98 protein-coding genes and 6 tRNA genes (1 of these 104 cut by a window edge) are annotated in these 86,323 nt (G+C 48.3%); 29 read left to right on the top strand and 75 right to left on the bottom strand.

The genetic code is table 11. The features are described from left to right. Positions 1-247: 247 nt before the first annotated feature. The 3 genes from mnmA to ACFQNF_RS02780 are packed head-to-tail and all read right to left on the bottom strand — an operon-like array spanning position 248 to position 2,438. Positions 248-1,309, bottom strand: a complete 1,062-nt coding sequence (gene mnmA, locus ACFQNF_RS02790) for a tRNA 2-thiouridine(34) synthase MnmA (RefSeq protein WP_380185908.1) — start codon at positions 1,307-1,309, stop codon at positions 248-250. 32 nt (positions 1,310-1,341) lie between these two features. Next, positions 1,342-1,791, bottom strand: a complete 450-nt coding sequence (locus tag ACFQNF_RS02785) for an NUDIX hydrolase (RefSeq protein ID WP_380185907.1) — start codon at positions 1,789-1,791, stop codon at positions 1,342-1,344. Positions 1,792-1,814: 23 nt separating this feature from the next. Beyond that, entirely contained in the window at positions 1,815-2,438 is a 624-nt protein-coding gene (locus tag ACFQNF_RS02780) for a pseudouridine synthase (RefSeq protein ID WP_380185905.1), read from the bottom strand. 125 nt (positions 2,439-2,563) lie between these two features. Here ACFQNF_RS02780 and icd point away from each other — a divergent pair, with 125 nt between their 5' ends. Next, positions 2,564-3,787, top strand: coding sequence for an NADP-dependent isocitrate dehydrogenase (icd, locus tag ACFQNF_RS02775; protein ID WP_380185904.1), 1,224 nt, complete (start codon positions 2,564-2,566; stop codon positions 3,785-3,787). 134 nt (positions 3,788-3,921) lie between these two features. Here the strand turns inward: icd and ACFQNF_RS02770 are convergent, their stop codons facing one another. Both ACFQNF_RS02770 and ACFQNF_RS02765 read right to left on the bottom strand, forming a co-directional pair. Further along, a complete protein-coding gene (locus ACFQNF_RS02770; protein ID WP_046351602.1) occupies positions 3,922-4,125 on the bottom strand; it encodes a cold-shock protein in 204 nt (67 codons plus the stop codon). Between the two features lie 114 nt (positions 4,126-4,239). Continuing rightward, positions 4,240-4,443, bottom strand: coding sequence for a cold-shock protein (locus ACFQNF_RS02765; protein ID WP_046351601.1), 204 nt, complete (start codon positions 4,441-4,443; stop codon positions 4,240-4,242). 308 nt (positions 4,444-4,751) lie between these two features. On the opposite strand from ACFQNF_RS02765, the gene clpS reads away from it, so the two are divergent. Next, on the top strand, positions 4,752-5,063 hold the full coding sequence (gene clpS, locus ACFQNF_RS02760; protein ID WP_046351600.1) for an ATP-dependent Clp protease adapter ClpS: 312 nt from the start codon (positions 4,752-4,754) through the stop codon (positions 5,061-5,063). Further along, complete coding sequence (gene clpA, locus ACFQNF_RS02755; protein WP_380185901.1) at positions 5,060-7,324, top strand: ATP-dependent Clp protease ATP-binding subunit ClpA; 2,265 nt, start codon at positions 5,060-5,062, stop codon at positions 7,322-7,324. Before clpS ends, clpA begins: the two co-directional genes overlap by 4 nt. Before the next feature lie 58 nt (positions 7,325-7,382). On the opposite strand, the gene ACFQNF_RS02750 is transcribed toward clpA, so the two are convergent. From ACFQNF_RS02750 to ffh, 8 genes are all read right to left on the bottom strand, one after another. Beyond that, positions 7,383-8,207, bottom strand: a complete 825-nt coding sequence (locus ACFQNF_RS02750; protein ID WP_380185899.1) for a mechanosensitive ion channel family protein — start codon at positions 8,205-8,207, stop codon at positions 7,383-7,385. Positions 8,208-8,270: 63 nt separating this feature from the next. Further along, positions 8,271-9,188, bottom strand: a complete 918-nt coding sequence (gene xerD, locus ACFQNF_RS02745) for a site-specific tyrosine recombinase XerD (protein ID WP_380185897.1) — start codon at positions 9,186-9,188, stop codon at positions 8,271-8,273. Continuing rightward, positions 9,185-9,670: a methylated-DNA--[protein]-cysteine S-methyltransferase gene (locus ACFQNF_RS02740; protein WP_380185895.1), complete on the bottom strand. Its 486-nt coding sequence runs from the start codon at positions 9,668-9,670 to the stop codon at positions 9,185-9,187. Before ACFQNF_RS02740 ends, xerD begins: the two co-directional genes overlap by 4 nt. A gap of 74 nt (positions 9,671-9,744) precedes the next feature. Then, positions 9,745-10,128, bottom strand: coding sequence for a 50S ribosomal protein L19 (gene rplS / locus ACFQNF_RS02735; RefSeq protein WP_046351595.1), 384 nt, complete (start codon positions 10,126-10,128; stop codon positions 9,745-9,747). A gap of 40 nt (positions 10,129-10,168) precedes the next feature. Further along, positions 10,169-10,927, bottom strand: a complete 759-nt coding sequence (gene trmD / locus ACFQNF_RS02730) for a tRNA (guanosine(37)-N1)-methyltransferase TrmD (protein WP_465262200.1) — start codon at positions 10,925-10,927, stop codon at positions 10,169-10,171. A gap of 22 nt (positions 10,928-10,949) precedes the next feature. Next, positions 10,950-11,477, bottom strand: coding sequence for a ribosome maturation factor RimM (gene rimM / locus ACFQNF_RS02725; protein WP_380185893.1), 528 nt, complete (start codon positions 11,475-11,477; stop codon positions 10,950-10,952). A 14-nt stretch (positions 11,478-11,491) separates the two neighbouring features. After that, positions 11,492-11,752 carry a 30S ribosomal protein S16 gene (gene rpsP / locus ACFQNF_RS02720; RefSeq protein WP_046351593.1) on the bottom strand — a complete coding sequence of 87 codons (261 nt, stop codon included), beginning with the start codon at positions 11,750-11,752 and terminating at the stop codon, positions 11,492-11,494. 242 nt (positions 11,753-11,994) lie between these two features. Beyond that, positions 11,995-13,347, bottom strand: a complete 1,353-nt coding sequence (gene ffh / locus ACFQNF_RS02715; protein ID WP_380185891.1) for a signal recognition particle protein — start codon at positions 13,345-13,347, stop codon at positions 11,995-11,997. A 56-nt stretch (positions 13,348-13,403) separates the two neighbouring features. On the opposite strand from ffh, the gene ACFQNF_RS02710 reads away from it, so the two are divergent. From ACFQNF_RS02710 to ACFQNF_RS02665, 10 genes are all read left to right on the top strand, one after another. Next, positions 13,404-14,252 (top strand): cytochrome C assembly family protein, encoded by an 849-nt coding sequence (locus ACFQNF_RS02710; RefSeq protein WP_380185889.1) that lies wholly within the window; start codon positions 13,404-13,406, stop codon positions 14,250-14,252. A 46-nt stretch (positions 14,253-14,298) separates the two neighbouring features. After that, a complete protein-coding gene (locus ACFQNF_RS02705; RefSeq protein ID WP_380185888.1) occupies positions 14,299-15,561 on the top strand; it encodes an HlyC/CorC family transporter in 1,263 nt (420 codons plus the stop codon). Positions 15,562-15,662: 101 nt separating this feature from the next. Continuing rightward, positions 15,663-17,372, top strand: a complete 1,710-nt coding sequence (pilB, locus tag ACFQNF_RS02700; protein WP_380185886.1) for a type IV-A pilus assembly ATPase PilB — start codon at positions 15,663-15,665, stop codon at positions 17,370-17,372. 18 nt (positions 17,373-17,390) lie between these two features. After that, the gene (locus ACFQNF_RS02695; RefSeq protein ID WP_380185884.1) at positions 17,391-18,614 is read left to right on the top strand and encodes a type II secretion system F family protein; all 1,224 of its coding nucleotides are present in this window, start codon (positions 17,391-17,393) and stop codon (positions 18,612-18,614) included. Beyond that, the gene (locus ACFQNF_RS02690) at positions 18,614-19,483 is read left to right on the top strand and encodes a prepilin peptidase (RefSeq protein ID WP_380185882.1); all 870 of its coding nucleotides are present in this window, start codon (positions 18,614-18,616) and stop codon (positions 19,481-19,483) included. The genes ACFQNF_RS02695 and ACFQNF_RS02690 overlap by 1 nt, the downstream gene beginning before the upstream one ends. A 14-nt stretch (positions 19,484-19,497) precedes the next feature. Beyond that, positions 19,498-20,109 carry a dephospho-CoA kinase gene (gene coaE, locus ACFQNF_RS02685; protein WP_380185881.1) on the top strand — a complete coding sequence of 204 codons (612 nt, stop codon included), beginning with the start codon at positions 19,498-19,500 and terminating at the stop codon, positions 20,107-20,109. A 60-nt stretch (positions 20,110-20,169) separates the two neighbouring features. Then, the gene (gene zapD / locus ACFQNF_RS02680; protein WP_380185879.1) at positions 20,170-20,928 is read left to right on the top strand and encodes a cell division protein ZapD; all 759 of its coding nucleotides are present in this window, start codon (positions 20,170-20,172) and stop codon (positions 20,926-20,928) included. Continuing rightward, positions 20,925-21,116, top strand: coding sequence for a DNA gyrase inhibitor YacG (locus ACFQNF_RS02675; RefSeq protein ID WP_380185877.1), 192 nt, complete (start codon positions 20,925-20,927; stop codon positions 21,114-21,116). The genes zapD and ACFQNF_RS02675 overlap by 4 nt, the downstream gene beginning before the upstream one ends. A 90-nt stretch (positions 21,117-21,206) precedes the next feature. Continuing rightward, positions 21,207-21,950, top strand: coding sequence for a GNAT family N-acetyltransferase (locus ACFQNF_RS02670; protein WP_380185876.1), 744 nt, complete (start codon positions 21,207-21,209; stop codon positions 21,948-21,950). Between the two features lie 85 nt (positions 21,951-22,035). After that, positions 22,036-22,809 (top strand): lysophospholipid acyltransferase family protein, encoded by a 774-nt coding sequence (locus ACFQNF_RS02665; RefSeq protein ID WP_380185874.1) that lies wholly within the window; start codon positions 22,036-22,038, stop codon positions 22,807-22,809. On the opposite strand, the gene ACFQNF_RS02660 is transcribed toward ACFQNF_RS02665, so the two are convergent. Beyond that, entirely contained in the window at positions 22,791-23,612 is an 822-nt protein-coding gene (locus tag ACFQNF_RS02660; RefSeq protein WP_380185873.1) for a symmetrical bis(5'-nucleosyl)-tetraphosphatase, read from the bottom strand. The two genes, ACFQNF_RS02665 and ACFQNF_RS02660, sit on opposite strands and share 19 nt — an antisense overlap. Positions 23,613-23,666: 54 nt before the next feature. Between ACFQNF_RS02660 and ACFQNF_RS02655 the strand changes: the two genes are divergently transcribed. Next, positions 23,667-24,557 (top strand): HDOD domain-containing protein, encoded by an 891-nt coding sequence (locus tag ACFQNF_RS02655; protein ID WP_380185872.1) that lies wholly within the window; start codon positions 23,667-23,669, stop codon positions 24,555-24,557. 76 nt (positions 24,558-24,633) lie between these two features. Here ACFQNF_RS02655 and rplQ read toward each other — a convergent pair whose 3' ends face one another. From rplQ to ACFQNF_RS02425, 46 genes are all read right to left on the bottom strand, one after another. Beyond that, complete coding sequence (gene rplQ / locus ACFQNF_RS02650; RefSeq protein WP_046351582.1) at positions 24,634-25,023, bottom strand: 50S ribosomal protein L17; 390 nt, start codon at positions 25,021-25,023, stop codon at positions 24,634-24,636. 24 nt (positions 25,024-25,047) lie between these two features. Beyond that, entirely contained in the window at positions 25,048-26,031 is a 984-nt protein-coding gene (locus ACFQNF_RS02645; RefSeq protein WP_046351581.1) for a DNA-directed RNA polymerase subunit alpha, read from the bottom strand. A 34-nt stretch (positions 26,032-26,065) separates the two neighbouring features. Continuing rightward, positions 26,066-26,698, bottom strand: coding sequence for a 30S ribosomal protein S4 (gene rpsD / locus ACFQNF_RS02640; RefSeq protein WP_046351580.1), 633 nt, complete (start codon positions 26,696-26,698; stop codon positions 26,066-26,068). Between the two features lie 14 nt (positions 26,699-26,712). Beyond that, positions 26,713-27,105 (bottom strand): 30S ribosomal protein S11, encoded by a 393-nt coding sequence (gene rpsK / locus ACFQNF_RS02635; protein ID WP_046351579.1) that lies wholly within the window; start codon positions 27,103-27,105, stop codon positions 26,713-26,715. 16 nt (positions 27,106-27,121) lie between these two features. Then, positions 27,122-27,484, bottom strand: a complete 363-nt coding sequence (rpsM, locus tag ACFQNF_RS02630; protein ID WP_046351578.1) for a 30S ribosomal protein S13 — start codon at positions 27,482-27,484, stop codon at positions 27,122-27,124. 64 nt (positions 27,485-27,548) lie between these two features. After that, entirely contained in the window at positions 27,549-27,662 is a 114-nt protein-coding gene (gene rpmJ, locus ACFQNF_RS02625) for a 50S ribosomal protein L36 (protein WP_046351577.1), read from the bottom strand. A gap of 35 nt (positions 27,663-27,697) precedes the next feature. After that, positions 27,698-27,916 carry a translation initiation factor IF-1 gene (infA, locus tag ACFQNF_RS02620; protein WP_046351576.1) on the bottom strand — a complete coding sequence of 73 codons (219 nt, stop codon included), beginning with the start codon at positions 27,914-27,916 and terminating at the stop codon, positions 27,698-27,700. Between the two features lie 12 nt (positions 27,917-27,928). Continuing rightward, positions 27,929-29,233, bottom strand: a complete 1,305-nt coding sequence (gene secY, locus ACFQNF_RS02615; RefSeq protein ID WP_046351575.1) for a preprotein translocase subunit SecY — start codon at positions 29,231-29,233, stop codon at positions 27,929-27,931. Positions 29,234-29,259: 26 nt separating this feature from the next. Then, positions 29,260-29,694 carry a 50S ribosomal protein L15 gene (rplO, locus tag ACFQNF_RS02610; RefSeq protein WP_046351574.1) on the bottom strand — a complete coding sequence of 145 codons (435 nt, stop codon included), beginning with the start codon at positions 29,692-29,694 and terminating at the stop codon, positions 29,260-29,262. Then, positions 29,695-29,880 (bottom strand): 50S ribosomal protein L30, encoded by a 186-nt coding sequence (gene rpmD, locus ACFQNF_RS02605; protein ID WP_046351573.1) that lies wholly within the window; start codon positions 29,878-29,880, stop codon positions 29,695-29,697. Then, positions 29,877-30,392 carry a 30S ribosomal protein S5 gene (gene rpsE / locus ACFQNF_RS02600; RefSeq protein ID WP_046351572.1) on the bottom strand — a complete coding sequence of 172 codons (516 nt, stop codon included), beginning with the start codon at positions 30,390-30,392 and terminating at the stop codon, positions 29,877-29,879. The genes rpmD and rpsE overlap by 4 nt, the downstream gene beginning before the upstream one ends. 20 nt (positions 30,393-30,412) lie before the next feature. Beyond that, positions 30,413-30,766, bottom strand: coding sequence for a 50S ribosomal protein L18 (rplR, locus tag ACFQNF_RS02595; RefSeq protein WP_046351571.1), 354 nt, complete (start codon positions 30,764-30,766; stop codon positions 30,413-30,415). A 13-nt stretch (positions 30,767-30,779) separates the two neighbouring features. Further along, entirely contained in the window at positions 30,780-31,313 is a 534-nt protein-coding gene (gene rplF / locus ACFQNF_RS02590; RefSeq protein ID WP_046351570.1) for a 50S ribosomal protein L6, read from the bottom strand. A 12-nt stretch (positions 31,314-31,325) separates the two neighbouring features. After that, the gene (gene rpsH / locus ACFQNF_RS02585; RefSeq protein ID WP_046351569.1) at positions 31,326-31,718 is read right to left on the bottom strand and encodes a 30S ribosomal protein S8; all 393 of its coding nucleotides are present in this window, start codon (positions 31,716-31,718) and stop codon (positions 31,326-31,328) included. Positions 31,719-31,733: 15 nt separating this feature from the next. Continuing rightward, the gene (rpsN, locus tag ACFQNF_RS02580) at positions 31,734-32,039 is read right to left on the bottom strand and encodes a 30S ribosomal protein S14 (protein ID WP_046351568.1); all 306 of its coding nucleotides are present in this window, start codon (positions 32,037-32,039) and stop codon (positions 31,734-31,736) included. Between the two features lie 7 nt (positions 32,040-32,046). After that, positions 32,047-32,586, bottom strand: coding sequence for a 50S ribosomal protein L5 (gene rplE / locus ACFQNF_RS02575; RefSeq protein WP_046351567.1), 540 nt, complete (start codon positions 32,584-32,586; stop codon positions 32,047-32,049). Positions 32,587-32,599: 13 nt separating this feature from the next. Then, positions 32,600-32,920, bottom strand: coding sequence for a 50S ribosomal protein L24 (gene rplX, locus ACFQNF_RS02570; RefSeq protein ID WP_380185869.1), 321 nt, complete (start codon positions 32,918-32,920; stop codon positions 32,600-32,602). A gap of 10 nt (positions 32,921-32,930) precedes the next feature. Next, entirely contained in the window at positions 32,931-33,299 is a 369-nt protein-coding gene (gene rplN / locus ACFQNF_RS02565) for a 50S ribosomal protein L14 (protein ID WP_046351565.1), read from the bottom strand. A 186-nt stretch (positions 33,300-33,485) separates the two neighbouring features. After that, on the bottom strand, positions 33,486-33,746 hold the full coding sequence (gene rpsQ, locus ACFQNF_RS02560) for a 30S ribosomal protein S17 (RefSeq protein WP_046351564.1): 261 nt from the start codon (positions 33,744-33,746) through the stop codon (positions 33,486-33,488). A gap of 2 nt (positions 33,747-33,748) precedes the next feature. Further along, positions 33,749-33,937 (bottom strand): 50S ribosomal protein L29, encoded by a 189-nt coding sequence (gene rpmC / locus ACFQNF_RS02555; protein ID WP_046351563.1) that lies wholly within the window; start codon positions 33,935-33,937, stop codon positions 33,749-33,751. Continuing rightward, positions 33,934-34,353 (bottom strand): 50S ribosomal protein L16, encoded by a 420-nt coding sequence (rplP, locus tag ACFQNF_RS02550; protein WP_046351562.1) that lies wholly within the window; start codon positions 34,351-34,353, stop codon positions 33,934-33,936. The genes rpmC and rplP overlap by 4 nt, the downstream gene beginning before the upstream one ends. Next, a complete protein-coding gene (rpsC, locus tag ACFQNF_RS02545) occupies positions 34,337-35,044 on the bottom strand; it encodes a 30S ribosomal protein S3 (RefSeq protein WP_046351561.1) in 708 nt (235 codons plus the stop codon). The genes rplP and rpsC overlap by 17 nt, the downstream gene beginning before the upstream one ends. Before the next feature lie 9 nt (positions 35,045-35,053). Then, positions 35,054-35,383, bottom strand: a complete 330-nt coding sequence (gene rplV, locus ACFQNF_RS02540; protein WP_046351560.1) for a 50S ribosomal protein L22 — start codon at positions 35,381-35,383, stop codon at positions 35,054-35,056. Positions 35,384-35,392: 9 nt separating this feature from the next. Continuing rightward, a complete protein-coding gene (gene rpsS / locus ACFQNF_RS02535; RefSeq protein WP_046351559.1) occupies positions 35,393-35,668 on the bottom strand; it encodes a 30S ribosomal protein S19 in 276 nt (91 codons plus the stop codon). 5 nt (positions 35,669-35,673) lie between these two features. Beyond that, positions 35,674-36,510: a 50S ribosomal protein L2 gene (gene rplB / locus ACFQNF_RS02530; RefSeq protein WP_046351558.1), complete on the bottom strand. Its 837-nt coding sequence runs from the start codon at positions 36,508-36,510 to the stop codon at positions 35,674-35,676. A gap of 12 nt (positions 36,511-36,522) precedes the next feature. After that, positions 36,523-36,825, bottom strand: coding sequence for a 50S ribosomal protein L23 (rplW, locus tag ACFQNF_RS02525; protein ID WP_197433117.1), 303 nt, complete (start codon positions 36,823-36,825; stop codon positions 36,523-36,525). After that, positions 36,825-37,445 (bottom strand): 50S ribosomal protein L4, encoded by a 621-nt coding sequence (gene rplD / locus ACFQNF_RS02520; protein ID WP_380185868.1) that lies wholly within the window; start codon positions 37,443-37,445, stop codon positions 36,825-36,827. Before rplD ends, rplW begins: the two co-directional genes overlap by 1 nt. After that, positions 37,445-38,089 carry a 50S ribosomal protein L3 gene (gene rplC / locus ACFQNF_RS02515; RefSeq protein WP_380185866.1) on the bottom strand — a complete coding sequence of 215 codons (645 nt, stop codon included), beginning with the start codon at positions 38,087-38,089 and terminating at the stop codon, positions 37,445-37,447. The genes rplD and rplC overlap by 1 nt, the downstream gene beginning before the upstream one ends. A 155-nt stretch (positions 38,090-38,244) precedes the next feature. Continuing rightward, positions 38,245-38,556, bottom strand: a complete 312-nt coding sequence (rpsJ, locus tag ACFQNF_RS02510) for a 30S ribosomal protein S10 (RefSeq protein WP_046351554.1) — start codon at positions 38,554-38,556, stop codon at positions 38,245-38,247. Between the two features lie 12 nt (positions 38,557-38,568). Beyond that, positions 38,569-39,759: an elongation factor Tu gene (gene tuf / locus ACFQNF_RS02505; RefSeq protein WP_380185864.1), complete on the bottom strand. Its 1,191-nt coding sequence runs from the start codon at positions 39,757-39,759 to the stop codon at positions 38,569-38,571. A gap of 26 nt (positions 39,760-39,785) precedes the next feature. After that, positions 39,786-41,885 (bottom strand): elongation factor G, encoded by a 2,100-nt coding sequence (gene fusA / locus ACFQNF_RS02500; RefSeq protein WP_380185862.1) that lies wholly within the window; start codon positions 41,883-41,885, stop codon positions 39,786-39,788. Positions 41,886-41,912: 27 nt separating this feature from the next. After that, the gene (gene rpsG, locus ACFQNF_RS02495) at positions 41,913-42,383 is read right to left on the bottom strand and encodes a 30S ribosomal protein S7 (RefSeq protein WP_046351551.1); all 471 of its coding nucleotides are present in this window, start codon (positions 42,381-42,383) and stop codon (positions 41,913-41,915) included. Between the two features lie 111 nt (positions 42,384-42,494). Beyond that, the gene (gene rpsL, locus ACFQNF_RS02490) at positions 42,495-42,869 is read right to left on the bottom strand and encodes a 30S ribosomal protein S12 (RefSeq protein ID WP_046351550.1); all 375 of its coding nucleotides are present in this window, start codon (positions 42,867-42,869) and stop codon (positions 42,495-42,497) included. A 384-nt stretch (positions 42,870-43,253) separates the two neighbouring features. Continuing rightward, a complete protein-coding gene (rpoC, locus tag ACFQNF_RS02485; protein ID WP_380185860.1) occupies positions 43,254-47,453 on the bottom strand; it encodes a DNA-directed RNA polymerase subunit beta' in 4,200 nt (1,399 codons plus the stop codon). Between the two features lie 66 nt (positions 47,454-47,519). Then, positions 47,520-51,698, bottom strand: a complete 4,179-nt coding sequence (gene rpoB, locus ACFQNF_RS02480) for a DNA-directed RNA polymerase subunit beta (RefSeq protein ID WP_380185919.1) — start codon at positions 51,696-51,698, stop codon at positions 47,520-47,522. A 220-nt stretch (positions 51,699-51,918) separates the two neighbouring features. After that, the gene (rplL, locus tag ACFQNF_RS02475; RefSeq protein ID WP_380185858.1) at positions 51,919-52,287 is read right to left on the bottom strand and encodes a 50S ribosomal protein L7/L12; all 369 of its coding nucleotides are present in this window, start codon (positions 52,285-52,287) and stop codon (positions 51,919-51,921) included. 60 nt (positions 52,288-52,347) lie between these two features. After that, on the bottom strand, positions 52,348-52,890 hold the full coding sequence (rplJ, locus tag ACFQNF_RS02470; protein ID WP_380185856.1) for a 50S ribosomal protein L10: 543 nt from the start codon (positions 52,888-52,890) through the stop codon (positions 52,348-52,350). Positions 52,891-53,164: 274 nt separating this feature from the next. Next, positions 53,165-53,860 (bottom strand): 50S ribosomal protein L1, encoded by a 696-nt coding sequence (gene rplA / locus ACFQNF_RS02465; protein ID WP_046351546.1) that lies wholly within the window; start codon positions 53,858-53,860, stop codon positions 53,165-53,167. Further along, a complete protein-coding gene (gene rplK, locus ACFQNF_RS02460; protein WP_046351545.1) occupies positions 53,861-54,292 on the bottom strand; it encodes a 50S ribosomal protein L11 in 432 nt (143 codons plus the stop codon). It abuts the gene before it with no gap. A gap of 82 nt (positions 54,293-54,374) precedes the next feature. Next, the gene (nusG, locus tag ACFQNF_RS02455) at positions 54,375-54,908 is read right to left on the bottom strand and encodes a transcription termination/antitermination protein NusG (RefSeq protein WP_046351544.1); all 534 of its coding nucleotides are present in this window, start codon (positions 54,906-54,908) and stop codon (positions 54,375-54,377) included. Between the two features lie 27 nt (positions 54,909-54,935). Next, on the bottom strand, positions 54,936-55,289 hold the full coding sequence (gene secE, locus ACFQNF_RS02450; RefSeq protein ID WP_380185854.1) for a preprotein translocase subunit SecE: 354 nt from the start codon (positions 55,287-55,289) through the stop codon (positions 54,936-54,938). 68 nt (positions 55,290-55,357) lie between these two features. Beyond that, positions 55,358-55,433: transfer RNA gene (locus ACFQNF_RS02445), tRNA-Trp, on the bottom strand. Between the two features lie 48 nt (positions 55,434-55,481). Further along, positions 55,482-56,672 carry an elongation factor Tu gene (gene tuf / locus ACFQNF_RS02440; protein WP_380185852.1) on the bottom strand — a complete coding sequence of 397 codons (1,191 nt, stop codon included), beginning with the start codon at positions 56,670-56,672 and terminating at the stop codon, positions 55,482-55,484. A 41-nt stretch (positions 56,673-56,713) separates the two neighbouring features. After that, positions 56,714-56,788, bottom strand: a tRNA-Thr gene (locus ACFQNF_RS02435). Positions 56,789-56,802: 14 nt separating this feature from the next. Further along, positions 56,803-56,876, bottom strand: a tRNA-Gly gene (locus ACFQNF_RS02430). Between the two features lie 60 nt (positions 56,877-56,936). Further along, a tRNA-Tyr gene (locus ACFQNF_RS02425) sits at positions 56,937-57,022 on the bottom strand. Between the two features lie 429 nt (positions 57,023-57,451). On the opposite strand from ACFQNF_RS02425, the gene ACFQNF_RS02420 reads away from it, so the two are divergent. The 4 genes from ACFQNF_RS02420 to ACFQNF_RS02405 all read left to right on the top strand — a co-directional run bounded on the left by ACFQNF_RS02420 (position 57,452) and on the right by ACFQNF_RS02405 (position 58,944). Continuing rightward, positions 57,452-57,527 (top strand) — tRNA-Phe (locus ACFQNF_RS02420). Positions 57,528-57,581: 54 nt separating this feature from the next. Further along, positions 57,582-57,657, top strand: a tRNA-Phe gene (locus ACFQNF_RS02415). A 175-nt stretch (positions 57,658-57,832) separates the two neighbouring features. Further along, positions 57,833-58,534 (top strand): GntR family transcriptional regulator, encoded by a 702-nt coding sequence (locus tag ACFQNF_RS02410; protein ID WP_380185851.1) that lies wholly within the window; start codon positions 57,833-57,835, stop codon positions 58,532-58,534. 44 nt (positions 58,535-58,578) lie between these two features. After that, positions 58,579-58,944, top strand: coding sequence for a hypothetical protein (locus tag ACFQNF_RS02405; protein WP_380185850.1), 366 nt, complete (start codon positions 58,579-58,581; stop codon positions 58,942-58,944). A gap of 53 nt (positions 58,945-58,997) precedes the next feature. Here ACFQNF_RS02405 and pdxY read toward each other — a convergent pair whose 3' ends face one another. From pdxY to ACFQNF_RS02380, 5 genes are all read right to left on the bottom strand, one after another. Then, positions 58,998-59,852: a pyridoxal kinase PdxY gene (pdxY, locus tag ACFQNF_RS02400; protein WP_380185849.1), complete on the bottom strand. Its 855-nt coding sequence runs from the start codon at positions 59,850-59,852 to the stop codon at positions 58,998-59,000. Between the two features lie 144 nt (positions 59,853-59,996). Continuing rightward, positions 59,997-61,274, bottom strand: a complete 1,278-nt coding sequence (gene tyrS, locus ACFQNF_RS02395) for a tyrosine--tRNA ligase (RefSeq protein WP_380185848.1) — start codon at positions 61,272-61,274, stop codon at positions 59,997-59,999. Positions 61,275-61,308: 34 nt separating this feature from the next. Further along, entirely contained in the window at positions 61,309-62,541 is a 1,233-nt protein-coding gene (locus ACFQNF_RS02390; RefSeq protein WP_380185847.1) for an amino acid permease, read from the bottom strand. Positions 62,542-62,661: 120 nt separating this feature from the next. Further along, positions 62,662-64,575, bottom strand: a complete 1,914-nt coding sequence (locus ACFQNF_RS02385; RefSeq protein ID WP_380185845.1) for a pyridoxal phosphate-dependent decarboxylase family protein — start codon at positions 64,573-64,575, stop codon at positions 62,662-62,664. A 36-nt stretch (positions 64,576-64,611) separates the two neighbouring features. Then, the gene (locus ACFQNF_RS02380; protein WP_380185843.1) at positions 64,612-66,093 is read right to left on the bottom strand and encodes an amino acid permease; all 1,482 of its coding nucleotides are present in this window, start codon (positions 66,091-66,093) and stop codon (positions 64,612-64,614) included. Positions 66,094-66,503: 410 nt separating this feature from the next. Between ACFQNF_RS02380 and ACFQNF_RS02375 the strand changes: the two genes are divergently transcribed. Then, positions 66,504-67,583, top strand: a complete 1,080-nt coding sequence (locus tag ACFQNF_RS02375; RefSeq protein WP_380185842.1) for a class I SAM-dependent methyltransferase — start codon at positions 66,504-66,506, stop codon at positions 67,581-67,583. Between the two features lie 315 nt (positions 67,584-67,898). On the opposite strand, the gene ACFQNF_RS02370 is transcribed toward ACFQNF_RS02375, so the two are convergent. Continuing rightward, positions 67,899-68,816, bottom strand: coding sequence for a LysR family transcriptional regulator (locus ACFQNF_RS02370; RefSeq protein ID WP_380185840.1), 918 nt, complete (start codon positions 68,814-68,816; stop codon positions 67,899-67,901). Between the two features lie 193 nt (positions 68,817-69,009). Here ACFQNF_RS02370 and ACFQNF_RS02365 point away from each other — a divergent pair, with 193 nt between their 5' ends. Both ACFQNF_RS02365 and ACFQNF_RS02360 read left to right on the top strand, forming a co-directional pair. Further along, complete coding sequence (locus ACFQNF_RS02365; protein ID WP_380185838.1) at positions 69,010-70,350, top strand: MFS transporter; 1,341 nt, start codon at positions 69,010-69,012, stop codon at positions 70,348-70,350. A gap of 51 nt (positions 70,351-70,401) precedes the next feature. Further along, on the top strand, positions 70,402-70,818 hold the full coding sequence (locus ACFQNF_RS02360; protein ID WP_380185836.1) for a DoxX family protein: 417 nt from the start codon (positions 70,402-70,404) through the stop codon (positions 70,816-70,818). 287 nt (positions 70,819-71,105) lie between these two features. On the opposite strand, the gene ACFQNF_RS02355 is transcribed toward ACFQNF_RS02360, so the two are convergent. After that, positions 71,106-72,371 carry an Hsp70 family protein gene (locus ACFQNF_RS02355; protein WP_380185834.1) on the bottom strand — a complete coding sequence of 422 codons (1,266 nt, stop codon included), beginning with the start codon at positions 72,369-72,371 and terminating at the stop codon, positions 71,106-71,108. 157 nt (positions 72,372-72,528) lie between these two features. On the opposite strand from ACFQNF_RS02355, the gene ACFQNF_RS02350 reads away from it, so the two are divergent. The 5 genes from ACFQNF_RS02350 to ACFQNF_RS02330 all read left to right on the top strand — a co-directional run bounded on the left by ACFQNF_RS02350 (position 72,529) and on the right by ACFQNF_RS02330 (position 75,494). Beyond that, the gene (locus ACFQNF_RS02350; RefSeq protein ID WP_380185832.1) at positions 72,529-73,134 is read left to right on the top strand and encodes a flavin reductase family protein; all 606 of its coding nucleotides are present in this window, start codon (positions 72,529-72,531) and stop codon (positions 73,132-73,134) included. A gap of 15 nt (positions 73,135-73,149) precedes the next feature. Beyond that, positions 73,150-73,533 carry a Rid family detoxifying hydrolase gene (locus ACFQNF_RS02345; RefSeq protein WP_380185917.1) on the top strand — a complete coding sequence of 128 codons (384 nt, stop codon included), beginning with the start codon at positions 73,150-73,152 and terminating at the stop codon, positions 73,531-73,533. A 35-nt stretch (positions 73,534-73,568) separates the two neighbouring features. Next, positions 73,569-74,186: a class I SAM-dependent methyltransferase gene (locus ACFQNF_RS02340; protein ID WP_380185830.1), complete on the top strand. Its 618-nt coding sequence runs from the start codon at positions 73,569-73,571 to the stop codon at positions 74,184-74,186. A gap of 112 nt (positions 74,187-74,298) precedes the next feature. Continuing rightward, positions 74,299-74,733: a CoA-binding protein gene (locus ACFQNF_RS02335; RefSeq protein WP_380185916.1), complete on the top strand. Its 435-nt coding sequence runs from the start codon at positions 74,299-74,301 to the stop codon at positions 74,731-74,733. Then, on the top strand, positions 74,730-75,494 hold the full coding sequence (locus ACFQNF_RS02330) for a DUF3658 domain-containing protein (protein WP_380185828.1): 765 nt from the start codon (positions 74,730-74,732) through the stop codon (positions 75,492-75,494). Before ACFQNF_RS02335 ends, ACFQNF_RS02330 begins: the two co-directional genes overlap by 4 nt. 201 nt (positions 75,495-75,695) lie before the next feature. On the opposite strand, the gene ACFQNF_RS02325 is transcribed toward ACFQNF_RS02330, so the two are convergent. Next, complete coding sequence (locus ACFQNF_RS02325) at positions 75,696-76,511, bottom strand: DUF2145 domain-containing protein (protein WP_380185826.1); 816 nt, start codon at positions 76,509-76,511, stop codon at positions 75,696-75,698. A gap of 12 nt (positions 76,512-76,523) precedes the next feature. Further along, positions 76,524-76,967 (bottom strand): hypothetical protein, encoded by a 444-nt coding sequence (locus ACFQNF_RS02320; RefSeq protein WP_380185824.1) that lies wholly within the window; start codon positions 76,965-76,967, stop codon positions 76,524-76,526. 284 nt (positions 76,968-77,251) lie between these two features. Here ACFQNF_RS02320 and dapF point away from each other — a divergent pair, with 284 nt between their 5' ends. Genes dapF through ACFQNF_RS02305 form a run of 3 tightly spaced genes read left to right on the top strand, consistent with a single transcriptional unit; the run spans position 77,252 to position 79,795 of the window. Next, positions 77,252-78,115, top strand: coding sequence for a diaminopimelate epimerase (gene dapF / locus ACFQNF_RS02315; protein WP_380185822.1), 864 nt, complete (start codon positions 77,252-77,254; stop codon positions 78,113-78,115). After that, complete coding sequence (locus ACFQNF_RS02310; RefSeq protein ID WP_380185821.1) at positions 78,105-78,797, top strand: DUF484 family protein; 693 nt, start codon at positions 78,105-78,107, stop codon at positions 78,795-78,797. Before dapF ends, ACFQNF_RS02310 begins: the two co-directional genes overlap by 11 nt. After that, positions 78,797-79,795, top strand: a complete 999-nt coding sequence (locus ACFQNF_RS02305; RefSeq protein WP_380185819.1) for a tyrosine recombinase XerC — start codon at positions 78,797-78,799, stop codon at positions 79,793-79,795. Before ACFQNF_RS02310 ends, ACFQNF_RS02305 begins: the two co-directional genes overlap by 1 nt. Positions 79,796-80,029: 234 nt before the next feature. Here ACFQNF_RS02305 and pip read toward each other — a convergent pair whose 3' ends face one another. The 6 genes from pip to purH all read right to left on the bottom strand — a co-directional run. Beyond that, on the bottom strand, positions 80,030-80,986 hold the full coding sequence (gene pip, locus ACFQNF_RS02300; protein ID WP_380185818.1) for a prolyl aminopeptidase: 957 nt from the start codon (positions 80,984-80,986) through the stop codon (positions 80,030-80,032). A gap of 20 nt (positions 80,987-81,006) precedes the next feature. Beyond that, complete coding sequence (feoB, locus tag ACFQNF_RS02295; protein ID WP_380185816.1) at positions 81,007-82,773, bottom strand: ferrous iron transport protein B; 1,767 nt, start codon at positions 82,771-82,773, stop codon at positions 81,007-81,009. Further along, positions 82,770-83,084: a FeoA family protein gene (locus ACFQNF_RS02290; protein ID WP_380185814.1), complete on the bottom strand. Its 315-nt coding sequence runs from the start codon at positions 83,082-83,084 to the stop codon at positions 82,770-82,772. Before ACFQNF_RS02290 ends, feoB begins: the two co-directional genes overlap by 4 nt. Before the next feature lie 302 nt (positions 83,085-83,386). Continuing rightward, the gene (purD, locus tag ACFQNF_RS02285; protein ID WP_380185813.1) at positions 83,387-84,664 is read right to left on the bottom strand and encodes a phosphoribosylamine--glycine ligase; all 1,278 of its coding nucleotides are present in this window, start codon (positions 84,662-84,664) and stop codon (positions 83,387-83,389) included. A 14-nt stretch (positions 84,665-84,678) separates the two neighbouring features. Then, positions 84,679-85,236, bottom strand: coding sequence for a hypothetical protein (locus tag ACFQNF_RS02280; RefSeq protein ID WP_380185812.1), 558 nt, complete (start codon positions 85,234-85,236; stop codon positions 84,679-84,681). Positions 85,237-85,363: 127 nt separating this feature from the next. Then, positions 85,364-86,323, bottom strand: partial view of a bifunctional phosphoribosylaminoimidazolecarboxamide formyltransferase/IMP cyclohydrolase gene (gene purH / locus ACFQNF_RS02275; protein ID WP_380185810.1) — the 3' portion only. 603 nt of this gene lie beyond the right edge of the window; 960 of the gene's 1,563 nt are visible here — the last part of the coding sequence; its start codon lies beyond the right edge, outside the window — the gene reads right to left on this strand; its stop codon occupies positions 85,364-85,366.

Below are 86,323 nucleotides of genomic sequence, written 5' to 3'. Positions count from 1 at the left end.
CTCACACTCATCGACTGTATTTTTTTAAAGATCATTCGCTGCGGCTCGAACACCGTGTTGCTGTGTGTGCTGCAGCGAGAGGCCGAAATATACGGGCTGGGGCCTGTGAGGTCAACCACTACCATACAATAAAACCGTAGCAATACGCTAAGTAGTTGATTCGTATAAAACACAAATCAATATCCAGAAAACAAACAAGCCGCATATCTTCTGCGGCTTGTTTGAAACAAAGATTACGCCACTCTAACTAAATGATAATTCCACCACCTAAGCAGACCTCTCCATCATACAGCACCACAGATTGCCCTGGTGTAACCGCCCATTGCGGCTCATCAAAGCGTAACTCGCAACGGCCATCTTCTATCCAGAGCAATTCACATGCTGCATCTTGCTGGCGATAGCGTGTTTTTGCGGTGTAGCGGCCTAACGCTGGCGACTCACCGAGGACCCAAGAAAGATCCTGCGCCTGCAAAGTATTTTTAAGCAGCAAAGGATGATCATGGCCTTGCACCACAATCAGCTCATTTTTAGCCATATCCTTGCCTGCAACAAACCAAGGCGCTCCCTCTCCGCCAATACCCAAACCTTGGCGCTGACCAATCGTGTGATACATCAGCCCCATATGCTCACCCATGTGTTTACCTTCTGGAGTAACCATAGGCCCTGGCACTTTAGGTAAGTAGTGATTAAGAAATTCACGAAATGGGCGCTCACCAATAAAACAAATACCGGTACTGTCTTTTTTCTTGGCGTTATGGAGGCCAATTTTCTCTGCCAACTCACGCACTTCTGTTTTTAGCATATTGCCCAGAGGGAATACGGCATGAGCAACTTGCTCTTGGCTAAGCTTATAGAGAAAGTAACTTTGATCCTTGCTGGCGTCTTTAGCGCGAAGCAGCTCTGTACGGCCATCTGGGCGCACTCGATTTGAAGCATAATGCCCCGTTGCCAGTTTAGTGCCGCCCAATTTGATCGCGTAATCGAGAAAACACTTAAATTTGATTTCGCTATTGCACAAGATATCTGGGTTTGGTGTTCGACCGGCCGAATACTCAGCTAAGAAATAGCTGAACACTCGCTCTTTATACTCTTGGGCGAAATTAACCAACTCAATCTCAACACCTACTTTATCCGCAACCGAGATCGCATCCAGGCTGTCTTCTTTAATCGAACAATACTCATCGGTATTATCGTCTTCCCAGTTTTGCATAAAGACGCCGACTACGTCGAAGCCCTGCTCCTTTAAGAGCCACGCCGTTACCGAGGAATCTACCCCACCAGAAAGACCTACTACAATTTTGTCAGACATACTTATAATCCAGTCAACGTACTACGATCGTTTCAGCGATCAAAATCACGCAAAATCTCCAGCGGATAACGGCATCCCGCCAAATAATCATCGATACATACTAATAATAAGGGGCTGCGATGCTGCTCAGCTCGAGCCACAATTTCGTCCCGCGTCAGCCATACCGCTTGCTCAATGTCTGCATCCAAAGCACGCCCCGCCTCAACCCCAGTTACCTCTCCCGTAAATGCAAAGCGAAGGTAAGTTAACTCTGAACGCTCCGGGGGTGACCACTGATACATACCGATTAAAGAGCGTGGCACAAAGTGATAAGCCGTTTCTTCTAATGTTTCACGAATCGCCGCCTCAATGATACTTTCGCCATGTTCGATATGGCCAGCGGGCTGGTTAAGCTTTAACTCACCAAGAATGCGCTCCTCAACCAATAAAAACCGACCCGCCTCTTCAATAACGGCAGCAACTGTTGCATTAGGCTTCCACATTAGCGTTCTTCTCAAGAAATAAATTAGCGTGTTTTATTGGGCCCACGGCGGCCGCGCTGCTTGGGCTTGCTTACCTCAGCTACGGGATTAACAAGCCGGGGAGCCGCAACCGTTTCAGCTCGCCAGTCTCCCAAAGGTAAACCATCTAAAGACCAATCACCAATTGCATAGCGGACCAATCTTAATGTTGGAAAACCCACTTTCGCCGTCATGCGCCGCACTTGGCGATTTTTACCCTCGCGAATAATAATTTCTAGCCAAGTAGTTGGCACATTCGCTCGAAAACGTACAGGCGGCACACGCGGCCATAAATGAGCAGGCTCATCAATGATCCGCACCCGTGCAGGCTGAGTGATAAAGTCGCCCAAATCCACGCCTGTCAATAAAGGCTGCAAATCTGACAAACTCGGGCTACCCTCTACCTGCACCCAATATGTTTTAGGTAATTTGTGCTTGGGGTCGGCAATTTTCGCCTGCAAAGGGCCTGAATCAGTTAAAAGCAGCAAGCCTTCTGAATCAGTATCTAAACGCCCCGCTGGATAAACGTCCTTAATAGGAACAAAATCAGCCAGCGAAGCATGCGGCGGCGAGGGCGAAAACTGACAGATCACCCCGTAAGGTTTATTTAAAAGTATAAGCTGAGGCATAGCGGCTTGGCAGTATTGCTACAAAACAGCGATAATAGGCTGTTTTTTCGTCGGTGCCCCACAAGAAATTCACAATACCTGCCGACGAAATGCGACAAACCACTCGACACAACAGGAATACACAGATGAGCCTGATCAAAGTTCCGCAAGATGGCGCGAAAATCGTCCAAAACCTTGCGACTCCAGATAATCCGATTATCCCGTTTATCGAAGGTGACGGCATTGGTGTTGATATCACCCCGGTGATGATCGACGTTGTCGATGCTGCGGTAAAGAAATGCTACGGCGGCGGCCGCAAAATTCACTGGATGGAAATTTACTGCGGTGAAAAAGCATCCAAGCTTTACCCAGATGGCACTTACTTACCAGAAGAAACACTCGCTGCACTGCAAGAATATGTTGTATCGATCAAAGGCCCACTGGCAACACCAGTTGGCGGCGGGATCCGCTCATTAAACGTAGCACTGCGTCAGCAACTTGACCTCTACGTTTGCCTGCGCCCAGTACGCTACTTCCAAGGTGTTCCTTCACCGGTTAAGCATCCAGAACAGATCGAAATGGTTATTTTCCGTGAAAATACCGAAGATATTTATGCTGGTATCGAGTGGGATGCACAATCTGAAGGCGCTAAGAAAGTAATCGATTTCTTGCAAAACGAAATGGGCGTGAAGAAAATTCGCTTCCCGGAAACTTCTAGCATCGGCATCAAGCCTGTGAGCAAAGAAGGTACTGAACGCTTGGTGCGTCGCGCAATTCAATACGCAATCGACAACAACCGTAAGAATGTCACCCTTGTTCACAAGGGCAACATCATGAAGTACACCGAAGGTATGTTCCGCACTTGGGGCTATGAATTAGCCAAGAAAGAATTTGGCGGCGTAGAAATTGACGGCGGCCCATACCTTGAGCTGCCAAACGGCATAGTAATTAAAGATGTAATTGCTGATGCATTCTTGCAGCAAATCCTCTTACGCCCGGCTGAGTATGATGTGATTGCAACACTTAACCTGAATGGCGATTATATTTCTGACGCCTTAGCAGCGCAGGTTGGTGGTATCGGTATTGCTCCAGGCGCAAACTTATCTGACAGCGTCGCCATGTTTGAAGCGACACACGGCACGGCACCGAAGTATTCAGGCCAAGACAAAGTAAACCCAGGCTCGCTACTACTATCTGCTGAAATGATGCTGCGTCATATGGGCTGGAAAGAAGCCGCCGATTTGATTATCACAGCAATGGAAAAAACTATTGCGGATAAGATCGTTACTTACGATTTTGCCCGTCTAATGGATAATCCAACAGAAGTAAGCTGCTCAGGCTTCGGCAAAGCAATCATTGAACGCATGTAATTCTATCTAGCCAGCAACACCGCTAGATCAAACCCTGCTTCGGCGGGGTTTTTATTTACCTAAAGATACTTCCACACAATATACAGGCGTAAAAAAACCCCGCCTTGGCGGGGTTTTTGATCACCAGCGGCTAATTAAGCAGCTTGAATGTTAGAGGCTTGTTTGCCTTTAGCACCATTGGTGATGTCGAAAGAAACGCGTTGGCCTTCTTTCAGAGTTTTGAAGCCTGGCATGTTGATCGCTGAGAAGTGAGCGAAGATGTCTTCGCCGCCTTCGTCTGGAGTAACAAAGCCGAAGCCTTTAGAATCATTGAACCACTTTACGGTACCTAGAGCCATTTTGGCACTTCCTATCTAAACGATGAAACATGGACCACCTCAGAAATGAGGCCCGATTAAGGGATTGGTCCGAAAAAACCCGCGTGAGCGGGATACCATATCACCTAGCTGAGATTAAGCAGCTTGGATGTTAGAGGCTTGTTTGCCTTTAGCACCATTGGTGATCTCGAAAGAAACGCGTTGGCCTTCTTTCAAGGTTTTGAAGCCTGGCATGTTGATCGCGGAGAAGTGAGCGAAGATGTCTTCGCCGCCTTCGTCTGGAGTAACAAAGCCGAAGCCTTTAGAATCATTGAACCACTTAACAGTGCCCAGAGCCATTTGGGGTCTTTCCTATCAACTTGTAAAACATGAACCGCCTCGAAGAGGCACCATGAGGTTTGAGGTCCAAGACCAGCAAAACGGCCAAACCGGTACTGCAGAAACTTGTACATCAAACTCGAGCCACCTTTTTACGCGACTTTTACACCGCAGGTCAAGTAAAATTCTAAAAATAGATGGTTATACTCAATAAAAAAACCACAACGAAAAGAATATGCACACCATCCACCCATGTTCATGCAGATCAGAGCTTGAAAAAGAACAGGGGCGGACCAAAATGATTATAAACCACATGATATGGTAGAAAAATGCCTGCACAGCATCAAACCGATGCCGAACTTAATCAGCAATCGACACTCTCACCACCACCCGCTTTGTGGCGTGTACTTCTGCTAAACGATGACTTTACACCGATGGATTTTGTCATCAATGTATTAGAAAAATTTTTTGGAATGAACCGTGAACGAGCTACGCAAGTTATGCTTAAAGTTCACACTGAAGGTCGCGGGATGTGTGGGGTATTCCCCAAGGACATTGCGTCCACTAAGGTCGCAGAAGTCAGCCAGTATTCCAGGCAACATCAGCAGCCACTGCAATGCACAATGGAGGTGAACGAATGATTGCCCAAGAACTAGAAGTCAGCCTCCACATGGCCTTTACGGATGCGAGGCAAAAGCGCCACGAATACATTACCGTGGAACATCTTTTACTTGCGCTGCTGGATAACCCATCCGCAGCCGAGGTCTTACGCGCTTGCGGTGCGCACATGGACGAGCTACGTCGCCTGCTCGGGGATTTTGTGAAGGAACACACACCTGTCGTATCCGGCGATGGTGAAGTAGAAACCCAACCGACCATTGGCTTTCAGCGTGTTATACAGCGCGCTATTTTGCACGTGCAATCTTCGGGCAAAAAAGAAGTGACCGGTGCCAATGTACTGGTTGCGATCTTTGGCGAAAAAGACAGCCACGCTGTTTACTACCTGCATCAACAAGCAATTACCCGTCTTGATGTGGTCAATTTTATAGCGCATGGCATTGCAAAATCGACCAGCTCACAACAGCCCATTCCACGCACCGAGCAAAACGAAGAACACGAAGAAGAAACTAGCACGGGTGGAGCACTCAGTAGTTTTACTGAAAACTTAAACCAGCAAGCCATTGCTGGGCGCATTGATCCGCTGATTGGTCGTGAGCACGAGCTAGAGCGTGTTATTCAAACGCTTTGTCGCCGCCGCAAAAACAACCCTTTATTGGTCGGTGAAGCAGGCGTAGGTAAAACGGCGATTGCTGAAGGGCTTGCTCGTCGTATTGTCGAAGGCAATGTGCCTGACGTACTCAAAGATGCCACCGTTTATGGTTTAGATATGGGAGCCCTGCTGGCTGGTACCAAATATCGTGGCGATTTTGAACAACGTCTGAAAGCCGTTATTAAGCAACTGCAAGAAGAGCGAAATGCAGTACTGTTTATTGATGAGATACATACGCTAGTCGGTGCTGGCGCAGCTTCTGGTGGCACTTTAGATGCCTCCAACCTGTTAAAGCCTGCTCTCTCTAACGGCACTTTAAAATGTATTGGAGCGACAACTTATACCGAGTATCGCGGTATTTTCGAGAAAGATAACGCCTTATCACGCCGTTTTCAAAAAATCGATGTGCCTGAGCCAACCGTTGAGCAAACGATTGAAATCCTTAAAGGCTTAAAAGATAAATTTGAGCAACACCACGGTGTGAAATACACCTTGGCGGCACTGACCACGGCAGCAGAACTCTCAGCCAAATATATCAATGACAGACACTTGCCGGATAAAGCGATTGATGTGATAGATGAGGCCGGTGCTGCGCAAAAGATTTTGCCAAAATCAAAGCAAAAGAAAACCATCAACAAGCACGAGATCGAAGAGATCGTTGCCAAGATTGCACGAATTCCACCTAAGAGCGTGTCGACAGATGACCGGAATACGCTTAAAACGCTGGAAAGCGATCTTAAACATGTGGTGTTTGGTCAAGAAAAAGCCATTGAATCCGTAGCTACTTCAATCAAGATGGCGCGTGCTGGCTTGGGTAATCCACAAAAACCAATCGGTGCCTTCTTATTCAGTGGCCCGACTGGCGTAGGTAAAACAGAAGTCGCCCGCCAGCTAGCCTATACGATGGGCATTGAATTACTACGCTTTGATATGTCCGAGTATATGGAGCGGCATGCGGTCAGCCGTTTAATTGGTGCACCTCCGGGATATGTTGGTTTTGAACAAGGCGGCTTACTCACCGAAGCCATCACAAAACATCCTTATGCGGTATTGCTACTTGATGAAATCGAGAAAGCCCATCCAGACATCTTTAATGTGTTGCTACAGGTTATGGATCACGGCACGCTCACCGACAACAACGGGCGCAAAGCGGATTTCAGAAATGTAGTGATCGTCATGACCACCAACACGGGTGCGGAAACACTCAATAAGTCGGTGATTGGCTTCACGACCAGTAAGCAAACAGGCGATGAACTGCAAGAAATAAAACGCATGTTCACCCCAGAGTTCCGTAACCGCTTAGATGCCATCATTCCTTTCGCCCCACTCTCGCATGAAATCATTATGCAAGTTGTGGATAAATTCCTAATACAGCTGGAAGTTCAGTTGCAAGAGAAAAAAGTAGAAGCGCACTTTACAGCCGCTTTGAAAACCCATCTTGCCGCCGAAGGCTTTGACCCACTAATGGGCGCAAGGCCTATGGCTAGATTGATTCAAGACACAATCCGCAAAGCACTAGCCGATGAATTATTATTTGGCCGTTTAATTCATGGCGGCGAAGTGACCATTGATATTGATGATGATGGGAAAGTCCGTTTGGAAATTCCAAACAAAGAAGCAATCCCAGCCTGATCCATTTCAAACAAAAGCCCCGCCTGAAAAGACGGGGCTTTTTTATACTGTATTCGGTCTAACTTTGTTGCTGTACCACAACAGTTTGAGCAGTCATTGGCACAGGGAATCCAGCAGCTGCCAAGCTCTCTTTAATAGTGCGATTCGTATCAAAATAAACTTGCCAGTAATAATCATTATGGCAATAGGGACGCACCACCAAGACCGGCCCAACCAAATTGAATTCAATAATTTCCACATCAACTTTAGGCTCAGCGAGCACATTAGGAATAGCTGCAATTTTTTCACGCAAGATTTGCATTGCTGCGACATGATCCGTACTACCCGCCAATTGCGCTTTTAAATCAACGCGGCGAAATGGATTAAGGGTAAAATTTTGAATATTATCGGAAAAAATTTTGTTATTTCCAACTAAAGTCATCACGTTATCAGGCGTATTAATCATGGTGGAAAACAAACCAATTTCACTCACCGTACCCACAATTCCTGCAACGGCAACAAAATCACCAACCTTAAACGGACGTAATACAATAATAAATGCGCCAGCCGCAAAATTAGCCAATAAACCAGACCATGCCATCCCGATTGCGATACCGCCTGCAGCAATTAAAGCGGCAAAGGTAGTGGTCTGAATACCGCAATAACCCAAAATACCAATCACCAATAGAATATTCAGCGTAACCGTAATTACAGACCCAACATAACGCAATACGGTGGGATCAACCTTTTGCTTACCTAAAGAATTTTGTACCAAACGCACCGCCAAACCAATAAGCCAGCGGCCAATGACCCAAAAGGCAATCGCGGCAATCACTTTCACGCCAAATTCAGCCACATAGCCCATCGCTAGGTCTTGATATTTTTGAACCCAAGTTGCATCCATTCTCTATCTCCCCAAACCGCCGAACGGCGGGTTAGTTATGAGATTAGCATATAGATATTGTTCTTATGAACGAGAACCACGAGGGTGGTGCTCTTTATGCAACGATTTTAAACGTGCCGTTGCTACGTGTGTATAAATTTGAGTCGTCGTAATATCTGCGTGCCCCAATAACATTTGCACAACACGCAAATCAGCACCGTGATTCAACAAATGTGTTGCAAATGCGTGCCGCAAAACGTGCGGGCTTAGGTGACTGGCCTCTATTCCTGCAGCAGCAGCATACTGCTTGATAATGTACCAAAACCCTTGTCGAGTAAGCGGCCTGCCACGCTGATTCACAAACGCCTCAGCCACTTGGTGAATACCTACTAAAGCCGGGCGAGAACGAGCTAAATATTGCTCCAACCAATCGGCTGCCACCTCCCCCATGGGCACCAAGCGCTGTTTACCGCCCTTACCCGCCAAAATCTGCACATAGCGTTCACGTAACTTTATTTGGCCCAAAGGAAGGGTCACCAACTCAGAGACGCGTAAGCCTGTCGCATACATGAGCTCCAGCATTGCCCGATCTCGTAGACCACCGGCCTGATCCAGCTCAGGAGCAAGCAAAAGTGCCTCTATCCGATCTTCGTCCAGCGCCTTGGGCAAAGGTCGTACACGCTTAGGCGCAGTCAGCTCTGCAGTTGGATCAAAAATCGCTTGCCCAGATAAAATCCAGTGCCGATAAAATTTTCGCAAGCTAGCCATGCGTCTAGCCAGTGTTGCAGCTTTCATATCCCGCGCTTGCCTAGCCAAAAAAGCCTGCACACATTCACGATCTGCAGCAAGTAAATCGCAACGCCGCTCTAATGCCAACCAATTCGCCCAGATTAATAAATCACGCCGATAGCTATCAATCGTATTCTTAGACAGCTGATCACTCAGCCAGACTGCATCTAAAAACTCGTCAATCAAAACCAACTGCTCATTGCCTTGATTCATACCTCAACACCCTCATGGCTTAGCAACCAGCGCTTAATAGGCAACCAATCTACGCCATGGCGACCTGCATTAAACCCACCTAAACCTGTCGCAGCCACAACCCGATGACACGGAATCAGTAATGGCAAAGGATTTCGTCCACAAGCCCCCCCTACGGCGCGAGGACTAGAATGGATACGCTTAGAAATATCTGCATAGGTTTGCAACTGACCAACAGGAATCGCCGCAATTTCGGCCAGCACTTTCTTTTGATGCTCACTTACCGATAAGGCCCAAGGCAAGTCAAAAGTAAAGCTTGGATTTTGGAAATAGGCCTCCAACTGACGTGCAACATGCTGCAGCAAAGGACTTATTGCCAGCTGCAAAGGTAAAGACTTTGGGAGAAATTCGACTAAAACGAGGTGCTCATCGCGCTCAGCAAGCCCTAAATGGCCAACAGGGCTAGAGATAACAGCATAAGAATCTGTACTTTCGATACGCATAACAAACCCAGATGTTATGGAAACGAAAACGCGGGCACTGGGCCCGCGTTTGAATACTGTATTGCTTAAATAAATTAAGCAGCAGCTTTTGCAACAACCTTACGAGCTGGCAACTTTTCCTTGATACGTGCAGACTTGCCTGAACGATCACGGAGGTAATAAAGCTTAGCACGACGTACATCGCCGCGACGCTTCACTTCAATACCAGCCACCAGTGGAGAGTAAGTTTGGAAAGTACGCTCAACACCCATACCGGCGGAAATTTTACGCACGATAAAGGAGCTATTCAGGCCGCGATTACGCTTAGCAATCACAACGCCTTCATAAGCCTGCAGACGCTCACGTGTACCTTCCTTAACCTTGACCTGAACGATCACGGTATCGCCAGGGGCGAATTCAGGAATAGTCTTAGCTAAGCGAGCGATTTCTTCTTGCTCAAGTTGTTGAATCAAATTCATGGGTATTACTCCAATGTGAAGCTTGTTCCTTCAAAGGTGGTCAAACCACCTGATCTTGGCTCATCGCCAGATCCGCCTTAAATTCGGCCAGAAGACGAGCTTCCTCTTTTGATAGCTGTCGCTTTTTCAACAAGTCAGGTCTGCGCAGTAGCGTACGACCTAAAGACTGTTTTAAGCGCCAGCGCCGTATCAGTGCATGGTTTCCTGAAAGTAAGACTTCCGGTACGCTCATACCTAGATAATTTTCGGGACGGGTATAATGCGGGCAATCCAGCAACCCATCCACAAATGAATCTTCTTCTGCACTCGCTGCAGTATTAAGTACACCCGGCAATTGGCGAATGATGGCATCCATCAAAACCATTGCAGGCAACTCTCCACCTGAGAGCACATAATCGCCGACCGAGATTTCCTCGTCGATCTGACGATCCAGCAAACGCTCATCAACACCTTCGTAACGACCACATAACAAGACCAAACCCGGCTTTTGAGCCAGCTCTAAGACCTTATCATGCGTTAATGCCGCCCCTTGGGGAGATAAATAGACGGTATGCGTTGTAGCAACACCGGCTTCACGCTGCCTATTTTTAGCTGCTTCAAGCGCACTTTCCAGCGGCTCTGGCAACATCACCATACCGGGGCCACCACCATAAGGCCGGTCGTCCACAGTACGATGTTTGTCTACGGTGAAATCACGTGGATTCCAGCTGCTTAGTCCGAAAAGACCTAATTCAACCGCCCGCCGGGTAATACCGTAGCGGGTAATTGCCTCAAACATCTCTGGAAACAAAGTAACCACATCGAAGTGGTGCACTTCAGCCTTAGTAATCAAGGCCCCAATCCACAGAAATTGTTTTAGCAGCAAGATCAACCTTGAGCACAACATGAGCCACAAAAGGTAGCAGACGCTCGGTCTGGCCATCTTTCACAACAATCACATCGTTAGCACCGGTTTCAAACAAGTTATCCACAACACCAAGCTTCTCACCTTGCAAATTGATAACATCCAAGCCGATTAAATCGACCCAGTAGTATTCATCACTTGCAGGGGCTGGCAATAGGCTACGGGAAACAGCAATTTTACAACTCTTTAGCGCAAATGCCGCATCGCGATCATTAACACCTTCAAGCTGAGCTGCTAGTTTCTTTGTGTGAACCTGACCTTCTACAAGCGTATAAGCTTGCCATTGACCATCACGGCCGATCCACCAAGTGTCGTAGTCAAAAAGACTATCGGCATCTTCGGTATCACCAACCAAGTTGATCCAGCCATGTACACCAAAAGCCCCACTTACATAGCCCATGATCAAAAGATCATCAGGCACCGGCAGCGAAGCCCGCTTTTGCATAGTCACGGCTTGAATCAAGCAGCAGCAACAGCAGCTGGCTTGTAGTTTTTCAGCAGCTTGGCAACGGAGTCAGAAGCTTGCGCACCAACACCAACCCAGTAGCTTACGCGATCCATTGCTAAACGCACGCCTTCTTCACCATCTTTGGCGAGAGGGTTGTAAAAGCCAAGACGCTCAACAAAGCGACCATCACGACGATTACGGGAGTCGGTTACAACAACATTGTAAAACGGACGGTTTTTAGCACCGCCGCGGGAAAGACGAATAACAACCATGGCATTAAACCCAATAATGGAGATTAATTTAAAGGGGTTCGATTATGAAACAAAACACCAAACCCCGCAAGAATAACCGGCAAAAGTACAGCAAAAACAATCACGTTGTAAAGCCTAACGTGATATTCGGCAGCCGGTCAGGTTCGAATATTTTAAAAAACAGCATCAAAAGGAAGCTGAGCCTTAGAAACGACAGGCTTATCCTGCAAGTGTCGCACAACAGAAAGCACAGACCTATTTGATCACATGCCAGGCAGCATTCCCTTCATGCCGCTCATGCCACGCATTAATTTAGACATGCCACCCTTAGAAAACTGCTTCATCATTTTTTGTGTTTCTTCAAACTGCTTAAGTAATCGGTTAACTTCTTGTACCTGCACACCTGCACCAGCCGCAATACGACGTTTGCGGCTGGCTTTGAGTAACTCGGGCTTGCGGCGCTCTTCTGGTGTCATCGAGTTAATAATACCTTCGATGCGTGCCACAGATTTGTCAGTAACCTGGCTATTGGCCATTTGGCTTACTTGCCCTGGCAACTTATCCATCAAAGCACTCATCCCACCCATTTTTTTCATTTGCTGGATTTGTGTTTTAAAATCTTCCAAGTCAAACCCTTTGCCGGATTTAACTTTTTTCATCATTTTAAGTGCTTCTTCCTGATCGACGCTATTTTGTACGTCTTCAATCAAGGAAAGCACATCGCCCATGCCCAAAATACGGCCAGCCATTCGATCAGGGTGAAATGGCTCTAACCCTGTTAGCTTCTCACCCGTACCCAAAAACTTAATCGGCTTACCCGTAATATGCCGCACCGACAATGCGGCACCACCACGTGAATCGCCATCCATTTTGGTAAGAACCACCCCTGTTAAAGGGAGTGCTTCATTAAAAGCTTTCGCCGTATTAACCGCATCCTGCCCCTGCATAGCATCAACCACAAACAAGGTTTCAACAGGATTAACCGCCTCATGCAGCGCTTTAATTTCAGCCATCAAGGCTTCATCAATCGCCAAACGGCCTGCGGTATCGACAATCAGGACATCATGGAAATGTTTTTTCGCGTAATCATGAGCAGCGAGCGCAATATCAACCGGCTTTTGCCCGACATCAGAAGGAAACCACTCCACCTCTAATTGCCCAGCCAGCATTTTTAACTGCTCAATCGCAGCAGGGCGATAAACGTCTGTAGAGACCAGTAAAACTTTTTTCTTTTGCGTTTCTTTGAGTAATTTTGCTAACTTACCCGATGTTGTTGTCTTACCTGCGCCTTGCAATCCAGCCATTAAAATCACGGCAGGTGGAACAGCAGCCAAATTCAGCGCGTCATTTTGCGCACCCATTAACTTGGTTAATTCCTCATGTACAACACCAATTACAGCTTGACCCGGTGTAAGGCTACCAATCACCTCTTTGCCTTGTGCACGTGCTTTAACATCAGCAATAAACTGCTTAACCACCGGCAAAGCAACATCGGCCTCAAGCAATGCCATGCGCACTTCACGCATTGCATCTTGAATATTGTCCTCAGTCAGGCGAGACTGACCACGCAGATTTTTGACAACACCTGAAAGACGACTAGAAAGATTTTCAAACATGAGTATCCTTTGCTTGGCGACTGCCCCCAAGAGGGACCTCGCTCTGATAGACTTATATGATGACCATTTTACCTGAAGTTAGCCCGGCGACTTATTTAGCGCTACTGGCTTTAACCATTTATCTTTTACTTGGCTGGCATTTCTGCCGTAGCCGACTGGCTTTGTCTCGCCCTAAGAGCCCGCTAAGCCCCGCATTAGAGCAATTTATCTTAATCTGCGGGCTGGCCCTGCACGCTTCAGCACTTTTTCCGCAGCTACTCTGGTCAAGCACCCTTCACTTCGGTGCAGCGGAAGCATTATCACTCAGCGCCTTTGCCACGCTATGCATTTATTTAAGCGGGCAACTTTTCTGGAAAATGGATGGGCTTCAACCTCCCATGCTTGGTATTGCTGCGATATTTTTATTTATATCTCAACTGCTTCCGCAAGGCCACCCAATTACCTACCCCCTAAATACACTATCCCGTGGGCACTTTTTATTAGCAATGTTTGCGCATGGCATGCTGCTCAATGCGGCAGGAGTGGCCATTCTAATGCGTTTTGCTGATAGAAATTTACATCAAGCCAAGGCAAGCTCTCTCATTCGCACCCTTCCGCCCATCATGACGCTTGAGCGACTTATGTTTGCTTGCGTACATTTAGGCTTTATTTTACTGACTTTAGCACTCCTCTCCGGCATCTTTTTTGCGGAGAAAGTATTTGGGCATGGGCTGGTATTTTCACACAAAGTGATCCTGTCTATTGCAGCATGGCTGGTATTTGGCACCTTACTTTTTGGAAGATGGAAGCATGGTTGGCGAGGGCGTTTTGCCGCCAACTGGACACTCTTTGGCTTTAGCTTGCTATTCCTCGGCTATATAGGCAGCCGTTTTGTTCTTGAAGCGCTACTGCACCGCCCTTTTTAAAACAGAGCGGCTCACTCCTTTGTAAATTACGGGCATCACAACGACCTTGGAACAGACTTCTTTATCCTACCTTTATCTTGCTCTTGCATTGTGCTTAGCCACTTCCGCTTTTTTCTCCGGCGCAGAAACGGCAATGATGGCGGTCAACCGCTACAAAATAGCCAGCAAAGCACGCCAAGGTCATCTTGCTGCCTCACGTACTCAAAAGCTACTCACACAAACAGACAAGCTGCTATCCGTTATTTTAATTGGCAATACACTAATCAACACCGCATCGGCAACCTTATCTACACTGATTGCAAACCGACTTTTTACCGGGAATGACTTTGCTCTTGGCACCGCTACCTTGCTGGTTGCCTTTGCCATACTTATTTTCTCTGAAGCCACCCCCAAAGTACTGGCTGCCAACTATGCAGAGCAGTTTGCATATACAGCATCTTTTCCATTACTTATTCTTCTGCGCCTGCTCTATCCTGCAGTGTGGCTAGTCAATTTATTTGTAAGTGCTTTGATTAAAACATTACGCCTTAAAAAAAACCAAGAAAATCAACATGCCTTATCGCCCGAAGAATTACGCCTTTTAGTTTTAGAGTCTGGGCGCTATATGGAAAAAAAACACCACACTATTTTGCTTAATTTATTTGAGCTGGCCAGCATTACCGTTGATGACGTAATGACACCGCGCCATCAAATTGAAAGCATCGATTTAGACGGACCAACGGATGAAATCCGCAAGCAAATCGTAACCTGTCATCACACACGGCTTCCTGTTTATGCCGTTAATCCAGACAATATTATTGGCATTTTACATATTCGGAAAATTTTATCGTTAAGGGAAGACGAAGTAGATCAGACCCGGCTGCGTGAAATGATGCGGCCCCCTTATTTTATTCCATCAAGCACGCCCCTTTTTACTCAGCTACAAAACTTTCAAGAAAATAAGCGAAGAATGGCGGTTGTAGTTGATGAATATGGCGAAATGCAAGGACTCGTGACACTAGAAGACATCCTTGAGCAAGTTGTCGGCGAATTCACAAGCAACTCCCCTGCTCAAGGAGCTAAAGTATTACGCCAGCCCGACGGCAGCGTCTTACTTGATGGCGCGTCCAGCTTACGAGATCTAAATAGAAAATTACGCTTAACATTTCCTGTGGATGGGCCTAAAACATTAAATGGACTCATACTTGAGCATTTCGAAGATATCCCCGATGCGGGCACTTGCCTAGTTTTGTCGGGGCAACGAATTGAAATCGTGCAAACACAGGATCGTAGTATTCGCGTCATTCGCCTTTACGCACAAGACATTTAGTTGTGTTTTAAAAGGAAAGAAAGCGCAAGGTTAAAAGGTATTTGCTAAACTGAATGTGTAAGGCAATACCGCTCACTTTTTTGATTACAAACTAGAAGACCATGTCAGCACTTAACTCACCTGTATCTGGTCTTGCCCGCCTGCTTGTTCAGCACGGTAGATTAATTGAAGCAGACGCTGAAGCTTTACAATCTACGGCAACCAGCAGCAAAACGCCCTTTATTGAGCAACTCATTCGCAGTCGTAAAATGACTGCGAGGGACGTTGCTGAATTCTCGTCGCAAGCTTTTGGCTACCCCCTGCTCGATCTTGACCATATTGATCCAAGCTATATACCTCAAGGGGTTTTGGACAATAAAGTAATGTTGATCCAGCGCATTGTGCCGCTCTTTAAACGGGGCACGAAGCTGTTTATCGGTCTTTCAGACATCACTAATTTGCAGGCATTGGAAGAAGTTCGCTTTCAAACCGGCCTGCAAGTCCAGCCTCTGGTTGTCGAAGACAGCAAGCTCGTTTCCTTGCTTGAAAAAATCGTCGAATCCACAGGAGCCAACTTAAGCAGTATGGCGCTGGATGATGTTGATTTAGACATGGGTGGTGGCGAGGAAGAGGCAAGCCAGAATGAAGCGGCGGCCATGGAGGTCGATGACGCCCCCATCGTTAAATACCTGCAAAAGATTCTGCTCGACGCCATTAATGCGGGTGTTTCCGATATTCACTTTGAGCCTTACGAAAAGTTTTTCCGTATCCGCTATCGCCTTGATGGTGTGCTACGAGAAGTAGCACAGCCTCCGCTAGCGATCAAAGACAAGCTGGCCTCACGCATTAAAGTTATTTCCAAGCTCGATATTTCTGAGAAGCGTGTTCCACAAGATGGTCGGATGAAATTGGTTCTGTCCAAAAGCCGGGCCATCGACTTCCGGGTTTCCACCATGCCAACCATGCATGGCGAGAAAATTTGTATGCGGATTTTAGATCCTTCCTCAGCCACCCTAGGGATTGATGCACTGGGTTACGATCCGGACCAAAAAGAAATCTTGCTGGAAGCCATCCAGCGGCCGTATGGCATGATTTTGGTTACAGGGCCAACCGGCTCAGGCAAAACAGTTTCTCTTTACACTTGCTTGAATATCCTGAACCAGCCGGGGATTAATATCTCTACCGCTGAAGATCCTTGTGAAATTAACTTGCCCGGTGTTAATCAGGTGAATGTAAACGAAAAATCTGGGCTTACTTTTGCTGTCGCTCTGAAAGCTTTCTTACGCCAGGATCCCGACATCATCATGGTGGGAGAGATTCGCGACTTAGGCACGGCAGATATTTCCATTAAGGCCGCGCAAACTGGGCATATGGTGTTCTCTACCTTGCACACCAACGATGCCCCCACTACGCTCACACGGATGCTCAATATGGGAATTGCTCCCTTTAATATTGCGTCATCCGTTATTTTAATTACCGCACAGCGCTTAGCCAGAAAGCTGTGTAGCTGCAAAGCACCGATTGATATTCCTCATCAGGCTTTACTGGATGCAGGTTTTGCAGAAGAAGATCTTGATGGTACATGGAGCCCTTACAAGCCCGTTGGTTGCGATATTTGCAAGGGCTCTGGCTATAAGGGTCGGGTCGGTATCTACCAAGTGATGCCAATTACCGATGCAATGAACCGCATTATTATGACCAATGGCAATGCAATTGATATTGCAGACCAAGCAAAACGCGATGGCGTACGTGATTTACGAGGCTCTGGCTTACGTAAAGTAAAACAAGGGCTAACCTCATTAGAAGAGATCATGGCTGTTACCAATGAATAAAATCCAAAGAGGGGCGTCATGGCTCTAGCACCCAAAGCACTTAAAGTAAAAGAGTTTACTTTTATCTGGGAAGGTAAAGATCGCGGTGGCAAGATTGTCAAAGGCGAAGTACGGGCCAGTGGCGAGCATGTGGTTAAAAACACGCTTCGCCGCCAAGGCATTAATGTACTGAAAGTAAAAAAACAACGGATGGGTTCGAGCAAGAGAATTACCGACGAAGACATCACCATGTTTACCCGGCAATTAGCCACCATGCTTAAATCCGGCGTGCCACTACTCACTTCTTTTGATATTGTTGCCAAAGGCCACAGCAATCCATCAGTAACCAAGTTGCTAATGGATATCAAAAATGATATTGAAACGGGATCTTCTCTCACGCAAGCGTTTAGAAAGCACCCCAATGAATTTGATGCTCTGTATTGCAATCTAATTCAGGCGGGTGAGCAAGCCGGTATTTTAGATGCCTTACTAGCCCGGCTTGCCACATATAAAGAAAAAACGCTGGGTGTTAAGAAAAAAATCAAGTCCGCGCTGTTTTATCCTACTGCCGTTATTGTGGCGGCATTTGTGATTACTGCCGTGATTATGATTTTTGTGATTCCTGCGTTTAAAGAGCTATTTTCCAGTTTCGGGGCTAATTTACCGACTCCAACACTGGTGGTTATGGCTATTTCTGATGTATTTGTCACTTACTGGTGGCTCATATTTGGTGGGATATTCGGCGGAATTTGGGGCTTTTTAAAAGCATGGAAAAAATCCGAAGCCATTCAAATTGTCATGGATCGCTTGCTGCTTAAAATTCCGATTATTGGCAAAATCATGCTGGATGCCACAATTGCTCGCTGGTGCCGTACCTTGGCGACCATGTTTGCAGCGGGCGTCCCTTTAGTCGAATCGCTTGATTCGGTTGGTGGAGCTGCAGGTAATTATCTCTACAAACTGGCGACCAAGAAAATTCAAACCGAAGTAAGCACCGGTACCAGCTTAACTTTAGCTATGCAAAGCACCAATATGTTCCCCAATATGGTGATGCAAATGGTTGCAATTGGTGAAGAATCCGGTGCATTAGATTCAATGCTCAGCAAAGTAGCCGATTACTACGAAGAAGAAGTAGATAATGCGGTTGAAGCATTATCCAGCCTGATGGAGCCGGTTATCATGGTGGTATTGGGTACGCTCATTGGTGGCTTGGTCGTTGCAATGTACTTACCAATTTTCAAAATGGGCGAGGTTGTGGGTTAATGATTGAGTTGTTTTTGGATAACCCCGCCATATTTGGCGGGTTTTTATTCGTACTGGGTTTATTAGTGGGCAGTTTTTTGAATGTCGTTATTCACCGTATCCCCAAAATGATGGAGCATCAATTCAGGCAAGAATGTCAGCTTATTGATGCCCCAATCGATGCCATTACTCCACCTAGCACCACCTACAACTTAGTCGTTCCACGTTCCGCCTGCCCGAGTTGCGGCCATGCCATTGGGGCACTAGAGAATATCCCGGTGATCAGTTATTTGGTTTTACGAGGACGTTGCAAAGCATGTGAAACGCAGATTAGCCCTCGCTACCCGATGGTTGAGCTGCTTTGTGCAACACTCACAACCATTGCCGGCTTACATTTTGGCGTTACAATTGCCGCAATTGCTGCAATCATGCTGACATGGGCTTTAATTGCACTGGTCTTTATTGATGCTGATACCTATCTATTACCTGATAGCATCACACTCCCGCTGCTCTGGCTTGGTCTGCTGTTTAACTTAAATAACCTATTTGTTCCCCTCGACCAAGCGGTCATCGGTGCAATCGCCGGCTATTTAGTGCTATGGGCTGTGTACTGGCTCTTTAAGCTCGCCACAGGCAAAGAAGGCATGGGTTACGGCGACTTTAAGCTACTTGCCGCATTGGGCGCTTGGTTTGGGTGGCAAGCTTTGCCAAGTATTATTTTGCTATCTTCAATCAGCGGTGCAGTAATCGGTATTGCTCTTGCCATACTTGCTAAGCGTGGAATGGGAAAACCCATGCCTTTTGGGCCTTACCTTGGAATTGCAGGCTGGCTTACATTACTGATTGGCGGCTCGCTACAACAGCTTCTTTTTAGTGGTGTGGCTACTTAATGCGAGCAGATGGCATGCGCATTATTGGCCTTACTGGAGGGATAGGCAGCGGCAAATCAACTGTTGCCAAGCTTTTTGCAGAGCTAGGTGTTCCTGTCATTGATACCGACGAGATTGCTCACGCCCTAAGTCAGCCGCCTTCTCCAGCGCTAGTGCAAATTGCTCAAGAGTTTGGTCAGGATTTCATAGAAAAAGATGGTTCACTCAAACGAGCACGGATGCGTGAACACATTTATACAAATACAGAAGCAAAAACCAAGCTAGAAAATATTTTTCATCCCATGATCAAAAATATTGTAATGCAAAGGCTGGATCAGTTACCCACCCATACTCCCTATGCACTATTAGTTGTCCCTTTATTATTTGAAACGAACACCTATGCCAATACTATTGATCGGAGTCTGCTGGTCGATTGCTCCATTAAGCAGCAAATTGAGCGAGTAGGCGCACGCAGTGGCTTAAAAAATACAGAAATTGAAGCGATTATTGCCAATCAACACCCAAGAGCCGAGCGAATACAACTCGCCAATGATATTATTTTGAATGTAAGCACTCTTGCTCATTTACAATCCAGCGTTAGTTCACTTCACCAGCGATATCAGGATCCAACATGTCGGTTTACGTAATTGATTTTCATAAACCATTTTTTGCTGCAAAATCGAATATCTTCGCCGGTTAGACGCATCGTGATTAGCTACGAATTCCCTATTAACGAGCGCATTCGCACCCTTTTGCGGCTCGAGCACCTATACAACCGCACCATTCAGTATGTGGGGCGCGACTCTGCAACAGACCATCATGCGGCCTTGCTCGGTATTTTCGAAATCATGGAAGTCGCTGGGCGTGCGGATATGAAATCAGATTTACTGCAAGAATTAGAACGCCAACGACAAGCTTTATCTGCACTACGCAATAATCCGCAAATATCAGAAGATGCACTGGAACGGGTCTTAATCGACATTGAGGAAACGCACTGCAAAATGCTAAATATGACAGGCAAGTTTGGTCAGGCATTGCGAGAAAATGAGTGGCTAATGGCGATTAAACAACGTGTCACTATTCCAGGTGGTGCATGTGCCTTTGATTTGCCTTCTTACCACTATTGGCAGCAACAAACTGCTGAATACCGCAGAGTAGACATTGATGGCTGGTTTAATCCTTTACTGCCTATCAAACATGGATTAGACATTGTGCTTCGCTTACTGCGAGACAGCATGCGCGAGAATAATTACACCGCAAAAAATGGTAATTTCCAGCAGATGTCAGGCGGAAAAACAGTACAACTATTAAGAGTGAGCTTGCCTGCCCATTTGGCGGCTGTGCCCGAGCTATCAGCTAACCGCTATGCGATTAATATCCGTTTTGTGGTGCCCTCAACCAGTGGAGAACGCGCTAAGGTTGTCGATACAGATGTCGACTTTGGCCTTGGCTACTGTAATTTATGAATACACCCACATTTCAAACCAAATGCCCAAGCTGTGGAAAACAACATACATATTCCACAGAAAACCCGAGCCGCCCTTTTTGCTCTGAACGCTGCAAATTGATCGATTTAGGCCGTTGGGCCAATGAAGAATACAATATTCCGGCAGCGCCCGGCAGCAGCCAGGATTTAGACGCCCCCCCACATTAACTCTTTTTCTTCTGTCACTTCAGCTTCATCTCACCGTCATCGCAGCGTCATCTGCAAGCTTTAAGTTTCCTCTTACTCAGGAGGAAACCAATGCTTCAAACTCAGATTACCCCCAGCCGAAAACGTAAACTCTCTGTATGTATTGCTGACAATGATGAGTTAATCCGTGCAGCACAAGCTTTACGATACCGAGTGTTCGTTGAAGAAATGGGCGCACGTATTGTATGCCGTGAGCCAGGCATTGATCGTGATCTGTTCGACGCTTACTGCGACCATTTACTGGTCCAAGATGATGAAACCGGCGAAGTCGTCGGCACCTACCGCATCCTTCCCCCACATCAGGCACGAAAGCTGGGTAGCTACTACTCAGATACGGAATTTGATCTCACCAGACTAGGGCATTTACGCGAGCAATTGGTTGAAATTGGCCGCTCTTGTGTACACCCAGACTATCGCTCTGGCGCCACAATCACCCTGCTCTGGGCAGGTCTTGCCGAATATATGAGCAAGAACCAATACAACTACCTAATAGGTTGCGCCAGCGTCTCTATTGCTGATGGTGGCCACGTAGCTGCTAGTCTTTATCACAAGCTTGCCAAAGACAAACTAGCCCCCGTTGAATGGCGTGTTTTTCCTCGCTGCCCCCTGCCCATCTCAACACTGAACCAACGCCTAGAAACTGAAGTACCGCCTTTGATTAAAGGTTATCTTCGCGCCGGTGCACTCATTTGCGGCGAACCCGCATGGGACCCAGACTTCAATACCGCAGACCTTTTCATTATCTTGCCAATGCAAAACTTAGATATGCGTTATGCCAGACACTTCATGCGGTGATCTTCACACACAAGGGAGTTGGCCCAACGAGCAAGAAACAGCTAAACTCACAGCATTACGAATTTTCCTACAGAATTTTAGCTGCATGCGCACTCCATTGTTATGCCTACGTCTTAGTCGCCTATGCCGCTTAATCATCCATTTTGCCAAAGGTTTGTTTAAAGTTACATTCCGCTTTCCGCGCTGGTCGCTGGCAGAACGGGTGGACTATATTCAGACGTGGTCAAAGCAATTAACCCTGATTCTAGGTGTTAGTTTGCGTGTCCAAGGCATTGGGCCCGGCAAGTATCCAGAACAGCATATGCTGTTAGCCAATCACATTTCGTGGCTGGATATTTTTATTCTGGATTCGGTGACTGTTTCAAGATTTGTAGCCAAATCCGAGCTGAGGTCCTGGCCAATTATTGGTCGCCTGTGCATTGGTACTGGCACGCTTTTTATTGAAAGAGAGCGAAAAAGAGACACTGCCCGCGTTAACGATGCCATCGTGGCTGCTTTAAGTGAAGGGCACTGTGTTACCGTTTTTCCTGAAGGCACTACGGGCTGTGGGCGGCAGCTTTTGCCATTTCGATCATCATTATTGCAAGCAGCAATCGATGGGAATGCAACAATTCAACCTGTTTACCTGCGCTACACCGATGAAGATGGCAAGCACTCCGACGCTGCGACCTATATTGGCGATATGTCGATTGCACAATCTGTATGGCGAATTTTAGGCACACGCTCATTGCATGCAGAAATTAACTTTTTGGCCCCGTTTCCGACTGACCATAAAAACCGGCGCATATTAACTCAATTTATTGAAGCCAGAATATGCACGGCTCACCATGCACTCAATCCTCAATCAAATAACGCCTGATACTGACTGCGGGCAGCAACTTGGTAAAGCCGCCCACTATCTAAGCACACTCCAGTTAATGCGCCACCCCATACACACCCCGTATCTAGTGCCCACACGTCATCTCGCAACATCAAACCAAGTGCTGACCAATGCCCGCAAACAATACGACGGTTTAAAGGCAAACGAGCTGCAATATCAAACCATGGTTTAATCCCTGCTGGGGCTTGATCGCGCTCGCCTTTATACTTAAATTGCAGCGAACCATCCGTAGTCACAAACCGCATTCGTGTTAAACAATTTACCGTGAAACGCATTCGATCTTCAGCACTCATACTCTCCGCCCAATCAACGGGTTGATTGCCGTACATCACCGCCATAAAATCTTTCCATTTTTCACCACGCAATGCCCGCTCTACCTCACAAGCGGCAGTCTTAGCCGTTTCAAGCGACCAGCCTGGGCTAATACCAGCATGCACAATTAAAACATCACTCAGATCAATCAACAAAGGTTGCTGCCGCAGCCAGAAAATAAGCGCGTCTCCATCAGGAGCATCAAGCACCCCCTGCAAAGTGTCCCCTGGCTTTGCCTGAGCGATTCCAGCTGCCATGGCTAATAGATGCAAGTCATGATTCCCAAGCACCAGTGACACACCCTTGGTATGTGCCGCCCAGCGAAGTGTTTCAAGTGATGCAGGCCCACGATTAACCAAATCACCAACAAGATAAAGCTCATCGCAAAGAGGATTAAAAGCCATGCTATCTACTACGGCCATTAGCTCTGTAAAACACCCTTGAATATCGCCAATTGCATATCGTGACATAACTCATCCATTTAGCAGCTAAAATGAAAACATTACTACTGATCCAGCAGATTAATGACCATGGCCCTTCATATAAAACCCAGCCTTAACGACTGGCTCATTAAACTAAGTAATATAGAAATCCCCGCCATGCAGTATACCTTGGATCAAATGACGCATTTGAAATCCAAAATTGATGACATCAGCATCAGAGACCTGTCACAGCTCATACGACATGATCCGTTGCTCACGCTCAGATTAATACGATTTCAGCAAGAACATCGGCGTGCAGTCCAAACGAGCGATGTAAACACAGTGGATCATGTTCTTTTAATGATAGGAATGGCTGGTTTTTTCCGTGAATTTAGCACGATGCCTGCTATTGAAAACACCCTACATCAGAGCCCCAGCGCGCTGATTAGCATAAAGAAAATCATATCCCGCTCCTATCTGGCAGCGAGAATTGCTGAAAGCTTAGGTGGGCAACGCCATGATGTAGACCCAGTCGAAGTAATTACAGCTTCTTTATTACACGATCTTGCTGAAATTTTACTCTGGCTGATCGCTCCTGAGCTTGCACAACAAATTGCACTTCATATACAGCGCCATCCTGGCAGCAGAAGTCATGACGCGCAAAAATTAATCCTCGGCTTTACCAACAATGAACTGCAAACAGCATTAGCACAACACTGGCACTTGCCGGCTTTACTCACTCATTTAATGGATGAGCGCCATATTGATGAGGCCAGAGTCAGAACAGTGACCATTGCGACATCAACTGCCCGCCACCTTGTTCATCACTGGCAAGACCCTGCACTTCCAGATGACTACCAGAATATTGCCGACCTACTGAGCTGTGATGGTGATCATGCCTATGCCTTGGTTCGAAATGTAATGATCAAAGCCGCTCATGAATGGAGCTGGTTTTCTGTTTTACCTGTGGCATCACAAATACCACAGCAATAAAATACTGGAGAAAATAAAAAAGCCAACCTTGCGGCTGGCTTTTTTACATTACAACGAATAGCTGAAAAACAACTGATTACTCAGCTGCTTCAACCACTTCCGCTTCTTCCGGACGATCTACAAGTTCAACAAATGCCATAGGAGCATTGTCGCCTTGACGGAAACCGCACTTCAGAATACGAAGGTAGCCACCATTACGGGCAGCATAACGCGGGCCCAGCACGTCGAACAACTTAACCACCATATCGCGATCGCGAGTGCGATTGAACGCCAGACGGCGGTTCGCAAGCGAAGGCTTTTTACCCAAAGTGATCAAAGGCTCTGCAACACGGCGCAGCTCTTTTGCTTTAGGTAAAGTGGTCTTGATGACTTCGTGACGGAGCAACGAATTCGCAAGATTGCGCAACATCGCCAGACGGTGACTTGTCGTGCGATTTAATTTGCGATTAGATTGACGGTGACGCATTTGTCGATTTCCTTTTGCCCGCTATTACGGCTTTTCTAAGCCAGCAGGCGGCCAGTTTTCAAGGCGCATGCCCAGCGAGAGGCCTTTAGAGGCAAGAACTTCCTTGATCTCATTAAGCGATTTACGCCCAAGATTAGGTGCCTTCAAAAGCTCAGTCTCGGTACGCTGGATCAGGTCGCCGATATAATAAATGTTCTCTGCCTTCAGGCAGTTAGCCGAACGGACAGTCAGTTCGAGGTCATCAACCGGACGCAACAGAATCGGATCGATCTGCGGTGCCTGTGGTTGCTCTTCCTCTACGGGAGTGCCTTCAAGATCAGCGAACACGGCGAGCTGGTCAATTAGCATACGTGCAGCCTGACGCACAGCTTCTTCAGGTTCAATTACGCCATTGGTTTCAATGTCAATAATCAAACGATCAAGATCAGTACGTTGCTCTACACGTGCGCTTTCTACGTGGTAGCTAACACGGCGAATCGGGCTGAAAGACGCGTCAAGCATGATGTTACCGATAGTACGGTTTTCATCTTTAGCAAGACGGTTAGGTGCAGGCTGATAGCCGCGACCTTTTTCAACCGTAATTTCCATATTAAGCTTGCCACCAGCAGACAGATGGGCAATCACATGATCTGGATTGATCACCTCAACATCGTGTGACAGCTGAATATCGGACGCTTTAACGACGCCCTCACCCTCTTTTGAGAGGGTGAGAACGACCGAGTCCCGACCATGCAGCTTGAGCACAACGCCTTTGAGGTTCAGCAAGATATCGACTACATCTTCCTGTACGCCATCCAGTGCGGAATACTCGTGAACCACCCCTTCAATTTTCACTTCAGTCGGTGCAAAACCAGACATCGATGAAAGAAGAATGCGGCGTAGAGCATTGCCGAGCGTATGGCCGTAACCGCGCTCGAACGGCTCCATCACGACTTTCGCCTGGGCAGCGTTTAAAGCCTGCACATCAATGATGCGCGGCTTGAGCAACTCATTCGCGTTGATTTGCATAAGTCAGTATCCCTTGGCTAGCCGGGTCAGAATATTACTTGGAGTAGAATTCCACAACCAGCGCTTCGTTGATGTCGCTGGACAGATCAGAACGCTCTGGCATGTTTTTAAACACGCCTTCAAGCTTCTTAGAATCTACCTGTACCCAGCTCGGAAAACCGATACCCTCAGCCAAGGAAACTGCTTCTTGGATACGTGCCTGAGTTTTCGACTTATCACGAACGGAAACAACGTCGCCAGCTTTAACCAAGTAGGAAGGAATATTCACAACACTACCGTTTACCACAATAGCTTTGTGGGAAACAAGTTGACGAGCTTCAGCACGTGTAGAGCCAAAACCCATACGATATACAACGTTATCGAGACGACACTCAAGAAGCTTCAGCAGGTTTTCGCCTGTTGAGCCCTTACGACGGCTAGCTTCTTCAAAATAACGACGGAACTGACGTTCCAATACGCCGTAAATGCGACGGATCTTTTGTTTTTCACGCAAATGAACGCCGTAATCAGATAGACGTGATGGCTTTTTACCGCCACTCACACCGTGCTGACCAGGAGCTTGTTCTAATTTGCACTTACTATCCAAAGAACGACGAGCGCTCTTCAGGAAAAGATCCGTACCCTCACGACGTGCAAGTTTGCACTTGGGTCCAATATAACGAGCCATAACTTACTCCGGGATTAGATACGACGCTTCTTCGGCGGACGACAACCGTTATGCGGAATCGGCGTAACATCCGAAATGCTCGTGATCTTGAAGCCGAGAGCGTTCAATGCACGCACAGCGGACTCACGACCCGGACCCGGACCCTTGATACGAACTTCGAGGTTCTTTACACCGTATTCTTGGGCAACTTTACCAGCAGCCTCTGCAGCTACTTGAGCTGCAAAAGGTGTACTTTTCCGAGAGCCTTTAAAACCAGCACCGCCCGAGGTAGCCCAAGACAGTGCATTCCCTTGGCGATCAGTGATGGTTATGATTGTGTTATTGAAAGATGCGTGCACGTGCACAACACCTTCAGACACACTCTTTTTGACTTTCTTCCGTACACGTACTGTGTTTGCTTTAGCCATTCTTTAATTCCTTGGATTACTTCTTGCCAGCGATGGACTTACGCGGACCCTTGCGAGTACGCGCATTGGTACGAGTACGCTGACCGCGGCACGGAAGTCCTCTGCGGTGACGGAAACCACGGTAGCAACCAAGGTCCATAAGACGCTTGATGCTCATGGTCACTTCGCGGCGCAAATCACCCTCGACAACATACTTGCCAAGTTCTTCACGCAGCAGATCTAATTCAGCATCGCTGAGATCTTTAACCTTTTTTGTAGGCTCTACGCTTGTAGCTGCGCAGACGGCATAGGCGCGGGTGCGACCAATACCGAAAATAGCCTGAAGGCCGATCACAGTATGCTGATGATTCGGGATATTAACCCCAGCAATACGGGCCATACTTTTCTTACCCCAGGTTCAAAAAGCTTTGCATGTTAACACCAGAAACTGATTGTCGCAACAATCAGCCTTGGCGCTGCTTGTGCCGCGGGTCGGTGCAAATCACACGCACAACACGGTTGCGGCGTACGATTTTACAATTGCGGCAAATTTTCTTGACCGACGCTTGAACTCTCATCGTCTTTCCTTTCGATCAAAATTAAATCCGGGCTATTACTTGGCCCGGAATACAATGCGAGCCTTAGTCAGGTCATAGGGAGTCAACTCCACTGTGACCTTATCTCCAGGCAGGATACGGATGTAATGCATCCGCATCTTACCAGAAATATGACCAAGAACCACATGTCCGTTTTCGAGCTTGACCTTGAACGTTGCATTTGGCAACGTTTCTAGGACTTCGCCCTGCATCTGAATGACTTCGTCTTTCGCCATAGCCTGTTACGCCTAGCCCTTGAAGTTAGCTTTCTTGAGCAGACTCTCGTACTGATGTGAGAGCACGTAAGACTGCATCTGCGACATAAAGTCCATTGTTACGACTACAAGAATCAACAGAGAAGTACCGCCAAAATAGAATGGAACATTCCACTTCAGGATCAAAAACTCCGGAATCAAGCAGATTACCGTAATATAAACAGCACCGATTAATGTGAGTTTTAAAATCAATTTTTCGATGTATTTCGCAGTGTGGTCTCCCGGGCGGTAACCCGGAATCATTGCTCCGCTTTTCTTCAGATTATCTGCAGTTTCCTTCGGATTGAAGACCAATGCAGTATAGAAGTAGCAGAAGAAAATGATCGCAGTCGCATACAACAGCACATAGAGCGGCTGACCAGGATGCAGCATGTCACCGATCGATTTAAGCCAAGACAATTTATCGCTATTGCCGGTCCACGACAGTAATGTCGCAGGGAACAAGATAATCGAAGAAGCAAAAATCGGAGGGATCACGCCCGCCATATTCAGTTTCAGTGGAAGGTGTGTGCTTTGTGCCTGCATCATGCGATTGCCAACTTGACGTTTCGCATAATGAATAGGGACTTTGCGTTGGCCGCGTTCAACAAACACAACCGCAGCAGTTAACAACACAACACCAACAAAGAGAAACAACACAAGCAAGATAGGTAAAGCGCCCTGATTAGCCAGTGATAATGTCTTACCGATCGCCGATGGCAGACCGGAAGCAATACCAGAACAGATCAAGATTGAAATACCGTTGCCGATACCTCGCTCGGTGATCTGCTCACCTAACCACATCAGGAACATGGTGCCAGTCACCAGCGTCACGACAGTAGTAAACACAAACTGAGCTTGTGCTACAACCACCAAATTCGGCTGCTTGAACAGCATCATTGCAATACCAAAGCTCTGTGCAGTAGCAAGAAGCAGCGTCGCATAACGCGTATATTGCGTAATCTTACGACGGCCTGCTTCTCCCTCTTTTTTCATCTGCTTCAGAGATGGCAGCACCTCGGCAGCGAGCTGTAAAATAATCGATGCCGAGATGTAAGGCATGATCCCGATAGCGAACACGGTAAAGCGAGAGAGAGCACCACCGGAAAACATATTGAACATGTTCAATAAACCGGTTTGCGACGACTCAAACAATTTTGCCAGTTCAGCTGGATTGATGCCTGGCACCGGGATGTGTGCGCCGATTCGATATACGATCAACGCCCCGATGAGGAACCAAATCCGGCGTTTAAGATCCGCAAACTTGTTTGCAGAACTAGCCAGAGCGGGATTTGCCATTACTGCCTTATCCTCAGTTTACCGAATTACTCGGTGATGCTGCCGCCAGCTGCTTCAATAGCAGCACGGGCACCCTTAGTTACAGCCAAGCCCTTAAGTACAACTGCACGCTCAATAGTGCCGGAAAGTACAACTTTCCCGCGCAGAGCATGCTGAGATACCACACCAGCTTGAAGCAGTGCTTCAAAGGTAATTTCACTCAATGGCAAATCGTTGATGTCCGACAAACGAACTTCAGCGGTATCACCACGTGTGAGTGAAACAAAACCACGTTTTGGCAGACGGCGTTGCAAAGGCATTTGACCACCTTCAAAACCGACTTTATGGAAACCACCAGTACGCGATTTCTGACCTTTGTGACCACGACCAGACGTTTTGCCTAAGCCAGAGCCAATACCGCGGCCTACACGACGCTTAGCGTGAGTAGAACCAGCAGCTGGTTTCAGGTTATTAAGTTCCATTTAGCCTTCCACCTTCAGTAGGTAGCTAATCTTGTTAGCCATACCACGATTTTCCGGGGTATCGATCACTTCAGAGCTACTATTAAGACGACGGAGACCTAAGCCACGGGCGCATGCCTTGTGAGCTTCCAGGCGTCCAATCAGACTTTTAACCAAAGTTACTTTGAATTTCTTAGAGTCGCTCATTTAGCCGCTCCCAGAATCTCTTCAACAGACTTACCACGCTTCGCAGCAATATCTGCTGGCGTATGAAGCTTGGAAAGACCATCTAAAGTTGCACGTACGATGTTGTACGGGTTAGTAGAACCATGGCACTTAGCCGAAATATTATGGATACCCATAACTTCGAACACAGCACGCATTGGACCACCAGCAATAATACCCTTACCATCTGCAGCGGGTTGCATGAACACTGTAGTAGCGCCATGTTTACCAAATACTGTGTGGTGAATCGTACCATTGCGCAAAGTAACTTTTTGCAATTTACGACGGGCTTCTTCCATTGCTTTTTGTACGGCTACAGGCACTTCTTTCGATTTGCCCTTACCCATACCAACGCCGCCATCACCATCACCAACTACTGTCAGTGCGGCAAAACCAAGGATACGACCACCCTTGACGACCTTGGTAACGCGATTTACAGCGACCATCTTTTCACGAAGGCCGTCGCCGCGTTCTTCCATATCGTTCTTAGCCATTATATCAACTCCAAACTCAATTAGAAGACGAGGCCGCCCTCACGAGCGGCATCAGCTAAGGCCTTAACACGGCCGTGATATTTGAAGCCGGAACGGTCAAATGCAACCGTTTCGACACCTGCAGCTTTCGCTTTTTCTGCGATACGCTTGCCAATCACGACTGCGGCATCAACAGAGCCGCCATTCTTGATTTGGCCACGAACATCTGCTTCAAGAGTTGAAGCAGAAACCAGTACTTTGCTACCGGTTTCGTCGATGATCTGGGCGTAGATGTGACTGTTGGTGCGGTGCACCGACAGACGCAACATCTTGAGCTCCGAAATCTTTGCACGGGTTTTACGTGCGCGGCGGAGTCGAGCTTGGTTCTTGTCCATGATTCAGCCTCGATTACTTCTTCTTGGTTTCTTTCAATACGACAACCTCATCGGAATAACGTACGCCCTTGCCTTTATATGGCTCTGGTTTACGATATTCACGAATTTCGGCTGCAACCTGACCAACCAGTTGCTTGTCGGCGCCCTTGAGGACGATTTCGGTTTGTGTCGGAGTTTCCACCTTCACACCCGCTGGCATTGTATGCGCAACTGGGTGAGAAAAGCCGAGAGTCAGGTTCAAGACATCGCCTTGAGCTTGAGCACGATAACCAACGCCAACCAGCAAGAGCTTACGCTCAAAGCCTTTAGAAACGCCGTTTACCATGTTGTTTACCAACGCACGCAAAGTACCGGACATAGAGCGAGCATGCTTAGATGCACTCTTAGCGGCAAATTGAACTGCATTGTCCTCAACCTTAACATCCACATCAACGCAAAGAGTTTGCGTCATTGTGCCGTGCGGGCCCTTCACAACGATTTCACCAGCAGCGAACTTAACTTCTACGCCTGCTGGGATAACTACGGGGTTTTTTGCTACGCGAGACATCGATTCACCTCTTTAAGCGACGACGCACAGAAGCTCGCCACCAATACCATTGGCACGTGCTTTGCGATCTGTCATTACGCCTTTGGAGGTGGACAAAATAGCCACACCCAGACCGTTCATCACCGTTGGGATTTCTGTTGCACCTTTGTAGATGCGCAGACCCGGCTTGGACACACGGTCCAAACGCTCGATAACCGGACGACCAGCGTAGTACTTGAGTTCGATGGTCAGAACAGGCTTAACTTCACCTGCGACTTCAAACGATTCGATATAACCTTCATCTTGCAACACGCCAGCAATTGCTAACTTCAGCGTGGACGACGGCATTGTAACTTGTGCCTTGTCCGCGCGTTGTGCGTTGCGAATACGGGTTAGCATATCGGCGATAGGATCATGCATTGCCATGTTTTATCTCTCCTATTACCAGCTAGCCTTGACCATGCCAGGAACTTCACCCTTGAAGGCGAGTTCACGTAGCTTGATACGGCCGAGTCCGAATTTGCGATACACGCCACGACCACGACCAGTAATCGAACAACGATTTACTAGACGTACCGGGCTTGCATTACGCGGAAGCTGCTGGAATTGCAAACGAGCAGCAAAACGCTCTTCGTCAGATGCATTCTGGTCATTGATGACCGCCATCAGCTTTTCACGCTTGGCGGCGTACTTGGCGACGGTTGCACGACGCTTTTCCTCACGCTTAATCACTGCGACTTTAGCCATGGTTGCCTCAACTCTTGAATGGGAATTTGAAGCAAGCGAGTAAAGCACGCGCTTCTTCATCAGATTTAGCTGTAGTGGTAATCGTAATATTCATACCACGCAAAGCATCAATCTTATCGTATTCGATTTCTGGGAAAATGATTTGCTCACGTACGCCCATGTTGAAATTGCCACGACCGTCAAACGATTTACCACTCACGCCGCGGAAGTCACGTACACGTGGCAGAGCAATCGTTACCAGACGATCCAAGAATTCGAACATGCGTTCGCGACGCAAAGTCACTTTGCAGCCAACCGGATAACCTTCACGAATCTTAAAACCAGCAATCGACTTTTTAGCTACAGTAACAACCGGCTTTTGACCAGCAATCTTCACCAAATCACCAACAGCATGATCCATCACTTTCTTATCCGCAATCGCTTCGCCAACACCCATGTTAATGGTGATTTTGTCGATGCGTGGAACTTGCATGATGGACTTGTAACCGAACTGTTCAACCAGTTTCGGAATTACTTGATCTTTATAAAACTCTTGCAGACGTGCCATTTTTCATCACCCCTTAGCCGCCAACCACTTCGCCACTAGACTTAAAGAAACGAACCTTACGGCCATCCTCTAGAGTCTTGAAGCCAACGCGATCAGCCTTGCCCGTTGCAGTGTTAAACAAGGCAACATTAGAAATGTGAACCGGCATAGTCTTTTCGACAATACCGCCCTGTACACCGCGCATTGGATTAGGCTTTTGGTGTTTTTTCACCACATTCACGCCTTCAACCAAAACACGATCTTCAGCCGGGATTACGCGCAGCACTGTACCGCGCTTGCCGTTGTCCTTGCCTGTGATAACGATGATTTCATCGCCTTTGCGAATCTTGTTCATGCCCGTCCCCTTACAACACTTCTGGCGCAAGTGAAACGATCTTCATAAATCGTTCATTGCGCAGCTCACGAGTCACTGGCCCAAAAATACGGGTACCAATTGGCTCAAGCTTGGCGTTAAGGAGAACTGCAGCGTTGCCGTCAAACTTAATCAGCGAACCATCAGCACGGCGTACGCCCTTAGCGGTGCGAACCACTACGGCGCTATAAACATCACCTTTTTTAACACGGCCGCGAGGGGCTGCATCTTTAATGGCAACTTTAATAATATCGCCCACCGAAGCGTAGCGACGCTTGGATCCACCAAGAACCTTAATGCACATTACAGAACGTGCACCAGTGTTATCGGCAACTTCAAGCCTAGTTTGCATTTGAATCATTGAAACAAACCTCCAACTTTTTCCGCCATTATCTCGGCAAGACCGAGTCGCTCGGCAAAACCGAGCATTAGCAGCTAGTTTTGGATCCCGTAGGGAAGAACTCCATACACAACAAGATGTTATATATGGATAAGAAAGCGGGCATTGTACATAAAGCACAATACCCGCGCAAGCACGTATTAAATATTAATTACGAGCTTTTTCTACCAGCGTCGTCACAGCCCAATTTTTAGTCTTGGATAGTGGACGAATTTCTTGGATCGTAACCAAATCACCCTCGTGATATTGATTGCTTTCGTCGTGTGCATGGTATTTTTTGGAACGACGCATCATCTTGCCGTAGAGCGGGTGTTTAACCAGACGCTCTACCAACACGGTAACAGTCTTATCCATTTTGTCGCTGACGATACGGCCTGTCAGTTCGCGCTTCAGTTTAGCTTCAGACATCGTTACGCCGCCTTCTGAGCCATGATGGTATGAACGCGCGCAATATCTTTGCGCACACGGTTGAGTTCGCTTGGCTTCGCCAGTTGACCCGTCGCATGCTGCATACGCAAGCTAAACTGCGCCTTCAACAATGCGGTCAACTCAGCCTTCAGCTCTTCAACAGATTTCTGATGTAGTTCAGCAGCTTTCATCGTTGTCCCGCCTGACGAGTGACAAAGGTAGTCGCGAATGGCAACTTAGCAGATGCAAGGCGGAAAGCCTCACGTGCAACTGCTTCATCTACACCATCCAACTCATACAATACTTTGCCTGGTTGAATCTCAGCAACCCAGTAATCCGGGCTACCCTTACCATTACCCATTCGAACTTCAGCGGGCTTGGTAGAGATTGGCTTATCTGGGAACGTACGAATCCATACACGACCACCACGTTTAATATAACGGGTAATCGCACGACGTGCGGATTCGATCTGACGAGCCGTCAGACGACCACGACTAGTGGCCTTGAGCCCAAACACACCAAAAGCAACGCTGTTACCACGAGTAGCAATACCCGTGTTACGGCCCTTCTGGACCTTGCGATACTTAAGTCTAGTTGGCTGCAGCATTGCGAGGCCCCTTCCGTGCGTTTTTCTTCTGAGCTTCAGGCGCTACTTCAGCGGCCTTTTCGCCCGGCTTCATTTCGCCTTTATAAACCCAAACCTTGATACCAATGATACCGTAGGTGGTTTTGGCTTCAGAAGTCGCGTAGTCGATATCAGCACGAAGAGTATGCAAAGGCACACGGCCTTCACGATACCACTCACAACGTGCAATTTCGATGCCGTTCAAGCGACCTGACGACATAATCTTGATACCTTGAGCACCAAGACGCATCGCGTTTTGCATAGCACGCTTCATAGCGCGACGGAACATCACACGCTTTTCAAGCTGTGCAGAAATGCTGTCGGCAATAATCTGCGCATCGATTTCAGGCTTGCGCACTTCTTCGATATTTACATGCACGGGCACATTCAGGATTTTTTGCAGCGCTTTCTTAAGCTGCTCAATATCCTCACCCTTCTTACCAATCACCACACCAGGACGAGCCGTGAAAATAGTGATTTTGGCATTCTTAGCCGGACGCTCGATTACGACACGACTCACTGAAGCACTGGCCAGTTTCTTTTTCAGATAATCGCGTACAGCGATATCTTCATTGAGCATACCGGCAAAATTGCTACTGTTGGCGTACCAACGCGAAGCCCAGTTCTTAGTGACGGCGAGACGAAAACCCGTCGGATGAACTTTCTGACCCATAGTCGCTCCTTAATCGCCAACAATCAATGTGATGTGGCAAGTTTGCTTCTCGATACGATTGCCACGGCCTTTGGCACGTGCGCTGAAACGCTTAAGAGAAGGTCCCTTATCCACAAAAATTGTGGTCACTTTGAGTGCGTCGATATCGGCGCCTTCATTGTGCTCAGCATTGGCAATAGCGGATTCCAGAACCTTCTTAATTAATACAGCACCCTTTTTAGGGCAGAAGGCCAAGATGTTCAACGCCTGCTCTACCGGCTTGCCACGGACTAGGTCAGCGACCAGCCGCGCTTTTTGGGCGGAGAGGCGAGTGTTGCTTAATACAGCAGATACTTGCATGTCTTCACCTTATCGCTTGGCTTTTTTGTCCGCAGCATGGCCTTTGAACGTGCGGGTGAGTGCGAACTCGCCCAGCTTGTGTCCAACCATGTTTTCGTTCACATATACTGGAACGTGCTGCTTACCATTGTGAACCGCAATTGTCAGACCAACGAAGTCTGGCAACACAGTAGAACGGCGTGACCAAGTTTTCACTGGACGCTTGTCGTTCGCCGCGCGGGCAGTTTCCACCTTTTTAATCAGGTGCAGGTCAACGAATGGGCCTTTTTTAATAGAACGTGCCATTTACATTACCTCTTGTTCGCGGGACGACGACGCACGATCATATTGCTTGTGCGCTTGTTGCGACGAGTGCGATAGCCCTTAGCAGGCTGGCCCCATGGACTTACTGGAACACGACCTTCACCAGTACGACCTTCACCACCACCGTGCGGGTGATCAACCGGATTCATAGCAGTACCACGTACAGTTGGACGAATACCCAACCAACGCTTAGCACCTGCTTTACCGTAGGAGCGAAGATTATGCTCTTCGTTACCTACTTCACCGATTGTTGCGCGGCAGTCAACGTGAACCTTGCGGATTTCGCCAGAGCGCAGACGCAACTGAGCATAAGCACCTTCACGAGCCAGCAACTGAACACCAGCGCCAGCGGAGCGAGCAATTTGCGCGCCTTTACCTGGCTGCATTTCAATGCAATGGATCGTCGAACCAACCGGGATATTGCGAATAGGAAGGGTATTACCCACCTTAATCGGCGCATCCGAGCCAGAAATAACGGTCATATCAGCCTTAAGGCCTTTAGGAGCGATAATGTAGCGACGTGTGCCGTCTGTGTAACAAAGCAAGGCGATGTTAGCAGTACGGTTAGGATCGTATTCAAGACGCTCTACACGAGCTACGATACCGTCTTTATCATTACGCTTAAAGTCGATTAGACGATAATGCTGTTTGTGACCACCACCCATATGACGGGTTGTAATCACACCACGGTTGTTACGCCCAGCTGTCTTGCTTTGCGACTCGAGCAAAGGAGCGTACGGCGCACCTTTGTGTAGATCTGGGGTCACAACCTTGACGACGGCGCGGCGACCGGGGGACGTCGGTTTTACTTTTACCAATGCCATTTTCAGTCTCCTTTACTGCGCTGCCGCGAGGTCGAGTTCTTGGCCTGCAGCAAGGCTAATGTAAGCCTTTTTCCAGTCCTTGCGACGACCTACGGTACGACCAAATTTCTTGCCCTTGCCCTTGACATTCAATGTCGACACGCCTTCAACCTTCACTTTAAAGAGAAGTTCAACAGCGGCCTTGATTTCTGCCTTAGTAGCGTCCGTAGATACACGGAAAACAACTTGATCATTCTTTTCAGCCACAAAAGTGGTCTTTTCTGACACGATAGGTGCCAAAAGAACTTGAAGCAGACGATTTTCAGAGAATTGCATCATGCGTACAACTCCTCAAAAGCTTGCAGTGCTTCACGAGTGATAACCACTTTCTTATAACGAACGAGGCTCACTGGATCAGCTTGCGATGGCTCAAGCACCAGAACGTGCGCAAGATTACGCGACGCAAGGTACAAGTTTTCATCCAGCTCTTTGGTGATAATCAACACGGAATCCAACTGCATAGCAGCCAATTGCAGTGCGAAAGCCTTAGTTTTTGGTGTTTCAGCTGTGAAGCTTTCCACCACCACAAGACGCTCTTCACGAACCAGTTGCGACAGAATGGTCGCGATACCAGCACGGAACATCTTACGGTTAACCTTTTGTGAGAAGTTCTCATCCGGGCTATTCGGGAAAGCACGACCACCACCACGCCATAGCGGGGAGGAACTCATACCAGCACGAGCACGGCCTGTACCCTTCTGCTTCCAAGGCTTTTTGGTCGAGTGACTTACGTTATCACGACCTTTTTGAGCACGATTGCCGCTACGAGCATTCGCGAAGTAAGCTGTCACAACTTGGTGAACCAGCGCTTCGTTGAATTCGCGTGCGAACAGTGCATCTGAACCAGCGACAGCGGCTTGCGCCTCGCCGGCAGCATTGATGACTTTAAGATCCATTACGCACCTGCCTTCACACTCGGACGAACAACCACGTCATTGCCTTTGCAGCCAGGAACAGCGCCCTTAACTAACAGCAATTGACGTTCGGCATCGACACGGACGATTTCCAAGTTCTGGGTGGTACGTTGAACGTTACCCAGTTGACCTGCCATGCGCTTACCAGGAAAAACGCGACCCGGATCTTGCGCTTGACCAATGGAACCCGGCGTATTATGCGAGCGCGAGTTACCGTGGGAGGCACGGTTGGAAGAGAAATGGTGACGTTTAATAACACCAGCAAAACCCTTACCTAGCGTTGTACCAGTTACATCAACATAAGAACCAGTCGCAAACATCTCAACTGAAAGCTGATCACCAGCCTTCAATTCTGCCAATTTCTCAGCAGTGACGTCAAATTCAACCAAACCCAAACCCGCTTCCACGCCTGCTTTCGCAAAGTGGCCAGCTTGAGCCTTGTTAACACGACTAGCTTTCTTTGCGCCGAAAGTTACCTGAACAGCCGTATAGCCATCAGTTTCCAGCGTCTTGATTTGCGTAACGCGATTAGCAGACATGTCCAGCACTGTTACCGGAATGGAAGCACCATCCTCAGCAAAAACGCGGGTCATGCCGACTTTACGTCCGACAAGTCCTAAGCTCATAGTTATATCCCTTTCAGGGCCGATTACGATTGACCGGCTAAACCTAAAGTAAAAAAGGCTTGCCACCCTTAAGTGGCAAGCCCGCGACTTTAGCAAAGTTTTCCTTTTACCGCAAGCACTTAGCGTGCATTACAGAAAAAAACTTTGTTTGTCGATTACTGCAGCTTGATTTCTACGTCTACACCAGCTGGAAGATCCAGCTTCATCAGCGCATCAACGGTTTTGTCTGTTGGATTGACAATGTCCATTAAACGCAGGTGCGTACGAATTTCCATCTGATCACGCGCCATTTTATTAACGTGTGGAGAGCTCAGAATGTCAAAACGCTCAATCTTAGTAGGAAGCGGAACTGGACCCTTAACAACTGCACCAGTACGCTTAGCCGTATCAACAATTTCCTGCGCCGAACGATCGATCAAAGCGTAGTCAAAAGCTTTCAGACGGATACGAATTTTTTGGTTTTGCATTTTCACAAGCCTTTAAACGAGGACTTTGGCAACTACACCAGCGCCAACAGTACGACCACCTTCGCGAATAGCGAAGCGTAGACCTTGTTCCATAGCAACTGGAGCGATCAGGGTAACGGTAACTTCAACGTTATCACCTGGCATCACCATTTCAGTACCTTCTGGCAAATCAACTGAACCTGTTACGTCAGTTGTACGGAAGAAGAACTGTGGACGGTAGCCGTTAAAGAATGGAGTGTGACGACCACCCTCATCTTTCGACAGAACGTATACAGAACCTTCAAACTTAGTGTGCGGAGTGATCGAACCTGGCTTAGCCAATACTTGACCACGCTGAACGTCTTCACGCTTAGTACCACGAAGCAATGCACCGATGTTATCGCCAGCTTGACCTTGATCAAGCAGCTTACGGAACATTTCAACACCAGTACATGTTGTCTTAACTGTTGTGGTGATACCAACAATTTCGATTTCTTCGCCGACTTTAACAACGCCGCGCTCAACACGACCAGTCACAACAGTACCGCGACCTGAGATAGAGAATACATCTTCAACTGGCATCAGGAACGCGCCATCAACAGCACGTTCTGGCAATGGAATGTATGAATCAAGCGCATCAGCAAGACGGAAAATAGATGGCTCGCCATGCTCAGACTGATCACCTTCCAGGGCCATACGAGCAGAACCAACAATAATTGGAGTGTCGTCACCAGGGAAGTCATACTTGCTCAGCAGCTCACGAACTTCCATGTCTACCAATTCAAGCAATTCAGCATCATCAACCAAGTCAGCTTTATTCAGGTAAACAATGATGTATGGAACGCCAACTTGACGAGCCAACAAGATGTGCTCACGAGTTTGTGGCATAGGACCATCAGCCGCTGAACATACCAAGATCGCGCCATCCATCTGCGCAGCACCAGTAATCATGTTCTTGATGTAATCCGCGTGACCTGGGCAGTCAACGTGAGCGTAGTGACGTGTTTCTGTCTCATACTCAACGTGTGAAGTATTAATAGTAATACCGCGTGCTTTTTCTTCAGGAGCGCTATCGATTTGCGAGTAATCTTTCGCTTCGCCACCGAATTTCTTCGACAAGATAGTCGAAATTGCCGCTGTCAGTGTGGTCTTACCATGGTCAACGTGACCAATTGTACCAACGTTAACGTGTGGCTTTGTGCGCGTAAACTTTTCTTTTGCCATTGCTATAGATCCTTTAAATTATATGATTATTTTTTGTTCGCAATAATCGCGTCAGCCACATGCTTCGGCGCTTCGGAGTAGTGCTTGAATTCCATAGAGTAAGTTGCACGACCTTGCGACATTGAGCGCAAGCGAGTCGAGTAACCAAACATCTCGGAAAGAGGCAACTCAGCCTTAACCATCTTGCCACCAGCAGGATTATCATCCATACCTTGCAAGATGCCACGGCGGGACGAGATATCGCCCATGATGTCGCCCATGTACTCTTCTGGTGTTTCGACTTCTACAGCCATCATTGGCTCAAGAATAACGGCACCAGCACGACGCATCGCTTCTTTAAATGCAATCGAACCCGCAAGTTCAAACGCAAGTTGTGAAGAGTCAACATCATGGTACGAACCAAACGTCAGACGAACCTTAACGTCAACCACTGGGAAACCAGCCAACACACCCGCTTTCAATGTGTTTTGGATACCCTTATCCACCGAAGGGATAAATTCACGAGGAATTGAGCCGCCCTTAACTTCATCAGAGAAGGAATAACCGTTGCCTTCACCAGCCGGCTCAACTGTAATCACGCAATGACCGTATTGACCTTTACCGCCAGACTGTTTCGCGTGCTTACCTTCAACATCGGCAGCGATGCGGGTAATGGTTTCGCGGTATGCAACTTGCGGAGCACCCACGTTCGCTTCAACGCCAAATTCACGACGCATGCGGTCAACCAGAATTTCTAAGTGCAACTCACCCATGCCCGACATAATTGTCTGGCCGGTTTCTTCGTCAGTACGCACACGGAAAGAAGGATCTTCTTTCGCCAAGCGATTCAGGGCAATACCCATCTTCTCTTGGTCTGGCTTTGTTTTAGGCTCAACCGCAACGTGAATCACTGGCTCTGGGAACACCATGCGTTCCAAGATAATGAAGTCACTTGGCGCACATAAAGTCTCACCCGTAGTTACATCTTTCAAGCCAATCGCAGCCGCGATATCTCCCGCATAAACTTCATCAATTTCTTGACGATCGTTTGCGTGCATTTGCACGATACGGCCAATACGCTCTTTCTTATCTTTAACCGAATTCAACACGGTATCGCCAGACTTCACGATACCAGAGTAAACACGGAAGAAGGTCAGCTGACCAACATAAGGATCGCTCATCAACTTGAATGCAAGTGCAGAGAATGGAGCAGTATCAGACGCTTCGCGAGTGATAGGCTCTTCTTTATGGTTCACACCCGTAATCGCAGCCACTTCAATCGGAGACGGCATGAAGTCAATCACTGCGTCGAGCATGCGTTGCACACCCTTGTTCTTGAACGCGCTACCGCACAACATAGGCTGGATTTCGCATGCTAAGGTACGAATACGCAGGCCAGCTACGATATCAGCTTCGCTCAAATCACCTTCTTCAAGGTATTTGTTCATCATCTCTTCAGATGATTCAGCAGCGGCTTCTACCATGTTTTCGCGCCATGTTTTCGCCAATTCAAGTAATTCGGCAGGAATCTCACCGTACTCAAACTTCATACCTTGCGATGCTTCGTCCCACAAGATTGACTTCATCTTGATCAGGTCGACCACACCAGTAAAGCCATCTTCAGCGCCAACCGGGATAACAACCGGCACTGGGTTAGCTTTCAGGCGAATCTTCATCTGCTCAACAACACGGAAGAAGTTAGCACCTTGACGGTCCATCTTGTTTACGAAAGCAAGACGTGGAACTTTGTATTTATTAGCTTGACGCCATACGGTTTCAGACTGAGGTTGAACACCACCCACAGCGCAGTAAACCATGCAAGCACCATCCAGAACGCGCATTGAGCGCTCAACTTCAATAGTGAAGTCAACGTGGCCTGGAGTGTCGATGATGTTAATGCGGTGTTCTGGGTACTGTTGCGCCATGCCTTTCCAGAACGTAGTTGTCGCAGCAGAAGTAATCGTGATACCACGCTCCTGCTCTTGCTCCATCCAGTCCATTGTTGCTGCGCCGTCATGCACTTCACCGATCTTGTGGTTTACACCGGTGTAGAACAAAACGCGTTCGGTCGTCGTCGTTTTACCGGCGTCGATGTGAGCAGAAATACCAATATTACGGTAATGCTCAATAGAAGTCTTACGTGCCACGGGATATTCCTTGTCCGAGTTACGCGATTAGAAGCGGTAGTGAGCGAACGCTTTATTCGCTTCTGCCATGCGGTGTACTTCGTCACGCTTCTTCATAGCGCCACCACGGCCTTCAGCCGCATCGAGGAGTTCGCCTGCCAGACGCAGATCCATCGACTTTTCACCACGTTTACGAGCCGCATCACGAACCCAACGCATCGCCAATGCCAAACGACGGCTAGGACGGACTTCGACTGGTACTTGATAGTTTGCACCACCAACACGACGGCTTTTAACTTCAACCATTGGCTTAGCATTACCGATTGCAGCGGAGAACACTTCCAGCGGTGACTTGCCAGTTTTTTTCTCGATTTGTACAAGTGCACCGTAAACGATACGCTCTGCAACCGCTTTCTTGCCATCCATCATTACAACGTTCATGAACTTAGTCAGTTCTTGGCTACCAAATTTTGGATCCGGTAAAACGTCACGTTTCGGTACTTCTCTGCGTCTAGGCATAATTCTCTATCCTTAATATTTCATTCAGTCGGGGCTTAGCCCCTCGGTCGCCCATCAAGACGACCACTTACTCGACGGCCCAAATGGGACTCGCCGACCGTCCAGTGGCAATTAAGCCTTTGGACGCTTAGTACCGTACTTGGAACGCGACTGTTTACGACCCTTAACGCCAGCAGTATCCAAGGAGCCGCGTACTGTGTGGTAACGCACACCCGGCAAATCCTTAACACGACCGCCGCGGATCAGCACAACGCTGTGTTCCTGCAGATTATGGCCTTCACCACCGATGTACGAAATAACTTCGAAACCATTGGTTAAGCGAACTTTACAAACTTTACGAAGCGCTGAGTTAGGCTTCTTAGGAGTGGTTGTGTATACACGAGTGCATACGCCACGTTTTTGCGGGCAAGACTCAAGAGCTGGCACTTTGCTCTTTGCTTTTTCCTGCACACGACCTTTACGGACGAGCTGGTTAATCGTTGGCATTGATTACTTCCTTAGGTTAAAAATCCCCGTAGGGCACTTACTACTTCTTCATATTTATGACAAAGCATTAAACATATTATCAGTCAGCTTGCGCCGGCCACCACATGCTTGTTTCTTTGTTTTACCACTGGCTACTACTCACAACTACTTCTTCATTTAATGAGGCGCTGTTTTTATTTACAATAAAATCAAAGCATTAAGTCTGTTATTAGTCCTGCTTTTCGCTAACCACCACGGGCTCATTTCTTCATTTTTAAAACAAATAAAACAGGGATAACCACATCAAAAAAAGAAGTACACAACGCCCAGCAAAGCTGAGCGTTGTGTAAAAGTACAGGATTCTATTGAAATCAAGTGCTTGTCGTCAAGACAAGCTGATGATCGTTAAACCCCAACTTCACCACTTGCAGCGGTTTCAGCCTCTGCAGTTGGTGCAAAAATATCAGCCAGTTGATCAACAACTGGTGCCTGACGCTTACGATTACGATGGTAAGCTAAACCAGTACCCGCAGGAATCAAGCGACCTACGATGACGTTTTCTTTCAGACCGCGCAAGTCATCAATTTTACCCATGATGGCTGCTTCAGTCAGCACTCGCGTGGTTTCCTGGAAGGAAGCCGCTGAAATAAACGAATCTGTAGACAGAGATGCTTTAGTAATACCTAACAGAACATTATCGTAGCTTGCTGGTAACTTACCCTCAGCAATCAACTTATCGTTCACTGTCAGTACTTCTGCACGCTCAACTTGCTCACCCTGAATGAAGGCAGAATCTGCAGAATCAGTAATGATGACACGACGTAACATTTGACGAAGAATCACTTCAATATGCTTATCGTTAATCTTCACACCCTGCAAACGATACACTTCCTGCACTTCTTGTACGACATAGCGTGACAACGCTTCGATCCCTTGCAGACGCAAGATATCGTGCGGATCAATCGCACCGTCAACAATACTTTCACCACGGTTAACAACCTGACCATCATGAACCAGTACGTGTTTTTCTTTCAAGATCAGGTATTCGTGCGGCGCACCTTCCAGATCCGTTAAGACTAAACGCTGTTTACCCTTGGTTTCTTTACCAAAGGAAACTGTACCGGTAATTTCAGCCAGCATACCCGGATCTTTCGGAATACGCGCTTCAAACAACTCAGCAACGCGTGGCAGACCCCCGGTAATATCGCGAGTCTTGGCAGATTCTTGTGGAATACGCGCCAACACATCACCCACACCAACCACTTGACCGTCTTTCACCGTGATAATACAACCCACTTGGAAACCGATCATAACGGTGGTGTCAGTACCCGCCATTTTAACTTCGCCACCACGTTCATCCAATAACTTAACCATTGGACGTACACCAGTTGCCTTACCGCCTTTACGCTTAGGATCGATAACAACCAAGGTCGAAAGACCGGTCACATCATCGACCTGCTTCATTACGGTAATACCCTCTTCCACATTATCGAACTTCACCTGACCGGCGTATTCCGAAATAATTGGACGAGTGTGCGGATCCCATGTACCCAGTACGCCACCGGCTTTGATGCTATCGCCATCTTTAACCGTCAGTGTTGCGCCGTACGGCACTTTGTGACGTTCACGCTCACGACCATTGTCATCGACAACAATCACTTCAGCAGAGCGTGCAATCACCACTGGATCACCCTTGGCATTGGTCACGTAGCGCATATTAGGGCTGTACGCGATATTACCGCTGGATTTCGACTCTACTTGTGTTGCCGCAGCCGCACGAGAAGCCGCACCCCCGATGTGGAAGGTACGCATAGTCAGCTGTGTACCTGGCTCACCAATCGACTGAGCAGCGATGACACCCACTGCTTCACCGGTATTCACCAGATGACCACGACCAAGGTCACGACCGTAACACGCGGCACACAGGCCATAACGTGTTTCGCAAGACAGCGGAGTACGAACCTTAACCTCGTCAACACCAAGGAGTTCGATTTCCTCTACTTCGTCTTCACCCAGCAATGTACCTACTGGGAACACTGTTTCGTGAGTAACAGGATCGATCACATCAAGCACGACCACGCGACCCAGAATACGATCACGCAGGGCTTCAATCACATCACCACCCTGTACAACGGCCTTCATGACTACGCCGTTCTTGGTGCCGCAATCGTCTTCGATCACAACCAAGTCTTGTGTAACGTCAACCAGACGGCGTGTCAGGTAACCCGAGTTCGCTGTTTTCAGCGCCGTATCTGCCAGACCCTTACGTGCACCGTGGGTAGAGATAAAGTACTGAAGAACGGTCAAGCCTTCACGGAAGTTGGTAGTAATCGGCGTTTCAATAATCGAACCGTCCGGCTTAGCCATCAAACCCCGCATACCGGCCAACTGACGAATCTGCGCTGCAGAACCGCGGGCACCGGAATCGGCCATCATAAATACTGAGTTAAACGAGTCTTGATCGACTTCTTTACCTTCGCGGTTGATGACCTTCTCTTTACCGAGCTGATCCATCATCGCTTTGGCAATCTGATCACCGGCACGACCCCAGATATCCACGACCTTGTTATAGCGTTCACCCTGAGTCACCAGACCGGAGCTGTACTGATGCTCGATCTCGCGCACTTCAGCGTAGGACTCAGCCAGAAGCTGAACCTTTTTATCCGGCACAACCATATCGTCAACGCAAATCGAGATACCGCCGCGTGTCGAATAAGCAAAACCGGTGTACATCAGTTGATCAGCAAAAATAACGGTATCTTTCAAACCGCAACGGCGGAATGAAGCGTTAATCAGCTTACCAATTTCTTTCTTTTTCAGTGCCTTATCGATATGGCTGAAGTCCAAGCCCTTAGGCAGGATTTCAGACAAGATCGCACGACCAACCGTGGTGCTACGACGCACCATCTGAGCTTGCCATTCGCCGTCTTCGTCTCGTACCCATTCTTTCAGACGGATATCAACACGCGTTTGCAAGGTCACTTCCTTGCTCGCATAAGCGCGCATTGCTTCGCTTACGTCGATCAGGTACATGCCCTCGCCCTTGGCATTGATACGCTCACGAGTCATGTAATACAGACCCAACACGATATCCTGCGAAGGAACGATAATTGGCTCGCCGTTTGCTGGCGACAATACGTTGTTAGAAGCCAGCATCAAGGTGCGTGCTTCCATCTGCGCTTCAAGGCTCAGTGGAACGTGAACAGCCATCTGGTCACCGTCAAAGTCGGCATTGAATGCCGCGCAGACGAGTGGATGCAGTTGAATCGCTTTACCTTCGATCAACACTGGCTCAAACGCTTGAATACCCAAGCGGTGCAGTGTTGGCGCACGGTTCAAGAGAATCGGATGTTCGCGAATCACGTCTTCCAAGATGTCCCAAACCACTGGATCTTGTGCTTCAACCATTTTCTTCGCGGCTTTAATAGTGGTCGCAAGACCAAGCACTTCAAGCTTGTGGAAAATAAATGGTTTGAACAGCTCCAGACCCATCAGTTTCGGCAAGCCGCACTGATGCAGACGCAGTGTCGGGCCAACGGTAATCACCGAACGACCAGAATAATCTACGCGCTTACCCAGCAAGTTCTGACGGAAACGACCGCCCTTACCCTTGATCATATCGGCCAAGGATTTAAGAGGACGCTTGTTCGCACCCGTCATCGCTTTACCGCGACGGCCGTTATCGAGCAAGGAATCAACCGCTTCTTGCAACATACGCTTTTCATTACGCACGATAATTTCAGGTGCGCGCAATTCTAAAAGACGCTTCAGACGGTTATTACGGTTAATTACGCGACGATACAGATCATTCAGATCTGAAGTAGCGAAACGACCACCATCCAATGGTACTAAAGGACGTAATTCTGGCGGCAATACAGGCAGAACTTCCAAAACCATCCACTCTGGCTTGATGCCGGAACGTTGGAAGGCTTCCAGCACTTTCAGGCGCTTGGAAATCTTCTTGATCTTGGTTTCAGAGCCGGTGGAGGACAATTCAGCACGCAGGGTGGTGATTTGGTCTTCTACATCCATGCTCTTCAAGAGTTCACGCACCGCTTCCGCACCCATCAGGGCTACGAATTCGTCACCGTACTCTTCAACTTTATTGAAGTAATCTTCTTCAGTCAGCAATTGGCCACGTGTTAGCGGCGTCATGCCTGGCTCGATCACCACAAAACCTTCGAAGTAAAGTACGCGTTCGATATCACGCAATGGGATATCAAGCACCATACCCAAGCGCGATGGCAGGGATTTCAAGAACCAGATGTGTGCAACCGGGCTAGCCAGCTCGATGTGTCCCATGCGGTCGCGACGAACCTTGGACAGGGTCACTTCCACACCGCACTTCTCGCAGATCACGCCACGATGCTTCAGGCGTTTGTACTTACCGCACAGGCATTCGTAATCTTTGATTGGGCCAAAAATACGCGCGCAAAATAAGCCATCACGTTCTGGCTTAAATGTACGGTAGTTAATGGTTTCCGGCTTTTTTACTTCGCCGAACGACCAAGAGCGGATTTTTTCTGGCGATGCCAGACCGATCTTAATCGCATCAAATTCTTCATTTGCAGCAACTTGCTTGAAGAGTTCGAGTAAGCCTTTCATTCTTTGACTCCAGTGAGGCGTTCGGGGTATGGCGGGCACTCTGCCCGCCATCTACTACCCCTCGAATCAATACGTTTCCAGATCGATATCGATACCGAGTGAGCGAATTTCCTTCACAAGTACATTGAAGGATTCCGGCATACCCGCATCAATCCGGTGATCGCCCTTCACGATGTTTTCATACACCTTAGTACGACCGTTCACATCATCAGACTTCACGGTCAACATTTCTTGCAAGGTGTAAGCTGCACCGTATGCTTCCAACGCCCAAACTTCCATCTCCCCGAAGCGCTGACCACCAAACTGAGCTTTACCGCCCAGTGGTTGTTGCGTTACGAGTGAGTAAGGACCAGTGGAACGAGCATGCATCTTATCGTCAACCAAGTGATGCAGTTTCAGGTAGTGCATCACACCAACCGTTACTTTGCGTTCAAATGGCTCACCATTACGACCATCAAACAGCTGCATTTGTGTCTTGCTGCTGTTGAAGTCCAGTAATTCGGTGTGTGGATCTTCGCTTGGGTAAGCTAAGTCCAGCATCTGATAGATTTCTGACTCTTTCGCACCGTCAAATACCGGACTTGCAAAAGTCATACCGTTGCGCAGACCGTTGGCCAACTCAATCAATTCTTCATCAGTGAGACCGTCAATATCTTCAGTCTTGCCACTGGTGTTATAGATTTTGTTCAAGTAAGCACGCATATCAACCAGCATGCCGTTACGTTGCTCGCGCAACATCGCGTCAATACGCTGACCAATACCCTTAGCTGCCCAACCCAAGTGCATTTCCAGAATCTGACCAATGTTCATACGCGAAGGTACGCCCAATGGATTCAGAACGATATCTACAGTTGTACCATCTGCCATATATGGCAGATCTTCAATCGGCAGAATCTTAGAAACAACACCCTTGTTACCGTGACGACCGGCCATCTTATCGCCTGGCTGTAAGCGACGTTTAACCGCCACATACACCTTAACCATCTTGATCACGCCAGGTGGCAATTCGTCACCTTGAGTCAACTTACGTTTTTTATCTTCAAAACGCAGATCAAACTCAGTACGCATCTGACCAATCAGGTCTTTCATGGCTTCTAGCTGGCGAGCGGACTCTTCGTCTGCTAAGCGGATATCAAACCAATCAATCTTTGCTGGCAAGCCAAGCAAGTATTCTTTGGTGATTTCAACGCCCTTAGCCAACTTCATTGGGCCGCCGTTAGCTACTTTACCCACGATCATACGTTCAATACGTTCGAACAAATCGCTTTGTACAATACGTAGTTGATCGTTCAGATCTTGGCGGTAACGACGCAATTGATCATCGATGATGGACTGGGCACGACGATCGCGCTCCACACCTTCACGAGTAAACACTTGCACGTCAATAACCGTACCCACCATGCCAGACGGCACGCGCAGCGAAGTATCTTTAACGTCAGAGGCTTTTTCACCGAAGATCGCACGTAAGAGCTTTTCTTCAGGAGTCAGCTGGGTTTCACCCTTAGGGGTCACCTTACCGCACAATACATCGCCCGCTTCCACTTCAGCACCGATGTAAACCACACCAGACTCATCCAGACGACCCAGCATACGCTCGGACAGATTGGAGATATCACGGGTAATTTCTTCAGCGCCAAGCTTGGTGTCACGCGCCATTACGTTCAGTTCTTCGATGTGAATCGAAGTATAACGATCGTTAGATACGACATCTTCCGAGATCAAAATCGAATCTTCGAAGTTGAAACCGTTCCAAGGCATAAATGCGATAGTCATGTTCTGACCCAGAGCCATTTCGCCCAAGTCAGTTGACGCGCCGTCAGCAATAACGTCACCCTTGGCAATAATGCTGCCACGAATAACTACTGGCTTCTGATTGGTGTTGGTGTTCTGGTTAGAACGAGTAAATTTAATCAGGTTGTAAATATCTACACCTGTTTCACCCGCAATCGCTTCGTCATCGTTTACACGAATAACCACACGAGCTGCATCAACATAATCAACCACACCGCCGCGTAAAGCAGTTACTGCGGTACCCGAGTCAGTTGCACATGTGCGTTCAATACCTGTACCTACAAACGGTGCTTGTGCACGTAAGCAAGGCACAGCTTGACGCTGCATGTTGGCGCCCATCAACGCACGGTTGGCGTCATCGTGTTCCAAGAATGGAATCAGCGATGCTGCAACCGATACGATCTGGCTAGGAGCCACATCCATGTACTGCACGCGATCAGGCGTTACAACAATCGTGTCGCCATTAGAACGACAAGTTACTAACTCGTCAGTCAAACGACCTTCTTCGTCGAACTCGGCATTCGCCTGAGCTACAACGTACTTGCCCTCTTCAATCGCGGACAAGTATTCAATTTCATCAGTAACCTTACAATCGATCACTTTGCGATACGGTGTTTCCAAGAAGCCGTAGCTATTGGTACGCGCATAGCAAGAAAGCGAATTGATCAGACCAATGTTTGGACCTTCCGGTGTTTCGATCGGGCAAACACGGCCGTAATGCGTCGGATGCACGTCACGAACTTCAAAGCCAGCACGCTCACGAGTCAAACCGCCGGGTCCCAAAGCAGAAACACGACGCTTGTGCGTGATTTCTGACAATGGATTGGTTTGATCCATAAACTGCGAAAGCTGGGAAGAGCCGAAGAATTCTTTGATTGCAGCCGAAACAGGCTTGGCATTAATCAAATCATGCGGCATTAGGTTGTCTGATTCCGCTTGTGACAAACGCTCTTTAACAGCGCGTTCTACACGAACCAAACCAGCGCGGAATTGGTTTTCAGCCAACTCACCTACCGAGCGCACACGACGATTGCCCAAGTGATCGATATCATCGATATCGCCACGGCCATTACGCAATTCTAAGAGGATACCAATCACAGCAATAATGTCGGCGGTGCACAAAATACCAGCACCTTCAACACCACGCGGACCCGCTTCTTCGTAGAAACGACGCATCCAACCCGGCGCTTTTTCTTCTAAGCGATCAGGGTAAGCACGGCGGTTAAACTTCATGCGACCAACAGCAGATAGATCGTAACGCTCAGGCGCGAAGAACAAGCCCTTGAACAGCGCTTCAACCGAATCTTCGGTCGGTGGCTCACCAGGGCGCATCATGCGATAAATTGCAACGCGAGCACCATACTGATCAGCTACATCATCTGAACGCAATGTCTGAGACAGGAACGCGCCCTGATCCAGATCATTTACATACAGCACATTGACAGATTTTACATCGGCCATATCCAGCTTAGCAGCCAGATCTTCGGTCACTTCTTCGTTGGCCTTAGCCAGCACTTCGCCGGTTAATGGATCAACAACGTTATGCGCCAAGATACGACCATAGAAGTAATCCAAAGGCACAGGGATTTTCTTCAAGCCAGACGCATTAATATCGCGAATGGTTTTAGCTGTAATACGCTTATCTTTTTGTACGAGTACGGTGCCGTTATCAGCAACGATATCGAACTTGGCAATTTCACCCTTCAGACGTTCTGACACCAGCTCTAAGCACAGGCCATCTTCGTCCATAAGGAATGTATCGGTATCGAAGAAACCCGCCAGAATTTGCTCTGGGTTATAACCTAGGGCTTTCAGCAGCGTGGTTACCGGCATCTTACGACGACGGTCGATACGGAAGAACAGCAGATCTTTTGGATCAAACTCAAAATCTAGCCAAGAGCCGCGATACGGAATAATCCGCGCCGAGAACAAAAGCTTGCCTGAAGAATGAGTCTTGCCCTTGTCGTGCTCAAAGAACACGCCAGGAGAACGATGCAACTGGCTAACAATAACGCGCTCTGTACCATTGATCACGAAAGAACCGGTACGTGTCATCAATGGCACTTCGCCAAAGTAAACGTCTTGTTCTTTAACTTCTTTGATCGTTGGCTTAGATGCTTCGCGATCCATGATCACGAGGCGTACACGCGCACGCAGTGGAGCCGCGAAGGTAATTCCTCGCTGCTGGCACTCGAGCACATCAAACGCAGGATCGCCGAGGGAGTAATGCACAAACTCCAATCGAGCGTTTTCGTTATGAGAGACGATAGGGAAAATCGAATTAAACGCAGCTTGCAAACCGATCATCCGGCGCGAATCGGCCGGAACCCCTAGTTGCAGGTATTCACTATAAGAATCGATCTGCGTTGCGAGCAGGAATGGCACCTCAAGGACGCTCTTCCGTTTCGCAAAACTTTTACGAATGCGTTTTTTCTCAGTGAACGAGTATTTCATACTCATAAACTCTCCATGGAGTGGGGCGCAAAGGACAAACCGCAAACGCCCGCCAACGTGTTTGTGAGCGGTTTCCGGTTTGACAACTGCTTGCAAAAGAACACAAGCTGGATTCCGCTAACCGACAAATATCGGGATCAGCTGTAAGCTAAGCAATAGACACAAACGCAAAAGGGCAGGCGGATTCCTCCGCCTGCCTTCACTACATCCTAAGGGATGCTTACTTCATCTCAGCTGTTGCACCAGCCTCAACGAGTTTTTTCAACATAGCTTCAGCATCAGCTTTAGAAATGCCTTCTTTCACTGGCTTAGGAGCGCCGTCAACCAAGTCTTTCGCTTCTTTCAGGCCAAGACCTGTCAATTCGCGAACGATCTTAATTGTGCCAACTTTGTTAGCGCCAGCGCCAGTCAGAATTACGTCGAATTCTGTCTTTTCTTCAACTGCTGCACCAGCAGCAGCTGGGCCAGCAACTGCAACAGCAGCAGCAGAAACGCCAAACTTTTCTTCGAATGCCTTAACCAGCTCATTCAGTTCCATTACGGTCAAAGCGGATACTGCTTCGAGGATATCGTCTTTAGTCAGAGCCATTTATTAATACTCCTGAAAATCTTGTCTGTTTTAATACAACAATCGTGTTTAAGTTGTCGCTTAAGCGGTCGCTTCTTCGGCTGGGGCTTCTGCAGCCTCCACCGGAGCGGCGATGCCTTCGGACTTCTGCGCTGCCAGCGCGGCAAGGCCACGTGCGAAACCAGCCATCGGTGCTTGCATAACGTACAGCAGCTTGGACAACAGTTCTTCACGGCTTGGAATAGATGCAAGAACAGCTACTTCTTCTGCATTCATTACCTTACCATCATAAGAACCAGCCTTGATCACGATCTTCGCGTCTTTCTTTGCGAATGTGTTCAAAACTTTTGCCGCAGCAACTGGGTCTTCGGAAATACCGTACACCAGTGGGCCAACCATTTGGTCTGCCAACTCAGCGAACGGAGTCCCTTCAACCGCACGACGTGCCAGTGTGTTCTTCAGAACACGCAGGTACACGCCTGACTCACGCGCTTGTTTGCGCAGTACAGTCATGCTTGCAACGCCGATACCTCGGTATTCAGCGATAATAATCGTTTGAGCTGTAGCAACTTCTGCTGCGATCTCAGCGACTACCGCCTTTTTGTCTTCAAGATTGAGACTCAAGGTCTACCTCCATTGGTTAGTAGTTCAGTGCGAATAAATCGCACCACCCAATCAAACGGCGACCTTTGCTTCAGGAGACTTGCTAACAACATTGCTACTGGAGCCATGCATTTAGAGCCTATAGATTCGGGCGCACCGTCTGCGTAGGCTGGCTTTTGGGAGCCGGATTAAGCCACAAGAAAACTCATGGCACCTACGGTCTTTGACAACCTTGGCAATATTCCGCCAAGCCCAAAGTCGACGGGATCAGTCGTCAGACTGACCCCATAAATACTTAAGCTACTACCGAAGCGGTTTCGACGCGAACGCCTACACCCATAGTGCTCGATACAGCGATCTTCTTAAGGTATACACCTTTTGAAGAAGCTGGCTTAGCTTTTTGCAGCGCATCAACCAACGCCAACAAGTTTTCTTTCAGATCAGCAGCTTCGAAAGTTGCGCGACCTAGAGTAGCGTGAACGATACCACCCTTGTCAGTACGGTATTGAACTTGACCGGCTTTAGCATTTTTAACTGCTTCAGCAACGTTCGGAGTTACAGTACCGACTTTCGGGTTAGGCATCAGGCCACGTGGACCCAAGATCTGGCCTAATTGACCAACAACGCGCATTGCATCTGGAGAAGCAATAACAACGTCGAAGTCCATATTACCGGCTTTAATCGATTCAGCTAAGTCTTCGAAGCCAACGATTTCTGCACCAGCAGCACGAGCAGCTTCAGCATTTGCACCTTGTGCGAATACAGCTACGCGAACTGACTTACCCGTGCCTTTAGGCAATACAACAGCGCCGCGAACCACTTGGTCCGACTTACGTGCGTCAATACCTAAATTAACAGAAACGTCGATCGATTCGTTGAATTTAGCAGTTGCAGCAGCTTTAACGAGCGCAATTGCTTCGTCAATAGCGTACAGCTTGTTAGAATCAACAGTTGCGTTCAGTGCCTTCAGGCGCTTAGATAGCTTAGCCATTTACACACCCTCCACGGTCAGACCCATCGAACGAGCGGAACCAGCGATAGTACGCACTGCTGCGTCGATATCAGAGCCAGTCAAGTCAGCATTCTTGGTCTTAACAATTTCTTCAAGCTGAGCACGAGTCACAACACCAACTTTGTCAGTATGTGGCTTAGCGCTACCCTTAGTGATACCAGCAGCCTTTTTCAGCAAGATCGTTGCTGGTGGGCTCTTCATCACGAAGGTGAATGATTTGTCTGCAAAAGCAGTGATAACTACAGGAATTGGCAGACCTGGCTCGATACCTTGAGTGGCCGCGTTGAATTCCTTACAAAAATTCATAATATTCAGACCACGTTGACCCAAAGCTGGACCAATCGGTGGTGATGGATTTGCTTTACCAGCTGGCACTTGCAGCTTGATATAGCCAATGATTTTCTTAGCCATTTAAAACTCCTAAATTCGGGTCAAACGCGAGTAAAAAACTCGCTCCCCTACCAAAATGCCCTAGGGCATTACACTACACAGATCAGGTTTTTTCGACCTGTGCAAAATCGACTTCAACTGGTGTTGCGCGACCAAAAATAAGCACAGACACTTTGATCCGGCTTTTGTCATAATCAACATCAACAACAGTTGCATTGAAATCAGCAAACGGGCCTTCAGTAACACGAAGCTCTTCACCCACTTCAAACAAGATTTTCGGACGAGGTTTCTCAACCCCTTCCTGAACCTGTTGAAGCATAGATTTAACTTCACGCTCAGGCAAAGGTGTAGGACGATTACCCACACCACCGATGAAACCACTAACCTTAGCCGTACTCTTAACTAAGTGCCAGGTTTCATCACCCATTTCCATTTCAACAAATACATAACCCGGGAAGAGTTTCCGCTCGGTCAGCTTACGAGTGCCGGCCTTCACTTCCATCACTTCTTCAACAGGCACCAAGATCTGACCAAACAAGTGCTGCATATCAGCACGTTCAATCCGCTCAATCAGCGCCTTTTGCACACTTTTTTCAAAGCCGGAATAGGCGTGTACCACATACCAACGCATAGACATTCAGATACTCCGCTTTCCCGTTTACTTTTAGCCACGACCTAAAATCAGATCATAGAATACCCATGTCAGACCAGAGTCGACGCCCCACATAAAGAGAGACAACACCCCTACGAACAGGAATACAACGCCCGTCATCTGCCAGGTTTCTTTACGAGTCGGAAACACAACCTTCTGCGCTTCTTTTATCGAGTCGCGCGCGTAATCTACAAACACACGACCTGGACCCGAAAACCATAGCACAAAACCTGCAAGTGCCAAACTAAGCACTACAGGCAATGAACGAACGACCCCTTGATCAGTTGGAACCAGGTAAAACCCAGTAACACCCAATGCAACCAGCAGCAGTGATGCTGCGATCTTGATTTTGTCGATGCTAACCATTTGTCCGATTCGGAAACTTGGATAAAACAGAGCCGTTCCCTACGGAAACGGCTCTGATGTCTAAACCGTGGCAGGCGAGGAGGGTGTCGAACCCCCAACCCCCGGTTTTGGAGACCGGTGCTCTACCAATTGAGCTACTCGCCTACGGGAGGGCAGAACTATAACAATTCAACCCTCTTTTGTAAACCTCTTTTATTCAATAACTTTTGCAACAACACCAGCACCAACAGTACGACCACCTTCACGAATCGCGAAGCGCAGACCCTGCTCCATCGCAACCGGAGCAATCAGACTAACAGTAACTTCGACATTATCACCAGGCATTACCATTTCAGTACCTTCCGGCAAATCAACCGAACCCGTTACATCTGTAGTACGGAAGAAGAACTGTGGACGGTAGCCATTAAAAAATGGAGTGTGACGACCACCCTCATCTTTCGACAACACATACACCGAACCTTCAAACTTAGTGTGCGGAGTGATCGAACCCGGCTTTGCCAGAACTTGACCACGCTGAACATCTTCACGCTTAGTACCACGAAGCAATGCACCGATATTATCGCCAGCCTGACCTTGATCAAGCAACTTACGGAACATTTCAACACCAGTACAAGTCGTCTTAACCGTTGGTGTAATACCAACGATTTCAATTTCTTCACCCACCTTAACAATACCGCGCTCAACACGACCAGTCACCACAGTACCGCGACCAGAGATTGAGAACACATCCTCAACTGGCATCAGGAACGCGCCATCAACAGCACGCTCTGGCAATGGAATATACGAATCCAAAGCATCTGCAAGACGGAAAATCGAAGGCTCGCCGTGCTCAGATTGATCGCCTTCCAGCGCCATACGAGCAGAACCAACAATAATTGGCGTATCGTCACCAGGAAAATCATATTTACTTAGTAGCTCACGAACTTCCATGTCTACCAATTCAAGCAATTCTGCGTCATCAACCAAATCAGCCTTGTTCAGGTAAACAATGATGTATGGAACACCAACCTGACGAGCTAACAAGATATGCTCACGAGTTTGCGGCATCGGGCCATCAGCAGCAGAACAAACCAAGATCGCGCCATCCATCTGCGCTGCACCTGTAATCATGTTCTTAATGTAATCTGCGTGACCCGGGCAATCTACGTGGGCGTAGTGACGTGTTTCTGTTTCGTACTCAACGTGCGAGGTATTAATTGTAATACCACGAGCCTTTTCTTCAGGCGCACTATCAATCTGCGAATAATCTTTTGCTTCGCCACCAAACTTTTTCGACAAAATGGTCGAAATAGCCGCTGTTAATGTGGTCTTACCATGATCAACGTGACCAATCGTACCAACGTTAACGTGGGGCTTCGTGCGCGTAAATTTTTCTTTTGCCATGATATTTCCTATCTCGAGAACTTGAAAATATACCAAGCGATTGGAGCCGTTGGCGGGAATTGAACCCGCGACCTCTCCCTTACCAAGGGAGTGCTCTACCCCTGAGCTACAACGGCACGCTAATCTTTTTTGGAGCGGGTGAAGGGAATCGAACCCTCGTCGTAAGCTTGGAAGGCTTCTGCTCTACCATTGAGCTACACCCGCATTATTTTAATCCAACCTTACAACCTCTACGCAGACTCTTCACTACGCATACTATTATTCTGGTGGGGGGGGAAGGATTCGAACCTTCGAAGGCTAAGCCGCCGGATTTACAGTCCGGACCCGTTGACCGCTGGGGTAACCCCCCCGACAAGAGAAGCGCATTCTAGGCAAGGTTCTTTCTTGCGTCAAGCCCGGCACTTGAACATTTTCAAACTTATCGCTAAGCGTCTTATACAAAAAAAGTTAATTTCATTTAAAAACAGCGGCTAAGCGCGATCGACGAGCTTATTTTTATTTTCAATTTTTTATAGCACAAGTAATTCAAACACTATAAGCCGCCCAGAAGCGCAGACAAATTGATGCAATAGACCAAGGATTTTAACTTTGCCCCATTCCCAATCACAAAACATAAGCACCCATACTTGCAAACTGCACAACGGGCAGCTAGAAAATGTCGCGATTCCAAGCGAACTAATTGTATATAGCGAAATATAAAAATTCAGCTACTTTAGAATATTATTCATAATAAAGGTTGACGACTCATTACAAATGGGCTTTAATAGCGACCTCTCAGCGGCCTGTTAGCTCAGTTGGTAGAGCAGCGGATTGAAAATCCGCGTGTCCTTGGTTCGATTCCGAGACAGGCCACCAAGTTTTTATAAGATCAGATTGCTAGAATCTGGTTGGCTTTAAACCGCTTTATGCGGCCCGTTAGCTCAGTTGGTAGAGCAGCGGATTGAAAATCCGCGTGTCCTTGGTTCGATTCCGAGACGGGCCACCAGTTATACAAGAACGGCTCCAATGCAAATTGGGGCCGTTTTTCATTCCATTTTCCAAATAGCTCCCCTCTATTATTTGTTGTTATTGCCTGTGGCATCGACGACGATTACGCTATCATGTTTGCTTCTTGCAATAGCTGTCATTGCGCTGTATTAAAAGCGAATATATAAAAACCCATGACAAACAGCACAACCCTTTCAGATCAAATGGTTAAAGCCATTCGCCGCGACATTTTACTTGGTACTTTTTTACCAGGTGAAAAGCTGCAGATGAATGAACTAAAGCAACATTATCAGGTGGGTGGTACGCCTATTCGTGAAGCTTTGGTGCAGTTGGTCTGGCAACATTTTGTGGTGATGGAGCCACAAAAGGGCTTTAGAGTTGCGCCTGTATCACTCGATGAATTGCGCGATATTCTGGCCACCCGGCGTGCCATTGCTGGCTTAGCCTTAGAAAAAGCCATGCAGCGTGGAGATGAGGAATGGGAGCTGAGCATTATCACCGCTTTCCATCGCATGGAGCGCATTCAATTAGATCAGCCTGGCGTGGATTACGAAGAATGGGGCGAGCGCCATATGGGCTTTCATATGGCCCTTATTAAAGCGTGCAACTCACCCATGATGCTTTCCACCTTAGAAAATATTTATAATCAGCTAGAGCGCTATCGCCATATCTGGCTCAATGGTGAATTAGACGAAGTGACTCGCTACCACGATCATGGTGAACACAAAACGATTATGGATGCAGTGCTGGCCAGAGATTTGAAGCAAGCCTTGCTGCTGATTGAAGCCCACTACCAGCATGTGATTGATTTAGCAGAATCGTTAAGCCCGGAGAAGTTTTCTGAAAGAGTGAAACACACCCCAGTCAGCGCCTAAGCCTTGCACCACTTCAAATACCACTTCGATTAAAAAGATAAGAAATGAGAAAGATTGCTTTATGTTTGGCCTTATTTTTATCTGCCTGCGGCTCATCCGAGGTTGACGATGCCAGCGACATTATCAAACAAACGCTCAAAAAGCCGAAGAGCTTCGCGCTCAAAACCGGAGAGGTCATTTGGCAAGGTAAGCTGGCAGGTCAGCAAAATGCTTTTATTGTTAAAATAAAATACACCGCAATGAATGGCCTAGACGAAACCATAGACGAGTGCAAATACGTGGCGTTTTACACGAAAGATGGCAGCAATCACTGGCAGGAAAACGGCGGGCTGGAAAACTGCATTGCAGCGGGCGGCAAGGAAGAAGAAAACGCTTTAGTCATGCTTAGAAAAATCAATTCATTCAAATAAATACTGAGACAAAAGCTTCCCACCCTGGAAAACTTTTGCTCAAGATGGCTGTACTAAAGCCTAATTGCATGCAAAGAATGGCTTGGCCTTGTGTACTCTTCCCTTGCTGCAACCACAGCCAGCTCGTAACGCGACTGGCTGGCGGTTTCCAGCAGTACACCATACACCGCCGCCGTAGTGTGCTCTAGCGCAGCTGAAATAGATTTTCCAGCCAGTAAGCTAGCTAAGAACAGCGCCGAAGTCATATCCCCTACCCCAACCGGCTCTTTATCAAAAGCAAGAATAGGGCGGCGAATCAGCCAAGCTTCGTCTTGGCTGAGCGCCAGCATCTCAAAGCTAGCTGGATCCTTGCTCTGATAATGCAGATGTTTAATCAAGATTGTTTGTGGCCCCCTGGCCAGCACCTCGTGGCAAGCCGCCACAATCTCGGCGAGGCTACTTAATGAGCGGCCCACAATCATTTCTAATTCAAGCTGATTTGGGGATACGATATTCGCCTCTGGAATCGCTTTTTCAATCAGAAACTCCGCCACGCCGGGCGCCACAATGCAACCCTTGAGCGGATGGCCCATCACTGGATCGCAGTGGTAGATCGCCAGAGGGTTGGCCGCTCTCACCATCTGCAAAGCCTCTAAGATATGCTTGCCCTGAGCTGCGCTACCGATATAGCCAGACAATACCGCATTGCACTGAGCCAGCTGCCCTGTTAGTGCAATACCTGCTGTTAGCTCGCTAATCTGCGCTTCTGGCATCACCATGCCAGCCCAATGGCCGTATTGCGTGTGATTAGAAAATTGCACGGTATGCAATGCCCAAACATTCGCACCCATGCATTGCATAGGGAACACTGCAGCACTATTTCCTGCATGGCCAAATACCACATGTGATTGAATAGACAAAATATTCATATGAGATCCAATAGTGAAATAGCTGCATAAAAAAATCACCACTCCCGAACACAGCGAAAGTGATGATTTAATGGGCCGATCAGCAGTGATGCATAAAAACTCAACAAATACACCTCTGCCCAGCACTTACCTTCTAAAAAGCAATTACTTCCAAACAATCAGGCAATGATTCTTTTTGCCGCGTCTAAGCAGAGTGTAACGGCTAAAACGATGATCAACCATGCCCATATGGTAAGTAAGATCGCTGATCTTCTGGCCATTAATACTTACCGCATCGCTTTCAATAAAGCCACGCGCTTGGCTTTTGGAGCTAGCTAATCCAGATTGAACCAGCGCATCAACAAGGCTTGTTTCGGTATAACCCAGCTCAATATGATCCACGCCATCTAGTGCTAATTGCTGGAAATCGCTTTCAGTTAAAGCACTTTGATCTTCTGCAAACAGATTCTGGCTAATGCGCTTAGCCGCCTCCAAAGCCGCCTTGCCATGTACTAACTCCGTAGCATGATCTGCCAAAATACGCTGTGCGCTTGGGGCTGCGCCGCTAGCACGATCTGCCGCTTCAATGGCATCAATTTCAGCCAGAGTCATAAAGGTAAAGTACTTCATAAAGCGGTAAACATCGTCATCCGATGTGGTCAGCCAGAACTGGTAAAACTTGTAAGGCGAGCATTTACTTGGATCCAGCCAAATGGCATTGCCTTCGCTCTTACCAAACTTAGTACCATCTGATTTAGTAATCAGCGGCATGGTAATGCCAAACACCTGCTGCTGATTCATCCGGCGAGTCAGATCAACCCCTGCCGTAATATTGCCCCATTGATCAGAGCCGCCCAATTGCAGCTGGCAATCATGGCTCTTATTTAATACTGCAAAGTCATAACTTTGCAGCAGGCTGTAGGCGAACTCGGTAAATGAAATACCCACTTCATCACGGTTCAGCCTTTGCTTTACCGATTCTTTATTAATCATGGCATTCACGGAGAAATGCTTGCCAATATCGCGCAAGAAGCTCAGCACATCCATGCCTGCAAACCAATCGTTATTGTTCACCATGGCTGCGCTATTGGCACCACAGTCAAAATCTAAGAATGGCGAGACTTGCTTGCGAATCTTATCCACCCAGCCAGCAACCACATCAGGCGTATTGAGTGAACGCTCAGTGGCTTTAAAGCTAGGATCACCAATCATACCGGTCGCGCCGCCCACCAAAGCCAAAGGGCGATGGCCTGCCATTTGAAAACGCTTTAAAGCGAGCAAAGGTACAAGATGGCCCAGATGTAAGCTATCTGCCGTTGGATCAAAGCCACAATAAAGCGTGACGGATTTCTGCGCGAGGATGGCATCGAGTGCTGCTGCATCGGTTACTTGCGCAATCAAGCCTCGCTCTTGTAACTGGCTAATTAAATTTGATTCTTTCATAGCATGCTCCATCTAAACAATAAGTAAGTGGGGATCAGCAAATCGGTAATAAATTCTGCATTTTCATAATTTGAAAAACAATGATGCACAAGCCCATCGTCGTCACGGTACAAAATGAGCAGGCATTGCCAGGAACTCGCCAATCCGCACTGTATGTGGTTTGCCTGCGCAATTTATATAGCGCCAGAGCTGGGAATAAAATCGCCAGTATGGATAGGAAAATAGCGGCAGCCCCCAGCGCTAATACAAAGCCTTCTGGGTAAATCCATGCAAATACAAACGGTGGAAGATAAGTGGCCAGAGCCGTAATTAAGCGATCATGCTTAGAATCTTTCCAACCAATACTGCTTGCCACCGAATCAAATAATCCTAAGGAAACGCATAAATAGGAGGTAAATAAAGCGATCGATGAAAACAAACTAATTAAACTAGGTATCCAGCGATTACTGGTGCTTGCATGAATAAAATCAAGAAACATGCCCACCGAGCCTTGGTTTTCCGCCAGCGTCAGAAAGCTATTCTCCCCCATTCTGGGCACGAGGCCGAGACTGCAATATTCCCAAATGCCGTAGACCAATAGCGGAATAAGCCCGCCAAGGATAAAAATATTGCGCAGCGTTTGTGGCTTATCACGGCCAATATATTTCACCATGCTGGGGATACTGCCATGAAAACCAAATGCCGTAATAAACACCGGAAATGCAGCATAGATATAGCGGCTAGAATCTTGCGCGCTATTTAAATTACCTTGATTAACATAAGGCTGAATGGTGATGGCCATTACAAAGAAGATAAAGACATTCAAACTAAATAACACACGATTAACACGATCCACGGCTCCCGTGCTCATATAGACAATAGAGCCGATTAGCAGGGTAAAGATCGCCGCAACGACGGCAGAAGGGACATCGATTCCCAAATACTGTTTAATATTTGAGGTATAGGACGAGGCAGCACCAGAGATATACGCACCAGAAAGTGCATATAAAAGCAGTAATAAGGAGGCGTTGATAATCCACAAACCTTTGTTGCCGAACAAACTTTGTGCCATTACATCAAAACCACTGCCCTCAGGAAAGGCCAGTGAGACTTCCAGCAGCATCAGCGCGGTATAGGTCATCAGCAGCCAGATACAGACCAGTGCAAGGCTAGCGTAGGTGTAGCCCATTCCAGAGGAAACCAGAGGCAAAGCCAGCATTCCTGCTCCCAGCATGGTGCCGGAAATCAGCAGCGTAGCGCCCACCGCTTTGTAGTTAATCGCAAACATAACCCAACCTTTTAATCATCCCGCACAAATAAGCGGATTGATCTGATAATTAACTTGAATAGAAACATTGATCTCTTCGATGGCAAAAAACCCACCTCGGCTGAGGCGGGTTTCTTTGCATTAAGCAGCTTTTAATTGATTGGCTTCTTTGACTTCCATATCGATGATATGGCCTAGTTTTTCTGCGAAAATGGCACGCAGATTAGTCCAGTAGTCTTCAAAGCCTTGTGGATCACGCAAGAAGTGAGTCATCACCGCAGCACGCAAGATGTAAACGCTTTGGGTTTTATCCCACTCTTTGCGGCTAAAACCACGGCTTTCAGCGTAAATCCAAGGGGTGTCCCCGTATTCGCCAAAGGCGAGCGAAGTCGATGAAGTCAGGAAATCATTGCTATAGGTGCGGCCCGATGAGTAAGAGCACACTTCATACATGCGTTGATTCAGACGGTTATGGTCTTCTAGGCTTGGATTGCCGATTTCCTTAAAGGTGAAGTTCACCATATGGAAATCTGGGTGCATCAATGGGCGCAATTCAAAGCGGCGATTACCCACCACGATCGGCTTTGCCATGGCTAATTTTTGCGCAAACCAATCGGCAGTCACAATACCGCGACCAATGACCTTGCCGTAGCCTGAAATATTCAGTGGCACTAAGCGATGCGCTGCCCATACTGCCGCAGCGGTTGCACCGGCTTTAGAGCCTTCCATAATGGATGAGCCCAGCACCACATTTTGCTCTTCACCCGCATCATCGGCTTCTTCAAATACATAGGCCGCGTGGTAGGAGATCAGATCAACAATGCGCTTGTCTTTCATACATACCGCACCGGCAGCGTATTGAATAAAGCCAGCTTTGTGCGGGTCCACCGTAATCGAATCGGCTTCAGACATCGCTTTAAAGCCTTCGTACACCGCACGTTTAGGCCAAGTTACGCCTTCAGGGATAATATCTTCGGCGCGATAACGGGCAACGAGTGCATCGTATTCCATGAATTTGCTGTTTTCATCAAGGAACATCGCGCGGACATAACCACCGTAAGCCGCATCAACGTGAACATAGAAAGACACGCCGAATTTTTCTTCACATTCACGGCGTAGCTTGATCACTTCATCTACTTGATCAATCGAGCCTTCTTCTGTTGTGCCCACTACAGCCACCATACCGAGGATAGGCGTACCTTCTTCGATCAATTTAAAGGTAATGGCACGCATGGTTTCAACGTCGGTGCGATAGTTTTCATCCACTGGCAGCGGAACAATATGCTCTTGACCAATACCCATCACATCCATGGCTTTCATCCATGAATAATGCTTAGACATTGGCACAAGGAATTTACCCAGCTGGCCTTGTTTAACACCGACACCACGTACAGTCAGCGCACGCACTTCTTCAAACAGGCCACGTTTTTTCAGCTCGTCAGACAAATCCAGAATGGCTGTTGGTGACATATTCAGTAATTGCTTTTCGCTCATGCCAGCCACTAAATCTTTGGCTTTTTCGTGTTGAGCAATGGCTAAAGGCAGAGATTTCAGATTGCGAGCAACCCAAACGCCTTCGTAGTTAGCAACCGTACCGCCAGAAGTAATATGGCCCCATGATTTTTGGACGTCGTAACCAAACATCGCACACAGATCACGGCCTGCTTCTAATTCAAGCTCAGTCGTAGTAGGCGACGCTTCATGCGCACAGTTGTTTGGGTTGTAAAGCATGGTCATCACATAAGCGATATTTGAAACCATCAAAGTATCGGCATTCATGTGGCCCAAATAACGCGGCGAGAACCAAGGCACTGAAGTGGTTTTTAGCTTGGAAGACAGCTGACGCAAAATGCCTTCGGTGCGATAAAGCGTATTACGGAAATCAGGCTGATGCTGATCCATTGGGGTAAGCAAAGGAGCATCTTCTGGGTGAAAATCTGCACGCCAGTGAATATGCTCATCCACCGCATAATCGACCATTTCTTTAAAGAATTCACGGTTTTCTGATTTTGGGCCTAGAAACAGCGCATCAACATTCATTGTGGTTTTAAACATTTTGAACTCCTGATTAATTTAATTTTGAGCCGGCGCTTAATGCGCAGCAGCGTGTTGTTCGTCAAGGGCTTCTTGCTTGGCGGCCTTACTTGCGGCCACAACTTGCAGTTTTTCCGCTTGACGTAATTTGTCTTTTTGGCCGTAGGCATAGACAAGGAAGGGAATCACAAGCATCACGATCAGACCGATCAGCTGGAACATGAAGTAACCCGATGAGGAGCCTTTAAAGCTGCCAGGTGGAATAAACGCAAGGTAAGCAGCCAGCAGCGACATCACAAAACCCATGCCGGAAACGATCCACATGCCTAAATTGCCACCGGGCACTTTAAAGCTGCGTTCAATATCTGGGCGTTTGTAACGAAGCCAGATGGCTGCGGCAAACATGAACAGATAAGCCACGAGGTAAACCAGACCAGTAAGCCCCATCAACATAAAGTAGAAGTTATCTACATCAGGGATCACGGTGATCAACACACCCACCAAGCTAATGGCAAGCGCTTGGATAATGACCAAGGTAACGGGCACGCCGTGCTTGTTCGATTTTTGCAAGAAGGCAGGTAATGCACCTGAATTAGCCGTAGCTTGCAGGCCACGTACAGGGCCAAGCACCCAAGAATTAACCTGACCAATGAGCCCTAAGGCAATGGATAAGCCCATCACCGGAGCGAGCCAAGGCATGCCCCACTTAGTGAAGTAGAGTTCAAACGCCTGCATCAAACCGGCAGTCATTGAGATCTCTTCTTTAGGAATGGCCACGAAGATGGCGGCAGAGCCAACAACCGAGAGGAAAACCATGATGATCGACACCAGAATGATGGCAATCGGATAATTACGTTTCGCGTCTTTAATTGAAGACACATTCGAGGCAGAGACTTCCATCCCCATTACAACGAAGATAAAGCCGATGAACAGACCTAAAGTACCGGCATCGCTAAAATGCGGGATCATATTCGACATGCTAAAAGACACATCGGTCATGATGGGATTGCCGCCCAGCACATAAGCAATACCGGCAATAATCAGCACAATCCCTGGCAAGAACACACCCAAGCTCACACAAATAGTGGAAACCCAGCCCAGTGTTTTAACCCCTTGCAAATTCACCAGCGTGCAACCCCACCACACCACCAGAATCATTCCCAACATAAAGAACTTATTGGTCGCCAGCGCCGGATCAACCACATAGGCGATGGTAGCGGCGATGATCATGATGATCGACGTCATACCAAATACCATTTGAATCCACTGCATCCAAACGGCGACAAAACCTAAACGCTCGCCAAAGGCTTCACGTACCCAGATAAAGATCCCGCCATCTTGTGGCCACGCTGTTGCCAGCTCTGCGGCAACTAAGGCAGTAGGAACCAAGAACAACAAGGCCGCAGCCAGTGTTAAGAAAATTGTCATCATCCCTGGCTGCGCAGTCATAGGCAGCGTACGGACGCTTACTACAACGGCAGCGGTGATCATGACAAAGGTTGACACCCCAATTTTGGGGCTAGCTTCAGTACTAGACATGCTTGGCCTCTTTGTCGAATATTTCAGTAATTTCGAAATATTTTATATTTTCGACAAAAAAAGAGGATTGACTGAGATCAACAATCTGTAAGCAAATAGTGCATTGCCATGTACTAACAATCAGAGTATCAAACGATGTCCAAGCAAAAAGCGTATAAAACAAACAAATAAATCATTTAAATACAAACACTTAATTAAAATACATCATCGGTAAATTCTGATAATTCCGTTTGTTTTTACTGTAAGAATTAAGCCAAAATACGCAGCTAGCGATCGATACCATCCCAACTAAAAGGCGTAAAAAAACCCTCAGCAAGAGGGTTCCAAGTGTTTGATCTGTCTACAGGCAAGTATGCAACTGGTAGAATCGCCCTCTTAGCCAAAGCTTTGGCCTTATCAATAAAGAATATATGTCTGCAAGCCCAATAGATTTGATTGACTTTGCCGCGCTAAATTTGCTGCGCTACCCAGCAAAGCATGCTAAAGATTTACGTGCATGGGATGCGAGTGATGAATACCTTGCAGAATTTATTCGTGCGGATGCACCAGCGCTGCTAATCAACGATGCTTTTGGCGCGCTACATTGTGCCGTGGGCGTAAACGCGTTTCATATCAATGATTCTTGGTGCTCACAGCACGCCATTGAAATCAATAGCCAGCAAAGCTTTACGCCCTACTCTGGCCAAGCGCTGGCCTATGGCCTTGTTAAGCTGCCCAAGTCTTTGTCTTTATTTGAAGCTCAGCTGCAAGAGGCAGCGAGGCATTTAAGCGAGCCGCTCACCTTACATTTCTCAGGCATGCAAAAGCACGTCAGCAATGGGCATTTAGACATTATTAAATCTTGTTGCGATGACGTTGAATACCTGCCTACGCAGCGAAAGGCGCGCATGTACAGCGCCCGCCTGCGACCAAGCCAAAAAATCGCCACGCCCTATCTGCAAGCCGTGCCCGAGCTAGGCCTCACACTCCACAATGCACCAGGTGTTTTTGCCGAGCAAAAAGTAGATATAGGCTCACGCTTTTTTATCGAGCATTTCGATCGCTTGCCAAGCGCAGAGACCGTTGCCGACGTGGGCTGCGGCAATGGCCTGCTATCCCTAGCCTTCCACCGCCTCCACCCCAAGGCCGAATTACATTTATTTGATGAATCTTTAGCAGCAGTAGAATCCGCCCAACTCAGCTTTGCCGCCAATTTTCCAGACGCTAGCTGCCAAATCCAGCACAGCGATGGCCTCTCTAGCGCGGTAGCAGACAGGCAAATTTTTGACTTAATCCTGATCAACCCACCATTTCATCAGCAAAACACCGTCACCACCGATATTGCACTCAGCATGTTTGCCCAAGCCAAGCAATGCATGAGCAGCACTAGTGAATTATGGATAGTGGCTAACCGGCACTTAAACTATCAGGCCGCGCTAAAGAAAAACTTCAGACAGATTGAGCTAATCGCGCAGAACGCCAAATTTGTGATTATCAAAGCGAAACAATGAAAGGCTAAAACCTAAGATCTGTAGACACGGAGAAAACCTTAAAAGCAAGTAAAACCTAAGGTCATGCAGGGCGTGTAGATTTTGTAGGGCGGGTGAAACCCGCCGGACTTTGGCATGACAAGCTAGGAAATCGGCGGGTTTCACCCGCCCTACGAATAACACGCCACCCGCAAACGTAAGTACGATCAAGCTGTGCCCACCCCACAAAGGCCAATCAGCCAAACCGTCTTGCCGCTTCCACTGCCAGTCCTGCCGAATAAATCACCTTCTACATGGCGGGCATTGGTGGTAAAAGGCTTTGAGTTAGCCCATCTATCAGAAGTGCATCGAACTCCACTTTTGCCTCCCCACATACTCTCGGATAAAGTCAGCAACTCCTTGAGCTGCTGGCGACAAGGGCCGCTCTTTCTTAGTCAGCAGATAAAACTTTCGACTAAGCTGGGGTGCTAGCAGCGAACGTGTTTGCAAATTATAGAGATCAAGGAGCGAAGTGGCATACGGCAAACAGATTGTCACCCCAAGTCCGGCAGCCACCATACTGAGGGCTGTGGTCATAAAGGTTACCTCAACATCAGGAGTCAGTGTCAGAGTACCCGATGCGGCCTGCAAATCAGCGCTTAACCGTTGTGTATATTCTCCTTGCAACGCAATCAGCGGGTAGCGGGAAATATCTGTCCAGGTCACAGAGCTCTGCGTACCTAGCGGGTGATCCGGTGGAAATACCGCGACAAAAGGAATTTCAAACAAACTGTGTGCCGTGATTTCATGTGACGCCTCCCGTTCTGGCCCAATGGCGAAATCAACTTCGCCACTATGTACTTTTGACTGCACCGCTTCCACTGCGCAGTCCGACAAACGAATCTGTACTGCTGGGTATTGCTTATTGAATGCAGCAATGATTTCGGGCATCAGCGTACAAGCCATCAGCTGTGGTGCAGCGACTCGGACCAAGCCACTCTTCAAGGTCTTCAAATCACGGATAGCGTGAAATGCTTCATCAAGATCCTGCAGGACTCGGATAGCCAAAGGCAAGAATTCACCTCCAACCTCGGACAGCTGCACTTTGCGTGTGCTGCGATAAACCACCTGCACGCCTAAAGTATTCTCCAGCTCCTTAATCAAACCACTCAGTGCCGACTGGGTGATGTGCAGTTGACTTGCTGCTTCAGTAAAGCTTGCTGATTTGGCAACAGCCACAAAAGCACGCAGTTGTCGCAAAGTTACATTCATCATATTTTCTGATATATCCACAATAAAAAAATGATTGAATTATCAATAGAATTAACTTCTAATTAATTTGGCTATAAAAATTCGTGCAATATTTTTAAGCGCCTTTAGGAGACGAAACAATCATGATTCATCCCCATTCCAAGAGCTTCCCTACAACCAGAACACTGATGTTACCCACCATCCAGGATGCCGCGTCATGAGTAGCCAGCCCCTTATCAACATCCCCGAGTTAATCGACGCAAACAAGATTAGCAGCACTCAGATGTGGATTATGATCATGATTGGCTTAACTGTGCTGATGGATGGTTTCGATGTACAAGCCATGGGCTATGTTGCACCGGCTATTATCAAGGAGTGGGGCGTTAGCAAAGCGAACCTCGGACCAGTATTTGGTGCTGGGCTCTTGGGCATGTTAGTTGGCTCGCTGGCGCTCAGCACCTTGGCCGACAAGATTGGCCGCCGCCCCGTCCTAATCTGGGCAACAATTTTCTATGCCGTGTGCACGCTTGCTACAACACAAGTCACCACAATCATAGAGCTGCAAATCATGCGATTTATGACGGGGCTAGGGCTTGGTGCAATCATGCCCAGTGCGCTGGCACTAGTGGGAGAGTTCAGCCCAAAACGAAAAAAAGTTACACTGATGATGCTGGTCTCCTGCGGGTTTACCCTAGGTGCAGTGCTCGGTGGGCTACTTTCATCCATGATGATTCCAGCGCTAGGCTGGCAATCGGTATTCTACCTTGGAGGCATTTCCCCCTTAGTTATAGCGGCCCTGATGTACTTCTTTTTGCCAGAATCGATGCAGTTTTTGATAATCAAGGGCAAAAAACTAGAAAACGTCGCCGCTACCCTGCGCAAGATCGACTCATCTGTGCAAATCGACTCTGAGAGTCGCTATGTCATACCCGAGAAAAGACAAGGCGGCGCGCCTGTCGCTGAACTTTTCCGTGAGGGACGAGCTAAAGTAACCATCCTACTTTGGGGGGTGAATTTTATGAACCTCCTCAATCTATATTTTCTTTCAAACTGGCTACCGACCGTAGCCAACAGTGTGGGGCTTTCCACCTCTATGGCGGTGTTGATTGGCACAGCTCTGCAGGTTGGGGGGGTGCTAGGCACAGTTTTAATGGGGCCGGCGATTGATCGCATCGGATTTTTTAAAGTACTAGTTCCGTCGTTTGCAATCGCAGCATTTACTATCGCAATGATCGGCCAATCGACCGCTTCGCTACCCTTGCTGTTCCTTGTAATTATAGTAACTGGCTTTTCCATAATCGGCGGGCAGCCTGCGGTCAATGCACTTGCTGCCACCTACTACCCAACGACCCTACGCTCAACGGGAATTGGCTGGAGTCTAGGCATAGGCCGCGTCGGCTCGATTGTTGGCCCAGTGTTAGGAGGGGAGTTAATCCGACTCAACTGGTCCTATAGTGACATTTTTCTCGCCATGGCTGTGCCCACGATGGGATCTGTATTGATGCTGCTGCTCATCGCTAGGGAGCTACCGCTGACCATCATTAGTCAAAAACGGTAAGTACGCCTCTATCGACTTACGAAATATTCACGAAACTCAGCAGGAACACTAATGACGCACCAACACTCCGCATTGAGCCTTATGATTGGGCGTACCTTAATGGGAGTCTTATTTTTCGTCTCAGGCCTCAACAAAATAGGACAATTTACAAGTATCGCAAGTTTTATGGCATCCAAAGGCCTGCCTGCTGCCGAAGTACTACTGGCAGCCACCATTGTGTTAGAGGTGTGTGGTAGCCTGGCACTGATTGCGGGCTGGCGAGTACGATATGTTGCATGGACCTTGCTGATATTTACTGCGGGGGCCGCCGTAATTTTCCATGCTTTCTGGGCAGCAGAAGCAGCTACCTACCAAAATCAGCTGAATCACTTTCTGAAAAACGTCGCCATCATGGGGGGGCTGCTCTGCCTTAGCACTGTGGGCTCCGGATCGTGGGGCATTGATGAACGTAAACCAGAAAAAGAATGAACTTCTCCCCTACTCACTTTTTACTTATCTACTGATGTTACGCAAGCATCTAGACAGAATGGGAGCTGTAGCTTATTAAAAAAATCACAACCCATTGATTTTTCGTTATCGCAGCGTGACATCAGTTAAGTAATGCACCATAAATCACTTTGAATAAGCAAGGCCCCTAGCAGTAAGCCCTCGTAGAACCGTAACGCATTGGCACATCTACTAATATGCCAAAAGTATGGATAAAAGCCCCTCTATGCGGAGGGCATTCGTGGCAAGGGGTTACCACAGAGCAACCATCAGCCAAACCGCCTTGCCGCTTCCACTGCCAATCCTGTGCCGATACTGCCAAATAAATCACCTTCTACATGGCGGGCATTAGGCAATAATGCACCGACTTGGGCACGCAGTAGTGGCACGCCGCTAGAGCCGCCGGTAAAGAATACGGTATCGACTTGCTCAACGGTGATGCCTGCGGTGTTTAATAGCTCAGTGACTGTTTTTTCTACCGTATCCACCAAGCGAGAAATCGAATGATCAAAATCGGCGCGGGTCAGCTCATGAGTCAGATCGTCTTCTAATCTATCCAGCAAGATCGTGGTTTTATCGCTGCTAGAGAGTGCAATTTTGGCGTCTTCAACTTGCAAGGCCAGCCAGTGCCCGGCGCGTTGCTCGATCAGGCTCATCAAGCGATCCAGCTTATCGCGCTCCATTGCATCGCGATAAACATCGGCCAGATCACTCCAAGAGCGGCGGGTGTAGGCAAAGTTAATCGTGTGCCAAGTGGCCAGATTAAAGAAGGTGCCCGAGGGGACTTCCGAGTTATTCTTTAGCCGCGTTTTATAGCCCAGTAAGGGCATTACGCCAGCAAGGCTCAGCGCTTTATCAAAATCTGTGCCGCCAATATGCACACCGGCGCTGGCTAATAAATCATCGCGGCGATCTAGAAGCTTTGCACGCTCTGGCGATAAACGCACCAACGAAAAATCCGAAGTACCACCGCCAATATCCACAATCAGCACCAGCTCTTCTTTTTGAATACTGCACTCGTAATGAAAAGCGGCCGCAATCGGCTCAAACTGAAAACTAATTTCCTTAAAGCCTACTTGATAGGCAATCTCGGCCAGCGTTTTTTCGGCTTGCGCATCGGCCGCCGCATCGTCATCAACAAAATGCACAGGGCGGCCAAATACCGCCTGCTCGAAAGGCCGACCCGCCGTGGCTTCAGCGCGAAGTTTTAATTCACCAATATATTTGGCTAATAAGCCACGCAGCGGTATGGCACGGCCATTTACTTCGGTTTGCGCGTCGATCAGGCTGCTGCCCAACAGGCTTTTAAGTGAGCGCATCAAGCGGCCTTCGTAGCCTTCTAGATACTCGCCCATGGCCGCGCGGCCAAAGCAAACCGAATCTTCTTCGGCATTAAAAAACACCATCGAAGGCAGTGTGGCCTTGCCATCTTCCAAAGAAATCAGCGTGTTGTGGCCGGGGCGAACCCAGCCCACCGTAGAATTAGAAGTACCAAAATCGATGCCGCAGGCACGAGCAAAATTAGGAGTAGTCACAGGCCTGTTCCGGACGGCAAAAAGGGGCGTAATTCTACCCGCCAAAGGCGAACAAAACAATTTCGAATCATCGTCTTATCTTTTAATATTTGTATTGAGTTAATCAGATTTGCCCCCATTTACGTTCAATACTTAAGCCAGAATGAGCAGCACAAGCATGGAATTAACCATTTCGGCACTTTCGCCCGATGAAAAATACGCACTCATCAGCGATTGTGTTGTACCACGCCCTATTGCATGGATTAATACCCAAAGCGTCAATGGCATCGTTAATGTAGCGCCTTTTTCTTACTTTAATATTGTGTCTAATGAGCCCATGATTGTTTCGGTGAGTATTAATCGCCGCCACGATAATGCCCTGCTTAAAGATACTGCGCGCAATATTTTGCAAACGGGGGAATGCGTGGTTCACCTGCCATCGCGCGGACACGCACCACAAGTGAATGCCAGCGCGGCCGCTTTTGCCCCAAATGAAAGCGAAGCTACCGCCCTTGGGCTAGCCCTTACGCCATCCACCGCCGTAAAACCACCCCGCCTTGCCGATTGCGGTATTGCGCTGGAGTGCCGTCTGCATATGCATGTGGAAGTCGGCGATCCGGTTGTGGCTGATTTAATTTTGCTGGAAGTGATACACATTGGCGTGGCGGATGATTTGCTCAGAGACGGGCGCATCCACCCCGAGCCACTCGATCCGCTCTCCCGCCTTGGCGGCCCAGACTACGCCGTAATTGGTGAGCGCTTTATTATTCAGAGACCTAAATAAATGAGCAAATCCAATATGAACAAAACCATTATCCATAGCAACAACGCACCCAAAGCTGTCGGCACGTACTCGCAAGCCGTCAAAATCGGCAATACCGTGTATTTATCCGGCCAGATTGGCCTCGATCCTGCCAGCGGCATTCTGGCCGAAGGCTTTAATGCCCAAACGCATCAAGTCTTTCAGAATCTGCGTGCGGTATGTCAGGCCGCAGGTGGCGACTTGCAAAATATAGCTAAGCTAGGTGTATTTGTTACCGACCTAAGCAACTTTGCAGCCCTAAACGACATCATGGGGCAATATTTTACCGAGCCCTACCCCGCCCGAGCCGCCATTCAAGCCGCAGCGCTACCTAAGGGTGCACTGGTTGAGGCCGATGGGGTGATGGTTTTAGATTTGTAACTCCCCGAAATAGATGCGGATCACTGGAGGCCCTGATGCAAACAAAATCCCATTGGGAGCAGGTTTATTCAAGTAAGGCGACCGATGCAGTCAGTTGGTTTCAGGAGCACGCCGAGCATTCTTTAAAGCTGATTCAAAAAACGGGCCTGCCGCTATCCGCAGCGATTATTGATATAGGCGGCGGCGCATCGACGTTGGTCGATGATTTATTAGCAAATGGCTATCGCAATCTCACCGTTTTAGATCTTTCTGCTGCGGCAATGGCAGCGGCTGCAAAGCGCCTTGGAAGCCGCGGCCTCGATGTAAAGTGGATCGAGGCCGATATAACCCAAGCCCCGCTACCAACAAAGACCTACGATATTTGGCACGACCGTGCTGTTTTTCACTTTTTGACTTCAGAAGCAGAAAGGCAAGCCTATGTCGCAGCGGTACTTGATGCGGTAAAACTCGGCGGGCATGTCATCGTCGCCACTTTTGCGGAAGACGGCCCCACACAATGCAGCGGCCTACCCGTGATGCGCTACAACGCCACCGATCTACATTCTGAATTTGGCACTCCTTTTGAGCTGGTGCATCACGACAAAGAAGCACACCACACCCCTTTTGGCACCATCCAGCAATTTGTGTACTGCTACTGCCGCAAAGTTTCTTAACAATAAGCTTACGCAGTCATTGTATAAAACGGGTTTTCTCCGTGAAACTTCGTGTTCTCAGGGTCCTCCGTGGTTCAAGATTTGGGTTTTCACTGCGTAGCATCACTAATCAATCACCCTCTGGAGAAAAGCTATTTTCCAAAATCCTAGTGACAAAGCCATCCGCCAGTTTCTACTCAGCATCCACCGCATCGCCGTAGTGGGCCTTTCGCCCAAGCCCGATCGACCAAGCTTTGCTGTGGCCAAAGTGATGCAACAGGTGGGTATGCAAATTGTGCCGGTGCGCCCTTTTACCGAAAGCGTACTGGGCGAGCCGGCTTATGCCAGCCTGAGTGATGTGCCGGACAAGGTAGATTTGGTGAATGTGTTCCGAGCCGCAGATCAAGTCGACGCGATTGTGGATGAAGCCATCGCCTTGCAGATCCCGGCAATATGGATTCAGCAGGGCATTATTAATGAGGCAGCGGCAGAACGCGCCCAAGCCGCCGGGCTGTTTGTGGTGATGGATCGATGTATCAAGATTGATTATTTGCGGCTCTGCCTGTGAGCTGCCATCTGGTCTTAGGGGATTTTGCCGCAGATATTCTGCGGGAGTTGCTTGGCCCCTATGCCGATATCCGCATCCACAGGGATGACTTAGCACTTGGCCCGCTGGGTGATATCGATCATGTTTACCCCGCAGCCAGAATTCAGTTTTGGAATGAAGTATTCCCACTATCCAGCTTTGACTTTAGCGATGTGCTCCCCGCAGGCAACGCTCAGCTCGCAGCTCTGCCACAAGACCTTACTTTATGGATAGGCACATCTTGTGGCGAGGCGCTTTTGCTGCGCCGCTTAGCATGGTGGCGAAATCAAACGGGGCAAAATTTTAAGCTGATTATTCCTGACACCTCAGGAGTCGTCAGCTATATTGCAGGTCAAGTACCACTCAGCCTGCTTCGCCCCGAGCAAATCGAATCGGCCAATAGCGAACTCGTTCCTCTCGCCCAATTACAAAAATTAGCGCAAGAATGGCAAACGCTGTGCCAGCAAACCAGTATGTTTCGTGGCTGGAATGGGCAGACGTTTCAACATCTGGGCGAAACCGTGCTCGACGCCGAAATGCTGGCTTTAATCACCGACAACTACTTGCCTTGCCGCCAGATTGCAGGGCTTTGGATACAGGCTAGCAAAGACTTTTTTCGCAGTGACGTATTAGCCATGTGGCGCTTACGCTGCTTGGCGGCGCAAGGACTGATCGAAATGGAAAGCCACCCCGATCAGCACGATTTATTTGCTTTTAAAGTGCGTAAAAATTTTATTAAATAAAAAGCCGCAGCTCCAGCTCTGCGGCTTTTCGTTTTTCATAGGGGGTGAAACGACGAAGTCGTTACGCAGGCGGTGCGCAAGAAAAGCACTTGCACACCCTATGAATTCATCTGCTTTTATATTTGTCTTTATCCAACTCAATCTCTCTAGGGTCTGTTGACATTTCATTCACAATTGCCGCGAATGAAACGTCAACAGATCCTAGCGCAATTCCGGTAATTTTTTCGCTACGACTAAATAGCTACGACTTTCCGGAAGAGCTTGCTGCACAAAATTCACGATTGAATCAACGGTTACCGTATCAATTTTCCCCGCCATCCGCCGATCCGTTGGATGATCGTCAAAAGCGATATTGGCGCGAAACACCCGCCCACCCAAACGTTTAAAGGTATTTATTTTTAGTTCGCTAGGCTGGTAATTCATCAATTTCAACCATTGCTGAGCTTGAGCACGGCTGCGGATATCCAGATCACGGCTCATTGCCGACGCCAAACCTTCTAGCACCCATTGATTTGAATTTTGATACCGCGTGGAAAACGGATAGGCCAGCATATTGTATTTGTTGCCATGCAATTGCTCCATTTTGCTTTGCTCGCTTAACCAGGATTGCAGCTTATCTTGCACAGCAATAGATGGAACAATAATCAAGGAATCATAGGCAAAAGGATCATCCATAAAAAAATTAGCCAAGCCTTCACGCCATAAATCCGATTGCACCGTGCCGCACTGATTTAATAAATGCATCACCCGCCATTGGCCCTGAGCGCCAGGGTCGCGCCAAACAAAGCCTAGATGAGAAAACCGTAAATTGTAAGCCGATAAATCTTGGCCTACCCGCGCAATCAGCGCCACTTTAGGCTTGATTTCATCCAGCTGCTGCATGCTGGCGTAGCCTGCGGCCATCGCCTGACGAAATGCCTCAGCATTAGGCGGCGCATCCTGGCACGCACGCCCAGCCCAGACATGGCTCATTAGCAGACTGGCGATCAGCCCAAGCAGCCATTGATTCGAGCGCATGCAAACATCCCCTTATTGGGCAGAAATTTTGGATTGGTGCAGCAAAGACATCCCTATTTCATTGGGAATAAACGCCACTAATTTGCCCGAGGCAATCAAAGCATAGCCAGTGCTTTCAACGGTCGTTTTAATCGATGTGCCCACGGCAATGCCTAATTCTTTAAGCATGGCTTCGCTGACTTTCACCATATAACGACTGCCATCACTCACCCGCTCAATCGTCAGCATGCTCGCCTCTGCCGCTACCTTACCCACGCCTACCACCGTAAAGCCCACTCCCAAACCCAATGCCGCCGAGGCTTCAACAGGCTTACCTTCTAGCGACAATACCGGCGAAAGCACCACAGACATCAAACCACTTTGCAGTATTTCACTCCCTTCATTGCGAGCCTGTGCGGGGGCTGTAAATAAACAACTGGCTAGCAAGATTGCAAATAATAAAGTTGGTTTTAGCATTTTTATAATCCTTTTAAAAAGACTTTAGAAAACACATAAATGAATAAAAATGTCAGCTTTGTAAAAAACATGCGGGAAGCATCTATATAAATCAAGTCATGCTCTGACACAAAAAATTAGTGTATTGCACAATTAGCCGATCATATACAAACTAAAACCCATACAGGCATCCCCTTAAATTCGCCAGGCAAAGCTTAGCATGTAATTTTTTTCTTATTCACGCATTGCCTTAAATGGCCGCTAAGTTTACCTTTAGTTAAATTCTTCAGCGACGCACCAAGTATATGAAACTTCAATTCACAAAGATGCAAGGCCTAGGTAATGATTTTATGGTGATTGATGGGGTTAATCAGCAGGTCAAGCTGAGCACCGACACCATACGCCAGCTAGGTGATCGGCATTTTGGCATTGGTTTTGACCAGCTTTTATTAGTGGAAAACTCGCCACGTGCCGATATCGATTTTAGCTACCGCATTTTTAATAATGACGGCGGCGAAGTGGAGCAATGCGGCAATGGCGCACGCTGCTTTGCACGCTTTGTGCACGATAAAAAGCTAAGCCTTAAAAAAGAAATCGCCGTTGAAACAGCAAGAGGGGTGATTTACCCAAGGCTAGAAGATAATGGCCATGTCAGCGTCAACATGGGCGTGCCGCAATTTACCCCAAAGGAAATCCCCTTTCTTGCGGACGCTATTGAAGAAGGCGATCGGGTCATCCATTCACTCGATGTTGACGGCGTAAGCTTTGAGATTAGCGTGGTCTCGATGGGCAACCCACACGCGGTGCAAGTTGTTGCTGACGTTGAAGCTGCCCCTGTTGCCAGCATCGGTCCAAAGATTGAAAACCACCCGCAATTCCCATCCAAGGTAAATGTTGGCTTTATGCAAATCATCAGCCGTGATGAAATCAAACTCCGCGTGTTTGAACGCGCTGCGGGCGAAACGCTGGCTTGCGGCACAGGCGCTTGTGCTGCGGTTGTAGCGGGGATACGTCGTGGCTTACTCAACCCTCGCGTTCGCGTCATCACTCATGGTGGCGAGCTGACCATTGCTTGGGAAGGGAATTCGCAAGCAGTATGGATGACCGGCCCGGCCGTCACCGTGTTTGACGGCACTATCAATCTCCAAGGAGAAGAATATGCAGCCTAATGAAATCGTCGCTTGGCTTCGGAACAACCCAGAATTTTTTGACCAATACGCCGATGAGCTGGCTGAAATCTATGTGCCGCACACGCACCGCGGCCAGGCTATTTCTCTGGCCGAGCGGCAACTGCTTACCCTGCGCGAAAAAAACCGCTCGCTGGAGCTGCGCTTAGGAGATTTACTAGAATTTGGGACCGAAAATGACCATATCTCAGAGAAGCTGCACCAACTGAGTGTCAGCCTGATGCAGGCCGATGATTTGGCCAGCATGATCGGCACCTTGGAATACCATTTGCAGCATCGCTTTGGTGTGCCGCATATTGCCTTACGACTGTGGCTGAATAGCGATTGTAATCTACGCGAATTTGCTCCCGTAGGAGACGCGGTGCAAAAGTTAGCGCAAAACTTAGTCTCGCCTTACTGCGGCCCCTATGTCACCGATGAAGTGCTGTCTTGGTTTGATGTTGAATCGAGCACGCTAAAATCCTTCGCCCAATTTGCTCTGCGCACCGGCGGCGAGCCATTTGGTGTACTCGTCATGGCCAGTGAAGATATTGAGCGCTTCTACCCTGATATGGGCACGCTGTATTTACAGCGCTTATCTGATTTAGTATCCGCATCGATTCGCCGCGCCGTTCCCCAATTTGCGCCCGATGACGAGCCTATGCTGCTCACCGAAGAAGTGTGATGCAAGTTGCGACGGAGCGTCTTCCCCTAACTCACAGGGAAGATGCTGCCCCCAGCAGCAAGCCTGCGGATAAAGGTGATAGCACCGAACAAATCAACGCAAAACACGCCATGCTCGCCCACTTTGTGCAATATTTGGAAGGCGAAAAAGGCGCTGGGGAACACACCCGTGCAGCCTACGCCCGCGATATGGCCACCCTAATGGAATGCGCGGTTGGCCATGATTTATCGGCGCTCACGCCCAAAGAAATTCGCGGCTATGTACGAAAACTAACCGGCCAAAGCCTATCGGCCAGAAGCATCGCCCGCACGCTTTCCACTTGGCGTACGTTTTACCGGCTGATGTGCCGTGATTTTCACTGGCCCATAAACCCGGCCGACGGGGTAAAGCCCCCAAAATCCAGTAAAAAGCTACCGGCCGCGATGACCATTGATGACGCCAGCGGCTTTTTAGAAAACATGCCCGACGACGAAATCCTAGCCTGCCGCGATAAGGCGATCTTCGAGTTAGCCTATTCCTCAGGCCTGCGCGTAGCGGAATTGGTTTCGATTACCCTGCTGGATTTAGACCTCAATCACGGCATGGCGGTAGTCACCGGTAAGGGCGGAAAAACACGGCAACTCCCTGTGGGTAGCGTGGCCTGTGAAGCAATCCGCCGCTGGCTGTTAGAGCGCCCCAAGCTAGCCCCAAAAGACAACACCGTTTTTATCGGCAAAAACGGCGGCTCGCTCAGCACCCGCGCGGTGCAATTACGCATCAAATATTGGGAAACCAAACTCAACATCGCCGAGCCGCTCTATCCACACAAACTGCGCCACAGCTGCGCCAGCCATTTACTGCAAAGCTCCCGCGATCTACGCGCCGTGCAAGAACTCCTCGGCCACGCCAGCATCGCCACCACCCAAGTCTATACCCACCTCGATTACCAGCACCTAGCACAAGAATACGACCGCACGCACCCAAGGGCTAAAAAGCCTGAGGATCAAGAAGAGAAGTAGTTTTGTTGTTGGGTAAGCACAAACCCAAATCTTGAAACACGGAGGGCACGGAGAACGCGGAGTTTCACGGAGAAAAACAGAGGAGAATTATTGTGGTGAGGTTTGTAGGGTGTACAACGACGCAGTCGTTGCGCACCGAAAGCGGTGCGCAAGAAAAACGATTTGCACACCCTACGCAAAACCAGACTTTGACCTTAAGTTGATAGGATTGGGTTGTCCCCCGCCATAAGCGACTTAAGAAAACTTCCCCTGCAATTTAAATTCCTCAGTCGCTTTCATTAAAGCCGTAGCAGTCCCCGGCTCCATTGCTGCATGACCGGCATCAGGAATGATATGCAAGGTGGATTCAGGCCAAGCTTGATGCAGGCGATAAGCCGATTTTGGTGGGCAAATCACGTCGTAACGACCTTGAATAATCACCGCTGGCAGATGGCGAATTTTGCCCACCTGTTGCACCAATTGGTCTTCTGCCATAAACCCAGCATGGTACATATAATGCGCCTCTAAGCGGCCTAAGCTAGTGCAAACGGCATCGGTTTCAAACTGAGCAATCGTGCTGCTTTGCGGTTCTAAAAATAGACAACTTCCTTCGTAACGGCTCCAACTGCGGGCGGCGGGCAGATAGACTGCTGGATCATCATTAAAGAGGCGCTGACTATAGGCTTCGAGCAAGTTGTCTCGCTCAGACGCTGGAATTTGCGCGGCGAATTCGGCGTGGACTTCTGGGTAAAAATGGCCGATGCCATTCACAAACCAATCCACCTCGGCCTTGGTACAGAGAAAAATCCCACGCAAGATAAAGCCTAAACACGCTTCAGGATGCGCCTCACCATAGGCCAGCGAAAGAGTGGAACCCCAAGAGCCGCCAAACACCAACCACTGCTCTACATCCAACATCTGACGCAAGACTTCGATATCGGCGATTAAATGAGTGGTGGTGTTATTGCGATACTCGCCCAAGGGCGTCGATTGCCCTGCACCGCGTTGATCAAATAGCACAATGCGGTAATAGGCTGGGTCAAAAAAGCGGCGATGCATGGGTGAAGTACCGCCACCAGGGCCACCATGCAAAAACAGCACCGGCACGCCATCTGGATTACCGCATTCTTCCCAATAAAGGGTGTGCACATCATCCACGGCCAAGCGGCCACTGCGGTGAGGTTGAATTTCTGGAAACAATAAATCGCTCATTCAAATCCCTTACTGAATTTTTAAAACCCCAATATTCTCGCCCCTTGGTAAAAGATAAACGACAGCACCCAAGCAAGTAATAAAGAATAGACCACAGAGAAAGTCGTTAGCGCTACGCTATTCGATTCCTTGCGCATGGCCGCAATAGTAGAAACGCAGGGCACATAGGTCAATGAAAATAGCATAAAGCTATAAGCCGATACCGGATCAAGCACGATAGATAAATGATGCGCCAAGGCAGGGCCATCTTGCCCGGCAATCACCGCCAGCGCGCCAAGCACCACTTCTTTGGCCACAAAGCCAAACATTAAGGCAATCGATAGCTCAGCCTGAATACCGATCGGTGATAACACTGGCTGAAAGAACTCAGCAATCATGGTGGAATAACTGTGTTGTGGATTTGGATAATTACTCAGCAGCCAAACCAAGACCACGCCGATCACAATCATGGTCGTCGCCAAGCGTACAAAGCCTGCCGCCTCGCCCCAGCCGCGTAAAAATATTTGCCGCAGCACAGGAAAGCGATAAGGCGGCAGCTCTAGCGTAAACGGCTCAGTCGATTTAAAGCGGCCACGCAGCAGGAGTGCCGTGCCCATAGAGATAAAAATACTCGCAAAATAGAGTGATAACAGCACCCAAGGCGCTTGCAGCGGGCTAAACAGCGCGCCGGTTAAAAACAGAAAAATCTGTAAACGCGCCGAGCAAAGCGAAAATGGAATGGCCAGCATCGTCAGTAAACGTGCCTTTCTATCCCTTATCACCCTTGTTGCCATCAGCGCAGGCACATTGCAGCCAAAGCCCATCATCAGCATCACAAAGCCGCGCCCATCCATGCCAAGCCGCGCCATCAGGCCGTCCATCATAAAAGCCGCACGCGAGAAATAACCCGAGTCTTCGATAATCGCCATCAGGCAAAAGAACAAAAAAATAATCGGAATAAACGTCAGTACCGTGCTGAGCCCATCGTACACACCATTCACCAAAAGCCCCGCTAAAAATGGCGGCCATGTGGCTGCAGCAGGCACAAGTGCTGCCTGTTTAAACCATTCCAAACCATCGCCTACCGCATCTTGCAGTGGCACGCCCAAGGCGTAGGTCAGCTGAAATAGACAAAACATCATCAAAACAAAGATCGGCAGGCCCAGCCACGGGTGAAGAATCCAGCGATCTAACATAGCGCTTGGGCCTGGCGCTAATACGGCAGGCCGTTCGATAAAACGCGCATAGAGGCGCGCCTCTTCATCATGCAGGGTTTCAGAACGTGGCGCTGCGGCCAAATCAATTTGCCGAGGCGGCTGATGGCTGATCAAGCGATTCAAAGCGTCTTTAAGCTCGCTGATTCCTAGGCCATGTTTGGCACTTATTTTTAATACGGGGCAAGCTAATTGCTCGGCCAGCCCTTGCACATTAATTTGCACCCCTGCTTGCTTGGCCTCATCGCTCATATTGAGCGCAATAATCAGCGGCGCGCCTAGCGCTTTGAGCTGTAAAGCCAATACCAGTTGCCGATCAAGCTGCGTTGCATTGAGCACCAAAAGAATGGCATCTAACTCAGTTTTATTGAGAAACTCCTGAGCAAGGCGCTCATCCTCGGCCCCACCACTTAAATCATAAATCCCCGGCAGATCGACCATCTGCACCATAGAGCCACCGAGCAAAATACGGCTAGAAGCTAATTCCACCGTTAGCCCCGGCCAATTGGCTGTACGCGCTGTGCCCCCCGTAATACGATTAAATAAGGTCGATTTACCGGTATTGGGCATCCCTACGAGGGCAACGCGTTTCATGCGAGCACCCCATGCTCAGCAAGCAGAGAATTCGCCTCTGGCAAAAGCGCCACCACAATCCGCCTTGCGGCATCGAGGCGCAACATAAACTCGGTGCTGCCACACTTAAGTTGCAAAGGCCCGCCTAAGCATCCCCGTCGAATTACCTCGATCTCGCGATCAGCATGCAGGCCTAAAGCCGCCAGACGCTGAGTTAGCTCGGCGCTCAGCTGGCTAGAAATAATTTTGGCGGGGGTAAGAGAAGGTAAATCGTAGAGAGTCATGATGGCGGCAATGAGAATGGTTTTTCTTACACTTATCATCTGCCGCATAGAGAGCAGCGTCAATTCCAAAGCCACCCAAGCTTGACCTGTATCAGCTCCAAAGCTGAGGCAAATAATTACACGCCCCTATGTTACTCAGCAAAACCCAAACCTTGAACCACGGAGTTTCACGGAAGAAAGTATTCTTTAAGAAAAGCCATTTATTCTGTTCTTTTAAGCGTCTTCAAATCCTGAAGTCTGTCATTTCTCGCCACTAGTGGTATAGACCTTCAGAGCCTCGTTGAAATTCGCCAATTAAAGGGCATAAAAAAAGCCATGCAGTGCATGGCTTTTCTCTTTGGCGTTAAATATTACTTACGGCCAATCGCTCGCCAGCCGATATCACTACGGTATTGCGCGCCTGCAAATGAAACGCCTGCCAAGATTTGATAAGCGCGTTTTTGCGCCATTTTAAAGCTATCGCCAAAAGCCGTAACGCAAAGGACACGACCACCGGCGGTGATGGCTTCACCTTGTTCGTTAAGCGTAGTACCCGCATGGAAAACATGGCCGTCTTCTAAGGCCACCGTTGGTAGGCCTGAAATTAAATCGCCTTTACGCGGGGTTTCCGGGTAATTAGCCGCAGCCATCACCACGCCCATTGCCACGCGTCTATCCCATTCGGCTTCGATCTGATCCAGCGTGCCATTCACACCGTGCTCGAGCAGGGTGACAAAATCGCTTTTTAAACGCAACATAATCGGCTGGGTTTCAGGGTCACCAAAACGGCAGTTATATTCGATGACTTTAGGATTGCCCAAAGTATCGATCATCAGGCCAGCGTACAAAAAGCCGGTAAACACAGAGCCATCTTTAGCCATACCTTGCACGGTAGGCAAAATCACTTCGCGCATCACTTTGGCATGTACATCAGGCGTCACCACAGGCGCTGGGCTATACGCGCCCATGCCACCGGTATTTGGGCCTTCATCGCCATCCAGAAGGCGTTTATGATCTTGGCTAGAAGCCATCGCAAGCACATTCTTGCCATCGACCATCACAATAAAACTGGCTTCTTCACCGACCAGACACTCTTCGATCACCACCCGAGCGCCCGCATCGCCAAATTTATTATCCGACAGCATGGAATCAACCGCAGCGTGTGCTTCATCCAGCGTCATTGCTACGACCACGCCCTTGCCAGCCGCTAGGCCATCGGCCTTGATGACAATCGGTGCGCCCTGCGCCTTGATATAAGCGTGCGCTTCATCCGCACTGGCAAAGGTCTGGTAAGCCGCTGTGGGAATGCCATGGCGCTGCATAAAGGCTTTGGCAAAATCTTTAGACCATTCCAGCTGTGCGGCGGCGCGGGTTGGGCCAAATATTTTTAAATCTGCAGCGCGAAAAGCATCAACCACACCTTGCGACAAGGGTGCTTCTGGCCCCACAACGGTAATGGCAATATTTTCTGCTTTAGCAAATTCGATCAGCTCGTCAATGGCCGTGATATCAACGTTGATCAAGTCTTTTTCTAATGCCGTGCCTGCATTGCCCGGAGCGACAAATACTTTGCCAACGCGCTGCGACTGCGCAATTTTCCAAGCCAGCGCATGCTCACGACCACCCGAACCAATTACCAAAATATTCATTAATTTATTTCCTGTTAATCGAATTCGTAGCGGCCAAAAACATAAGCCACATTGCCATTATTCAACTGGCCATTCAGCCTTGGGATAAAGGTGCCAATCAAAGAGGCCTTGCCGTAGCGAACCGATGCAATAGGCAAAGGCGCAGGAAATGGTATTCCACCGACCACATCTTGACGTGAAATAAGCTGTAAAGACACTCCCAAGCCCGCTGATAACTCCCCAACAATCGGCCAATACCAAAGACGCATATAGCCAACCTGTAGTTGTGGCTGATTATGCGAATCAGCAAAAATCATCCCGTAGATAAATTCCTGATTATTGTTTTCATCCGTAATACGCTTACCCAAGCCGCCACCGTAAGCAAACTCCTGAAAGTCTTCAAGCTTGTCAGCAGTATAAGTTGAACGGTCATGCCAGGAATAACCGGAAACCAGCAGATCATTCTTACCTTCCCTATTTATTTTATCCACACGCTGACAAGCAGCCGCCGCCCAATCCCACATATTGGAGCAATCTATTGCAGATGCAGGTAAGGCGATCAGCAAGCAAAGAGTGGCAAACAGTTTTTTCATCTTCTCAACCAAAATATTTCACAAGCACCGACGCATCGTCGGCAACTCAAGTAAACACACAGCTCAATACCATAAACACAATGAGCGGAGAATTTTTTCCCCGCGGTTAGATATTCTATCCGCCAAATTAATGACGGAAATGACGAATCCCTGTCACGACCATTGCAATGCCATGCTCATCCGCAGCAGCAATCACTTCATCGTCACGCACCGAGCCACCCGGCTGAATAATTGCGGCAACACCGTTCTCTGCAATTACATCTACGCCATCACGGAAGGGGAAGAAAGCATCAGACGCGGCCACCGAGCCACGTAAATCAAGACCCGCGCTTTTTGCTTTAATCGCCGCAATTTTGGTTGAATCCACACGGCTCATCTGGCCAGCGCCCACACCCAGTGTTTGGCCTTTACCGCAGAATACAATGGCGTTTGATTTAACAAACTTGGCCACATTCCAGGCAAAGAGCAGATCTTTAAGCTGAGCTTCTGTTGGCTGCAGCTTGGTGACTACTTTCAAGTCATTTAAGGTCAGAATGTGCGAATCCGGTGTTTGCACCAGCAAGCCGCCGCCTACGCGTTTCACATCAAAGCGATTAGCGCCCTGCTCTACCGGCACTTCCAGTACGCGAACATTTTGCTTTTTAGCCAGCAAAGCCAAGGCTTCTGAGGTATACGCAGGCGCAATCAATACTTCCATAAATTGCTTGGAAACCGCTTCTGCCGTATCGGCATCCACCGTTTGGTTAAACGCGATAATGCCGCCAAATGCACTAGTGGTATCGGTTGCAAAAGCAAGACGATAGGCTGAGTAACTATCGCTCCCTAAGCCCACGCCGCAGGGATTAGCGTGCTTCACAATCACACAAGCCGGCTCTGCAAACTGCTTCACGCATTCCCAAGCTGCATCAGAATCGGCCACATTGTTGTAGCTTAACTCTTTGCCTTGTAATTGCTTGTAAGCCGCAAGACTACCCATAGCCGGATCGATATCACGATAGAAAGCTGCGCTTTGATGCGGGTTTTCGCCGTAGCGCATATCTTGCACTTTAACGAATTGCATATTTAGGCGATCAGGATAAGATTTTTT

Source organism: Iodobacter arcticus, from assembly GCF_042664895.1.
In the GTDB taxonomy this organism is placed as follows: domain Bacteria; phylum Pseudomonadota; class Gammaproteobacteria; order Burkholderiales; family Chitinibacteraceae; genus Iodobacter; species Iodobacter arcticus.
This window is presented reverse-complemented; position numbering and strand designations above follow the sequence as displayed.

Coding starts and splice junctions, on each gene's coding strand:
- mnmA (WP_380185908.1), bottom strand. CDS start 1,309: ATGTCTGACAAAATTGTAGTAGGTCTTTCTGGTGGGGTAGATTCCTCG.
- ACFQNF_RS02785 (WP_380185907.1), bottom strand. CDS start 1,791: ATGTGGAAGCCTAATGCAACAGTTGCTGCCGTTATTGAAGAGGCGGGT.
- ACFQNF_RS02780 (WP_380185905.1), bottom strand. CDS start 2,438: ATGCCTCAGCTTATACTTTTAAATAAACCTTACGGGGTGATCTGTCAG.
- icd (WP_380185904.1), top strand. CDS start 2,564: ATGAGCCTGATCAAAGTTCCGCAAGATGGCGCGAAAATCGTCCAAAAC.
- ACFQNF_RS02770 (WP_046351602.1), bottom strand. CDS start 4,125: ATGGCTCTAGGTACCGTAAAGTGGTTCAATGATTCTAAAGGCTTCGGC.
- ACFQNF_RS02765 (WP_046351601.1), bottom strand. CDS start 4,443: ATGGCTCTGGGCACTGTTAAGTGGTTCAATGATTCTAAAGGCTTCGGC.
- clpS (WP_046351600.1), top strand. CDS start 4,752: ATGCCTGCACAGCATCAAACCGATGCCGAACTTAATCAGCAATCGACA.
- clpA (WP_380185901.1), top strand. CDS start 5,060: ATGATTGCCCAAGAACTAGAAGTCAGCCTCCACATGGCCTTTACGGAT.
- ACFQNF_RS02750 (WP_380185899.1), bottom strand. CDS start 8,207: ATGGATGCAACTTGGGTTCAAAAATATCAAGACCTAGCGATGGGCTAT.
- xerD (WP_380185897.1), bottom strand. CDS start 9,188: ATGAATCAAGGCAATGAGCAGTTGGTTTTGATTGACGAGTTTTTAGAT.
- ACFQNF_RS02740 (WP_380185895.1), bottom strand. CDS start 9,670: ATGCGTATCGAAAGTACAGATTCTTATGCTGTTATCTCTAGCCCTGTT.
- rplS (WP_046351595.1), bottom strand. CDS start 10,128: ATGAATTTGATTCAACAACTTGAGCAAGAAGAAATCGCTCGCTTAGCT.
- rimM (WP_380185893.1), bottom strand. CDS start 11,477: ATGCAAAAGCGGGCTTCGCTGCCGGTGCCTGATGATCTTTTGATCATG.
- rpsP (WP_046351593.1), bottom strand. CDS start 11,752: ATGGTTGTTATTCGTCTTTCCCGCGGCGGTGCTAAAAACCGTCCGTTT.
- ffh (WP_380185891.1), bottom strand. CDS start 13,347: ATGTTTGAAAATCTTTCTAGTCGTCTTTCAGGTGTTGTCAAAAATCTG.
- ACFQNF_RS02710 (WP_380185889.1), top strand. CDS start 13,404: ATGATGACCATTTTACCTGAAGTTAGCCCGGCGACTTATTTAGCGCTA.
- pilB (WP_380185886.1), top strand. CDS start 15,663: ATGTCAGCACTTAACTCACCTGTATCTGGTCTTGCCCGCCTGCTTGTT.
- ACFQNF_RS02695 (WP_380185884.1), top strand. CDS start 17,391: ATGGCTCTAGCACCCAAAGCACTTAAAGTAAAAGAGTTTACTTTTATC.
- ACFQNF_RS02690 (WP_380185882.1), top strand. CDS start 18,614: ATGATTGAGTTGTTTTTGGATAACCCCGCCATATTTGGCGGGTTTTTA.
- coaE (WP_380185881.1), top strand. CDS start 19,498: ATGCGCATTATTGGCCTTACTGGAGGGATAGGCAGCGGCAAATCAACT.
- ACFQNF_RS02675 (WP_380185877.1), top strand. CDS start 20,925: ATGAATACACCCACATTTCAAACCAAATGCCCAAGCTGTGGAAAACAA.
- ACFQNF_RS02670 (WP_380185876.1), top strand. CDS start 21,207: ATGCTTCAAACTCAGATTACCCCCAGCCGAAAACGTAAACTCTCTGTA.
- ACFQNF_RS02665 (WP_380185874.1), top strand. CDS start 22,036: ATGCGCACTCCATTGTTATGCCTACGTCTTAGTCGCCTATGCCGCTTA.
- ACFQNF_RS02660 (WP_380185873.1), bottom strand. CDS start 23,612: ATGTCACGATATGCAATTGGCGATATTCAAGGGTGTTTTACAGAGCTA.
- ACFQNF_RS02655 (WP_380185872.1), top strand. CDS start 23,667: ATGACCATGGCCCTTCATATAAAACCCAGCCTTAACGACTGGCTCATT.
- rplQ (WP_046351582.1), bottom strand. CDS start 25,023: ATGCGTCACCGTCAATCTAATCGCAAATTAAATCGCACGACAAGTCAC.
- ACFQNF_RS02645 (WP_046351581.1), bottom strand. CDS start 26,031: ATGCAAATCAACGCGAATGAGTTGCTCAAGCCGCGCATCATTGATGTG.
- rpsD (WP_046351580.1), bottom strand. CDS start 26,698: ATGGCTCGTTATATTGGACCCAAGTGCAAACTTGCACGTCGTGAGGGT.
- rpsK (WP_046351579.1), bottom strand. CDS start 27,105: ATGGCTAAAGCAAACACAGTACGTGTACGGAAGAAAGTCAAAAAGAGT.
- rpsM (WP_046351578.1), bottom strand. CDS start 27,484: ATGGCCCGTATTGCTGGGGTTAATATCCCGAATCATCAGCATACTGTG.
- rpmJ (WP_046351577.1), bottom strand. CDS start 27,662: ATGAGAGTTCAAGCGTCGGTCAAGAAAATTTGCCGCAATTGTAAAATC.
- infA (WP_046351576.1), bottom strand. CDS start 27,916: ATGGCGAAAGACGAAGTCATTCAGATGCAGGGCGAAGTCCTAGAAACG.
- secY (WP_046351575.1), bottom strand. CDS start 29,233: ATGGCAAATCCCGCTCTGGCTAGTTCTGCAAACAAGTTTGCGGATCTT.
- rplO (WP_046351574.1), bottom strand. CDS start 29,694: ATGGAACTTAATAACCTGAAACCAGCTGCTGGTTCTACTCACGCTAAG.
- rpmD (WP_046351573.1), bottom strand. CDS start 29,880: ATGAGCGACTCTAAGAAATTCAAAGTAACTTTGGTTAAAAGTCTGATT.
- rpsE (WP_046351572.1), bottom strand. CDS start 30,392: ATGGCTAAGAACGATATGGAAGAACGCGGCGACGGCCTTCGTGAAAAG.
- rplR (WP_046351571.1), bottom strand. CDS start 30,766: ATGGACAAGAACCAAGCTCGACTCCGCCGCGCACGTAAAACCCGTGCA.
- rplF (WP_046351570.1), bottom strand. CDS start 31,313: ATGTCTCGCGTAGCAAAAAACCCCGTAGTTATCCCAGCAGGCGTAGAA.
- rpsH (WP_046351569.1), bottom strand. CDS start 31,718: ATGGCAATGCATGATCCTATCGCCGATATGCTAACCCGTATTCGCAAC.
- rpsN (WP_046351568.1), bottom strand. CDS start 32,039: ATGGCTAAAGTCGCAGTGATTAAGCGTGAGGAAAAGCGTCGTGCAACC.
- rplE (WP_046351567.1), bottom strand. CDS start 32,586: ATGGCACGTCTGCAAGAGTTTTATAAAGATCAAGTAATTCCGAAACTG.
- rplX (WP_380185869.1), bottom strand. CDS start 32,920: ATGAACAAGATTCGCAAAGGCGATGAAATCATCGTTATCACAGGCAAG.
- rplN (WP_046351565.1), bottom strand. CDS start 33,299: ATGATTCAAATGCAAACTAGGCTTGAAGTTGCCGATAACACTGGTGCA.
- rpsQ (WP_046351564.1), bottom strand. CDS start 33,746: ATGTCTGAAGCTAAACTGAAGCGCGAACTGACAGGCCGTATCGTCAGC.
- rpmC (WP_046351563.1), bottom strand. CDS start 33,937: ATGAAAGCTGCTGAACTACATCAGAAATCTGTTGAAGAGCTGAAGGCT.
- rplP (WP_046351562.1), bottom strand. CDS start 34,353: ATGCTGCAGCCAACTAGACTTAAGTATCGCAAGGTCCAGAAGGGCCGT.
- rpsC (WP_046351561.1), bottom strand. CDS start 35,044: ATGGGTCAGAAAGTTCATCCGACGGGTTTTCGTCTCGCCGTCACTAAG.
- rplV (WP_046351560.1), bottom strand. CDS start 35,383: ATGCAAGTATCTGCTGTATTAAGCAACACTCGCCTCTCCGCCCAAAAA.
- rpsS (WP_046351559.1), bottom strand. CDS start 35,668: ATGGCACGTTCTATTAAAAAAGGCCCATTCGTTGACCTGCACCTGATT.
- rplB (WP_046351558.1), bottom strand. CDS start 36,510: ATGGCATTGGTAAAAGTAAAACCGACGTCCCCCGGTCGCCGCGCCGTC.
- rplW (WP_197433117.1), bottom strand. CDS start 36,825: ATGCAATTCTCTGAAAATCGTCTGCTTCAAGTTCTTTTGGCACCTATC.
- rplD (WP_380185868.1), bottom strand. CDS start 37,445: ATGGATCTTAAAGTCATCAATGCTGCCGGCGAGGCGCAAGCCGCTGTC.
- rplC (WP_380185866.1), bottom strand. CDS start 38,089: ATGAGCTTAGGACTTGTCGGACGTAAAGTCGGCATGACCCGCGTTTTT.
- rpsJ (WP_046351554.1), bottom strand. CDS start 38,556: ATGCAAAACCAAAAAATTCGTATCCGTCTGAAAGCTTTTGACTACGCT.
- tuf (WP_380185864.1), bottom strand. CDS start 39,759: ATGGCAAAAGAAAAGTTTACGCGCACAAAGCCACACGTTAACGTTGGT.
- rpsG (WP_046351551.1), bottom strand. CDS start 42,383: ATGCCTAGACGCAGAGAAGTACCGAAACGTGACGTTTTACCGGATCCA.
- rpsL (WP_046351550.1), bottom strand. CDS start 42,869: ATGCCAACGATTAACCAGCTCGTCCGTAAAGGTCGTGTGCAGGAAAAA.
- rpoC (WP_380185860.1), bottom strand. CDS start 47,453: ATGAAAGGCTTACTCGAACTCTTCAAGCAAGTTGCTGCAAATGAAGAA.
- rpoB (WP_380185919.1), bottom strand. CDS start 51,698: ATGAAATACTCGTTCACTGAGAAAAAACGCATTCGTAAAAGTTTTGCG.
- rplL (WP_380185858.1), bottom strand. CDS start 52,287: ATGGCTCTGACTAAAGACGATATCCTCGAAGCAGTATCCGCTTTGACC.
- rplA (WP_046351546.1), bottom strand. CDS start 53,860: ATGGCTAAGCTATCTAAGCGCCTGAAGGCACTGAACGCAACTGTTGAT.
- rplK (WP_046351545.1), bottom strand. CDS start 54,292: ATGGCTAAGAAAATCATTGGCTATATCAAGCTGCAAGTGCCAGCTGGT.
- nusG (WP_046351544.1), bottom strand. CDS start 54,908: ATGTCTATGCGTTGGTATGTGGTACACGCCTATTCCGGCTTTGAAAAA.
- secE (WP_380185854.1), bottom strand. CDS start 55,289: ATGGTTAGCATCGACAAAATCAAGATCGCAGCATCACTGCTGCTGGTT.
- tuf (WP_380185852.1), bottom strand. CDS start 56,672: ATGGCAAAAGAAAAATTTACGCGCACGAAGCCCCACGTTAACGTTGGT.
- ACFQNF_RS02410 (WP_380185851.1), top strand. CDS start 57,833: ATGACAAACAGCACAACCCTTTCAGATCAAATGGTTAAAGCCATTCGC.
- ACFQNF_RS02405 (WP_380185850.1), top strand. CDS start 58,579: ATGAGAAAGATTGCTTTATGTTTGGCCTTATTTTTATCTGCCTGCGGC.
- pdxY (WP_380185849.1), bottom strand. CDS start 59,852: ATGAATATTTTGTCTATTCAATCACATGTGGTATTTGGCCATGCAGGA.
- tyrS (WP_380185848.1), bottom strand. CDS start 61,274: ATGAAAGAATCAAATTTAATTAGCCAGTTACAAGAGCGAGGCTTGATT.
- ACFQNF_RS02390 (WP_380185847.1), bottom strand. CDS start 62,541: ATGTTTGCGATTAACTACAAAGCGGTGGGCGCTACGCTGCTGATTTCC.
- ACFQNF_RS02385 (WP_380185845.1), bottom strand. CDS start 64,575: ATGTTTAAAACCACAATGAATGTTGATGCGCTGTTTCTAGGCCCAAAA.
- ACFQNF_RS02380 (WP_380185843.1), bottom strand. CDS start 66,093: ATGTCTAGTACTGAAGCTAGCCCCAAAATTGGGGTGTCAACCTTTGTC.
- ACFQNF_RS02375 (WP_380185842.1), top strand. CDS start 66,504: ATGTCTGCAAGCCCAATAGATTTGATTGACTTTGCCGCGCTAAATTTG.
- ACFQNF_RS02370 (WP_380185840.1), bottom strand. CDS start 68,816: ATGATGAATGTAACTTTGCGACAACTGCGTGCTTTTGTGGCTGTTGCC.
- ACFQNF_RS02365 (WP_380185838.1), top strand. CDS start 69,010: ATGAGTAGCCAGCCCCTTATCAACATCCCCGAGTTAATCGACGCAAAC.
- ACFQNF_RS02360 (WP_380185836.1), top strand. CDS start 70,402: ATGACGCACCAACACTCCGCATTGAGCCTTATGATTGGGCGTACCTTA.
- ACFQNF_RS02350 (WP_380185832.1), top strand. CDS start 72,529: ATGGAATTAACCATTTCGGCACTTTCGCCCGATGAAAAATACGCACTC.
- ACFQNF_RS02345 (WP_380185917.1), top strand. CDS start 73,150: ATGAACAAAACCATTATCCATAGCAACAACGCACCCAAAGCTGTCGGC.
- ACFQNF_RS02340 (WP_380185830.1), top strand. CDS start 73,569: ATGCAAACAAAATCCCATTGGGAGCAGGTTTATTCAAGTAAGGCGACC.
- ACFQNF_RS02325 (WP_380185826.1), bottom strand. CDS start 76,511: ATGCGCTCGAATCAATGGCTGCTTGGGCTGATCGCCAGTCTGCTAATG.
- ACFQNF_RS02320 (WP_380185824.1), bottom strand. CDS start 76,967: ATGCTAAAACCAACTTTATTATTTGCAATCTTGCTAGCCAGTTGTTTA.
- dapF (WP_380185822.1), top strand. CDS start 77,252: ATGAAACTTCAATTCACAAAGATGCAAGGCCTAGGTAATGATTTTATG.
- ACFQNF_RS02310 (WP_380185821.1), top strand. CDS start 78,105: ATGCAGCCTAATGAAATCGTCGCTTGGCTTCGGAACAACCCAGAATTT.
- ACFQNF_RS02305 (WP_380185819.1), top strand. CDS start 78,797: ATGCAAGTTGCGACGGAGCGTCTTCCCCTAACTCACAGGGAAGATGCT.
- pip (WP_380185818.1), bottom strand. CDS start 80,986: ATGAGCGATTTATTGTTTCCAGAAATTCAACCTCACCGCAGTGGCCGC.
- feoB (WP_380185816.1), bottom strand. CDS start 82,773: ATGAAACGCGTTGCCCTCGTAGGGATGCCCAATACCGGTAAATCGACC.
- ACFQNF_RS02290 (WP_380185814.1), bottom strand. CDS start 83,084: ATGCGGCAGATGATAAGTGTAAGAAAAACCATTCTCATTGCCGCCATC.
- purD (WP_380185813.1), bottom strand. CDS start 84,664: ATGAATATTTTGGTAATTGGTTCGGGTGGTCGTGAGCATGCGCTGGCT.
- ACFQNF_RS02280 (WP_380185812.1), bottom strand. CDS start 85,236: ATGAAAAAACTGTTTGCCACTCTTTGCTTGCTGATCGCCTTACCTGCA.